We start from the raw sequence: 91,260 nt of genomic DNA, 5'->3' as shown, positions 1-91,260 counted from the left end.
CGCCCTAGTCGCCGAAGAAGGACTCTGGATCCGCTCCGGATGGGCAGGCAGGCCATGAAACACGCCCGGGTCATACACACTTTTTTGCCTATAAGCCTGAGCCTCGGCGGACAGTCACTCAATTAAAGGAAAAAGCCCCGCCACAGGGGCGGGGCTTTTTCCTATCCGCGGAGGATGGGGGATTTGAACCCCCGAGGGCGTGAACCCAACACGCGTTCCAGGCGTGCGCCATAGGCCGCTAGGCGAATCCTCCAGATGTTTTGCTCAACAAGAGCAGGTACAAGACTACCTGACGGCTTCCGAAAGTGGCGAATCGCGCGATGCACGTCACTGCCATCCCCTCGGCGCCGGAACGATTTTCAGCCACCCGTCCATCTCGGGTAGACTATTTGACGGCCCCTCATGTGGTGTCATCCCGTGAACTCCCCCAGGACCGGAAGGTAGCAAGGGTAAGCGGGCTCTGGCAGGTGCATGAGGGGTCTTTTACGTCTATCCCCAGCGCCGGGATGCCTGATGCAAAGTACGAGCCGCAACCGATAGGGTTCTTATCGTGAGTACAGCCCTCTACCGTCGTTACCGCCCCGATTCCTTCGCGGACGTTATTGGGCAGGAGCATGTCACCAATCCGCTGATGGCCGCTCTGCAGAAGAACCGCGTCAACCACGCCTACCTGTTCTCCGGCCCGCGCGGCTGCGGCAAGACCACCTCCGCCAGGATCCTGGCCCGTTGCCTCAACTGCGCCCAAGGCCCGACGCCGACCCCTTGCGGACAATGCGATTCCTGCGTCGAGCTCGGCCGCGGCGGCCCGGGCAGCCTGGACGTCATCGAAATCGACGCCGCTAGCCACGGTGGCGTGGACGACGCCCGCGATCTGCGCGAGCGCGCCACCTTCGCCCCGGTGCGGGACCGCTACAAGATCTTCATCATCGACGAGGCCCACATGGTCACCTCGGCGGGCTTCAACGCCCTGCTGAAGATCGTCGAAGAGCCGCCGGAGCACATCAAGTTCATCTTCGCCACCACGGAGCCGGACAAGGTCATCGGGACCATCCGCTCGCGCACACACCACTACCCGTTCCGGCTGGTGCCGCCGGAACCGCTGATGCAGTACCTGGAACTGCTGTGCAACCAGGAAAACGTGCCGGTAGCCCCCGGCGTGCTCTCGCTCGTCGTCCGCGCCGGCGGCGGCTCCGTGCGCGATTCGCTCTCCGTGCTGGACCAGCTCATGGCCGGCGCCGGGCCCGAGGGGCTGGACTATGAACTGGCCGTTTCCCTGCTCGGCTACACCCACGCCTCGCTGCTCGACGACGTCGTCGATGCCTTCGCCGCCCAGGACGCCTCCACCGTTTTCAGCGCCGTGGACCGCGTGGTGCAGACCGGCCATGATCCGCGCCGTTTCGTCGAGGACCTGCTTGAGCGCTTCCGCGACCTGATCATCGTCAAGGCCATGCCGGAGAGCGCCCACGCCATCCTCCGCGGTGTGCCCGAAGACCAGATCGCGCGGATGCAGACCCAGGCCAACCAGCTCGGCTCCTCCGAACTCTCCCGCGCCGCGGACATCACCAACCAGGCGCTTACCGAGATGACCGGTGCCACGTCGCCGCGCCTGCATCTGGAACTTCTCTGCGCCCGCATCCTGCTGCCGGTCGCTGACCAGGCCGAACGAGGCGTCGCGGCCCGCGTGGACCGGATCGAACGCCGGCTCGCGTATGCCGGGGAGCTGCCCGCCGGAGCGCCCAACCACGCTCCGCCCGCCGCAGAAACCAATTACGACGCCGGATCCGCGCCTTCCGTACCAAGTGCCGAAGGTGCCAGCGGGGCGGCCCAGGTCCGGGAAGCGCTCCGCGCCGCCCGCACCCAACCAGTACCGGCAGCAGAAACGCAGCCATCGCCGCAGAACGCACCGTCCCCCGTGCAGCCGGCGCCGGCACCCGCCCAGCCCGCACCCCAGAACACTCCCACCCAGCCCTCGGAGGAACCGCGGCAGCAGCCGCAACCAACTGCCGAGGAGACTGTGCCGACTGGTCCTCAGCCGGCACCCACCGCTTCCCCGGCTCCTGCCGCACCGCAGCCAGAAGAGCAGCCGGCCTCGCGTGATTGGGGCGGCACCTGGGGTGCGGTTCCCGAGCCGGAACCGGCAAAGCCCGCCCCCGCGCCTGCAGTTCCTGCGGAGCAGGCAGCACCTGGCCAGCAAGCTCCGGCACCGGCACCGGCACAACAGCCTGCACCAAGCCAGCCGGCTGCTCCCGCGGCAGCACAAGCAGGCCCCTCTTCCTCCGCGCAGTCAGGCCCGCGACCCACAACGCAGCCGGGCGCGCCGACAGGCCACCCAGCTCCGGCGCCGGCACAATCGGCCCCCCCGGCGGCGGCATCCCAACAGCGCCCTGCTGCATCTGGTGCCACCGGATCAGTGGAGATGTTCCGCCGCGCCTGGCCGGAAATCATGGATGTCCTGAAAACCGAGAAGAAGTTCCTCTGGATGACAGTTGAACCACACACCTCGCTTGCCGGTTTCGATGGCCGGACGCTGACAGTGGCCTTCTCGAACTCCGGTGCGATGAATGCGTTCAGCAGCAAGCAGGAGAACGCCGGAATCCTCAGACAATGCATCTTCAAGGTGCTCGGCGTCGACTGTGCCATCGACGTTACGGCCGGAGGCTCTGCCCGGGCAGCGGGTGAACCCGCCCCAAAAGTACCTACTAGCTGGCAGCCGCCGGCAGACGGTGCGGCACCACGGACTATGAACGCGCCCGCACCGGCCATGCCCGCCGCCGGCTCCCCTGCCGAGCCTGCGGCAGAGCCTGCCCCGGCGCAGAATGCCGGCCAGAACAGGCCGGTCCCTGCCGCCGGCCCTGCCCAGAACCGTCAGGCAGATCCTGCGCAGAACGTTGGCAATGTGTGGGGACCCGTGGCTCCCATCCCGGACGCGAACTCCGCCTCCGTGGGTATTCAGTCAGCAAGCGCGGCTACCGCAACCACCACGCTCCCCGCCAGGACCCCATCGGCGCTCAGCGAACCTTCTGCACAGAGTGCGGCCTCCACCAGCAGTATGGCATCGGGGCAAAGTGCGCCATCGGCGGACAGCGTACCATCGGGGGTCAGTGCAACGTCCCCCCAAAGCGCCCCGTCCCCCGCCAGCAGTCCGTCGGGCACCAGTGCCGTGTCTGCACAAAGCGCACAGTCGGTCCAGAGCAGCCCGTCGGCTCCCAGCAGCGCCTCCGCGCAGAGCGCCCCGTCCGCCGCAAGCGCACCGTCCGCTGCGTCCCCCCGTCCAGTGGCAGCAGCGGAACCGGTGACCGTACCGCCGCCGGCACCCGGGGAACGGCCGGTATTCGGCCACCTTGCCCAGGGGCAGCCGGCAGCCGCCAGGCCAACGGTATGGGAACCGCCGCAGGCCTCCGGCGCAGCATCTGCGCCGCAAGTCCCCGCGCAAAACGGACAACGTCCTGCAACCGACCGGCCGCAGCCTGAAAAGCCTGCTTCGCCGAGTGTGCCGAACGTGCCGCAATCTCCCTACGACGACATTCCCTTCACGGATGAGGAACCGCCGTCCGAAGAATGGGACGCCGGCCCGGACTTCGAGCCAAGGCGGCCGCAGGTCCCGGTGCAGCCATCACCGCCCCCCGCGGCCGCATCCCCGCAGGCTCCGGCAGCATCCCAAACCCCTGCGCCGTCGCCCGCTGATGCTCCAACTTCGGCCCAAACGCCTGACACGGCTACTGCGCCGGATCCCAATAAACCCATGAGCCGCTACCAGCGGCTGCTCAACCAGGCCAGAGCTGCCGAAGCGCAAAGCCGGCCCGCCGGCACTCCCGCCGGGCCAGTCTTCGGCAGCAGAGGCGGCAGTGGCCTAAACTTGAGTCACGTCGAGGACATTCCCAGTGAAGATGACTTAGCCATCGAAGACTCGGGCTTGGTAGGCCGCGCCGCCATTGAACGGATATTGGGCGGGCGGTTGATTGAGGAGCAGAGCCTCGACGGTTCCTAGACTGTTTGGAGATTGAGGTTCAGTGTACGAAGGTGCCGTCCAGGAGCTAATCGACGAGCTTGGCCGGCTCCCCGGTATTGGACCAAAGTCAGCCCAGCGCATCGCTTTCCACATCCTGGAAGCCGATCCTGCCGACATGCAGCAACTGGTGCAGGCCATCACCAACGTCAAGGAGCGGGTGAAGTTCTGTTCGATCTGCGGCAACGTCTCCGAGGAGGAGACGTGCAACATCTGCCGTGATCCCCGACGGGATCCCACCCAAATCTGTGTGGTGGAAGAGTCGAAGGACGTCGTGGCCATTGAGCGCACCCGGTCCTTCCGCGGCCGCTACCACGTGCTCGGCGGTGCCATCAATCCGATCGGCGGCGTCGGTCCCAATCAGCTGCGGATGCGGGAACTGCTGACCCGGCTCACGGATGGCCAGGTCCAGGAAATCATCATCGCCACGGATCCGAATCTGGAGGGCGAGGCGACGGCGACCTACGTCGCGCGGCTGCTCAAGGACTTCGATATCAAGGTAACCCGGCTGGCTTCAGGCCTTCCCGTCGGCGGAGATCTGGAATACGCCGACGAAGTGACGCTGGGCCGTGCCTTCGAAGGTCGGCGCCAGCTCAGTTAACCAAGTTCAGGAAAGCTCCGTCAGCGGCTGGGTGATCGGCCCCAGCGCGTAGGCTCCTGCGGGAGCGGGTTCCTCGGTGACAGTTTCCACGTGAACGCCCCGCTCTTCGAGCACGCCGGTCAGCCGGTCCACTGCTTCCACCATGTGTTCCCTGATGGCATCGGCCGCGGCCTCAGCGTCCCAGTCCTGCAAGGCAGCCATGATGCCATGGTGCGATTGGGTAATGTCTTTGCGCACGATGTAGCCGCGCTTGCTGCTGAAGGCCGCGAGCCGGGTCTCCACCACCAGCGTTGACATGTAGCGGCTCAGATGCGCGTTGTCCGCGGCGTCGACCAGGGCAAAGTGGAAATCCAGATCCGCGTCGCCGATGGCACGGGCATCATTGCCTTCGGCCGCCCGCAGCAGATGGTCGAAAGCGCGCTGAACCTTAGCAACGGCGGCGGCGTCGTGCTTATCGATGATCATCCGGGCCGCGTGGCTCTCCACCGCGACTCGGGCCTCGAACAGATCATCCAGCCGGTCTTCGCCGATCACGGCCACGCGCATCCCCTGCCCCGGCTTGGCCGTCAGCAGCCCTTCCTGGACCAAGCGCTGGGCGGCTTCACGCAAGGGGCTGCGGCTTACGCCAAGCTGCCGGGCAATCTCTACTTCGCGCAGCGGCGAACGCACGGCCAGCGCACCGGAATAGATGGCGTTGCGCAGTTCCGTGGCAATCAGGTCCACGGTCGAGGGACGATGCACTCTCAGGACGGCCGGCGCGTTGCGGTGTGCAGAGGGATGGGGCATCTGGGTCCTTACGTGTCTTGCGTTTGGCACCTGGATTACTCCTGAGTAGTGCACAGGCTGGGGACGAATCCGCATCGTGGCCAAATCGTAATCAGTATAAGTGTGAGGGCCAACATCCGCGGAAGTACGCGGATTTAGCCCGTAACCGGAGTCAAACCCTCCGGGTCGCACTGCTGTCGACAATCATACATGCAGACGTGCAGATTGTATGTGGTGACGAAAATTACTAGCGTTGACCTCAGTCATCCCAAATTCGGGTCGGGTCGGCTGGGGTGCGCATGTGCGTAGACCGGGTGGCTTCGCCCATTTCACGACCGAAAGAGGAACATGATGAACGCTCGTACTACTAAGTCCCGGGCGGCAATGGCCGCGGGGAGCGTGCTGGCGCTGGTGCTGATGGCTGGCTGCGGCGACGGACAGATCGAGCAGGGCGGCGAAGGCGGCGGAGAGAGCCCCGCTGCGGGCAACACGCTGGCGGAAATCCAGGAGTCGGGCACCGTTACCGTTGGCATTGCGGGCGAGGCCCCGTACTCCTTCCAGGAAGGCGGCGAGCCGACCGGTGCGACCATTGCCATGCACGAGAAGATCTTCAGCGAGCTCGGCGTCGAGAACGTTGAAGCACTCTTGGTGGACTGGGACGCACTGATCCCGGGTCTGAATGCAGGCCGGTTCGACGTGGTCAGTGCCGGCATGTCCATCCTGCCGGAGCGCTGCGAGCAGGCGGCTTTCAGCGACCCGGAAATCATGTACACCACGGCGCTGATGGTCCAGGAGGGCAACCCGAAGAACCTGACGGACCTGGATTCGGTCGTGGCTGCTGAAGAAGGCGGCGAGGACATCAAACTGGCCGTTCTCTCCGGCGGCATTGAAGCCGGGTACGCCGACAAGCTGGGCCTGGATGTCCAGTCGGTTGGCAACGCGCAGGACGGCATGGACACTGTCGCGGCAGGCCGCGCCGATGCGTTCGCCATGACGGCCATCTCCCTGAACTGGCTGGCCGAGAAGAACCCGGATGCCGGCATCGAGGTTACTGAACCCTTTGTCCAGGTCATCGACGGCGTAGAGCAAATCGGTGCCGGCGCCACGGTCTTCCGCCAGGGCGACACGGAACTGCTGGAGGCCTACAACGCGGAACTGGCCAAGATCACCGAGTCCGAAGAGACCTACACGGACGTAGTCGGCGAGTTCGGCTTCACCGCCGAAAACCTCCCGCCGAAGGACCTGACCACCGAGCAGCTCTGCTCCGGAGACGTGGGCTAGTCCACCTAATGGAAAGCAATTTCGAAGCGCTGGCAGAGGCGTGGCCGAGGATCCTGGACGGGTTGGGGATTACCCTCCAGCTGACTCTCGGCGGCGCCCTGCTGGCGATGGTTATCGCCGTGATCCTCGGCTTGGGCTCGCGGCTGCACAACATTGTGCTCCGCGGCCTATGCCGGGGGATCATGGAATTTTTCCGCGGCACATCGCTGGTAGTCCAGCTGTTCTTCTTCTTCTTCGTTCTGCCGCAGCTCGGGCTGGAGCTGCCGGCAATGGTCTGCGGCATCCTCGGCCTGGGGCTGAACTACGGCGCCTACGCGGCCGAGGTAGTGCGCGGATCCATCAATTCGGTTCCGACCGGGCAATGGGAAGCCACCACGGCGTTGAGCATGTCCAAGTCGCAGCAGATGATCCGTGTCATCTTCCCGCAGGCCTGGGCGCTAATGATTCCCTCGCTGACGAACTACCTCATCCACATGCTCAAGGGCACGGCAATCGTCAGCTTCATCACCCTTGCCGACCTGACCTACCACACCGAGCAGCTGCGCGAACAGACGGACACCTTCTTCGCCTACGGCGTGAGCCTGGTGATCTACTTCGTCATCGCATACATCCTGACGCTGATCATGAACGCTCTTGAGGTACGGGCCAAGCACCGCCTCGGCCGCGGCGAATCGCTGCGCGAGGCGCTGACCCCGAAGACCCCGGAGACCGCCGCAGCGGAAGGAGGCCGGAAAGTATGAACGGCTTATGGGATTGGGACGCCGCCTGGGCAGTACTGCCCGAACTGCTCGTGGCCTTCGTCCAGGTCACCTTGATTGTCACCGTCCTGAGCACCGCTATCGCGGCCGTGCTCGGACTCTTCATCGCGATCCTGCGCATGTCGGTGCCGAAACCGATTGGTGCCGTCATCACTTTCATCGGCGACTTCATCCGGATGACGCCGATCGTGGTGCAGCTGCTGTTCGCGTACTGGACCTTCCTGACCGTCGAGCCGCTGACCATCGGCATCGTGGTCTTCGGTATCCACTACTCCACCTACATGGCCGAGGTCTACCGCGCCGGCATCGACTCGGTGCCCAAGGGCCAGTGGGAGGCCACCACCGCTCTGTCCATGTCCAAGCGGCGGGCCTGGACGGCCGTGATCGTTCCGCAGGCCCTGCGGGCAACCGTTCCGGCGTTGGGCAACTACGCCATCTCGATGTTCAAAGACACCCCGTTCCTGCTGACCATCGGCGTGGTGGAAATGGTCCGAGCCGGGCTCACGTTCGGCGGCAACAACTTCAGATATATGGAGGCCATCACCCTGGCCGGCGTGATTTTCCTGCTCGCCAGCTACCCGACATCCCTGCTCATCTCCAGATTGGAAAAGCGCCTTGCCTACAACTACTGATCCCCACCCCGCGGCCGGCAACGGCACCGCGGCCGCCGTTCCGGCCATCAGGTTCGAGAACGTGGAGAAGCGGTTCGGCGACAACGTGGTCCTCAAGGACCTCAATTTCGAGGTGGCCAAGGGCGACCGCGTCACCCTGATCGGGCCCAGCGGCTCCGGCAAGACCACCATTCTCCGGCTGGTCATGACGCTGGAGAGCCTCAGCGACGGGTACATCTACATCGACGGCGAACCGCTCACGCACGAACTGCGGGACGGCAACCGCGTTGCGCGCAGCGAGAAGGCCCAGAAACAGATCCGCAAGCGCATCGGCATGGTCTTCCAGCAGTTCAACCTGTTTCCCAACATGACCGTGCTGGAAAACATCATCGAGGCGCCGGTCCATGTGCTCGGCCAGTCCAAGGCGGAGGCGACCAAGCGCGCCATGGAGCTGCTCGAAAGCGTGGGGCTTCCGGGCAAGGCCAACGCCCACCCGCTGCAGCTTTCCGGCGGCCAGCAGCAGCGCGTTGCGATTGCCCGTGCCCTGGCCATGGATCCTGACATCCTGCTGCTGGACGAGGTCACCTCGGCGCTGGACCCGGAGATTGTGGGCGAAGTGCTCGGCATTCTGCGCCACATCGCCGAAACCACCGACATCACCATGCTGATCGTCACGCATGAGATGCAGTTCGCCCGCGATGTTTCCAACCGGGTCATGATGTTCGACGGCGGGCGCGTGGTCGAGGAGGCAACGCCGGACGTCATGTTCACGAACCCGCAGCACGAACGCACGCAGGCATTCCTGCGTGCCGTGCTCGGCAGCAGCGACGGCCAGATCGGCACGCACTGACACCGATAAAACCCAAGCGACGACGGCGGCGACTGCCGTGCGTAAGCCGGCCCGCCGCCGTCGTTGTTCCCGATTTTCCGAAGGTCACACTGGCCTGTTTGTTCAAATCTATTCACCGCGGATAGCTCCGCGGCGCTAGACTTTCCTTGCCGAGTGCGTCTGCAGCCGACGTGTATGCATCGGCAGATTTCCCAATTGCCTACCGTGCCAGGCTGCCGGTCGGCCCCAATCCAGGAGTTGTTTAGAGAGCGCATGAGCTTGATAGTGCAGAAGTTTGGTGGTTCCTCAGTATCGGACGCCGAAGGCATCAAGCGGGTTGCCCAGCGCGTGGTCGACACGCAGTCTGCCGGCAACGAAGTTGTGGTTGTTGTGTCCGCGATGGGCGACACCACCGACGAGCTGCTTGATCTTGCTGACCAGGTTACCTCCGCCCCCAGCGCACGCGAGATGGATATGCTGCTGAGCGCCGGCGAACGAATTTCCATGTCCCTGCTGGCCATGGCCATCCAGGAACAGGGCGCCACGGCGCAGTCCTTCACCGGCAGCCAGGCCGGCATGATTACCGACGCCATCCACGGCAAGGCCCGCATCATCGACGTGTCTCCGCACCGAGTGAAGACGGCGCTGGAGAAGGGCGACATCGCAATCGTGGCCGGCTTCCAGGGCATGAGCCGCGAAAGCCAGGACATCACCACGCTGGGCCGCGGCGGTTCCGACACCACCGCAGTGGCACTGGCCGCGGCGCTGAACGCCGATTCCTGCGAGATCTACACGGACGTCGACGGCATCTACACCGCGGATCCCCGCGTTGTCACCAATGCGCAGAAGATCGACGAGATCTCCAGCGAGGAAATGCTGGAAATGGCGGCCTCCGGATCCAAGATCCTTCACCTTCGCTGCGTGGAATACGCCCGCCGCTTCGGTGTCCCGCTGCACGTCCGCTCGTCGTTCAGCACCAACGAAGGGACCTGGGTGCTGCCCAACCCCGACGACAAGATCAAGATCCAAGAGGGAGAACCCATGGAACAGCCCATCATTTCCGGAGTGGCCCATGACCGTTCCGAAGCCAAGGTCACCATCATCGGCGTGCCCGACGTCCCCGGCAAGGCGGCAGAGCTGTTCGGCATTGTCGCCGGCGCCCACTCCAACATCGACATGATCGTGCAGAACGTTTCCACCAAGGGAACCGGCAAGACGGACATCTCGTTCACGCTTCCCATGGTGGAAGGGAAGGAAGCCCTGGAAGCGCTCCGGGCCTCCCAGGACACGGTTGGGTTCGACAGCATCGACTACAACGACCAGGTGGGCAAGCTCTCCCTGATCGGTGCGGGCATGCGCTCCAACCCCGGCGTTTCCTACAAGTTCTTCGATGCCCTGCACAAGGCGGGCGTGAACGTGGACATGATCTCCACGTCCGAAATCCGCATCTCGATCGTCACCCACGCCGATCTGCTGGACACCGCCGTGCGCGCCGTCCACGCTGCCTTCGGCCTGGACTCCGAGGACGAGGCCACCGTCTACGGCGGCACCGGGCGCTGATCCGGTACTGACCAGCGACGACCGACGGCGGTTCCGCATTGCGCGGGAACCGCCGTCGGTCTTTCTTTTTGGCTAATTGGGAGATTTGGCCTCAGGCCACGTCGTGGCGTTTGCGGATTGCATAGGCATGGCCTTCGGCATCCCGCTCCACTTCGATTTCCGCAAGCTGCTCTTCCGAGGCCTTTTCGGCGTCGTCATGCTTGTGGACCACTGGGGTATCAGAATCGATCCGGTCTGCTGGACCCCACACTTTGGCGGCCTCCGCGGTTATACGCATGAACGTGCGGAGAAAGCGCGAATTCTCAGCCATCTGAATCACCTTCTTGACGAGGCTGTTATCCGTATGACCAGTGTACGACTTCTACTGCTTTTTGGGCACGATGTAGGTACTGCCGTCCGCCCGGCGCACGGTTTCCCACTGCGCCGCGTCCGCTTCGCGTTCCTGAAGCAGACGGCGGTTGTCCTCGGTCATGGGATGGTCCACGCCGCTCTTTTGCGCGGGGCCGAAGATCACGCGAAGTTTGCCGGTGATGTTCATGAACCTCTGCACCGAGTTCTTCTTGCCGGCCATGTGGGCCCCCTTACGTCTGCACCGCGGATTGGAACGATTCCTGCTTTCAGCATAGGCTAACACTTAATGCGCTAACTATTTGAAGGTGTGTGATTCGTATGACCGCAGCCGTACGGCGGGACGAGGACCTGCTGCTCGAACACCAGCTCTGCTTCGCCTTGTCGGTAGCCTCGCGCAGCGTGATCGGCGCTTACAAGCCGGTCCTCGAGAAACTCGGCATCACCCATCCGCAGTACCTGGTGATGCTGGCACTGTGGGAAGAGAGCCCCCGGATGGTCAAGGATCTGGGCGAAGCCCTGGCCCAGGAACCCGCCACGCTCTCGCCGATGCTCAAGCGGCTCGAAGCAGCCGGACTGATCACCCGCGACCGGGTACCGGGGAACGAACGCGCCCTGGCTATCGGACTAACAGTGAAGGGTGAAGCCCTGCGGGAAGACGCCCTGGCGGTGCCGGGCACCATGCTGCAGCGGCTCGGCCTGGACCGCGAGCAGCTGGTGGCGCTTAACGAGTCCATGCGGGATCTGATTGCCGCTGCGCAGGGCGCCGCACACTAACGCCGCAAGTGAAGGCCGGCAGTTTCCCGCCGACCTCCACCGCTCCCCTACGGGACGTTCACGGTCAGTGCAGTGCTGGCACTGTCGCCGAACCGGACCAGCCCGACCCAGCTGCCTGATTTCAGACCGGCCCAGCTGGCCTCAACGGAACCGGCTTCCCCGTTGCCCAGTTCCAGCGGATCCGGGCTTACCGTCAGGTTGCCCGCGTCGCCGGCCAAAGCCACCGTGTTGACTGTTCCGGTGCTTGTAGTGGCACCATCAGAGGTGCCCCAAAGATGCCCGATTACCTGGTAGGTGCCGGGTTTCGGCTTGTTCAGCACCAAGGTCTCGCTGGAGTTGGCCGTGGCCTGCGTCAGCTGTTCACCGGCAGGAGTCATCACATAGAGGTCCCAGTCTGCCGTGGGAACTGCCGCGTTGATGGACATCTGGGCCATGGTGGCCCCTTCGGGGACCACCAGGCTGGCGACTATCGCACTTTTATGGGTGACTCCATTCGGATCGGCCGTCCGTTCAGCGGTGATTGCATCGGCCTTCGCCATGCCCTCCACCGCGACGTCGATGGGCTGGTCCGTTCCGGAGGTGACCTCGATGGCCGCCGAGCCTTCACTTGCGGCCGAGTCCACCACCACGGTCTCCGGCGACAGCACAGCCATCGGCCGGATGGCGATCGGCGACGCCACCGAACGCTTGCCGTCCTGCCACGCCAGCTCGCCCATTGCGAACTTGCCGTACGCTGCGCCGTCGTTCTTGAAGGTCACGGTGAAGGAGGCCTCCTGGCCCTTCCGCAGCCTCAGCACCGAGGGCTCCACCGTGGCCTCGATACCCGGCAGCTCCACGCTGGCCCGGTAGGTCCCGGATTTCAGTGCCGTCACCGAGCGGGTCACGGAAACTTCACCGGTCAGCGCGCCCAGCGCAATCGAGGGGACGTTCAGGTCCTTGGCCTCGATGGCCAGGTCTTCGTCGAGCCCGATGTCGCCCACCGCGCCCTGCAGGAAGCCGTACCAGTCTTCGACTCCGGCGTCATAGACCAGCCCCGGATCCGCCATCCGCCGGACGTCCACCTGGCCGGCGCCGGTGGCGAAGTTGTCCATGTTGGGTGTGCCGTCCTCGTTCACGAGATCGCCGGCCGTGGTCATCAGCGCGGACTTGATCGTGGAGGGCGACCACAGCGGATTCTTGCCCAGCAGCAGGGCGCCGAAACCGGCAACATGCGGTGCGGCCATCGAGGTTCCGGACATGAAGCCGAAATTCTCCTCGCCCTCAACAGGCGAGACGCCGGCGAGCACGTTGACGCCCGGAGCCGCAACGTCCGGCTTGAGCAGATCCGATCCGACGGCTGTGGACGGACCGCGCGAGGAGAAGGCCGCCACCTGCGGCACCGGGCTGTCCGGCAGGCCGGTGGTATCCGAATCGACCAGAGCCGCGGTCAATGTGGGGTCCTGGGCGACCTTGTCCTTGATGCCCGGGTCTCCGATATGGACCGTCGGCACGGCATGGAGATCGAGGTCCAGGGAACCGGGCACCGTGTTGACCAGGACCATGCCCACACCCTCGGCCTGCTTCACCGCCACCGACTTCTCGGCGCGGGCGATGACGCCGCGGTCGCAGATGACAATCTTGCCCCGGACCTTGGCAGGGTCGAGCGAACCGGGCGTGCACAAGGCTGCATCCTCCGGTTTGGCCGTGGCCGCACCGGCGTCCTTGGACAGGACCAGGGCGGTCTGCCCCAGCTCGGAACTCATGATCGACGTGCCGCGGTACTTGGTGCCGTCGGAGAGTTCAACCGTGCCCTGCAGCTCGTTGGAGAACGTGCTGGCCGCGACGGTGGTCAGCCACGGGGCACTGTGGTTCACGGTGGTGTCGGCCGGGCCGGCGTTGCCTGCGGCAGCGGAGACGAAGATGCCGACTTCGGCCGCGCTCAGGAAGGCCATGGACACCGGATCGATCACCGAGTTGTTGTTGCCGGAAATGGAGTAGTTCAGTACATCCACGCCGTCTTTGATGGCCTGCTCGATGGCCGCTATGGCGGCCGAGGAGTAGCAGCCGCCGCTCGCTGCGTTGTTGTCCTGCCAGCAGATCTTGTAGACGGAGACCTTCGCTGCCGGTGCCACCCCGGAGCCGGTGCCGAAGTCCCGGCCGTCCACGTCGGTTTCCACGCCGCTGTTGCCGGCGGCCGTTGAGGCGGTGTGGGTGCCGTGGCTGTTAAGGTCCAGGGGTGAAATGCTCTCCTTCGGGTGCCGGTTTTCGGGCGGCACGAACTTGAGGAAATCGTCGGCGTAGTAGCGCGCACTCAGAACCTTGCTGTTGCATTCGGCGCCGGTGAACCCCGAGCCGGCCGCACCGGGCTGGCATTCGCCGATGAAGGTGGAGCCGTCCGACTTGAGCATGGCGATCTTGCCCTCGCCGTCCAGGTAGGGCACGCCGACCTTCGGCTTGCCCTTGAGCGGGGCGACCTCCCCGCCGGCAAGGAATTCATTCTGCGGGTGGTAGCCGGTATCGATCACGCCGACCACGGTGCCCTTGCCCGCGTTCTTCTCCGAGCCGTACTGCTGGTTCCAGACGCCCTTCTTCCCGGGCAGCCCCAGGTAATCCACGCTGGAGTAGACCGGATGGTGTTGCTCGTCTTCGGTGACGGCCAGCACGCCCGGAGTCTTGGCGAGTGCGGCCGCCTGGACGCCGGTCAGGTCCGCGGCGAATCCGTTTACCGCGGTGGTGAAGCTTTTGCGGATTTCCACGCCCTCCTCGGCCGCTACCGCCTGCTGCCTCTTCTTCAGGTGCTGCTGGTATTTCTTGGCGTTGGCGTTGCCAACGTCCAGCTTGCGCCCCTTCTCGGGTTTGGTGGCAGCGATACCCGCCACCCCGCCGTCGTACGTTGCCACTGGCTGTGCTTCGAGCATGACGATGTAATGCCCGTCCTGGTAGAGCTCAGGCACCTCCGCCAGCGGGGAGTTTTGAATCGTGGTGGAGATAGCGGGAGGCGCTGCTGCGGCCGGTCCGGCCAGGCCGGAAAGAAGCAGCGGCAGCCCCAGTGCGAGTGCTGTGGCGGCGCGGATGCTGCGCCGCCGCACAAAGCTGTTGCTTTGCATGGTCATGAGAAGGAACGCCTTTCATCCTGTGGACCGAACCAACTTGATCCGCTCCGCAGGCCCGCCAGGCTGCCCGCCCTTACGGTGCAGAAACGATTCACCGCACGGCGTGCGATCCGGCTCTGAAGCCGGCCCCCTTCCCCCAACGGCGTGACCGGAGTCACTTTGGCGGGCCCGTGAGCTCAAAATACAGCAGAAATTTTTCTCAAAGAAGCCTTTCAGGTATTTCCGAATTACTTCCTTCACGGCGCCACCAATCCGTGATCTGAGTGTAGCGCTGCGCCCCGGATAGTGATATAGGCGTAGTGATACAGGCGGTGCGCACCTGCGAGAATGGATACATGTGGCAAAGGCAGTTGATCCGGCCGGAGGTCGTCGCGCCCGAGGAGTGGTTGCTCCGGGCGCAGGAGCACCAGCGCAGGGCTGCCCGTTTTACGGAGCCGTATCTTCAGCGGCGTTCGGCCGGGCGCAAGCATCCCGTGGAGGACTTCCTCTTCACCTACTACAGCCACAAACCCGGACAACTGCTGCGCTGGCACCCGGGCGCCGGCGTCGTCCTGACCGGTGAAGCAGCACTGGAACGGCGGGGCTGGAAGTACTACCGCCCGCTGCCCGCGCCGGAACGCGGGGTGCTGGGGCTGCCAACGGACCTGGCTAACGACGGCGTCGCGGTCACCTTTGATCACGAAAAGTTCCGCCGCGAGCGGGCAGAGATCATCGCCTTCGCACGGGTCATCCTGGCCCGCACCGCCGCCCGTCCGGCGCGGTTCGCCTGCTTCGGGCTGCACGAATGGGCCATGGTCTACAAGTCCAGGCTCAACGGTGTGCGGCACGAATACCTCGACCTGCGGCTCGGCGCCGAGGGGACGGACACCGTGGTGGAGGAAAGCCGGATCGGTTGCTCGCACTTCGACGCCTACCGCTTCTACACACCCCAGGCCGCGCCGCTGAACACGCTGCTGCCCACCCGCGAGAACCAGCGGGACATGGAACAGCCCGGCTGTCTGCACGCCAACATGGACCTGTACAAGTGGGCCTACAAACTCAGCCCCGCCCTGCCCAGCGAACTGGTGATGGACTGCTTCGAACTGTCCTGGCGGATCCGCGAAATGGACATGCAGGCCTCGCCGTACGACCTGTCCGCCTGGGGCTACGAGCCGATCCGGATCGAAACGGCCGAGGGGCGGGCCCAGTACGCCGCGGCCCAGCGCGGCTTCTCGGAGGAATCCCAAATACTGCGCGGCCGACTGCTGGCTGCGCTGGACAACTTGGACAGTCTGGACCGTATGGACGGGTGAGATCATGAACAGCAATTGCGCTGCAACAAGGGCAACGCGGGCTCTGCTGGCCGTGCCGGTGGCACTGGCTCTGCTGCTGGGCGGGTGCACACCACCGGAAGAGGAACCGCCTCCGACTACGTCCCCGCCGCAAACGACGGCGCCCGCCTCGCCTTCGGAACCGGCTTCGCCAGCCCCGTCCGCGCCCGGCAGCGCCCCGCCGAGCAGCCCAGAGGAAGGAACCACCATGGTCGATGCCAACCTGAGAATCGAGCTGACCTCCGCCGGGTCCGAGGCCGTGCAGGAACGCATCCTGGAGTGCGCAGACTCGCAGCCGCTTGAAAGTTCCACCGTGCGCGAGCCGGCAGCCGCCTGCGAAGCCTTGGCGAATGCCGGCGAGAAAGTGTTCTTCGGGCTGCCGGATCCGAATCTGATCTGCACCCAGGAGTATGGCGGGCCGCAGCAGGCGCACGTCACGGGAACGCTCAACGGGAAGCCGGTGGATAAGCACTTCTCCCTCACCGACGGCTGCAAGATCTCCGAGTGGAACGCCATGAAGGCGCTGCTCGGCGGCATCGGCGGAGCAGTCTAGCCTGCCAGCCGAAGGGCAAGGAGGACGACGGCGGCAGCCGGGTTCCGGCGTCGTTGTTTGGCTGCGCGGGCGCCGGCTAGCGGCGGGGGTTGCGCACGGCCTCGCTGACTCTGCGGGCAAGATCCTCGTTGGCGGCACTCTCGGCCTGCTTGTCCGCGCGGTACTTTTGGACCACCATGCGGGCCAGGCCGCCGGCAATGGCCGCCGCCATGATGGGCAGGAGCAGGGACTTGGGTTTCTCGGGCATGGCGCAATCGTACGGGGGCCTGCGCGTTTTTGGCACCGGTTTGGGGCCGCGGTCACGTAGAATTTGCGGTTTGCCAGAGCCGGTAGAATGGAGGATGCAAGCTCGCGGAGCGCTGGATCAGCGTGAGACGGCACGGTTTCCGCGCGCCTCGCTTCGTTGAAGAGCCAGATTCCAAGCACAGGAGTTACCGGATGCCCCGGATCGTTGTTGATGTCATGCCCAAGCCCGAAATTCTTGATCCGCAGGGCAAAGCCATTGCCGGCGCGCTGAAACGACTCGGCCAGACCGGCTTCAGCGAGGTCCGCCAGGGCAAGCGCTTTGAGCTCACCGTCGACGGCGAAGTGACCGCAGAGATCCTGGAGCAGGCCCGCCACGCGGCCACCACGCTGCTGTCCAACCCGGTGATTGAAGACGTCACCCGCGTTGAGGTCATCGTCGAGGCCACCATCGGAGCCGGCGAGTAATGACTGAAACTCCCCTGATCGGCGACTTCTCGCCCGTGCCCGACAGCGGCCTGTCCGGTGCCCGCATTGGCATCATCACCTTCCCCGGCACGCTGGATGACCGGGATGCTTCCCGCGCGGTCCGCATCGCCGGCGGCACGGCCGTCAGCCTCTGGCACGGCGACCATGACCTGAAGGGCGTTGACGCCGTCGTAATTCCCGGCGGTTTCTCCTACGGCGACTACCTGCGCGCCGGTGCGATCTCCCGCTTCGCGCCGCTGATGGAGCAGGTGGTGGATGCTTCCAAGGGCGGACTGCCCGTGCTGGGCATCTGCAACGGCTTCCAGGTCCTGACCGAGGCGCACCTGCTGCCCGGTTCCATGATCAAGAACAACCACCTGCACTTCCTCTGCCGCGACCAGAAGCTGCGCGTGGAAAACAGCAACACCGCGTGGACCTCCGAGTACGCGGCGGGCTCCGAGATTGTGGTGCCGCTGAAGAACCAGGACGGCCAGTACGTCGCGGACGAAAAGACGCTGGACGAGCTCGAGGGCGAAGGCCGCGTGGTCTTCCGCTACGTCGACGTGAACCCGAACGGTTCACGCCGGGACATCGCCGGCATCTCCAACGCGGCCGGGAACGTTGTGGGCCTCATGCCGCACCCCGAGCACGCCGTGGAAGCCGGCTTCGGCCCGGATTCCTCCGCTTTCGGCGATGTTGAGCTCGGCGGCGGCACGGACGGACTGGGAATTTTCACCTCTGTACTGAAGAAGATTGTGGCAGGTGCCAAGTAATGAGTGAACGAGTGGACGCCCGCTTGGAGACCGCCGACGAGGCGAAGAACGAGCACGCGGAATTCGGCGACGTCGCGCACGCCGTCGAGAATATTGAAGGACGCAAGTTCAACATCGACACCGTCAAGCACGCGGAGGAGACCCCCGACACCGCGCTGCCCTGGGCCGAACTTGGCCTGAAGGAAGACGAGTACAACCGGGTTGTCGAGATCCTGGGCCGCCGCCCCACCGCGGCCGAGCTCGCCATGTACTCGGTGATGTGGAGCGAGCACTGCTCCTACAAGTCCTCCAAGGTCCACCTGCGCCAGTTCGGCGAGAAGGTCACCGAGGACATGAAGAAGCACCTGATGGTGGGCATCGGCGAGAACGCCGGCGTCGTGGACATCGGGGACGGCTGGGCCGTGACCTACAAGATCGAGTCGCACAACCACCCCTCCTTCGTGGAGCCCTATCAGGGCGCCGCGACCGGCGTGGGCGGCATTGTCCGCGACATCATCTCCATGGGCGCCCGCCCGGTGGCCGTGATGGATCCGCTGCGTTTCGGCGCGATCGACCACCCGGACACCGCGCGCCTGGTCCACGGGATTGTGGCCGGCATCGGCGGCTACGGCAACTCGCTGGGCCTGCCGAACATCGGCGGCGAAGTGGTCTTCGACTCCGTCTACCAGGGCAACCCGCTGGTCAACGCGCTGGCCGTGGGCGTGATGCGCCACGAGGATATCCGCCTGGCCAACGCGTCCGGCGTTGGTAACAAGGTGGTCCTCTTCGGTGCACGCACCGGTGGCGACGGCATTGGCGGCGCCTCCGTGCTGGCCTCCGAGTCCTTCGAGGACGACGGCAAGCCGGCCAAGCGCCCCGCCGTGCAGGTGGGCGATCCGTTCGCGGAGAAGGTGCTCATCGAGTGCTGCCTCGAGCTGTTCAAGTCCTCCGTGGTGGAGGGTATCCAGGACCTCGGCGCCGCAGGCATCTCCTGCGCCACGTCGGAACTGGCTTCCAACGGCGACGGCGGCATGCATGTTGAGCTGACCTCGGTGCTACTGCGGGATCCGTCCCTGACCCCGGGCGAGATCCTCATGTCCGAGTCGCAGGAACGCATGATGGCCGTGGTGACGCCGGAGAACGTCGTCGCGTTCGAGGCGATCATGGACAAGTGGAACGTCGAGTACTCCTGGCTGGGCGAGGTCACCGATACCGGCCGCCTGATCATCGAGTGGGACGGCGAAAAGATTGTCGACGTCGATCCCCGCACCGTGGCGCACGAAGGCCCGGTCTACGACCGCCCGTACCACCGCCCCGAGTGGCTGGACGGCCTGCAGGCTGACACCTTCAACAGCAGCGCGGCCGAGCGCCCCGCCTCCGCTGAGGAACTTAAGGCCGCGGTGCTGGAGCTGATGGCTTCGCCGAACATGTGCTCTAAGGACTGGGTCACCAACCAGTACGACCGCTACGTCCAGGGCAACACCGCGCTGGCCATGCCGGACGACGCCGGTGTGATCCGCGTGGACGAAGAGACCGGTCTGGGCGTCGCCGTCTCCACCGATGCCAACGGCCGCTACACCTACCTGGATCCGTACCAGGGCGCGCAGCTTGCCCTGGCCGAGTCCTACCGCAACGTCGCCACCACGGGCGCTGTCCCGATGGCCGTCTCGGACTGCCTGAACTTCGGCTCCCCCGAGGACCCCGAGGTCATGTGGCAGTTCGCCGAGGCTGTCCGCGGCCTGGCCGACGGCTGCCAGGAACTGGGCATCCCGGTGACCGGCGGCAACGTCTCGCTGTACAACCAGACCGGCGGCGTGGCCATCCACCCCACCCCGGTAGTGGGCGTGCTGGGCCGTTTCGACGACGTCGCCCGGCGCACTCCCTCCGGCTGGCGTGAAGACGGACAGGCCATCTACCTGATGGGCGTCACCAAGGACGAGCTGGACGGTTCCGAATGGGCCAACCTGCGCGGACACCTGGGCGGCAAGCCCCCGGCACTGGATCTGGCTGCCGAGAAGCTGCTGGCCGAACTGCTGATCAACGCTTCCCGCGACGGCATGATTGACGCCGCACACGACCTTTCCGAGGGCGGCCTCGCCGCTGCCCTGTCCGATATGGCCCTGCGCTTCGGCGTTGGCGCCCGCATCGGTCTGGGCGAGGTTTGCGAGCGCGACGGTGTGGACCTGTTTACCGCGCTGTTCTCCGAAAGCCAGGCACGCGCCGTCGTTAGCGTCGCCCGCAGCGAAGAAGTCCGCTTCAAGGACATGTGCAGCGCCCGCGGTTTCGCCCACATCCGCATCGGCGTGGTGGACACCGAGAACCAGGCGCTGGACTTCCAGGACCAGTTCTCGCTGCCGCTGGCCGAACTGAAGGAAGCCCACGAGGGCACCCTGCCGAAGTACTTCGCGTAGGTCCCCGCTCTTTCCGATCCGCTGAGCAGCTGATGCCCTTTCCAGACCTGGGAAGGGCATCAGCTGCTTCCTCGTTCAAGGGTGGGGGGCAGAACCCGGAGACCAGCCTTGGTCTATGAGGGCACTGCGGATCTTGGCTACGGCTGCCCGGGCACCGTTGGACATTTCTCCCTTGGTGATCCTGCGCTCCAACCAGCCGGCGGCTGCCGTGATATCCCCGCGCCGGACATCCCGCGCCATTTGTTCGGCCGAACGGTGATGGTCTCCCTCGTACTCGATGGCGATTTTGAATTCGCGGTACTGCATATCGGGCGAATGCCAGCTGCGCCCGGAGTCATCGACCAAGGGCTGATTCAGTATGGGTTCGGGAAGTCCAGCGTCAAGCAAGGCCAGGCGCAGCCGTGTCTCCTGAGCGGAATCAGCGCCTACTCGGACAAGCCCTACCGCCTCTGCAGCCCGGGCCACACCCCGCTTCCCCTTGTGGGCTGCGATGACATCATGTAGGTCCGCAATAGCAGCATGCGGCTTGTTCCGGTTTTCTAAGTTCCGCCGCGGTTTGCGTACCAAGTGGTCGCCGATTACGACCAGGTCGTCGACCGGCAGGATCTGGGCCAGGTCCAGCCACGTCTTCGTCCGGGAGGTCACTCGTACGCCTTGGTGCACAGCAATCTCACCCGGCAGCAATACAACGCGGTGCCCGACTATCCCCCGTCTGCGCGGAGTACTGGCTGTGCTCGGCCTGGAGATGTGCACCTCGGACAGATCCTCCACCCAGTGCGGCAATGGGAACTCCCAGATCACCGCAGCAGTTGCGTGCGAGATGGCGGAGCCGGACGTAACCCATGAAAGCGCCCGGACTTCGTCTGCCCGTGACAGCGGGACCGAACGGGGCATCCTCACTCCCCTGCTCGGCCTGTCGAGCTGACTGTTCCTGAGCTGCTTCACGGACAAGCCCGCGTCCACACCTTCCTGCCAGCGGAACGATGTGGTGGCCAGATGATCGGGAAGCTCCTGCGGGTAGCGCATCTCTCCATGTTGAACGGCCAGCGCGCGCCGCTGGCCGTTATCCACAGCCGTAACGTGGATTCCTTGCGGACCCGCCGAACGAGGGAGCAGCTGACGCCCTTCCCAGGGCTGGGTAGGGCATCTGCTGTCTCTTCGATCGGGAGCGGGTGGTGGGAAGCGGGTGGCGCCGGGTTAGTTTGTCCCGGGGATTGCCTCGATCAGGCGGAGGCGGTGGTCATAGCGGAAGGTGACCGCACCGCCAGGATGGTCCAGCGGGATGTTGGCCCCGTTCCGCACACCGTCCGCCCCGTAGTTCTCGTCCCAAGACCGGTTCAGCGCGGCCTTGAACTCATAGGACCCCTTGGGAAGGTCCGGCACTTCCAGCCGCCACGTCCCGTCCGCGGGGTCGAAGGTCAGCTGGGCCTGCACACAGTCGGGCAACCAGTCACCGGTGCAACCCAGCTCCGAGTTCAGGCTGCCGGCAACAGCAACCGCCTGCGGCTGGACCACCACGTCGCCCACCTCAACGGTGCGGACGTCGCTCACGGAGCCGTCCAGCAGCGCCCGGTACTGCACCCGCGTCCCGTCGGCCAGCCCGAGCGTCTCCAGGTCATCGAAGACCGTGTAGGCCGGCGAGGATTCGTCCGAGCCGATGGCCGTCCATTCCCCGTCCCCGACCCGCCGCTCGAAGGCTACCTCGTGCGTCGCTTTCTCAGGGCTGGCGACCGCACTGATCTCAGCGCGGCCGGAAACGCTTGCGCCTTCCTCCGGCAGGACCATGGAAACCGCCGGCCCCGGGACTGCCGCCGACACGGACCCGCTCGCTTCAGTATGGCCGCCGTTATCCCGCACCACCGCTCGGTACTCGACGGGGGTCCCCGGGGCCAGGTCTGCTACGTCATGGTAGATCCGGTAGGGGGCATTGTCGTCCGTGCCTGCGGGTTCCCAACCACCGCCGGCCACTCGGGCCTCGAAGCTGACCTCGTAGAAGGAGCTTCCTTCCACCTCGGCTGTGACCTGCAGGCGCCCGTTGTCCTCCGCCGCGGCCACCGGCTCCTGCAACTCGATACCCGGCGCCGCCTTCGAATGCGGGATCCGCCCGCTGGACTTGTACACAGCCGACGACAGCGCCGGTACCGTCACGGCCAGGCCGCCGTCGTCCGCGGTTTTCACCGAATCGTCACCGCCGTGGATCTGGGTGAAGTTGCGCTTCGGGATGTAGGTCGGGATGGTCGCTGACTGCTCCTGCTCGCTGTTGTTGAGCACGACGACGTATTCCCGCTGGTCGCGCGCATCGATCCTCGAGAAGGCGTAGAGCCCGGGCCCGGACGAGGCATAGCGGTGTTGCTGGGCGCCGTCCCGGAGCGCGGGGTGCTCGGCGGTCAGTGCCGCCAGGTCCGCGATGGATGCGTAGAGCGGATGGCCAGGGTCGAAGTTGTCCGAGACGTGGGTGGCATCCGTGCCGATGAGGTCGTCGTCGAGATACTCTGGCACTTCGCTGGCGAAGAGCGTCTGCCGCGCGTCCTGGTCCCCGCCCGGTCCAGTGAAGCCCTGCTCGTCACCGTAGTAGATGACCGGGTTGCCGCGCGAGAAGTACATCAGCTCGTGCGCCAGCCGGTCCCGCGCCAGCCACTCGCCGTCGCCGGCGCCCGGGTTGTCCGCCACGATGAAGCTGCCGATGCGGCCCATGTCATGGTTCCCTAGGAACGTGGGCAGCTGGTAGGCGTTGGAATCCGCGTCCGTGTACCAGTCGTCGCCGGTGAAGAACGCCTCCAACGACCCGGCGTCCTGACCGCGGGAGGCGAAGTTTCGGGCGGCGTCCTGGAACGGGAAGTCCAGCACGGCCTGCATCCGGTTGCGGGTGGTGAACTGCGAGGTGAAGTCCTTGGTGGTGTCAAAGACCTCGCCAAACATGAAGAATTCGTCCTTGCCCTGGCTGTGCGCGAAGTCCAGCACTTCAGGCCCGAACTGCTGCCAGAACTCGTCGTCGACGTGCTTCATCGTGTCGATCCGGAAACCGTCCACCCCGAAGTCCGCGATCCACGTCTTGTAGATCCCGGCCATACCGTCCACCACTTGCGGGTGCTCGGTAAACAAGTCGTCCAGGCCGAAAAAGTCGCCGTAGTACGCGTCCTCGCCCGCGAAGGTGGTGTCCCCGCGGTTGTGGTACAGCTCCGGGTCGTTGAGCCAGCTGGGGACCTTCACGTCCTCTTCGTCCGCGTCGAGCACGGGGGTGTAAGGGAACGACGACGCCGCATCCAGCTCGGGGAAGTCCTCCCCGCCGGCATAGTCGCGGTCGTCGAAGGGCTGGCCATCTGCCGTCAGGTAGGGCGACTCGTCCTTCGAGCGGTAGGGGGTCCGGGCGCCCTCCTCGTAGCCGATCACGTCCGCGGTGTGGTTGGTGATGATGTCGAAGTAGACCTTCATGCCTCGCTCATGCGCCTGGTCGATGAGCGACTTCAGCTCCTCGTTGGTGCCCAGGTGCGGATCGATCTGAGTGAAGTCCGTGATCCAGTAGCCGTGGTACCCGGCGGAAGGCCCGTCCTCGAGCTGCACCGCTTTGTTCTTGAAGCTGGGCGTCAGCCAGATCGAGGTGGTGCCAAGGCCCTGGATGTAGTCGAGGCGCTGGATCAGACCCGCCAGATCCCCGCCGTTGTAGAAGCCCTTCTTCGTCGGGTCGAACCCGGAGACCAGCGGATCCGCGCCGAGCCCGCCGTCGTCGTTGGCCGAACTGCCGTTCTCGAACCGGTCCGCCATCACGAAGTAGAAGTTCTCGTCCGTCACCGGCGCCCGCAGCGAGTGCCGGGCCGCCGGAGTGTCCTCGTTCTGAGGAACCGGTAGGGCACCCGGTTCAGCATGGGCCGGGGCGGCAGTCGCGGCCAACAGCAGCGACAGCCCCAGTGCCGCAGCCCGCCGGCCTCCAGCGCGAATGCGGGACATCAAGCCGGTTGGGCACGCGGAATCCGAGCGGGATGTGGAGTGGGGACGGGCAGCGGACATGGTGGCCTCCTGAGACGGGTGAACCCTTCAATCGCCAAGCGTGTCCCCGCTCACATTCACTGTCAATAGGCCGACCTATCTGCGGCACTGGGCATACGGTTTTAGCTCGAATGCACGACATTTCAGGCGCTGTCCAAGCAAAGGTGCGGACTTCGGCGTCGGCGCCGCGATCGGTCTGGACGAGAATTGCGAGCGCGATGGTGTGGTCGGCTTACCCCAGTTGCGGGCGCATTTCCGACGAAGCCTCCGGCAGCTATTCTGCCCGGCGGCCAAAGGGAGTATCTTGGCGGTAGCGATTGGCGCGACTTGCGGCCAGTCAGTAGCGGGGGCGGAAAACTTCAACCCGGAGTCTCTCATGCCCCAGGCACGCAGCCCCAGAAACCGTTCCCGCGGCAGTTGGTTTGCCGCCGTTTGCCTGGCAGCGGCCGCCCTTCTCGGCGCCACTGGGTGCACTTCGGGCGGCCCGCCGCAGTCAATGGAAACGGTCGAGGCTGAGCCGGCGACGACGGCGGAATCATCGGGAGGGGCGGCGTCGGAGGCAGCACCGACGGAAGCGGCCTCATCGAGCCTGCGGCCGGTGGATGGGGAAAGGCTTCGCGGGATTTTTGAGAGCATGGCGGATGAGCTGCTGGTTCCCGGCGCGGTGATGCTGCTGCGGACGCCTGAGGAGGAGTTCACTTTCACCTACGGTACGGACACGTTAGAAGGCGGCGACCCCGTCTCGCTGGAAGACCACATCAGGATCGGCTCCATCACCAAGACCTGGACGGGAACGGTCATCCTGCAACTGGTGCAGGAAGGCAAGCTCAAGCTGGATGACCCGGTCTCGAAGTACCGAGATGACGTGCCGAACGGCGAGAACATCACCATCGAGCAGTTGCTCAACATGCGCAGCGGCCTCTACAACTACTCGGAGTCCTATGAGCTCAACCTGGCCCTCGATGAAACCCCGGAGCGCGTCTGGACGCCGGAAGAACTGCTGGAGATCGCGCTGCCGCTGCCCGTGTATTTCCCGCCCGGCGAGGGCTACCACTACTCGAACACCAATACCGTGCTGCTCGGGCTGATTGCCGAGGAGCTCGACGGCAAACCGCTGGCGGAGGTCTTTCAGGACCGCATCCTCGGACCGCTGGAGCTGACGGAATCGGCCTTCCCGCCGTCGGACTCCACACCCATTCCTTCGCCGCACCCGCGGGGCTACATGTTCATGAACAACGTGATGACCATCGCGAGCACTAAGCTGCCGGCGGACCTGATCGCGCAGGCGCAGGAGGGAACGCTGGAACCGCACGACGTCACGGACGAAAACGCCTCGTGGACCTGGGCGGCGGGTCAGGGAACGTCGACGGCGGGTGACCTGGCCGACTGGGCCGAGGCCCTCGCGGGTGGCGGAGTCCTGAATGAGGAAATGCAGAAGATCCGGCTGGACAGCCTCCAACCGGTGAATCCGGACGACCCGGACTCTCTGCTGTACGGCATGGCCATAGCGAAGTTCGGTGAGCTCTACGGTCACACCGGCGAACTGCCGGGCTTCAACTCATTCGCGGGGCACGATCCGGGCAACGACCTGACCCTGGTGGTATGGACAAACCTGGCCCCCGCAGCGGATGGGCGGGATCCGGCCGCGGCCATTGCCCGCGAACTGATCGGGGAACTATACGCCCCGGCCGAAACCCCTGCCCCGTAGTTCAGCCTGGATCAGGCGACGGTCATTTCGCCCATCTGGTCCCAGTCTTCGCCGTCGATCTGGCGGCTGATGATCCGCGGGGTTTCCTGCAGGTACTGCGGCTGCTCGGCCATCGCCTTCTTGAAGTGCTCGCTGTTGACGTGCGTGCCGGCTGCATCATCCTGGAAGGCTTCCACCAGGACGTACTCGTTGGCATCGTCAACGCTGCGGGACCAGTCGAACCACAGATTGCCCGGCTCCGCCCGCGTAGCTTCAGTGAACTCCCGGACGAGCTCCGGCCACTGGTCTGCGAACTCGGGCTTGACCTTGAACTTGACCACAATAAAGATCACGGATTGTTGCCTTCCTGTTGGGCGAAGCCGGTCCACGGCTCCGATCAGAACTGTCCTTTCATCCTTTCACGCATCCTTTGAGATGCCGGATGCCAGCTTTCGCGCCGCTGCCAGGTACCGGCGGGTGACCAGTCGCTGGCAGGCTGAGGCAACCGCTCCGCCGAGCTTGTAGAACCAGTTGGAATGCCGGCTGAAGGCAAACAACTCGAAATATACTTGGCCATCCGGCTCAAGCACCGCCACGAAACTCTCTTCTCCCGTTTCCGGATGACCGGGCAAAGTGCCGTAGCCAAATCCGGCACGTGTGGTGCTTTCCTCGACCCAAACAACCCTGCACGGCGCCGCCAGCCGCAATCTCCCGAAGCCGAAGCCGGGCACCACGTGAACGCCCTCCGCTGACCGGGGAGCCTGGGCCCTGACGCTGAGCCCGGCCAGCCGGTGCAGCTCCCACCCCAGTATGCCCTCAGCCAGCCGGTTGAACGCGTCCCGTCCCGCGCCCACGGCCACACGATGCCGGGCAATCCGGTAGCCCCTTGGGGCGCGGCTGCTCTGTGTCCAGCCGTGCTCCGGATAGGTGAGCTTTGCATTCACGTCGAAACCGTCAACCCTTCTCGTCATTGTCCGCTGTCCCTACCCTGCTGGGACTGGACGGACGCACTCTGGCCAGCACCGCCGTCGTACATTGCATCGCCCAGGTCCGTGTGGAAGTCCCTGGCCCAGCGTTCCAGCCGCGAATCCTGGCTGCGCGCGATCACTGCCAGCCCGCTTTCCGCCCATTCCTCGGCCAGGGACGGGTCAGCCTGTCCGACCATCCGCATGGCGTCCACGGCGATGAAGTTCTGTCCGATCTCGGCGGCTAGGTGCGCTGCATCCTCGAACAGGCCCACAGCCTCCGCCCGGCGCCCGCTCGTGTTCAGGATCCTTCCACGCTCCAGCAGGATCCGGGCCAGGACCACCGGTTCGCTGTCGTCAATCCGCTCCAGCAGGTCCAGCGCTTCCGCGAACCGGGACTGCATCCCGAGCGCCCGGGCAATCTGGGTGGCGAGCTCGTTACGGTCGGTACGCAGCGCAAACCTGTTGGTGTCGGCCGCCCGCAACCGCTGTTCCGACGCCTTTGGATCCGAGAAGTCCCACAGTTCATCGAGCAGGTCCTGGGAAATCATGCTTCCTCCCGTGCGAGCCTGGTCCAGCCTAAGGATTCGCGGTCACGGCGGGTCATGCCGGCCACCACCAGGTCATAGGAGTCCTCGATCATGTCGCGGATCATGTCATCGGGAAGGTTGCCGTCGCAGCAGACGCCGTTCCAGTGCGTTTTGTTCATGTGGTAAGCGCCGGTGATCTCCGGATGGGCGGCGCGCAACTGCTCGGCCAGCGCCGGTTCGCACTTGAGGCTGATACCCAGCGGATCCGCGTCCAGGTCCGAGAGCGCGAACATCTTTGCGCGGCCGCTGCCAGCGCGCACCTTGAACACCGAAGCGTCAGGCCCGAAGGGAAAGTCCTCGAAGGCGCCCGGCAAGTCCAAGCACATGCCGCGCAGCGTTGATCCATCCACTCATCGAGCCTACCGCTGGCACCCGAAGTCAGGAAGAGCGGCGATCCGCCTGTGGAGAAGTCCGGCTTTCCAAGTCCCGTCCAAGTCTTTGGTGGGAGGATGGATTCAAGAGTACGACGGCGGCACGCCCCTATGGGGAAGAGTCGCCTTTGGCGGTACGAGGCAGACGGAGGTGCGGCGCATGAGCGGCGAAGTGGAGAAGGCGAAGCACCAGGCGAAAAGGGCGAAAGACGGTGCTGAGGAAGCCTCGGAGTCGAAGACTTTGGAAGTGGTGGCCCGCTTTGGCTGGGCCGCCAACGGGCTGATTCATTTGCTGATCGGCTTTATTGCCCTACAACTTGGCCTCGGAACATCGGGGGAAGCAGACCAAGCCGGGGCGCTCTCCCAGCTCGCCAGCACTCCGGGCGGGGCATTCCTGCTGTGGGCCGGGCTGATTGCCTGCGCCGCTCTGGCATTGTGGCAGCTCGCCGATGCCGCGTTTGGCTACCGCGAGCTTGAAACCAAGAAGAAGTGGGGCAAACGGTTCAAGGCCGCCTGCCTGGCCATCGTCTTCGCCGTCATTGGCTTCGCGTTCGGCAGCTATGCCCTTGGCGGCAAGAGCGACAGCAGCCAATCGTCGCAGGACGCCAGCGCCCAGTTGATGGCTTTCCCCGGCGGCGCGCTGGTGCTTTTCCTGATCGGCGCGGGCATCGCCATCGCGGGAGCCTTCTACATCTACAAGGGCATCACGCAGAAGTTTCTGGACGATCTGAAAACCCTGCCGCCGGGCGGCGCGAGGATCGCCATCAGCTGGGCTGGCTCTTTCGGCTACGTGGGCAAGGGGGCAGCGCTGCTGGTGCTTGGCATTCTTTTCTCGGTCGCGGCGTTCCACCAGGATGCGGAGGAAGCCAAGGGCCTCGACGGCGCACTGAAGGCGCTGCAGGAACAGCCCTTCGGCGACGCCGCGCTGATTGTGGTGGCCCTCGGCCTCATCTGCTACGGACTGTACTTGGGCGCACGTGCCCGCTACGCCAAAATGTAGCGGGCACGTGCCGGGCCTATGTTGACCGGTTTCCTAACGCCGCCCCTGGCCTGAGTCAGGACATCCTTCCCGACTGGGTCAGGACGCGGAGACGGCTGCGCCGAGGCGGTAGCCGGCGCCGCGGTGCTGCTCAGGCAGCCGGTCGCCCTTGCCGAACATTTTGTTGCGCAGTGTTCCCTCCGTGTACTTAGTCGGGTAGGCGCCGCGCTTCTGCAGTTCCGGAACGACGAATTCGACGATGTCCTCAAAGGTGCCCGGTGTGATGGCGTAGGCCAGGTTGAAGCCGTCCACATCGGTCTCGTCCACCCACTCGATGAGCTTTTGGGCAACTTCTTCGCCGGACCCAACGGTGATCGGGCCAAAGCCGCCGACGCCGACCCACTCGGCCAACTGCCGGATGGTCCATGGCTTGCCGTCGCAGCCGGAGGCCTTCTGGAACGTCTCCACGGAGGACTGGATGGCGTTGGACTTCACGTTCTCGCCGATCACGTCGTCCGGCCCGTAGCTGGACAGGTCCACGCCCATCCAACCCGAAATCAGCGCCAGCGCACCGTTGACGTCGGCGTAGGACTTGTAGTCCTCGAACTTGGCCTGCGCGGTGGCGCTGTCCGGACCGGTCACAACGGTCTGCATCGCGTAGATGCGAACGTCGTAGCGGCCGCGGCCGGCTGCCTCCACCGCATCGCGGATCTTCTTAACCGAGGCGGCCAGCATTTCCTTGGTCGGGCACGTGACGAAAACGGCTTCGGCATTCGTTGCCGCGAACTCGGTTCCACGCTTGGACGCGCCGGCTTGGAAGATCACCGGGGTGCGCTGCGGGCTCGGCTCGGTAATGGCAATGCCCGGGACCTTGAAGTACTTGCCCTCGTGCCCAATCTCGTGCACCTTGGCCGGATCCACAAAAACACCGGCTTCCCGATCCTTGACCACGGCGTCTTCTTCCCAGGAGCCTTCGAGCAGCTTGTAAACCACCTCAAGGTACTCGTCGGCGTGGGCGTACCGCTCGTCATGCTCCATCTGGTCCGTTTGGCCCATGTTGCGCGCGGCGGAGGGGAGGTAACCCGTGACGACGTTCCAGCCGACGCGGCCGTTGGTCAAGTGGTCCAATGTGGCCAGCCGGCGGGCGAAGGGGTACGGATGCTCGTAGGCGGTGCCGGCGGTGAGGCCGAAACCGAGGTTCTCGGTCACTGCGGCCATGGCCGAAACCAGCATGAACGGATCGTTGACCGGGACCTGGGTACCCGCGCGGAGCGTGACTTCGTTGGAGCCGCCGAACACGTCGTAGGTGCCCAGCACGTCGGCGATGAAGAGGCCGTCGAAGAGGCCCTCTTCCAGCACTTTGGCCAGGTGCGTCCAGTAACCGATGGTCTTGTAGTCGGCGGACTTGTCCTGGGGATGGCGCCAGAGACCGGGCGACTGGTGTCCAACGCAGTTCATGTCGAAGGCGTTGAAGCGGATTTGCCTGGCGGCGGGTACCAATGTCATTTCAGACTCCTTCATGACCGTGAAGAGCCCATACACCGGTAGCTGAGGTCGCTGACGAATGCCGCGGCGGCTACCGAAAGAATTTTGGATCTCCATCGGTCCTGGCGGTAGCACCTTCCTCAAAGAGGGGGTTGCTGCGGCGTCAACGAGCCAGGTCTCTCAGCCGCTCTGGATGGTTACTTGTCTATTCCACCGCAGTCCGGCGGCGGGCGTGAAATTCCTACGTCATACCGGGTAATCACCCGACTGCTGTTCGCGCACCCGCCGTCCGCGACTGCCGTTGGCATCCCCGTTCAGGACTTGGCCGGCGCATCACCGATGCTGTGCAGTCCCTCGGGCGTGGTGCCGTTGACCTCATAGTCGCCAATGGTCCGCGCCTTGAAGACGGTGGGATTGTGCGTGGCTACGGTCCGAGCGTTGCGCCAATGGCGGTCCAGCGCTTTGCCCCTGGACGTCGCGCTGGCTCCCGTGACGTCAAACAGCTGCCCGGTGGCCTCAAGAACCAGCTCCGGAACAACGATCTGCGCCTTCTCCACAGCAGCTTCCCCGCGGATGTAACGCTGAACGTCGTCGAGCGGGAGGGACTTGTCTGCCGCGGCATCCAGTTCCCGTGCCGCGGTCAGGACCACCGATTCGGCGGCGAATGCTTTGGCCGACAGTTGGCCGACAAGCTGAAGGATCAGTGGGTCATTGCGGAACAGTTCGCCGGTTCCGGTGTTAAAGGTCCGCTTGCGGTTCCGCACCAGGATCTTCGCGTCCGCGAGCGCCGCATTGCCAATCCCTGCCAGTACGGCGAGCAGCACCAGCTGGAAGAATGCCGGTTCGTGCGTGCTCGACGGCTTGCGTTCGATAACGTCGGCCGGCTCCACCACGGCATCGCGGAAGTAGGTTGTCCCCGTCCCGGTCAGCTGCTGGCCGAAGCCATCCCAGTCGTCAACGATCTCCACGCCCGCCTGCTTGGTATTGACGACGGCGTACTGCCGCCCCTCGATACCGTCGGTACTGGCCATGACCGCGATCCACTCCGCGAAGATGCTGCCGGTGGTGTAGTACTTTTCACCGTTGAGCAGCCATCTCCCGCCGTCCCTGACCAGCTTGGTGTTCGTGGTGCCCAGCGCGTTTCCGGCCTTCTCCGTGGCCGCGTTGCCGAAGATCTCGCCGGCCACAATGCGCGGATACCAGCGGCGGGCAAACGCCTCGCCTTCCAGGCCAACCGTCTCGACGAAGGCGAAGTGTGAGCGGTACAGGTGGGCGACGCTGGAGTCCGCCGCCGCAAGTTCGATCAGGAGGCGGAAGAAGTGCTCGAAGGAGACACCGTCGCCGCCATGCTCCAGCGGCACCCGCAGTTTCCCGAAGCCTGCCGCGTTCAGCCACGCAACTTGTTCGAACGGCAGAATCCTGTTCAGTTCCCGGTCCAGTGCCCCCTGGGCGATCCGCTCGAAGACCGGCCGAAAGCGGCCGGCCAACCGCCCGTAAGTTGCTTCCGCGGTCTCGGTGCACTCGTTCGCGATAGTTTCCGTCATCGTCTTCCTTCCAAAACCTTGTTCTGTGCTGCGGCTGAGAATTCATCGAAGGCGCCGCGGTACTGACGTGCGGGGTGCCGGTCGTTGAGCTGCGACCCGTTGTAGCCCTCGCCGCCGCCGAACAGCTTTTCCCGGAAGCTTCCCCGCGCGTACTCTGTCTGCGCCAGTCCCCTGCTGCGCAGTTCCGGCAGCACTCCGTCGATGAAGTCCGTGTAGGAACCGGGCAGGATCTGGTTGATGATGTTGATGCCGTCCACGCCGGCGTCCTGCCACTGCTCCAGCCGGTCGGCAATCTGTTCCGGGGTTCCCTTGACCCGGTGGGCCCGCCCGCGGAAGTTGGCGATATCGCGCAAGGTCGGGTTGCCTCCGGGGACCGATTTGCGCAGGCTCTCCAGGTGTCCCTGCGTGCCTTCCGTCTGGAAATCGCCCAGCGGCGTGTCCGGATCCAGTCCGCCCAGATCTACGCCGAGACCGCCGGCGATGTGGGCGATCATCGCTCCGGAGTCCAGGTATTCGTCCAGCTCGGCTTCTTTACGGTCCGCCTCCGCCTCGGTGCCGCCGACGATGAAATGCAGCCCCTGGAAGAACTTCAGGTCCTCGGCCCTGCGCCCGGCCGCAACCGTCTGGCTCCGCACGGCTGCGGTATATGTGGCGGCGGCTTCGGGATGCGCCGCCAGCATGAAGGTCGCCTCGGCATTGGCGGCGCAGAACTGCTGGCCGCGGCCCGAGCTCCCTGCCTGGAACAGCACCGGGGTCCGCTGGGGCGACGGCGAAGACAGGTGCGGTCCATCGATCGAATACCGTTCGCCGCGGTGGTAGATCTTATGGACCTTTTCCGGATCCGCGTGGACTCCGGACGCCTTGTCCTGGACCAGCGCGCCGTCATCCCAGGAGCCTTCCCACAGTTTGTAGACCGCGGAGACGTACTCTTCGGCCCAGGCGTACCGGTCTTCGTGCGCGGCCAGGCCGCCGCCGCCAAAGTTCCGGTGCGCATTATCCAAGGCGCTGGTCACAATGTTCCAGGCTGCGCGACCGTTGGAGATGTGGTCCAGGGTGGACATCTGCCGCGCGAACTGGAACGGATGGCTCTGGATCACCGATGAGGTCGCCGCCAGCCCGATCTCCCGGGTTGCGCCGGCAAGCGCGCCCAGCAGGATGAGAGGATCGTTGGCCGGCACCTGCAGGCCGCGCCGGATGTGCGAGGCCCATCCGCCGTCGTCGTCGCCGTAAAGACCGACGACGTCGGCGAAGAACAAGGCGTCGAACTTCGCTTCCTCCAGCTGCCGGGCCAGGTCCGTCCACAGCTGCAGGTCATTGAAGCGGTGCTGCTGCGCCTGCGGATGCCGCCATTGTCCGCCCATGATATGGCTGTTGGTGTTCATGACGAAGGCGCTCAGCAGCAGGCGGGGACGCCCCTGCGGGTAACGCGTACTCTCGGTGGCCAAAACGGGCCCCTTTCTTTGAAAGTGCGGTTGCCGGGTCCCGGCTCGGGTCAGGAAGCGGAGACGAGCTCCGGCTTCGCATCCGCCTGGTCGTTCCCGGACAATGGTCGGTCCTTGGTCTCGGGAGCCTTGAGCGTGGCGATGATGGTGATGGCTGAGACGCCGAGGAAGTACACGATGACCCAGACCGGATTCCCGCCGCCGGCTGCCAGCAGAGCCGTCGCCACCAGGGGTGCCAGGCCGCCGCCGAGTACCGAGCCGAGTTGGTAGCCGAGGGAGACCCCGCTGAACCGGACGCGTGTGCTGAACAGCTCGGAGAAGAACGCCGCCTGCGGACCGTACATGGCGTCATGTCCGACGTTCAGGCCGAACACCACGCCGAGGACGATCAGGAAGAACACACCGCTATCGAGCAGCCAGAAGAACGGGATGACGGCCACGGCGCTGCTGACTGCCCCGAAGAGGTAGACCCTGCGCCGGCCGATGACATCCGACAGCCAGCCCCACAGCGGGACGGTGACCAGGCCCAGCGCGGACGCGATCAGCACGGCAGCCAGGCCGGTATTGCGGTCCGTTCCGGAGACCTGGGTCAGGTACGTCAGGATGAAGACGGTGTAGACGTAGTAGAAGGCATTCTGCGCGATGCGGAGGCCAGTAGTGAGCACAACCTGCCGTGGGTGGGTCTTGATGCTCTCCAGCACCGGGCGGTCAGCAACCTTTTCCACCTGCTGTACACGCTTGAACTCTGCGCTGTCTTCAACGGACAACCGGATCACCAGTCCGACGGCAACCAGCAACAAGCTGGCCACGAAGGGGATCCGCCAGCCCCAGGCCAGGAACTGTTCGTTGGTCATGGAGTTCTCCAGCACCAGCAGCACGCCCGTGGCCAGCAGCATGCCGGAGGTCGGCCCCAGCTGTGTGGCGCTGCTGGTCAGTCCGCGGCGCTTCGGTTTGGCGTGCTCCACCGTCATCAGGGCCGCACCGGCCCATTCGGCCCCGTAACCGATGCCCTGGAGAACACGCAGCAGCAGCAACAGTACGGGGGCGACCCAGCCGATCTGTGCGTAGACCGGCAGCAGACCGATGGCGGTGGTGGCCAGACCGGTCAGCAGCAGCGAGGCAACCAGCACAGTCTTGCGACCGATCCGGTCGCCGAAGTGGCCGCCGAGAATCCCGCCGACCGGACGGGCGACGAAGCCGACAGCGTAAGTCGCAAAGGCGGCGATGGTGCCGACCAGTGGTTCGGCCGGGGCGAAGAACAATGGCCCGAAAACGGTGGCCGCTGCGAGCCCGTACAGGACAAAGTCATAGCCTTCGATCGTCGTGCCGATGAAGCTGGCGACGGCGACCTTCGTAGTCATTTTCTTAGGCGGGGAAGGGTTTACGGTGGTGCTCATTACTGTCTCTCCTTTGGCGTCAGCCGAGAAGATGCAGCGCACATCCGATCGGACCACGGCAGAAGGCAGTGGGAGGGACCGGTTGAGGCGCTTACTCCATCGGTCCTGGCAGTAGCACCCTACGGAACAGGTCTTACTGCGCTAGTTCGGCGCAGCCCTCGACAAGTTCCTTGTTATCAGCGCGAATCCAGGGAGATTCGTCGTGACCAGGGTTGCTGCGGCGTCATAGAGCCAGGTCTCTCAGCCGCTCGGGATGGTTACACGTTCAGTGTGGGACCAGTCACCGGTCCGCGAAAAAGCGGTCGTCACATGCCGTAACCGGCCCCACACGGAACGGCTAGACTGCTGCGGTTTGGCGTTCCGCATCGGCGCCGGCGACACCAATGGTCCAGACATAGGGCGGCTCCGTAGCGTTGACCTCCCAGTCGCCGACGATCCGCGACTTGTAGATGAACGGGTTGTGCGTGGCCACGGTGCGGGCATTGCGCCAGTGGCGGTCCAGCGCCTTGCCCGTGCTGGTCGAGGATGCACCCAGCACATTGAACAGGGCTCCCGCCGCGTCGGGCACCAGATTGCTCAGCACAATCTGCGCCTGGCCGGATTCAAGTTCGACGGCGATGTTGGCCGCCTTTTCGGCGTCGTCGTTTTGCAATCTTGAAGCGAAGACCCGGTCGAGGCTCTGGGCCACGCGCAGGGTGGTGGCTTCCGCGGCGTAGGCCTTGGCGCTGATTTCGCCGACAACCTGCAGGATCTGGGCGTCGTTACGCACCAGCGGGGCGTTGCCGTGGCCGAAGACGCGCTTCCGCTCGCGGACGTTCGCGGCGACGTCGGTGACCACGGCCTTGGCGATGCCGGCCAGGCTGACCAGCAGGATGTGCTGGTAGAGGGCCGTCTGGTAGGGGAAGCGATCGGCGAAGGCCGAGACGTTGGCCGGGTCCACTTCGGCGTCGGTGAACACCGTGGTCCCGCTGCCTGTAAGCCGCTGGCCGAAGCCGTCCCAGTCGTCGAAGGTCTCCACGCCAGCGGTCTTGGTGGAGAGGATGACGGAGACGTCCGAACCGTCCGGGCGCTTGGCCGTCACATCGATCCAGTCGGCGAAGATGGTGCCGGTGGTGTAGAACTTGCGCCCGTTCAGCACCAGCTTGCCGCCGGCTTCGTCCAGCACGGTGCCCGTGCCGCCGGCGCCGGGCTCGGTCCACGCGTTGCCGGCCAGCTGGCCGTTGGCGAACCGCTGCAGCCAGACGCTGCGATCTTCGCGGTGATGGTGGTAAAGGTGTTCCTCCGTCAAAGCGATGTGCGCGCGCAGGGCCTGCGGAATGTTGCTGTCCGCGGCGGCGAGCTCGATGAGCAGCTGGGTGAATTCTTCCCAGCTCAGGCCGTCCCCGCCGAATTCCGTGGGGATGCGCGCGGCGCCGAAGCCGGCTTCCTTCAGCCAACCGATCTGCTCGAACGGCAGTTCCCGGGCCTGTTCACGGTCCAGTGCACCGGTGGCGATGCGTGCGAAGATCGGCCGGTACTTGGCGGCGGCCTTGGAGAATGCGTTGTCGGTCATGAGGTGCTCCTTGGGCAGAGGCTCCCACCTGCCTGCGGCGCGCAACAATCCAAAAGAAGGGGACGCAGCCGGGAGGGGGCCGTACTTGCCGGACACGGTTTGTGCACGGCCAGATCCTCATCTGGGGCACCCCACTACGGGAGAGGGTTGCCGCCCAACCAGCCAGAGCTTGTCGTTGGGACTCTTGATCTTGGAGTTCAGTATGCCGAGGAGCCAGGCTCCCCCAAACAAAAATGAAGTTATGTGAATGCGGGCACCGCTACGCCCGGCAGCTACACAGGCCCGGCTGCAGGCCCACCGCTACAGGCCGAGGTACGGCGCCTCGATCTTCGGGCAGGTGTCCATGACAACGTCCAGCCCGGCGGCCTTGGCCCGTTCCGCCGCGGCTTCATCGATCACACCGAGCTGCAGCCACACGGCCTTCGCGCCGACCTCGATCGCCTGGTCCACCACGGGACCGACCTTCTGCGAGTTCACAAAGCAGTTCACGACGTCGATCTCGCCCGGGATCTCCGCCAGCTTCTTGTACCCCTTTTGCCCGTGGACGTCGTCGCCCTTGAGGCTGACCGGAATGATCTCCATGCCCAGCCGGTCCATCATGTAGCGCGACACGCTCAGCGCCACGCGGCGGGGATTGTTGGAGAGGCCTACCACGGCCCAGCGCGCCGGGGTGCTCAGCAGCCGCTTGATGACTTCGGGATCATTCTGATGCGCCATGCCGCCAGCCTACCTGCGTCACATTCACTCGGGAATGGCGGGGCGCGGTTGGCGGACTTGCGCCGGCAACTCGAAATGCCATTTAGTGGAAGGACCCATCCCGAGCGGCCGAGAGACCTGGATCAATGAAGCCGCAGCAACCCGCCCCCTTGAACAAGCCATCAGGCTGAACACGGGCAACGGTGCTACTGCCAGGACCGATGGAAAGGAACTCCACCATGTCCTCAAACACCGACCACATCCGCGTCACCCACGCCGGTTCATTACCCAGGACGCCCGAGCTGCTGGCCGCCAACGAGTCGAAGGAAGCCAACGGAATTACCCCGGAATTCCTGGACCTGCTCGAGAAGTCGGTGATCGACGTCGTCGCCCGCCAGCGGAACCTGGGCATCGATATACCGAACGACGGCGAGTACGGGCATGCCATGGCCAGCTCCGTTGATTACGGCGCCTGGTGGAACTACTCCTTCGCGCGCCTGGGCGGACTCGAACCGACCAATGTGGACCGCTGGGCCGATGCCGAAGTGCGCCGCTCCTCGCCCGGCAACATTGTGCTGACGTCCTTCCCGGACCGCCGCGACCGGCAGAAGTTCAACGACGCCTACAACGATCCGTCGTCGGGCATCCTGGCGCACCGCAAGTCCGTCACGCAGCCGAAGATCGCCGGCCCGCTGACCTACACCGGGCATGACATGGTGAAGTCGGACGTGACCAACCTGAAGAAGGGCCTCGACGCCGCCGGGCTGTCCGAAGGTTTCGTGGCCGCGCTGTCCCCGGGTTCCTGCGCGCGCGTGGCCAACGAGTACTACAAGACGGACGAAGAGCTGCTGTACGCCTGCGCCGATGCCATGCGTGAGGAATACAAAGCTATTATCGACGCTGGCCTGACGGTCCAGCTCGATGACCCGTCCCTGGCGGAGAGCTGGGATCAGATCAACCCGGAGCCCAGCCTGGAGGACTACCTGAAGTTCATCCAGCTGCGCGTCGAGGCCACCAACTGGGCGCTGCGCGACCTGCCGCAGGAGCAGATCCGGCTGCACGTCTGCTGGGGCTCCTGGCATGGCCCGCACACCACCGACATCCCGTTCGCGGACATCATCGATTCGGTGCTGCAGATCGACGCCGGCGCGTACTCCTTCGAGGCCGCCAACGTCCGGCACGAGCACGAGTGGCGCATCTGGGAAGACACCAAGCTGCCCGAGGGCAAGTCCATCATTCCGGGCGTGGTCTCCCATGCGACCAACGTCGTCGAGCATCCCGAACTGGTGGCGGACCGGATTGAGCGCTTCGCCCGCCTGGTGGGCCGCGAAAACGTCATCGCCTCCACCGACTGCGGCCTGGGCGGGCGCGTGCACCCGCAGATCGCCATCGCCAAGCTGGAGGCGCTGGGCCAGGGCGCGGACCTCGCCACCAAGCGCCTCAGGAAGTAGCCTCCCCGGTAATCTGCTCGGCTGCCTCCCGCTGACTGTGCAGATAATGCCCTTTTGCCCGCCGGGAAAGGGCATTATCTGCACAGTGGACGGCGGTTAGGGCAATCTGCGCGGCGGTTAGAGCCCAATCCGGACAGGGGCTAGGCGGCCAAACTGCCGGCAGACGGTGGGTGATCGCCCTTTCCGGCACGGCTTTATTACGCGGGATTGTTACAGCCGCCTTGCCGAATGGGCCTTTCGTGCAGTTTAGTTGGCGTTGACCATCCCGAGCGGCCGAGAGACCTGGATCGATGAAGCCGCAGCAACCCTGGTCGTTGGAAACCTCCCCTGGTTCCCCGCGATAACGAGGTGACAAGCCACGGGAACGGCTAAGCGAAAGCTGCGCCGCAAGGCTTGATCCGTAGGGTGCTACTGCCAGGATCGATGGAGTGATCTCATGACTGCAGTAATCCCGTCCGCGCGGCCGGCGGCCCCTTCCAGCAGCGTCGACCCGGCCCACCATGCCTCGGCCTTGCCGGTTTCCTTCCGCGCGCTGCGCCGCACCTTCGGCACCGGGAACGCCGCCCACACCGTGCTCCGCGACATCAACTTCGACGTCCGGCGCGGTGAAGTCCTCGCCATCCTCGGCCCCAGCGGCTGCGGCAAGTCCACGCTGCTGCGCGCCGCGGCCGGGCTCGACGCCCCCAGCGCGGGCTCCGTGGACATCGACGGCACGCCGGTCCAGGGCATCGATTCGCGCTGCGCGTTCGCCTTCCAGGAACCTCGACTGCTGCCCTGGCACACGCTGCAGGCCAACGTGGCCATCGGCCTGCCCACAGGCACAACCGCGAAGCAGGGCAAGTCCAAGGTCGCCCGCCTGCTGGAACTGGTGGGGCTGGACAAGTTCGCCAAGCACCGGCCGCGCGAGGTCTCCGGCGGCATGGCCCAGCGCGCCTCGCTGGCCCGCGCCCTCGCCCGCAACCCCGGCGTGCTGCTGCTCGATGAGCCCTTCGGCGCACTGGATGCGCTGACCCGGATCAAGATGCAGGACCTGCTGCTCAACGTCCACACCGCCGAACCGACCACCGTCCTGCTGGTCACGCACGACGTCGACGAGGCCCTGCAACTGGCCGACCGGATCATCGTGCTGGGCAAGGAAACCGGCAAAGAGCACGACGGCGCCACCATTGTGCGTACCGTCGATGTCCCCGGCGACCGCCCGCGTGACCGTGGTTCCGTGGAGCTGGCCCGAATGCGCAGCTCCCTGCTTGCCAGCCTCGGCGTCGACGGCCACTAACGCCGTCCGGCTGGTACGGCGGCCGGTAGCGCCGTCGTACTCCCCTGTTTTCTCCTGAGCTATGCCGGGTCCGTTGTGGCCCGTTACACCCGTGTTCCGCGGATCGTCTCCTGTTCCGCACTACTTTTGAAGGATCAATCATGTCGCTTGCCAGCCGCTTTTCCCGCCGTTCCCTCTTCGGCGCGGCCGCCGTTGCCGCCTCCGCTTCCCTGGCCCTGACCGGCTGCGTGGCCGGCGAGGATTCCGAAGCCACCGCCGCTGCAGGGGCCGCCGGCGACGGTGTCCTGAACATCGACTTCGCCACCTACAACCCGTTGAGCCTGATCATCAAGGAAAAGGGCTGGCTCGAAGCCACACTGGCCGAGGACGGCGTGGAGGTCAACTGGATCCAGTCCGCCGGGTCCAACAAGGCCAACGAGGCACTGCGTTCGGGCGCCGTCGATGTTGGCTCCACCGCTGGTTCCGCCGCCCTGCTGGCCCGTGCGAACGGCTCGCCCATCAAGACCATCGACCTCTACTCCCAGCCCGAGTGGTCCGCCCTGGTGGCGCTGCCGGAGTCCGGCATCGAGAAGGTCGAGGACCTCAAGGGCAAGTCCGTGGCCGCCACCAAGGGCACCGATCCGTACTTCTTCCTGCTGCAGTCCCTCGAGGAAGCCGGGCTGACCCCGGAGGACGTGACCGTGCAGAACCTGCAGCACGCCGACGGCTGGAGCGCGCTGAACAACGGCTCCGTGGACGCGTGGTCCGGCCTGGATCCGATCATGGCCGGCGCCGAGCAGGAGGGCGCGGAGCTGTTCTACCGGAACCTGGACTTCAACACCTACGGCTTCCTGAACGCCACCGAATCCTTCCTCGAAGAAGAGCCGGAACTGGCACAGACCGTGGTCAACGCGTATGAGAAGGCGCGTGCCTGGGCCGCCGAGAACCCGGAAGAGACCGCGCAGATCCTCGCCGACGTGGCCGGACTGGATCTTGAGGTGGCTACCACGGTGATCACCGAACGCAGCAACCTGGACGTCGACCCGGCGCCGGGCGAGGTGCAGCGCGCCGTGCTGGAGAAGATCGGCCCGGCCTTCGTCGAAACCGGCGACGTGGCCAGCCAGAAGCAGATCGACGACGCCGTCGATACCCTGCTCGTAGACTCGCTGGTGCTCAAGGCTGACCCGTCAGCCATCAGGGAATCCTGATGACGCATATTGGGAATTCTGGAGCCACCGGCAACAGCGTTATCGCCACCAGTAAAGAAGGCCTCGAGGCTACTGGCGTGACGGTAACAACCGCAGGCGCAGCCCAGCCGGGTCCGGCAGGTCCTTCACAGGACCGCTCCCCGGCAAACGGATGGTCCCCGGCCGGGGTACTGGACCATGGCTGGGCGCGCCTGTTCCTTGGACTGCTCATTCCCGCCGCGCTCATCGCGGCCTGGCAGTGGAGCACATCCGCGGGCCTCTTCAGCGTGGTCCAGCTGCCGCCGCCGGCCATGGTGTTCGAGGCGGCGGCCGACCTGATTCAGCGCGGCGAGCTGGCTACGCATATTGCGATCTCGACCCAGCGCGTGCTGATCGGCTTCGCCTTCGGCGCCGCTCTGGGCCTGGCGTTCGGTGCCTTGGTGGGCCTGTCCCGCTGGGCCGATGTCCTGCTGGCGCCGCTGATCGGCGCCCTGCGTGCAGTCCCGTCCCTGGCGTGGGTGCCGCTGCTGATCCTGTGGATGAAGATCGGCGAGGACTCCAAGGTCACGCTGATTCTGATCGGCGCCTTCTTCCCCGTCTTCACCACGGTGTCGCTGGCGCTGCGCCACGTGGACCGCAACCTGGTGGAAGCCGGCCGGGCCTTCGGGCTCAAGGGTCTGAAACTGCTGACCACGGTGCAGCTTCCCGCCGTCGTTCCTTCTGTATTTTCCGGACTTCGGCTCGCGCTGGCGCAGGCGTGGCTGTTCCTGGTGGCAGCGGAACTGATCGCGTCCTCGATGGGACTAGGCTTCCTGCTGACGGACTCACAGAATAATGGCCGCACGGACCGGTTGCTGCTGGCGATCGTCCTGCTGGCCGTCATTGGAAAGATAACCGACGCGCTCCTGGGAGTCGCGGAGAAATGGGCAGTAAAACGATGGGCATAAACGTAGCCGAAACCGCCGCCGGACAGACCCCCGCGCCGGAGACCCCGGCCATCGCCTGGGCCGAGCCGCAGACCGAGACCGAGCGCATCGCGTTCTGGGAGGCGGCCGCCCGGAGCCTGGACTGGGCCGAGCCCTGGCACACTGCGCACTCCGCCACCCCTGTGGACACCGAGGCGCGCCGCGGGCCGGAGCTGCGCTGGTTCGACGGCGGCAAGCTCAACGCCGCCTACAACTGCGCCGACCGCCATGTGGAGTCCGGCTGCGGCGCCAAGGTGGCGCTGCACTTCGAGGGCGAGCCGGGCGACCGCCGCACCGTCACGTACGCGGACCTGCAGCGCGAGGTCTCCAAGGCGGCCAACGCGCTGCTGGCCTTGGGCATCACCAAGGGCGACCGCGTGGTCATCTACCTGCCGGTGATCGTCGAGACCGTGGTGATCACGCTGGCCTGCGCCCGCATCGGTGCCGTGCACTCGCTGGTCTTCGGCGGCTTCTCCTCCGAGGCGCTGAAGTTCCGCGTCGAGGACACCCGCGCCAAGCTGCTGGTCACCACCGACGGCCAGTTCCGCCGCGGCCAGGCCGTTCCCGTCAAGGCCAACGCCGATGAAGCCGTTGCCGGGGACAACGCGATCGAGCATGTTCTGGTGATCAACCGGACCGGCCATGCGGACATCAACTGGGTGGAAGGCCGTGACGTCTGGTGGCACGATGTCGTCGACACCGCCTCCGAGGTCCACGAGCCCGAGGCGTTCGACGCCGAGACGCCGCTGTTCATCATGTACACCTCCGGCACCACCGGCCAGCCGAAAGGCCTGGTCCACACCACCGGCGGCTACCTGACGCAGGCCTCCTTCAGCCACGAGTACCTGTTCAGCAACCCGGATCCGGCCCAGCGCGACGGCGACGTCCACTGGTGCACCGCGGACCTGGCCTGGGTCACCGCGCATACCTACGAGATCTACGGCCCGCTGTCCAACGGTGTCACGCAGGTCATCTTCGAGGGCACGCCGAACACGCCGCACCCGGGCCGCCACTTCGAGATCATCCAGCGCTACGGCGTGACCAGCTACTACACCGCGCCCACGCTGGTCCGCTCCCTGATGGGCTGGTTCCCGGACGGCGTCCCGGCCGAATACGACCTCAGCTCCATCCGCCTGTGCGGCACGGTCGGCGAGGCCGTGAACCCCGAGGCATGGCGCTGGCTGCGCAGCCAGGTTGGCCGCGATTCGCTGACCGGGGATCCGGCGTCGGGCGTTCCCATGGTGGATACGTGGTGGCAGTCCGAAACCGGCGCGACCATCCTCTCGCCGCGCCAGACGGACGCGTCATTCAAGCCCGGCTGCGCCACCCGCGCCTTGCCCGGCGTTGCCACTGACATTGTCGACGACGCCGGTACGCGCGTGGGCGCGAACGTCCAGGGCAACATCGTGGTCACCAAGACCGGGCCCTCGATGGCGCGGACGGTATGGGGCAACCCGGAGCGCTACTTCACCTCCTACTGGGAGAAGTACGCGGACCAGGGCTGGTTCCTGGCTGGCGACGGCGCGCGTTTCGACGACGACGGCGACACCTGGATCCTAGGCCGCACGGATGACGTGATCAACATTTCCGGCCACCGCTTGTCCACCATTGAAATCGAGTCCGCCCTGGTCTCGCACCCGGCGGTGGTGGAGGCCGGCGTATGCCCCACGTTTGACGCGAAGACCGGCCACGCCGCAACCGCGTTTGTGGTGCCGGCAGACAAGTCGCTGATCGCTGCGTCCACGGCCGCCGAGCCGACGGTTGAGCAGGCTGCGGCTGCTGCCGAGTTGCGAGCGCATGTTGCGACGCAGATCGGGCCGATCGCCAAGCCGCGCGAGATCGTGTTCGTTCCGGACGTGCCCAAGACCCGGTCCGGCAAGATCATGCGGCGTCTGCTGACCCAGCTGTTCGAGGGCAGCACGTTGGGCGACACCACGAGCCTGCAGAATGAGCCCTGCATTGCGGACATCAAGGAGATCTGCGAGGCGCGGTAGCCCCGGTCCGAGGGGTGGGGCACCGCAGCCGGCCCCACGCCCCGGCCCCGGCCCCGAGGCTGGGCTACCGGGCTCCGGGCCCCCGCTCGAGCCCATGTTTTGAAGGAAGTATCTGGATCATGCCTAGTCACAGCTTGAGCAGGTTCCAAAACATGGACCGTTACGCTTGAACTTGGGCTCGAGCATCCATCGTTCGCGCATCACTCGGCTCAGGCCACTCGACGAACTGCCGCTTGCACCTCGGCCACGACTTTCTCCGGCGTGAATACCAGGTCCTCGAACAGATAGCGCAAAGACGGATAACCGCTCAGGACCGCGGCGTTGTTTCGCTTCCGGTCTTTGCGAAAGGAAACGCGGTCCCAGTGAAAGTCGAAGCCGTCCAGTTCGACGATGAGGCATCGCTCGACAATCATGTCCACGCGTCCAACGCCTCGAACCTGCACCTGAGTTTCTACGTGAAGTCCTGCCGTGCGGAACAGATCCCGGGCAATGACTTCAAGCGGTGAATCGGCATCGTCCCCAATGCTGCTAACCACTTCCCTCCGGACACCGTTCCGCCTACCTGGCAAGAGTTCCAACAGTTGATCCCGGGATACTGCTTTCCGTCGCACTGCCGACTCTGCAATCACCAGTGCTTCCAGCCGGGGACGGCAACGAATGGCATGAAGGACGCAGTCGAGGACTGAGACGTAATTGCCCGGGCCTCGCTCGCCCAACAGCTGCCCGCGGTGCTTGACGAAGGGGCCGGTGTGCCGGCCGTTGTGTGTCCACACATGCACTTGGCCCGGATCCTTAATGGTCCATAAGCCGAGCTCTTTGGCAGCTGAGACACAAGTGAGCAACCCGCCCGGCATCAGCGCAGTCCGGAGAACCGGGTCAGCATTTGGCGTTCCAACGAGTCCCCTCCTCAGCGCAACGATGTCCCCATGCGCGATGGCTGCCTTGATGCGGTAAGACCCGAAGCCCGCCTTGGCCAAGTCCGCGGCTTTGAGCGTACCCCCGTACCGTGCCACATACTCTGCGATGGGATCCACGTTCTGCATAGTCAAGAGGATGTCCAGATATGCAGTCCCACGGCCAGAGTCTCGTCGCAGTTGTGGAAAACATTGTTGATATCCCGCGCACTCGGCAAACTCCCGGGAGAACGCAATGCGGCTAAATATTCTTGGTCGCCGCCGGTAACACTTGCGAGAATAGTCGGGACCATCCCGAGCGGCCGAGAGATCTGGCTCATTGACGCCGCAGCAACCATCCGGACTCCACCGGAGAGGTGCTACCGCCAGAAGCGATGGAGAGAGCGCAAGCAATCTTTGATCCGGATGGCGCAAGGCTGTCCGGCCTGGCGCCCGACGGATCGTCATTGCCCGGGATTCCCGCACATCGCGCCGCGGCGCAGACTTTGAAGGAATTCGCCATGAGCACCAACACCTCGGTCAGCCAGATCGCTGATCTCGAAACCCCGCTGAAATTCGCCTATTGGGTCCCGAACGTTTCCGGCGGCCTGGTGGTTTCCACCATTGAACAGCGCACCAGCTGGGACTTCGACTACAACAAGAAGCTGGCCCGGATCGCCGAGAACTCGGGCTTCGAGTACGCCCTGACCCAGACCCGCTACGCCGCCAGCTACGGCGCGGACAAGCAGCACGAGGCCACCAGCTTCTCGCTGGCCCTGCTCGGCGCCACCGAAAAGCTCAAGGTCATCTCCGCTGTCCACCCGGGCATGTGGCATCCCGGCGTGCTGGCCAAGTTCATCATCACGGCGGACCACCTCTCCGGCGGCCGCGCTGCCGTCAACGTTGTCTCCGGCTGGCTCAAGGACGAGTTCGTGAACTTCGGCCTGGAGTGGCTCGAGCATGACGAGCGCTACGTCCGCACCGAGGAGTTCATCCGGGTGCTGCGCGGCCTGTGGACCGAGCAGGAGTACTCGCAGGCCGGCAAGTACTACAACATCAACAACTTCACCCTGAACCCGGCGCCGCTGGACGTCCCGGGCCGGGCGCACCCGGAGATCTTCTTCGGCGGCAACTCCACCGCCGCCCAGGCCGCCGCCGGCCGCACCGCCGACTGGTACTTCTCCAACGGCAAGGACCTGGCGGGCTTCGAGGACAACATCTCCGGCGTCACGGCCGCCGCAGCCGCCGTCGGCCGCACCCCGAAGTTCGGGCTGAACGGCTTCGTCATCGCCCGCGACACCGAAACCGAGGCCAAGGACACCCTGCGCGAAATCGTGGAGAAGGCACACCGCCCCGCCGTCGAAGGTTTCCGCGCCGCAGTCCAGGAAGCCGGTGCTTCCACCAAGGACGGCAAGGGCATGTGGGCCGATTCGAGCTACGAGGACCTGGTCCAGTACAACGACGGCTTCAAGACAGGACTTATAGGTACGCCGGAGCAGATTGCCCAACGTATCGTGGAGTTCAAGAAGATCGGCGTGAACCTGATGCTGACCTGCTACCTGCATTTCCAGGAAGAGGTCGAGGCCTTTGGCCGCAACGTCCTGCCGATCGTCCGCGAACTCGAGGCAGACCTGGCCCGCAAGAACGGTACCGAGCTGAACACGGACCTGCTGCCCGAAACCAACTTCGAAGGAGCCACTCTTTAATGGCTGAACGCACATTCGGCTTCCGCACCCGTGCCCTGCATGCGGGTGGAACTCCCGATGCCGAGCACGGTGCCCGCGCCGTACCGATCTACCAGTCCACGTCCTTCGTCTTCAAGGACACCGACGACGCCGCCAACCTCTTCGCGCTGCAGAAGTACGGCAACATCTACTCGCGGATCGGCAACCCCACGGTGGCCGCATTCGAGGAGCGGATCGCCTCGCTCGAAGGCGGCATCGGCGCCGTCGCTACCTCCTCCGGCATGGCCGCCGAATTCATCACCTTCGCCGCGCTGACCGGAGCCGGGGACCACATTGTGGCCTCGTCCAAGCTCTACGGCGGGACGATCACCCAGCTCGACGTCACGCTGCGCCGCTTCGGTGTGGAGACCACGTTCATCGACAGCAATGATCCGGCGGATTTCGCCGCAGCGGTTCAGGAGAACACGAAGGCCGTCTACACGGAGATCGTCGCCAACCCGTCCGGCGACATTGCCGATCTCGAGGGCCTGGCCAAAGTAGCGCACGACGCCGGGATCCCCCTGATCGTCGACGCCACCTTGAGCACGCCGTACCTGATCCGTCCGATCGAGCACGGCGCCGACATCGTCATCCACTCGGCCACCAAGTTCCTGGGCGGCCACGGCACCACGCTGGGCGGCGTCGTCGTCGAAAGCGGTCTTTTCAACTGGGGCAACGGCAAGTTCCCGACGATGACGGAGCCGGTGCCCTCGTACGGCAATGTCTCCTGGTGGGGCAACTTCGGCGAGTACGGCTTCCTGACCAAGCTCCGCTCGGAGCAGCTGCGCGACATCGGGCCGTCGCTGTCGGCGCAGTCCGCGTTCCAGCTGCTGCAGGGCGTGGAGACGCTGCCGCAGCGGATGGACGAGCACCTGAAGAACGCCCGCAAGGTCGCCGAATGGCTCGAGGCGGACGAGCGCGTCTCCTGGGTCAACTATGCTGGCCTGCCCTCGCACCCGCACCACGAGCGCGGCCGGAAGTACCTCCCGCAGGGCGTTGGATCGGTGTTCTCCTTCGGGGTCAAGGGCGGCCGCGTTGCCGGACAGAAGTTCATCGAGTCCCTGCAGCTGGCCTCCCACCTTGCCAATATCGGCGACGCGCGGACCCTGGTCCTGCACCCGGGCTCGACCACGCACCAGCAGCTGACCGGCGAACAGCTGCTGGCCGCCGGCGTGCCCGAGGACCTGATCCGCATTTCCGTGGGTCTCGAAGACGTCGAGGACATCCTGTGGGATCTGGACCAGGCCCTGGCCGAGTCCCAACATGCCGGCGCCGAGCACGGCCCCAGCCGCGACCATGAAGACGACGTCTTCGACACGTCGGAGTTCGCGTCGCCGTCCTATGCCGGTGAATCCTGCACCGTTCCGGCGGCCCGCAGCGCACATACCGAACCGGGCACGCGAGTGGTCGAGTCGGTCGAGGATCTCGTCGAAGCCGAAGAAGGAGCTGCCAAGTGAGCGTATCCGCGCCAGAGCGCAAGTGGGTAGGGCCGTCCGCAGCGGAGCGCCTGAACATCCTGCGCAACACCAAGACCATCGCCATTGTCGGTGCCTCGGACAAGCCGAGCCGGGCCAGCTACTTCGTGGCCACGTACCTGCTCTCCTCGAGCAAGTACAAGGTCTACTTTGTGAACCCGGTCGCCAAGGAGATCCTGGGCCAGCCGGTCTACGCCTCGCTGGCGGACCTGCCCGAGGTCCCGGACCTGGTGGAGGTTTTCCGCAAGCACGATGACCTCCCCGGCGTGCTGGATGAGTCCATCGCCGTGGGCGCGAAGACCATCTGGCTCCAGCTCGGCTCCTGGCACGAGGAAGTCGCGGCCAAGGCCGAGGCAGCCGGGCTCAATGTGGTCATGGACCGCTGCGTCAAGATCGAGCATGCACGCTTCCATGGCGGCCTGCACCTGGCCGGTTTCGATACCGGAGTCATCTCCTCGAAACGCCAGCTGACAGCCTGATTAACCCATCTGGAGGGGGCGAGCGGTGCCTACGGCAACCGTTTGCTCCCTCTGCTTTTCCCTACAATCCAGCCCAAAACGTACCCATCCCCTTGTTTAGGGGATCCCGCAGACCCCCCATCTCTAGGTTTTTACCAAGGTCCTGCCTCGACGATTAACTCCGGCCCATTAACAATCGATGAAGTCCGCGTCGACTGATGAGCCGCTAATCGAGACCGAGGGGTCTTAGATGTTCACTCACAGGGTTATGGGGAATAAGCGGGAGGATGCGCGGGGGCGCAAAGCTTCCTCCCGTGAAGCTGGTGCCGGGCAACCGGCCGCAAAACAAACTGGATACCGGCGCCGCGGCGTCGCCGGCATGCTCGCTCTTGTACTAACCACGTCGCTGGGCCTTCCGGCCCTTGCAGGTCCGGCCCACGCTGGGGTGGTGGGCCAGGGATTTACCGTTACGCCAGCGGATCTGGCGTTTATCCTCAAGCAGATCAAGATTTCCGAGGCCCATGTGGCCAACACGACGTCCGCCACGGGCCCCTGCGGAGCACTGCTCGGCGACGGCCCCAACCAGGTGCCGGGCCCGCTGGTCTCCTACGGACTGCGCACGGTGGACGGTTCCTGCAACAACCTGCAGGAGGACCGCGAAAACTTCGGCGCCGCGCAGGAGAAGTTCCCGCGGCTCACTACGCCGGACTTCCGGCTGGCCGAAGACAGCACGTCGACGAGGGTCGCCGCCACGGCCGACCCCGGGTACGCCTCCAAGAAGGACGTTTGGGACTCGCAGCCGCGAGTCATCAGCAACCTGATCGTGGACCAAACGTCCACCAACCCCGCAGCCGTCAAGGCGGCGGGCTTTCCGTTGCGCAGCCAGACCACCGACGGCGTTGTCCCCTGCACCACGGATCCAACACCGACGACGGCGGGCGTTCCCGAGGGCTGTGTTCCATCAGGGGAAACACTGTTCATCCCGAATGTCACCACCGACGTCGGACTCTCGCCGCCCTACAACGGCCTGTTCACGCTCTTCGGACAGTTCTTCGACCACGGCCTCGACCTGGTCAGCAAGTCCGGCGGCACGGTCTATGTCCCGTTGAAGGACGACGATCCGCTGATCCCCGGACGCGACGGAAAGCTGAACACGGCCGATGACCTGCCGCCGCACCTGCGCTTCATGGCGGTGACCCGGGCAACCAACCAGCCCGGCCCCGACGGCCAGATGGGCACCGACGACGACATCCAGGAAGCCACCAACCGGACCAATCCCTACGTGGACCAGTCCCAGACCTACGCTTCCCACCCGTCACACCAGGTTTTCCTGCGCACGTATGCGAAGAACACCGCCGGCAAGCCAGTCTCCACCGGTGAGCTGCTGACCTCGGCCGACGGCGGCATGGGCACCTGGCAGCTGCTGAAGAAGCAGGCTGCCGAGCTGCTCGGCCTGAAGCTGGTCGACGCCGATGCACTGAAAATCCCGGTGGTTCTCACTGATCCGTATGGCAAGTTCGTTCCGGGTCCCAACGGCCTCCCGCAGTATGTGACGGCGACCGGACTCGTGGAAGGCAACCTTGCAGCCCCCGTGCCTGCGCCCGAAAACGTGGACCGGGTCAGCGAGGCCTTCGTCGAGGACATCGCGCACAACGCCGTCCCCGCTCCCGGACTGATCCCGGACGAAGACACTGCCATCACTCCGCCCACCGCGCGCCAGACCGCCGGGACCTACGACAACGAGATGCTGGACCGGCACTTCGTCGCCGGCGACGGCCGCGTCAACGAGAACATCGGCCTGACCTCCATCCACCAGATCTTCCACTCCGAGCACAACCGCCTGGTGGATGACATCCAGAAGGTCCTCACCGAAGACACCGGCAATGCCCGGGGCGATGCTGCCCTGAAGGAATGGCAGCTCGCCGCCGGTGCGGCAGGCTGGAACGGGGAGCGCCTCTTCCAGGCTGCACGGTTCATCACCGAGATGGAATACCAGCACCTGGCCTTCGAGGAATTCGCCCGCAAGGTCCAGCCGCTGATCGAACCGTTCTCCGGCTACCACGACGACGTGAACTCCGCGATCAGCGCCGAGTTCGCCCACGCCGTGTACCGGTTCGGCCACTCGATGCTCACCGACACCATCTCGCGCACCAACGAGGACGGCTCGTCGAACGATACGCCGCTGCTGAACGGGTTCCTGAACCCGGTGGCCTACACCGACGGCGGTTCCGCCGGCGTCCTGGACTCCAAGTCCGCGGCCGGCAGCATCGCCATGGGCATGTCCAACCAGGTGGGCAACGAGCTCGACGAGTTCGTGACCGACACGCTGCGCAGCAACCTGCTGGGCCTGCCGCTGGACCTCGCCGCCATCAACATGGCCCGGGCCCGGGAAACCGGCCTGCCTTCGTTGAACAACCTGCGCAAGGAGCTGCACGCCAAGACCAACGACAGCCAACTGATGCCGTACAAGAACTGGATCGACTTCGGGCTGAACATCAAGCATCCCGAGTCGCTGGTGAACTTCGTTGCCGCCTACGGCACGCACGAAACCATCACGTCCAAGACCACGCTGGTGGAGAAGCGGGAGGCCGCCCGGCTGATCGTGGATCCGCCGTTCGACACCGCGCCGGAAGCCATTCCGGCCGACGCCGGCGACTTCATGGGCGCCACGGGAACCTGGGCGGACAAGCCAACCGGCCTGGACACCGTGGACCTGTGGATGGGCGGCCTCGCCGAACGGACCAACCTGTTCGGCGGCCTGCTCGGCTCAACCTTCAACTATGTTTTCGAGAAGCAGATGCTCGACCTGCAGAACGGCGACCGGTTCTACTACCTGGTGCGTACGCCAGGCATGAACCTGTTCTCGCAGCTGGAAGGCAACTCCTTCGGTGAGATGATCATGCGCAACACCAACGCGCACTCCATCACCGCGGACGTCTTCTCCACCGCCGACTGCAAGTTCCAGCTGGCCAACTTGGGCGGCACCGGTACGAACATCGCGGATGATCCGGCGTCGGAATGCAACGAGACCGAGCTGCTCATCCGGATGCCGGACGGCACCATCCGCTACCGGACAATGAACTCGATCGATCCTCCCGGCATCAACGGCCAGAGCGTCTTCAACGGTACCGACAGCAGGGATCTGGTCTGGGGCGGCGTCGATAACGACACGTTCTGGGGCGGCCCGGGCAATGACCGCATTGAAGGCAACGACGGCGCCGACACCGCCTTGGGCGGCGAAGGCAATGACATCATCACCGACGCCGCCGGGGATGACGTCCACAAGGGCGGCCCCGGTAATGACGCCATCGATGCCGGACCGGGTCTGGACATCCTGCTCGGTGGAGACGGCAAGGACCTGCTCAACGGCGGCGCCAACACCAATGAGCACTTCGGCGGCCCGGGCGATGACTTCATCATTGCCGGCGGCGGAATGGACACAGTGTTCGCGGACTCCGGCGATGACTGGATTGAAGGCGGTGACGGAGCCGACCTGCTCCAAGGTGATTCCGGCGCTCCCTTCTTCGACGATCCAAACAAGCCGGGCCATGACGTCATCAACGGCCAGAACGGCGATGATGATTACGACGCCGAAGGCGGAGACGACATTCTGCTCGCCGGTCCCGGCATCGAACGCAATGCGGGAGCGGCCGGCTTCGACTGGTCCAGCTACGAGTTCGATGAGCTGCCCGCGGATGCGGACCTGGAGCTGAGGCTGCTGGGTGTTCCGCTTCCGGTGGACGTCCTGCGCGACCGCCATGCGGAAGTCGAGGGACTTTCGGGCGGCAGCAGGAACGACATCCTGCGCGGCGACAGCGTGGTACCCCGGACCGCTGTGGCCGAGGGCTTCTCCGGAGGCAACTGGCTGGACGCTGACAGCGTCAAGCGCATCCGCGGCCTGGAAGCCCTGCTGCCCGCCGGCGCAACCTCCGGCACGGCCGTCTGGGGCGAAGGCAACATCATCCTCGGCGGCGGCGGCAACGACACCATCGAGGGACGCGGGGCCGACGATATTCTCGACGGCGACAAGGAACTGCGGGTCCGGCTCAGCGTCCGTACCGACGCCTCCAACGCAGCCACCGAGATCGGATCGGCAACGGCGCTGGCCAAGACCTACCTGGCCGGCAGCACGGAGACACTGCAGCAGGCGATCTTCGCGGGCAAGGTGGATCCGGGCAACGTCGTCGTCGTTCGTGAAATCGTTGACAGCGCCAGCCCGGGCAATGCGGACGTCGCGGTGTTCAGCGATATCCGCAGCAACTACACCATCACCACCACTCCGGCCGGCGCCCAGCCGGGCGCTCCGGGCAGCGTCACCACCGTCACGCATAATGTAGCTGACGGCGATGCCTTGACCGGTGACGGCACCGACACCCTGCGCAACATCGAGCGCCTGGTGTTCGCCGACACGCAGGTCCCGGGTGCGCCGACCGGCGTGACGGCCACGGGCGGCAACGCTTCGGCCAACGTTGGCTGGTTTGCACCGGCAGGTTCCTCCATCACCGGTTTCGACGTCAGGGTACTGGATGCTAATGGCGCCCAGATCGGCGCGCTTCGGCGGGTCGACGCCACAACGACCTCGCTGCTGGTGGACGGCCTGACCAACGGATCGACGTACCGGTTCCAGGTCCGCGCGGTCAACGAAGCAGGCGCCGGCGCCTACTCCGCTCCGAGTGCAACCGTAACCCCGGCTCCGGTTGCGGCCGCCGCCCCGGCCATCGGCACTGCCACCGCCGGCGACCAGCAGGCCACCGTGCGCTGGAGCGCTCCGGCCAGCAACGGCGGATCCGCAGTGACCGGCTACAAGATCATGGTGATCGACGCCGGCAATGCCCAGGTGGGTGCACTCCGGGAGGCCGGAGCCACCGCCACGAGCATGGTGGTCACCGATCTGCCGGCCGGCAGCCAATTGCGCTTCCAGGTCGCCGCGGTGAACGCGGTGGGTACGGGAGCCTTCTCGGATCCGTCGAACGCCGTCGAGCCGGTGGAGACGGTAGCCCCGACGGTCACCGCCACTACCCCGGCGGATGCGGCGACGGGAATCCTGCTCGGCGCCAATCCCACGGTGACCTTCAGCGAACCCGTGACCGGCGTCAGCAACACCACCATGGTGCTGCGCAATGCCGCCACCAACGCAACCGTTGAAGCCACCGTGACCCAAACCAACGGGAACATGACGGCGGTCCTGGATCCGGTTGCCGATCTGGCTGCCAACACCCGGTACGAGGTAACGGTGACAGGCGGCGCCACGGCCATCCGGGACGCCTTCAACAACCCGGTGGCTTCGGCCACCTGGAGCTTCACCACGGAGGCCGGCCAGCCTGCCACGGTCAAGAACGTCGACTTCACCGGCGACGGTTTCGCCGACCTGGTGGCGCGCGACGGCAACGGCCGGCTGTGGCTGTACCGCAGCGACGGCGACGGCAACCTGATGTCGCGCACCGTGCTCGGCTCCAGCGGCTGGAACGTTATGAACGCCATCGCCAGCCCCGGCGACTTCGACGGGGATGACAAGGCGGACATCATCGCCAAGGACAGCGTCGGTTCCGGCCGGCTCTGGCTCTACCCCGGCGACGGCGCGGGCAGTCTCGGCACGCGGATCCTCATTGGCTCCAGCGGCTGGGACGCGATCAACGCGGTCTTCAGCGGAGGCGATTCGGATAACGACGGCGACACGGACCTGATTGCCCGTGACACCTCGGGCCGGCTCTGGTTCTACCCGGGCAACGGTGCGGGCCGCTTCGAGCCGCGCGAGCTGATGGGCTCCAGCGGATGGAACTCCATCACCAGCCTGCACAGTCCCGGCGACTTCGACAGGGACGGCAACTCGGACCTGGTGGCACGGACCACGGACGGGCGACTGTGGATGTACCCGGGCACCGGCACCGGCAGGCTGGATCCGCGGATCCAAATCGGGACGGGATGGAACTCCATGAGCGCCATCTTCAGCCCCGGTGACCTCAACAGCGACAACAACCCGGACGTTATCGCCCGGGACGCTGACGGACGGTTGCTGCTCTACCCGGGCAACGGCACCGGCGGGTTCACACCGCGGCAGGTCATCGGCAACAGCGGCTGGAATGCGATGAGCATCCTGTTCTGAGCCGAAGCAGCCAGCTAAAAAGCCAGGCTCCGGGAAACCGGGGCCTGGCTTTTTGCCTGCGTTCTGGGGCTTGGTAGGTTCTGCGGCTCAGTCCCTGTCCGCTGCTTTGCCCAGGGTTCTGCCCAACCGCTCCACGGTTGGGTCCACGCCCTTCTCGACGATCTTTTCGACCGGACCGGATCGCTTTTCCGTCGCTCCGCTGCCCTTGCCCTCGACCTGGCCGGGCGCCTGCTTGTCCTGATCCTTGTTGATCAGCGGGGCACCTTCGACCGCACGCCGCACGAGCCGCTTCACGGGCTGCTCCGCCTTCCCGGCGTTCGGCGCGGCGTTCTGGACGGCCTCGTCGGCGGACTGGTGGGGCTTGGGGTCGGGCTTGTTCGCCTTGTCATCCGCCTTGGCCTTTACATTGGCCTGGCCGCCGGCCGGCTGGCCCTTGCCGGCCGCAGCCTTCGGTGCCGAACCCGGCGCGGGTGCCGCGGATGCCGCAGTGCCGGCATCGTTGCCGCTCTGGCTGCCGCGCTCCTTGGCAGCGGCCTTCACCGGCCCGCCGGAACGTTCAACGCGTTGCCCGGCTCCGGCGGGGATGTCAGCTCCGCCCGGCATGGCGACCACCGGTGGAAGCGCCGGCAGCGCACCGTCGGAGGCACCGCCGTCGTTAGCTTGGTTAGTAAGCTGGTCCGGCTCATCCGGCTGTACCAGCTCCACCGCGGTGTCCACGGCGGCGTACAGGTTCTCGCGGACCTCCTCGTTGGCCGCTACGGCGCCCACGCCCAGGCTCATGGAGGCGGCGACGACGACGCCGATGATGGCGCCCCGGCGCTTGCGGCGCAGCGGGACGACGTTGGGCTTGAAGAAGGCGGCAAGCTCCGGGGACGGCTCAGGAGCGGGGCCCTGGCCGAGGTCGCGGAGCTCGGCCAGCAGGGTGTGCAGTTCCGGGTAGTCGCCCGCGTCGGCGAGCAGATCCGCATCCGGCGCGCTGCCGGGACGTTGCTGGTTCATGATGCCCCTCCTACCTTGCTGCCGATGACCATGTCCTTAAGTTTCGCGAGTGCCCTGCGCTGGAGCTGCTTGACCGAGCCCTCCGACTTGCCCATGACACTGGCTACCTGGTCGATGGGCAGGTCCGCCACGATGCGCAGCGACAGGACTTCACGCTGGTCGGGGTTGAGGGCCTGCAGCAGTTGGACGACGTCGCCGCCGGAGCGGTCCACCACCACCTGTTCGGCCGAGACGACGGTCCGGGTGTCGAAATCCGGGTCGTACTCGGCGAGGTGGGGGTGGCGCGCACGGGCGCGGGCGGCGTCCACCACTCTGGCGTGGGCTACCGAGAACGTGAACGTCTTCAAACCTGCAACACCCCCGGTGACCTTGTCGAGTTTCTGGAAAACCGTCAGGAAGACTTCCTGGGCGACGGCTTCGGTGTCCTCAACGCCCCTGGCCTGCAGGTACCCCATGACCTTGGGCGACAAAGAGCGGTAAATCTTCTCAGCGGAACGGCCGTCTCCGGAAACAGCTGCCGACAGATCCTCATCTGTCAGCAATCCATCCACGGTTTTTCCTTTAAGTAGCGACTGGCCCGGCGTCCCTTATCATAGCCGTGCCACTCGCTCCGCGCTGGATGCAGCACCCGACGTTCGGTCGGGGCTCATCCAGAAGATGTGAAAGCCGCGCCACAGCTCGTTGGGGGGGAAGCTCTGGCGCGGCCTCTACATATAAGTAATCGAACCGGCTTGAGAAAAAGTTACGCGGTTTCAAAAAACTTTCTAAAAACTTTTTCCGGGCCGTCCCGGTGCCTGGCTTTAGTGGGCCTCAACCACGTCCACGGTGCTGGCCAGGCGCCGGTTCCGCAGCACCGGGAGGAACTCGCGGACCTCGTCGATGCGGCGGCGGGTCACGTCCACGGTGACAACGCCGCGCGGTTCGTCGTTGAGGTAGTCCTGCACGATGCCCATCGGATCGAGGATGGCCGAATGCCCCACGGTGTGGCTGCTGGAGGTGCCGGCCGCGGCCACCCAGCAGGTGTTCTCGATGGCGCGGGCCTTGAGCAGCGTCTCCCAGTGCTCGATCTTGTGGTCCCCCTTGAACCAGGCGGCGGCCACGCAGATCAGGTCCGCGCCCTGGTCCGCCAGGCCGCGGGCCATCTCCGGGAAACGCACGTCGTAGCAGGTCATCACGCCCACCCGCAGCCCGCCGATCTCCACGAGCTTCAGGCCTCCGTCGCCCGGCTTGATCTTGGTGGACTCCTGGTATGAGAACGCGTCGTACAGATGCAGCTTCCGGTACGTATCCACAATCCGGCCGGTCGCGTCCACGATCACGAGCGTGTTGTAGGGGCGCTCTTCACCGCTGGCCTCGTAGCCGCCGGCGATCAGGGCAACCCCGGTCTCCGCGGCGATGAACGAGAGCTTCTGGACGAAGGCGCTCCAATGCTCGTTGACGGCGGAGATCAGATTCCCTTCGACCTTGCCGACGGTGAACATGGACTCTTCGGGGAACAGGATCAGCTCGGCGCCCGCGGCCTTGGCCTCTTCGGCCTGCGCACGCATGACGCTGAGGTTTTCGTTGACGTCCCCGGAAGGATCGAATTGCCCAACACTGACCTTCATGATGCGCTCCCGTCTCGCTGGCGGCGTGTTTCATTCCAGACTACAGAACCCGCGGCACGGAATCTCCAAAGGGTTTTTCAGCGTCCGGCGCAGCGCAGGATCGCCTCCACGGAGCGGTCCGCGTCCTCCAGGGTGGTGGACCAGTTGCTCACGCTGATCCGCATCGCGGCCATGGCGTGCCAGGTGGTGCCGGAGAGCCAGAGCGTGCCGTCCTCCTGCACGCGGCGTACGACGTCGTGGGTAAAGTCGTCCCCGCCGACGCCGCTAATGTTTCCATCACCGCGTGGGATAAAGCGGACCAGCACCTGGTTGAGCACCACGTCGTTGAGGATTTCGACGCCGTCAACCTGGCCGAGCTGGGCCGCCATGTGCCGGGCCAGCGCGCAGCAATGCTCAACCATTTCCCGCACCCCGTCGCGGCCGAGGGTGCGCAGCGCCGCGTAGATCGGAAAGCCCCTGGCGCGGCGGGAGAACTCCGGCACCCAGGAGACTTCGTCGCGTTCCTGCCCGTATTCAAGGTAGGAGGCGTGCGGGGGCGCCATGGCCTTGACGTGCGCATCGGCGTCGGCGACAAACGCCAGGCCGGAATCGTAGGGGACGTTGAGCCATTTGTGCGCGTCCGTGGCCCAGGAATCGGCCAGTTCCACCCCGTCGAGCAGGGGCCGAAGTTCCGGGCTCACGGCGGCCCAGAGCCCGAAGGCCCCGTCCACGTGGACCCACGCTCCTTCGCGGCGGCGGACCAGGTCAATGGCGGCGCGGATCGGATCGAAGGAGCCGGTATTCACGTTCCCGGCCTGCAGGTTTACGATCAACGGATCCCGGTGCGGAATCCGCGCGAGGACTTTCTCGAGCTCCCGCAGCCGGATCCGGCCCTGGCTGTCCGTGGCCACGGTGTGCACGCGGTCGCGGCCGAGCCCCAGGTACTGCAGGGCGGACAGGACCGTGCTGTGCGCCTCGTCGCCGACCACCACTTCCACCTCGGGCGCGCCGAAAAGCCCGCGCCCGGTGACGTCCCAGCCCGCCCGCTCCAGCACTGCGGTGCGGGCGGCGGCCAGGCAGGTGAAGTGCGCCATCTGGCAGCCGGTCACCAGGCCGAACCCGCTGGCCGGCGGCAGGCCGAACAGCTCCAGCAGCCAGGCGCCCACGGCTTCTTCCACCACCGACGCTGCCGGTCCGGCCACGTAAAGTCCGGCGTTCTGGTCCCAGGTGGAGGTCAGCCAGTCCGCGGCCAGGGCCGGCGGCAGGGCCCCGCCGATAACAAAGCCGAAGTAGCGCGGTCCCGCCATCGCCACCGCGGCGCGGCCGCCCACCTCTGCCAGCTGCTCGATTACGGCCTGCGGTTCCTCGCCGGCCTCGGGCAGTGCGGTGATCAGTTCGCGGCGCAGGTCCGCCGCAGCCATGCCGCTCTTGACCGGCCGCTCAGGCAGGGCACGCAGGTACTCGGTGGCAAGCTCGGCAGTGCGCCGCAGGATGCCATAGTCATCCGCCATTCCTGCATGCTACGCCCAAACCCGGAGGCCGGACAGGGTACCGCTACTCGGCGATAAGGTCCCGCACCACGATGGTCTGGTCCCGGTCCGGGCCCACGCCGATGGCGGAGATCCGGGTGCCGGAGATGTCCTCGAGCGCCTTCACATAAAGCTGGGCGTTCGGCGGCAGATCCGCGATGCTCCGGGCGCCGGTGATGTCCTCGGTCCAACCGTCGAAGTACTCGAAGATGGGCTTGGCATGGTGGAACTCGGTCTGGGTCATCGGCATCTCGTCATGCCGGACGCCGTCGACGTCGTACGCCACGCACACCGGAATCCGCTCGATCCCGGTCAGCACGTCCAGCTTGGTCACGAAGTAGTCCGTGAAGCCGTTGACGCGCGAGGCGTGGCGCGCCAGCACAGCGTCGTACCAGCCGCAGCGGCGCGGGCGGCCGGTATTCACGCCGAACTCGCCGCCGGTCTTCTGCAGGTACTCGCCCATCTCGTCGAAGAGCTCGGTGGGGAACGGGCCGGCGCCAACGCGGGTGGTGTAGGCCTTGATGATGCCCACGGCACGGTTGATCCGGGTGGGGCCGATGCCCGAGCCCACGGACGCGCCGCCCGCCGTCGGATTGGAGGAGGTGACAAACGGGTAGGTCCCGTGGTCCACGTCCAGGAACGTGGCCTGGCCGCCCTCCATCAGCACCACCTTGCCGTCGTCGAGCGCCTCGTTCAGCACAAAGGTGGAGTCGATCATCATTGGGCGAAGCCGGTCGGCGAAGGACAGGAAGTACTCGACGATCTCTTCGACGTCGACGTCGCGCCGGTTGTAGACCTTGACCAGCAGCTCGTTCTTCTGGTGCAGCGAGCCCTGTACCTTCTGGCGCAGGATGGACTCGTCGAACACGTCCTGCACGCGGATGCCCAGCCGGGCCACCTTGTCCATGTAGGCGGGGCCGATGCCGCGGCCGGTGGTGCCGATGGCCCGCTTGCCGAGGAAGCGCTCCGTCACCTTGTCCATGGTCTGGTGGAACGGCGCCACCAGGTGTGCATTGGCTGAGACGCGGAGCTTGGACGTGTCGGCGCCGCGGGCCTCCAGACCGTCGATCTCCTCGAACAGGGCTTCCAGGTTCACCACGCAGCCGTTGCCGATGATGGGGGTGGCGTTGGGGCTGAGAATGCCGGCGGGAAGGAGCTTGAGCTCATACTTCTCACCACCGACGACGACGGTATGGCCGGCGTTGTTGCCGCCGTTCGGCTTAACCACGTAGTCCACGCGGCCGCCAAGCAAGTCCGTTGCCTTGCCTTTACCTTCGTCGCCCCACTGGGCTCCGACGATCACAATTGCTGGCATGGGATCCTCCCCCATTCAATGCGGCGGAAACCCTGCCAAGGGGAGAGGCAGGAAGCATCTGCCGCGCATGAGAACGCCCCGACTCCGGGTGGAGTTCTGGGGCTCTTACCTGCCAAGTTTAGCCGATGCGCCGATTAACCGCGGATTCCTGCGGCCGCGGGACGTCGCAATGTGTGCCGGGCTGGCTCTGGCCGGACGCGTCCGGCCGGAGTAGCGTGCTGAGCGTGGGGACTTTGAAGCCAGTTGCGCGCGTCGGCATCTCCGGATGGCGTTATGCCCCGTGGCGCGGAACGTTCTATCCCAAGTGCCTCCCTCAGCGCCGGGAACTCGAATACGCCGCGACTCACCTCGACTCGCTGGAAATCAACGGCTCCTTCTACTCGCTGCAGCGCCCGTCCAGCTGGCTGCAGTGGCGCGATGCCACTCCGGAGCATTTCGTCTTCGCGGTCAAGGGCGGCCGCTTCATCACCCACATGCGCCGTCTCCGCGACGCCCGCGGGGCGCTGGCGAACTTCTTCGCCTCAGGCGTGCTGGCGCTCGGCGGCAAGCTCGGCCCGTTCCTGTGGCAACTGCCGGAGACCCTCAAGTACGACCCAGACGTCGTCGAGGAGTTCCTGACATTGCTCCCCCGAACAACGACGGCGGCGGCCCACCTTGCGTCCGAACATACGGATTTGATGCGGGACAGGACCTGGTTCGACGTTAACGGGGACCGGCCGCTGCGCCATGCCATGGAGGTGCGAAGTTCCACCTTCGTCACCGAGGACTTCTATGCCCAGCTGCGCCGGCACAACATTGCCCTGGTCATGGCCGACAGCGCCGGAACCTGGCCGATGCTGCACGAGATCACGGCCGACTTCGCCTACGTCCGGCTGCACGGCAAGGACGAGCTTTACGTCAGCGGCTATGGCGATGCCGACCTGGATCACTGGGCGGACACGGTCCGCGGCTGGCTGGACGGCAGCGGCTGCCCCGACGGCGTGGGCCGGGACGCCTACCTCTACTTCGACAACGATGTGAAGGTCCGCGCACCGTATGACGCGATGGGCCTGGCGAAGCGGCTGGCGGACTCTCAGTTGCCGAGCCGGCCGCCGGACGCCTCCAGGTAGCAGTTCCCGCACAGCGATTCGTACGCGATGTCCTGGCCGTCGATGGCTACCTGCTCGCCGTCGAAAACAATCTCGTTTCCGATCCGCCGGGTGTTGAAGACCGCCTTGCGCCCGCACCGGCAGATGGTCTTCAACTCCTCGAGCGAGTGGGCCAGTTCAAGCAGCCGCCCGGCGCCGGGGAAGGCTGCCGTGCGGAAATCGGTGCGGATGCCGTAGGCGATCACCGGCACGCCGTCCAGCACCGCGATGCGGAACAGATCATCCACCTGGCCAGGCTCCAGGAACTGTGCTTCGTCCACCAGCAGGCAGGCCACCGGCTTGACCTCCACATGCTCCAGCAGGGCATCCGGATCGTCCCCGGAGGCGGCCTTGGCGAACAGCTCCCGGACGTTGTCGCCCGGGCGGATCAGGAAATCCACCTCCCGGGTCATGCCCATTCGGGAGACGATCGCGGTGTCGCCCTTGGTGTCGAGCTGGGGTTTGGCCAGCAGCACGCGCTGCCCGCGCTCCTCATAGTTGAAGGCAACCTGGAGCAGCCCGGTGGACTTTCCGGAATTCATCGCGCCGTACCGGAAGTAGAGTTTGGCCAAAATCGTACCTTTCAAAGCGGTCCAGCAGTCGATTCTACTGATCCGCAATGACGGTCCGGTTCAGCCGACGTTCAGGCCATACGGCGGCGCAAGGCGACCAGGGCGACGCCGAGAAGCAGCAATCCTGCTCCTCCCGCGGAGAGCCAGATGGTGCCCGCGGCGCCGGTCTCTGCCAACTGTCCAGCCGGAGCTGCGGCAGGGGCGGCGGCACTTTCGGCTGGCTTCTGAGCCGGCACCAGTGCGGCCGGGGCTACCTCTACGCTGGCCGGGGAGGCGGCCGGTGCAGGTTCGGTGGCCGGCGCAGCGGGGAAGGGCACATCCATCGGCCATTCCCCGAAGTTCTCAGGCCATTCTCCAAACTCAGCCGGCCATTCTTCGAGCCACTGGAACCATCCGTCCAGCTCCCGAATCAAGTCTTCCGCGGCGGCCGGATCGGAGGCGCCAAGTTCGCGGATCAGGGCTTCCAGACCTTCCCGGTCTCCCGTTTCGAGGTAGCGGACCATGAGGTCAACGATGTAGATCATGCCCTCGGACTCGAGCACCAGATCGATGTTCTCCTCCATCCAGCGGGCGATGGTCTCTTCGTCGCTGGCGGCGATGTCATCGGGGATGTTGAAGTCCGCGTGGGTCAGGGTGCGGCCGCCCACCACGATCGGTTCGAAGCCGGCAGGAACCGGGGCCTGAGGAGTAGAGGGCGTGGGAGCAGCCGGGGTGCCTGGTTCGACAACCGGGGCCAGCTCACTTCCGGCGCCGGGCGCCGGGTCAGTTCCGGCAACGGGCTCCTCCCCCACGCCACTGTCCGGCGCGGCAACGGCGTCGTCTTCCAGCGGGTCGACGCCTCCGCCGTTGCCACCGTCAACGTCCTCAGGCGGTTCCTCGACTGACCCCGGCGGCGTCCCGCCGTCGTCGTTGGTCTCGGTTTCCTCCACCAGCACGGGAATCAGTGCGTCGGCCAGCAGTTCTTCCGCCGGTACCGGAGCAGGTGCAGGTTCGACCGGCACAATTTCGGTGGCCGGTGCGGGTTCAGTCACCGGAGCCGCTTCCTGGACAATTTCCTCGAGGGAACCCAGGCCCGCGGCGGGCGCGGGGGCGGTATTTTCCGCGGCGGGAAGGCCTGACGGATCCTGCTGGTTGTCGGCCTGGGCCGGTGCGGCACCGAGGGCGAGTGTGGCGGCAACGGCGCCGGTGAGCAGCGCTGAGCGCAGTCGTGATGTCACGTGGATTTCCTGTCCCCAACTTGGCTGTGCAGGCAGGGCAGCACTCGCGCCAATCCGATGAATTCCGCGCCCTGCGGCCGGCTTCATCCGGACCTAAGCAGAAATATAAGTGATCCGGGACATATGCGCCAGTCGGAACGTTTTTCCCACTGCTTGGCTTCGTTAAACGAGTGGCGGGAACAGGGGCGCTATCACGCCGCTGCTCCCGCCTTTTCTCCACTTATTGCGTCAGGTTGCTGCGCCAGGAGGTCAGGAAGCCTCTGGCGCCGAGACCCGCCTCGATTCAGGAGGCCTCGATGGCAGCCTTCGCCTCGGGGTCCGATTCGTTCAGGAACTTGTCGATCCGGACTACTTCCTCGCCCTCGCCGATGGCTGCGGCAGCGCGCCCCAGCGCATACAGGGCGCGCAGGAAGCCCCGGTTCGGCTCGTGCTCCCAAGGGATGGGTCCGGCGCCCTTCCAGCCGGCCCGGCGCAGTGCGTCCAGGCCGCGGTGGTAGCCCACGCGGGCGAAGGCATAGGACTCGATGGTCCGGCCCTCGCCGTAGGCCTCTTCGGCCAGGATGGCCCACACCAACGACGACGTCGGGTGCTTGGCCGCGAGGTCGAGGGCCTCGTCGCCGGCGTCCAGCCGCGCCAGGACTTCGGTTTCCTCCGGCAGCTTCGTGGCGTCCGGGCCCAGCAGGTTCTTGCGGAACTCGGCCATCTATTTCACGGACTTTCCGGCCGAACCCAGCCGCTGGGCGGCCTCGACCACGCGGGCGGCCATGCTCTTCTCGGCAGCGGCACCCCAGACGCGCGGGTCATAGGTCTTCTTGTTGCCGACGTCGCCATCCACCTTGAGGACGCCGTCGTAATTAGCGAACATGTGGCCGGCCACCGGGCGGGTGAACGCGTACTGGGTGTCCGTGTCCACGTTCATCTTGATCACGCCGTAGGAAACGGCGTCCGCGATTTCCTGCTCGGAGGAGCCGGAGCCGCCGTGGAAGACCAGGTCGAACGGCTTCTCCTTGCCGATCTTCCCGCCGACCTCGTCCTGGATCTGCTTGAGCAGCTCGGGGCGCAGCTTCACGCCGCCCGGCTTGTAGACGCCGTGCACGTTGCCGAAGGTCAGGGCCGTGATGTAGCGGCCCTTCTCGCCGGCGCCGAGTGCCTCGATGGTCTTCAGTCCGTCGTCGACCGTGGTGTAGAGCTTCTCGTTGATCTCGTTCTCGACGCCGTCTTCCTCGCCGCCGACGGTGCCGATCTCGACCTCGAGGATCATCTTGGCCGCGGCGGTGCGGGCCAGCAGTTCCTCGGCGATGCGGAGGTTGTCTTCCAGGGTCTCGGCCGAGCCGTCCCACATGTGGGAGTTGAAAATCGGGTCCTCGCCGCGCTTGACGGCGGCCTCGGATTCGGCGAGCAGCGGCAGCACAAAGCTGTCCAGCTTGTCCTTGGGGCAGTGGTCCGTGTGCAGCGCAACGTTGATCGGGTACTTCTTGGCAACCTCGCGGGCAAACGCCGCAAAGCCCAGGGAACCGGCAACCATGTCCTTGACCCCTGCGCCGGACCAGTAGGCGGCGCCGCCGGTGGACACCTGGATGATGCCGTCCGAGCCCGCGTCGGCGAAGCCCTGCAGTGCCGCGTTCAGCGTCTGCGAAGAGGTGACGTTGATGGCGGGGTAGGCGAAGCCGCCGCTCTTGGCGCGGTCAATCATCTCGGTATAGATCTCAGGGGTTGCAATAGGCATGCGGACTCCTTGATAGATAAGTGAGTTCTCGAGGGAGGTGGCCTCTGTCTCCATCCTATCCAGTCGGCCCCGGCAGCGGGCCACCCGGATGGGTCTATGAAGCCGCCGTGAAGTCCTTGCGGCCGCGCGATTCCCCCGGGCCGTGCGGCGCGGCACCCCGCCGCGTGCGGACGGTAACCACCACGAGGATGCCGATCGCCGCTCCCACCAGCGTCTCTACACCGCGCTCGGTGACCAGCAGCAGCGGGTCCTCCGGGAACGCCAGCTGCGTCATGAGCAGAATGACCGGAGTGAAGGAGACCATCGCCAGCCCGTAATGCCGGGTCATGAACAGTTCCGTGGTGAATTGGAAAATGATCACGAGGAGGGCCAGCACTGCCGCCTCCTGCCCGGGAAAGAACTGCAGCGGTGAGGCGGGACCGGGAAAAAGTACGACGGCGACAATCGCCAGCCCGAGGAAGGTGCCGACAATCCGGTGCAGTCCGCGATGGACGCTGCTGGGCAGGTCCGCCCCGGCCAAGGGCACGGCTGCCGCAGCCATGGCCCAGTGCGGATGCCCGCTGCCGCTGAGGACGCCGACGGCTCCCGCGGCGCCGACGGCCAGCACGTAGCGCGCGGCGTGCACCGCGGTCTTCTGCCGGCCCAGAGGCACCGCAGCCCGGATGGCAGCCGGGTTCCAGGTCCGCAGCCTGATCCAGCCGCCGAAGCCCACCGCTATGGAGAACGCAGCGGATGCCGCGCAAATCAGTACGGCGGCGAGCATCGGAATGGTGGTGGGGACGGAGGCACAGGCGCCCAGGGCCAGGATACCGAAGAACGGCCCGCTCGGCCGGAGCCGCAGCCTGTCTGCTACCACGGAGCCCACCCCGGCGAGCAGCGCCTCGACGAGCACCAGTCCCCACGAATGGATGTGGGCGACCGACAGCAGGACGCCGACGGTCACGCCGGACAGGAGGAACAGGGCCGCCTGCGTCTGGTGCTTGAGCCGGAGCTGGTGTGGTTCGTTCCTGCCGTACATGCCCGTCAGCGCCCCGAAGACGGCGTAGATGATCAGGTCAGGCCGGCCCAGGAACAGCAGGGCGAGCGACGGCACGGCCACGCTCACCGCCACGCGAAATGCCGCCAGATGATCGTTGCTGGCCGGGCCGAGGGAATGCAGGGTGCGGACGTGGTGCTTGACCAGCTTCACCCGCACACCCCCTCATTGAACCAACTATCGGAAGTTAGCAGAGCGGACGGCGGGCCCCTATCCGCTCGTCACAGAAGTTCCCAAAGCGACACAAAGCACCCGCTGGGCGAAACCTTAGACGTGCTGTGCGAAGACGTGGCGGCGAACCCAGGCGTGCATTGCAATGGCGGCCGCGGCGGAGGCGTTGATGGACCGGGTCGAGCCGAACTGCGCAATGGAGAGCGTGGCATCGGCCACCTCGTGGACCTCCGGTGTCAGGCCGGGGCCTTCCTGGCCGAACACCAGCACGCAGTTTTCCGGCAGGTCGTAGGTTTCCAGCGGCACCGAGTCGGGAAAGTTGTCGATCCCGATCACCCGCAGCCCCTCCTCCTGCGCCCAGGTAACGAAGTCCTCCACCGTGGGGTGGTGGCGGACGTGCTGGTAGCGGTCGGTGACCATGGCGCCCCGGCGGTTCCACCGCCGTCGTCCGATGATGTGCACTTCCTTTGCCAGGAAGGCGTTGGCGCAGCGCACCACGGAGCCGATGTTCAGGTCGTGCTGCCAGTTCTCGATGGCCACATGGAAGTTGTGCCGGCGGGAATCCAGCTCCGCCACGATCGCCTCGTGCTTCCAGTAGCGGTACTCGTCCACCACGTTTCGGGTGTCCCCGTGGGCCAGTAGCTCCGGATCCCAGTGGTCGCCTTCCGGCAGCGGGCCTTCCCAGGGGCCGACGCCGACCGCCGGGGCCGCCGGTCCGGTTTCAACGGTCGCGGCGGCGGTATTCCCGGAGTCATCCCCGGGGTCCGTGGCAGGCACGGCCACGGTGAGCTGGTTGTTCGTCTCTTCCACCTCTCAAGGGTAGGTGACAGACTAAGGCCAGCCGCAAAGCGAATACCGACCCAACAGCAAGGAGCCCTGCATCTATGGCCAAAGCGGAGAGCCGGAAGCCCGCCGACATCGAATGCTGGCTCACGGACATGGACGGCGTGCTGGTGCACGAGAATTCGGCCATTCCGGGTGCCGCCGAACTGATCCAGCGCTGGGTGGACACCTCGCGGCGGTTCCTCGTGCTGACCAACAACTCCATCTACACACCCCGGGATCTGGCGGCCCGGCTGCGCCAGTCCGGCCTGGAAGTGCCCGAGGAGAACATCTGGACCTCGGCCCTGGCCACCGCGGAGTTCGTCAAGGACCAGATGCCCGGCGCGCGCGTCTATGTCATCGGCGAGGCGGGATTAACGACGGCGCTGCACGCCGCGGGCTTCATCCTCACCGACCAGGACCCTGACTACGTGCTGCTGGGCGAAACCCGGACGTACTCGTTCGAGGCCATCACCAGGGCCATCCGGCTGATCGTGGACGGCGCACGGTTCATCGCCACCAATCCGGATGCCACCGGCCCCTCGAGGGACGGGCTCATGCCGGCCACCGGCGCCGTCGCGGCCCTGATCAGCAAGGCCACCGGTCGGGCGCCGTACGTGGTGGGCAAGCCGAACCCGATGATGTTCCGCTCCGCGATGAACCAGATCGAGGCCCACTCGGAGACCACCGCCATGATCGGGGACCGGATGGACACGGACATCATCGCCGGTATGGAGGCGGGCCTGCACACCGTGCTGGTCTATACGGGGATTACCCGGCCCGAGGACGTCTCGGCGTTCCCGTTCCGGCCCAACCAGACGCTCAAGTCCGTGGCGGACCTGCTGCCCCAGCTGTAGGAACTCAGTAGAGCATCCGCCGTCCGCCGCCTGTTGGCAGCGGAAAGTGCTCTTCCTCCACCTGCAGGATCAGCGGCTGGTAGACGCCCGGGTTCCACTGCGGCGAAGCATGCGCCGGCACGGCACCTGCGGTCACCAGGTCGGCCGTAAGCATGCACGAAGCGTAGTTCACGCTCCAGCTGCGGCGGGCGGTGTTGTAGTCCACGGTGCCGTCATTCGGGTTGCCCATCCAGGAAATCATGGTGTCCCCGATGCTGTTCTGGAAACGCTTGGCATCGAAGTGGTAGATGTATGAGGACTGGGACTGGATCAGCGTGCTGGAGACGGCCAGCGGGGAGAGCTGTTCCAGGGTCTGGTCCATGATCTGGCGCCAGCTGCGCTCGTCCTTGTGCACAATCCGCTCGCCCAGTTCGTAGGTGCCGCGCAGGTAGCTGGGAACGCGGTAACCCGCCTCGTAGAAGAACACCACGCTGTCGAACATGGCGCGGTCCAGCACGTCGAACCGGCTGTAGGGGCTGCAGTCCATCATGATCAGCTCCACCGGAATGCCCTTGGCCAGCATGCGTGCGGTCATCTCCACCGCCACCATCCCGCCGAAGCTGTGGCCGTAGAAGTAGAGCTTCTCCAGGCTGTGCTCCGCGACGTGCTGCTCCAGCACCTCGGCCAGATGCTGCAGATCCAGTCCGCGGTTGGAATAGCCCGCCATCGCCATCTGTCCGCGCTGGGTCAGGGCCGGGCGCAGCGAGTTTAGGATGAACAGGCCTTCTTCCCAACTGGTCTTGTACCCGGGGAACAGTATCCAGCTGGTCTTCGGGAAGCGCGTTTCGGCGTATTCGTCCGGGAGCGTGAGGATCTGCGGCAGTTCCCGCTGCTCCTGGATGGCCCGCGTGACCGTCAGATCGGCCGCGGTGGCCAAACCGAAGGCGGCACTGACCAGGAACGAGCGCCGCGAGACACGATGCATTCCGGCGGCCAGTCTCAGCTGGTGGGCGTGCTCGCTGTCATGAATGTTCATCGTGCCGCCGGCCCGGCGCGTTGGCCGGGCCTCCCGGGCCTAGTCCAGGCCCAGCTCGTCCTTGCCGAAGACGAACAGGTAGGGAACGCCGGCTTCCTTTTCGATCCGTTCCTTGGCGCCGGTGTCCCGGTCCACGATGACGGCAACGGCCCTGACATCGCCGTCGGCCTTGCGCACGCCTTCCACCGCGGTCAGCGCAGAACCGCCTGTGGTCGAGGTGTCTTCCAGTACGACGACGCTGCGGCCGGAAACTCCCGGTCCTTCGACCTGGCGGCCCATACCGTAGGACTTCTGCGCCTTGCGGACCACAAACGCGTCGATGGCGCGGCCTGCATCCGCCGCGGCGTGCATGACCGCGGTACCGACGGGGTCGGCGCCCATGGTCAGTCCGCCTGCCGTTTCGAACTCGATGCCGGCTTCATCCAGCAGGCCGAGCATGACCTTGCCGACCAGCCGGGAGGCTTCGTGGTGCAGGGTGACGCGGCGCAGATCAATGTAGTAGTCCGCTTCGGCGCCGCTGGAGAGGGTCACCTTTCCACGGACGACGGCGAGTTCCTTGATCAGTTCGAGCAGGCGGGCGCGGTCATCCGCGGAAGTCTGGGTCATGGGCACCAGTGTAGTAGGCGGGCGCGCGGCGGCGGATTCGAGAGACGCAGGCCACTGCCGCTACGCTTTCGAGCCCATGTTTCGTTTTCCACACCCGCATGATTCCGTGGATTTTGGCAGCTAAACATGGACAGATACGCCTGAACATGGGCTCGAAGCCGAGAATCGCCCTGGCTGGAGGGTAGTTAGCGCCCCGGGAAGCCCCAGCGGCGTGAACGACGCTCAGCGCGCGGCGGCTTCGATGGCCTCCGGCGAAAGCACGTGGCTGATCGCCAGCGACGCCGCCCCCACCACCCCGGCCCGCTGGCCGGCAACGGAGGGCGCGATCCGCAGATGCTCGGTGGCCAGCGGCAGCGAGCGCCGGTAGACCACCTCGCGGATCCCGGCCAGCAGGTGCTCGCCCGCCTGGGCCAGGCTGCCGCCGATCACGATCACGGACGGGTTGATCAGGTTGACGCAGGTTGCCAGCACGTCGCCGATATCCCGCCCGGCCTGCCGCACCACCTGGATCGCCTGCAGGTCCCCGGCCCGGACCAGATCGATCACGTCCTGGCTCGTCGACGCCGTCCGCCCCTCTTTCGCGAGCACGTCGGCGAGCGCCGGGCCACCGGCAAGCGCTTCGAGGCAACCGGTATTGCCGCAGCGGCACTGCATGTCTTCGCCCCGCGGCACCCTGACGTGCCCCAGGTCCCCGGCCGTGCCCTGCGCGCCGCGCTGCAGTTGCCCGTTGGAGATAATCCCGGCGCCGATGCCCGTGGCCACCTTGATGAACATCAGCTCCTGCACCTCGGTCCAGGCGGTGGCCTGCTCGCCGAGCGCCATGATGTTCACGTCGTTGTCCACCAGCACGGGCACGTCGAAATGCCGCTGCACCAGCCCCGGCACATCCACGCGGTCCCAGCCGGGCATGATCGGCGGATTGATGGGCCGGCCGGTGTCGTGCTCCACCGGCCCGGGCAGCCCGATGCCGATAGCGCCCAGTTCTCGCGCCTGGCGTCCGGCCGTGTCAAGTAAGCGGCCCACCGCTGCGGCGAGCCACCCGAGCACCTCCTCCGGTCCGGCAGCGATGTTCAGGGCGGCCCGTTCTTCAGCCAAGACCGTGCCGGCCAGATCGGTCAGGATGACCAGCGCGTGCGTGGCACCGAGGTCCGCCCCGACCACCACGCGCGCGCCGGAATTCAAGGCAAACAACGACGGCGGCCTGCCGCCGGTGGAGACCGCCCCGCCGTACGGGGCGATGAAACCAAGCTTCATCAGGGTGTCCACCCGCAGGGCCACCGTGGATCTGGCCAGGCCGGTCAGCTGCGCCAGCTCGGCCCGGGTCCGCGGCTGCCCGTCACGCAGCAGCTGGAAAACGTCGCTGGCGCCGGGAGCCGGAAGGGCTGCGTTTCGCGGCGCGGAAGCCACCTGGGAGTTCGACACACTTTCAGTAAAGCATGCGGCACTTGCGTTCGTCTCTACTCGACTAATAAATGTTTTCCATGCAACTTTTGCCAAACTATCGACAGAAGTGTGTGAGCCATGCCACTCTTGGAGCGTGGGTGAAATCATCAGCAAACATGCCGGATCCGGCGCCCTGTCTTCGCCGGCAGGAACCGGTTCCGTCAGGCCGGAAGCCGGCCCTGTTCTGGAAGTCCGCGGACTGACCAAGAGCTTCTTCGGCATTCCCGTGCTCGAGGACGCGGCACTGAAACTCCATGCCGGCGAGGTGCACGGGCTCGTCGGCGAAAACGGTGCCGGCAAGTCCACCCTGATGAAGGTCCTCGCCGGCGTCTACCAGCGCGACGCCGGCACCGTCCTGCTGGACGGCAAAGAGGTCCACTTCAGCCACCCCACCCAGGCCCATGAGGCAGGCCTCTCCACGGTCTTCCAGGAGTTCAACCTGCTGCCGGACCGCACCGTGGCCGAAAACATCTACCTCGGCCGGGAGCCGCGCAAGGGCCTGCTGGTCAACAAGGCCAGGATGAACGCCACCACCGCCGAGCTGCTCGAATCCCTGGGCATCACCAGCATCAAGCCGACGACGGCGGTGCGTTCCCTTTCCGTTGCGGAGCAGCAGATCGTGGAAATCGCCAAGGCCATCAGCTACGACGCGCGAATCATCTCCATGGACGAGCCGACCGCCGCGCTGGCCGGACCGGAGGTGGAACTGCTCTACCAGATCGTGCGCCGGCTGCAGGAACGCGGCACGGCCATCCTCTACGTCTCCCACCGGCTGCGCGAGATTTTCGATCTCTGCGACACCATCACGGTGCTCAAGGACGGGCGCATTGTGGACACCCGGCCCGCCGCGGAGCTCGACGACGCCTCCCTCGTCCGCCTCATGGTCGGACGCCCGATCTCCGCCTACTTCCCGGACAAACTCCCGCGCGACGAGGCCGACGAGCCGCTGACCGAGACCCCGCTGCTGGCACTGGACAACGCCGGCAACGACCAACTGGACGACATCAGCCTGAGCATCGCGCCCGGCGAGATCGTCGGCGTCGCCGGGCTTCAGGGCTCGGGCCGGACCGAGCTGGTCCAGGGCATCTTCGGCGCGGCCCCGTTCACCCGGGGCACCATGCGGCTGGACGGTACGGAACTGCTGCCCAAGTCGCCCCGGCAGGCCATCCGGGCCCGGATCGCGCTGATCACCGAGGACCGCAAGGCGGAGGGCCTGAGCCTGAACCAGTCCATCCTGGACAACGCGCTGGGCGTCATCCGCTCCGTCTTCCCGCGCAGCACCGGCGCGGTCAAGCAGGACATCCCCGGCGTGTTCTCCGCACTGGAAGTCATCGCCCGGGACCTGGACCAGGAGGTGCAGTACCTCTCCGGCGGCAACCAGCAAAAGGTGGTGCTGGCCAAGTGGCTCGCCATCAGCCCCCGCGTGGTCCTGCTGGACGAACCCACCCGCGGCATCGACGTCGGCGCCAAAATCGCGGTCTACCGCCTGATGCGCCAGCTCGCGGCCGAGGACAAAGCCGTCCTGATGGTCTCCAGCGAACTGCCCGAAGTCATCGGCATGTCGGACCGCATCATCGTCATGCGGGACGGCCGCATCGCCGGGGAGCTGCCCGCCGGCGCCACCGAAGAGCAGATCCTCCAGCTCGGTACGGGCGCGCGGCCGGCCGCCAACAGCACCAATAACGACGACGGTGCCCGCGCCGTCGGAAGCATCCAGCCCGAGGAAAGCCACGGAACCGGGGAGAGCGCATGAACAAGGCCAGCGGCGGCGGCAGCATTTTCAGCCGGCTGTCCTCCACCCACATCGTCTATCTGGTCGCCCTGCTGACCCTCGCCGTCGGATCCGTCCTTGTGGCCACCGCCGGACGCAGCTTCTTCAGCCCGGGCAATATCTCCAGCATCCTGACCGGCACCAGCGTGCTGGGCTTCATCGCGATCGGGCAGACCCTGGTCATCCTGGTTGGCAGCCTGGACCTGTCCGTCCCGTATGTCACCAGCCTCGCCAGCCTGATCGCCGCGGGAGTGATGGCGAACAACAGCGCCAATGTACTCGCCGGCGTGCTGCTGGCGCTGGGCGTTTCCGCCCTGATCGGCCTGTTCAACGGGCTCATCGTCTCCGGCCTGAAGGTGCATGGCTTCATCGCCACCCTCGGCATGGGGCTGATCATCAGCGGCTACCTGGCCACCAACTTCAAGGGCAGTTTCGGCCAGACACCGTTTTCGTTCCGGCTGGTCGGTGCCACCGGATTGGGCCCGGTGCCCATCTCCACACTGATCATGCTGGCCTGCGCCGGCCTGGCCATGCTGCTGCTCCACCGCACCCGCGTAGGCCACCAGATCTACGCCGTCGGCGGTAACCCCAATGTGGCGAGGATGTCAGGCATCCGCATCCAGACGCCGGTCATCACTGCGCACGTCATCTGCTCGCTTATGGCCGGCATGGCGGGGCTGCTGTTGGCCAGCCGGCTTGGCGTCGGCAGCCCCACGGTTGGCTCCCAAGGCGGCTACGATCTGCTGTCCATCGCCGCGGTGGTACTCGGCGGCACGCTGCTGGCCGGCGGCAAGGGCAGCATCACCGGCACCCTTGGCGGCGTCCTGATCTTCGCCATGATGGACAACATCATGTCGGTGATGCAGGTCAATCCGTTCCTCAAGGACGTGGTCCGCGGGATCGTGATTGTAGTGGCCGTGGCGGTCTATGCGCGGCGAAGGATTGTGAACCGGCCGCCGCGCTTCGGGCACGACGGACATAGCCGGCAGGAAATGCCCGGCGCCGAGGATCCCCAGGAGGTGCGGGCATGAGCCGGACCTTGACTCCCAGCGACCGCAGCGCGGTGCTGCAGCAGAACCGGGCCGGCCGCGGCGAACGCTTCCTGCGGGCCCTGCGCACCCCCGGCGGCGCCGTGTTCGTCCTGCTGGTCGCCCTGTTGGCGGCCATCATCGCGGTCAACCCGTCCTTCGGCGAACCCGATTCCTTCATCCGCTTCATCGGCCGCACCGCGCCCATCGCCATCGCCGCCATCGGGCAGTACTTCGTCATCGTTTCCGGCGAGTTCGATCTGTCCATGGGCTCCGTGGTGACGATGCAGGTGATCACCGCCGGCAACCTCATTGGCGACGACGACGCCAAAGTCGTCCCGGTACTGCTGCTCATGTTCGTGCTGGGGGCTTTCATCGGGCTGGTCAACGGCCTGGTCACCACGCTGCTGCGGGTGCCGAGCTTCATCGTCACGCTGGGCATGATGCTGGCCCTGTTGGGGTTGGTGCTGTTCTGGACCGGCGGCGCTGCGCAGGGCAACCCGGCGGACAGCTTCCGGCAGATCGGCCGCGGCGGCATCGAGGGCGTGCCCGTGCTGGAGGTCATCCCCTATCCGGTGATCATTCTGGCCGCGGTGGCCGCACTGGCCTTCTGGCTGATGCGACGTCCCTACGGGCGCACCCTGATCGCAGCCGGCGACAACCCGACGGCGGCGGCGTTGACGGGAGCTCCGGTGTGGTGGATCAAGACCCGCGCCTTCATGCTCTCCTCGCTGGCCGCCACCGTTGCGGGCATCCTGCTGGTCGGCTATGCCGGTGTCCACCCGTCGGTCGGGCGAGGTTATGAGTTCACGGCGATCACCGCCGTCGTACTTGGCGGGGTTGTCCTCGGCGGCGGACGCGGCTGGGTACTTTCCGCCGCGGCCGGTGCGTTTGCGCTGGAGTCGCTGTTCACGCTGCTGAATTTCGTCGGTGTGCAGTCGACCTGGCGGGACAGCGTGCAGGGCGCCATCATCATCGTCGCCGTGGCGGCCGCCGCCAAGACCTGGCAGCGCAAACGCAAGGGCACGGCAGCGCCCGCGCACGAAGCGCCACCTCAACAGATCGAGCCGCCGCAACCGGCGCAGGCTGCCACCGCAGGCCCGGACTCCACAGCCACCGAACAACCCGAACATCACAACGGCACCACCGCCCGCTGAGGGCACCGAACAGGGAGGAAACAGATACTGATGCGCAATCAAAGTATCCGTACCGCGGTTACGCTCGTAGCGGCAACATCGTTGCTGGCGCTGACCGCCTGCACCACCGATCCATCCGTGACCGAGGACCCGGGCGGCAGTCCGGCGGCGTCGCCGGAAGCCACCGAGCAGGAGTGGTTCGACCAGGCGCTCTACGACGAACAGTTCGAACAGCGTACGGCGGAATTCGAGGGGGATCCTGAGCAGCCGTACCTGCAGTACATCGCCGGCGAGATGAAGGACACCTCGGACCTCGCTGTGGAGGGCGAGCAGAAGGTCTGCTTCGCCAACGCCTCCATTTCCAACCCGTGGCGGCAGACCGGCTGGATCACCATGAACCAGCAGCTCAAGGTGCTGCAGGACTCGGGCGTGATCTCCGAGATGGAGACCCGCGACGCGAAGGACAACGACAACACGCAGATCGCCGACATCGACTACTTCATCAACGAGGGCAACTGCGACGCGTTCATCATCTCGCCCAACTCCACCGCGGCCCTGACGCCGGCCGTGGAGCGTGCGTGCGACACCGGCAAGCCCGTGGTGGTCTTCGACCGCGGCGTGGAGACGGACTGCGCCACCACCTTCATCCATCCGATCGGCGGCTTCGCCTGGGGCATTGACACCGCAACGTTCCTCTCCGAGCGGCTGCAGGAGGGCGACAAGGTAGTGGCCCTGCGCATCCTGCCCGGCGTGGACGTGCTGGAACACCGCTGGGCCGCGGCGGAGAAGATCTTCACCGAGAACGGGATCGAGGCCACGGACTACTTCACCGGTGCCGACCCGACCGAAATCAAGAAGATCATCTCCGACGAGCTGGCCACCGGGGACGTCCAGGGCGTCTGGATGGACGCCGGCGACGGCGCTGTGGCCGCGATCGAGGCCTTCGAGGACGCGGGCAAGGACCTGCCGGTGATGACCGGCGAGGACGAGATGAGCTTCCTGCGCAAGTGGCAGGAAACGGGCATCGAAGCGCTGGCCCCGGTCTACTCCAACTTCCAGTGGCGCACCCCGCTGCTGGCGCTGGACAAGATCTTCAAGGGCGAGGAAATCCCGGCCGAGTGGGTGCTGCCGCAGGAGCCCATTCCCGCGGATGAACTCGACCAGTGGCTGGAGCTCAACGAGGGCATGCCGGACGGCCACTACGCCAAGTTCGGCGGCGAGGACCTGCCCGGCTACCCGGAGGTCTGGCAGGAACGCCAGATGCCCTGACCGTTCCCGGACAGGCTGCCGGCACGGCGGCGCCGCACTGAACCAGCACCATCCATGACAGCAAAGGAGGCAGGACATGGCGGACCGGCTCATCGGAGTGAACACCTGGGTGTGGGACTCCCCGCTGACGGACGCCAACCTGCCTCCTTTGCTGGAGAAGATCGCTGCGCTGGGCTTCGACGCGGTGGAGCTGCCACTGGAAAACGCGGGCGACTTCACCGCCGCAACCGCCCGCGAGGCACTGGCGGCCACCGGACTGAAGCCCTTCATCGTGGGGGCGATGGCGCCGGGACGCAATCTCGTCGCGGCGGACGCCGCCACCGTTGCCGCCACCCAGGACTACCTCGCCGCCTGCATCAGGATGGCGTACGACGTCGGGGCGCCGGCCGTGTGCGGACCGTTCTACTCCGCCACGGGGAGAGTATGGCGGCTGACCGAGGCCGAACGGGCAGCGGCGTACCGCGAGCTGCGCCGCAATCTGGCGCCGCTCGCCGCCCAGGCGGCGGAGGCCGGCGTCGTTCTTGGCATTGAACCGCTCAACCGGTACGAGACCTCGCTGGTCAACACCGTGGAGCAGGCGCTGGACGCGCTGGAACCGTTGCTGGGCCACGGCGTGGGGCTCGCGCTGGACAGCTACCACCTGAACATCGAGGAACGATCCAGCGCCGCGGCCATCCGCGCGGCCGGCCGGCACCTGGTGCACCTGCAGGTCTGCGGCAATGACCGCGGGGCGCCGGGCGGGGACCAGACCAATTGGCCGGAACTGGTGAAGGCGCTGGACGACGTCGGCTACACCGGCCCGCTGAACATCGAGAGTTTTACCGCGGACAACGCCGCCATCGCCACCGCCGCGTCTATCTGGCGGCCGCTGGCGCCGAGCCAGGACCGGCTGGCCGCGGACGGACTGGCCTTTCTGCGCGGGCTGTGACGCGCACGTGAGAAGAGGAAAAAGATGACCGCAACCGTTCCGGATCCCGCTCCGGCGCGCTCCCCTGCCGCGGCCACCCCGGCGGCTCCGTTGGGGGTAGCCGTACTGGGGTATTCGTTCATGGGCAAGGCGCACTCCAACGCCTGGCGCAACGTGGGCGCGTTCTACGACACTCCCCCGGTGGCCCGGCAGGTGCTGGTGGGACGGGACCAGGACCAGCTGAGTGCCGCCGCGCAGCGCTATGGCTGGGCCGAAACGGCCACCGACTGGCGCGCGGTGCTGGCGCGGGACGACGTGCAGATTGTGGACATCTGCACGCCCGGGCATCTGCATGCCGAACAGGCCATCGCGGCGCTGGAGGCGGGCAAGCATGTGCTGGTGGAAAAGCCGCTGGCCAACTCGGTGGCCGAGGCCGAAAAGATGGCCGCCGCCGCCCGCGAGGCCGTCTCCCGGGGCGTCATCGCGATGACCGGGTTCACGTACCGGCGGATTCCGGCCCTGGTGCTGGCGCGGCAGCTGATCGCGGACGGGAAGCTGGGGCAGGTCCGGCAGGTGCGCGTGTCCTACCTGCAGGACTGGCTCGCGGACGAGGCCGCGCCGATGACCTGGCGGCTGCGGAAGGAAACCGCCGGTTCCGGCGCCATGGGTGACCTCGCCTCGCACGCCGTGGACCAGGTGCAGTTCCTGCTCGGCGAGCGCGTAGCCAGCGTCTCCGCCACCATCAACACGTTTGTTCCGCAGCGCACCGGCCCCAACGGCCCGGAGCCGGTGACGGTGGACGATGCCGCCTGGGCCACGCTGCGGCTGCCCTCGGGTGCCGTGGCCAGCGTGGAGGTCAGCAGGTTCGCCACCGGCCGGCGCAACGCGCTTCAGATCGAGGTCTACGGCTCGGGCGGGCACCTGCGCTTCGATCTGGAGAACCTGAACGAACTGCATTATTACGACGCCGGCGCACCGGCAGCGCTGCAGGGTTCGGCGCGGATTCTGGTCACCGACTCGGAGCACCCCTACCTGGACGCGTGGTGGCCGCCCGGACACATCCTCGGCTGGGACCACGCGTTCACCTCGCAGGCGGCGGACTTCCTGACCGCCATCCGGACCGGCACCCCGCCCGCGGCATCCTTCGAGGACGGCCTTGCCGTGCAGCGGGTGCTCGATGCAATGGAACGCAGCGTCGCCCAGGCGAGCACCGCCGTCGTTATTTGATCCTTAAGTCCAGACAGAAAGCGAGCAGCCATGGCACGCAACTACACACTCTTCACCGGCCAGTGGGCGGACCTGCCCTTCGAAAAGGTGGCCGAGCTGGCCGCCGGGTGGGGCTACGACGGCCTGGAGATCGCGGTGTCCGGGGACCATCTGGACGCGTGGCGCTGGGACGACGACGACTACATCCAGGACCGGCTGGACATCCTGGCGCGCAACGGGCTGAAGGTCTGGGCCATCTCCAACCACCTGAAGGGGCAGGCGGTGTGCGATGACCCGATCGACTTCCGGCACCGCGACATCGTTGGCCCGCGGGTGTGGGGCGACGGGGACCCGCAGGGCGTCCGCGAGCGTGCCGCGGAGGAAATGAAGCTCACCGCCCGGCTGGCGCAGCGGCTCGGTGTAAAGACCGTGGTGGGGTTCACCGGCTCGTCCATCTGGCAGTACGTGGCAATGTTCCCGCCGGTGCCCGCCGAGGTGATCGAGGCCGGTTACCGGGACTTCGCGGACCGCTGGAACCCGATCCTGGATGTATTCGATGAGTGCGGGGTCAGGTTCGCGCACGAGATCCACCCGTCCGAAATCGCGTACGACTACTGGTCCACGGTGCAGGCGCTGGAGGCGATCGGCCACCGCGAGGCCTTCGGGATCAACTGGGACCCCAGCCACATGATGTGGCAGGACATCGACCCGGTCTCGCTGATCTGGGACTTCAAGGACCGGATCTACCATGTGGACTGCAAGGACACGAAGCTGCGGATCACCGGCCGCAACACCCGGCTGGGTTCGCACCTGCCGTGGGGCGATCCGCGCCGCGGCTGGGACTTCGTCTCGGCCGGGCGGGGCGATGTCCCGTGGGAAGCGAGCTTCCGTGCGCTGAACGCCATCGGGTACGACGGCCCGATCAGCGTGGAATGGGAAGACGCCGGAATGGACCGGCTGCGCGGCGCGCCGGAAGCGCTGGCGTTCCTGAAGCAGTTCGACTTCACCCGGCCCGAGGCTTCCTTCGACTCCGCCTTCAAACAGTGACGGGCACCGGCTGATCCTGGCGCGGGCAACACGCCGGAAACAGAGTGCAGGTAGGCTGGCTCCATGCGTGAACTCCAGGTGAAAATCATTGCTGAAATGGGCGTCCGGCCCACCATTGATCCCGCTGAGGAAACCCGCCGGCGGGTCACTTTCCTGAAGGACTATCTGAAGGCCAGCCGCGCCAAGGGCTTTGTCCTGGGCATCAGCGGCGGACTGGACTCCACGGTGGCCGGCAAGCTGGCTCAGCTGGCCGTCGACGAGCTCGAAGCCGAAGGCGTGGAGGCCAATTTCGTGGCGGTCCGCCTGCCCTACAACGTGCAGCATGACGAGGACGACGCGCAGGCGGCGCTGAAGTTCATCGACCCGAAGACGTCGTGGACCTTCGACGTGGCTCCGGCTGTGGACGGATTCGAAACCGAATTCACCACCACCACCGGCGAAAAGATCACCGACTTCAACAAGGGCAACATCAAGGCCCGGACCCGGATGATTGCCCAGTACGCCCTGGCCGGACAGCACAACTACCTGGTCATCGGCACCGACCACGGCGCGGAATCGGTCACCGGCTTCTTCACCAAATTCGGCGACGGCGGTGCGGACATCCTGCCGCTGTTCGGCCTGAACAAGCGGCAGAACCGCCAGCTGCTGGAGCACCTCGGCGCGGAGGAGCGGCTCTACAAGAAGGCACCGACGGCGGACCTGCTTGATGACCAGCCGGGCCGCACGGACGAGGACGAGCTCGGCCTCTCCTACGACCACATTGACGACTACCTCGAGGGCCGCAAGGTGCCGGAAGAAGTAGCCGAGGCGATCGAGCACCGGTATCTGGTCACCCGGCACAAGCGCACGGTCCCGGTGACCATCGCGGACGACTGGTGGCGGAACTAAGCTCCGGGCCGGCCGGCTACCTCGCCCTGCTGGTCGAATCGTCCCACGCCGCCGGTCCCGGCGCCCGATGAACAACAGGGCTGCCAGTTCGGTAACGTAGTGAGCGTGAAGATTGCTACGTGGAATGTTAACTCGATCCGTGCCCGCGCCGACCGTATCGAGGCATGGTTGCTGCGCTCCGACGTGGATGTGGTGGCCATCCAGGAAACCAAAGCCACCGATGAGAACTTTCCGTGGGAGCTGTTCGAAAATAACGGCTACGAGGTGGCCCACTTCGGGCTGAACCAGTGGAACGGCGTCGCCATCGCCTCCCGGGTGGGGCTCGACGACGTGGAGCGCACCTTTATGGACCAGCCGCACTTCGGCAAGACCGATGACGCCGTCCACGCCGAAGCCCGTGCCATCGCGGCGACCTGCGCCGGCGTCCGGATCTGGAGCCTGTATGTGCCGAACGGCCGGGCGCGGAATGACCCGCACATGGCGTACAAACTGCAGTGGCTGGACGTGCTCAAGAAACACGCCGCGGACTGGCTGCAGGCGGACCCGCAGGCACAGATCGCCCTGACCGGGGACTGGAACATCGCCCCGCGGGACGAGGACGTGTGGGACATCGAAAAGTTCCAGCGCGAAGAACTGACCCACGTCAGCGAACCCGAGCGGGCCGCCTTCCGCGCCTTCGAGGAGGCCGGCTACATCGACGTCGTCCGCCCGATCCACCCGGGACCGGGCACCTACACATACTGGGACTACACCCAGCTGCGCTTCCCGAAGAAGGAAGGCATGCGGATCGACTTTGTGCTGGCCTCGCCGGCGCTGGCCTCGCGCGTGACGGACGCGATCATCGACCGCGAGGAGCGCAAGGGCAAGGGCGCCTCCGACCACGCGCCCGTGATTGTGGAACTGGACTAATGATGACCAGCTTCCCGTACGTTTCCTACCTTCGGGTCTTCGAGCCCCTGGATGCGTTCTCCGATGAAGAGCAGCTGCTCATCATGGAACAGCGCAGCCGGGACCGCCGGATCACCGAGGAGCTGGACCGCGGGGAGTCGCTGCGCCGCATCACGCGGACGGTCTCCGACCCGTTCCCGCACGACAGCGAGGATCTGGTGCGGGTGCTGCACTACCCGTCGCCGGAGGGCCTGACCACGCCGTACTACTGCCCCAACCAACTGGCCGTGCGCAGCACCCTGGCGGCCGAGTCCATTTCGCACAGCCTGCATAACCCGCTGCTGGGCTTGCTGCTGCCGGAAGCGGCGCGGGATGCCCAGCAGCAGCGGCTGGATCCGGACACCTTCGCGGACTCGCTGGCCAAGCTGCACACCAGAAGTTCCACCTGGGGCATCCCGTTCGGCTGGTTTGTCCTCTTCCGTGAAGACGACCACGCCGAGGTGATCGAGGGCCGCCACGGTGTGGAAACCGTGCGGCTGAGCGCGCCGCTGATGCAGTGCATCGACCGCGCCCGGTATGCCGCGGCCAGCCTCGCGGTGGCGGCGCCGGGACTTGACCTGCTCGACGAACTCACCGAGATCACGGAGTGGATGGAGACGTTCACGCTGACGGGCATGCTGGAACTGGACTACGGCCGCGTGGCGGACATGGTTTACCCGGACGATTCGCCCTCCGATGTCCAGGCCGGCATTGAATCGCTGGCTGAGGGCGACATGACCGGGGCCGCTGCCGCCTACCGGCGCCTGGCCACCCGCTGGATCAAGATCCGGCAGCTGGCACGCGCCTCCTGAGCCTTCGGGGTCTTCAGACTTCGGCGGCTTTGCCTTCCAGGACAGCCCGTTCAAGGTCGTTCCGGGCCAATGCCGCGGCCACCGTAAACTCCGCGCGGGCCTCCTCCCGCCGGCCGAGACGGGCCAGCAGTTCGCCGCGGACGCTGGGCAGCAGGTGCGATCCACGCAGGGCGCCGTCGGAGCTGAGCCGGTCCACGATGGCAAGCGCCGTTGCCGGCCCGGTAGCCATGGACACGGCCACGGCGCGGTTGAGTTCCACCACCGGGCTCGGCGCGATCCGGCCGAGCGCCTCGTACAGCAGCACAATGGCGGGCCAATCGGTCTCATCGACGCTCGCCGCAACGGCGTGGCATTGGGCGATCGCGGCCTGCAGGGCATAATTGTTCCTCCCCCGGCCCAACGCATCGGCCCGTGCCAGGGCGGCTTCGCCCCGCCTGATCTGGGCCCGGTCCCACCGGCTCCGGTCCTGGTCTGCCAGCAGGACCGGAGTCCCGTCCGGCCGGGTGCGGGCGGCGAAACGGGAGGCCTGGAACTCCATGAGCGCCACCAGCGCATGGGCCTCGGGCTCACGCGGCACCAGCCCGGCGAGGATGCGGCCGATCCGCAGTGCCTCGTTGGCGAGGTCCGGCCGCATCCAGCGGTCGCCCGACGTCGCCGCATACCCCTCGGTAAACATGAGGTACACAACGCCGAGGACCGCACCGAGCCGCTCGCCCCACTTGTTCGGTTCCGGAACCTCGAAGGGAACCCGGGCGGCCGCGAGCGTCTTCTTGGCCCGCACGATCCGCTGCTGGACAGTGGCGACGGGCACCAGGAACAGCCGCGCGATCTCCTCTGTGGTCAAGCTGCCGACGATCCGCAGCGTCAAGGCCACCTGGGCCTCGCGCGAGAGGACGGGGTGGCAGGCGGTGAACACCAGCCGCAGCACGTCGTCGTCCAGCGGTTCCCACGCCACCGCGTCCTCGTCCTGCAGCCCGCGGGCGATGTCGAGGTAGCGCTCGTCGAGCCGCGCGGCCCGGCGCCACCCGTCGATGGCCTTGCGTTTGGCCACCGTGGTGAGCCAGGCGCCGGGGTTGCGCGGAATGCCGGATCCCGGCCACTGGGTCAGGGCATCGGCCACGGCTTCCTGGGCCAGATCCTCCGCGAGCCCGACATCCCCGGTCGCCCGCGCCAGGACCGCAACGATCCGTGCGCCTTCGATCCGCCACAGCGCATCAATCCGGCGTCGGACCCCGTCCGCCCCCTCCGCACCAGTCATGGCAGGCTCCCGGCCCGGGGCTTGTCCTAGCCGTTCTCGCTGTTCAGGTCCGCTTCCTGCTTGCGCCATTCGGATTCCTTCTGGATGTATTCGTTGTCGGCAAAGTCGGCGAAATCTGCCTCCTCGGTGATCCGGCGGACTTCGAGCTTGGAACCTGGACCAAGCGGGCAGCGGCTCGCCCACTCGACTGCCTCTTCCTTGGACGAGACCTGGATGATCCAGAACCCGTTGAACAGCTCATGGGTCTCGCCGTAGGGGCCGTCCGTGACAACGGGCGGCTCACCCGAGAAGTCGACAACGAAGTTCGCGGCCTCGGACACGTCGGCCAGACCGTCCCCGCCCAGCATGACTCCGGCCTTGATGAGCGATTCGTTGTAGGCGCCCATCTTGTTGATCATCTCCTCGAAAGGGATCTCCTTGGAGGCCTCAAGAGCTTCGGCGGTGCTGCGCATGATGAACATGTATTTCATGGTTCTCTCCTTATCTGGACGAAGGCGCCGTGCGCGTCCTTCTACTATTGCGTCGAACAGGGCACGGGGGAATCGACACGGCGCCGAAAATTTCTTTGACATCTTTGCGTCGCCGTCTCGTTGCCCACGCCGGACAATGATTACGACGACGGCGGCGCCGTGGAGCGGCGGATGATCAGTTCATGCGGCTGGAAGGGCGGCGTGGCCAGCCTTGGCGCCCCCTGCAGTTCGCCCAGCAGGAGTCCCGCCGCATAGCTGCCCTGGTTCTCGGGGCTTTGGCGCACCGTTGTCAGTCCCATGGGCTCGGCGAATTCGTGGTCGTCGATTCCGATCACGGACAGTTCCTCGGGGACGCGGATCCCGCGCTCCTGTGCGGCCACCAGCACGCCGAAGGCCATCTCGTCCGAGGAGGCGAAGACGGCGGTGGGGCGCTCCCCCGGCTGGTCGAAGAGCCGGGCGGCTGCCAGCTTGGACTCCAGGAACCTGAACTCTCCGGTGATCACCCACTGGGGTCTGGCCTCCAGCCCGTGGCGTTCCAGCGCAGCCCGGTAGGCTTCCTCGCGCTGCTGCGGGACAGCGAACTCGATCCCGTACTCACCGCCTCCGCGCACATGGGCGATCCGGGTGTGGCCCATGCCGATCAGGTACTCCATGGCATCCGTGGCCGCTCCGGCGTCGTCGATGCTGACATTGCGCAGCCCGTCCACGTATCCGCCGATGGTGACATTGGGATAGTCCAGCTGCTGCAGCGCCGCCAGTTCTTCGGGGGTGAGCTCCATGCACATGACCAGCAGCGCATCGATCCGTTTGCGCAGCATGGAGCGATGGAAAACCCGGTCCCGGTTCAGGCCGGTGCCGCCGAGGCTGAAGACCACCATGTCATAGCCGGCGGCCCGCAGCGCCCGATCAACGCCCTCCAGCGCGGAGGAAAAATACCACCGGTCAATCAGCGGAAGCAGGACACCCATGGCCATGGTCCGTCCGGAGGCCAGGTGCGCGGCCGACGACGAGGCCACGTAGCCGAGCTCTTCCGCCTTCGCCAGCACCTTGCCCCGCGTGGCTGCCGAGACCCCGGGCAATCCGCGCAGCGCACGGGAGACCGTGGCCGTCGATACGCCCAGTGCCCGGGCGACGTCGTCGATCCCGGTCATTGCAGCCTCACCCCTTGAGGCCACCTGCGAGCAGGCCGCGGACAAAGTAGCGCTGCAGGCCGAAGAACACCGCCAGCGGAATGATCATGGAGACGAAAGCGCCCGCGGTGAGCCGGTGCCATTCGTTGCCCCGTGTGCCCGTCAGCTCGGCCAGCCGCTGCGTAATCGGGGCGACATCCGCGGTGCCACCGGAGAAGACCAGCGCCACCAGGAGATCGTTCCACACCCACAGGAACTGGAAGATGCCGAAGGAGGCAATCGCCGGCACCGAAAGCGGCAGAATGATCCGCCAGAAGATGGTTGCGTGGCCCGCGCCGTCCACGCGTGCCGCCTCGATCACCTCGCCCGGGATCTCGGAGATGAAGTTGTGCAGCAGGAAGATGGCCAGCGGCAGGGCGAAGATGGTGTGCGCTATCCACAGCTGCGCGTAGGTGCCCGCGGGCAGCAGCTGGAATTCGCCGATTTTGAGGTTGATGAACAGGGACAGCAGCGGAATGAGGGCCATCTGCAGCGGAACGATCTGCAGGGCGAAGACGAAGATGAACAGCGTATCTTTGCCCCTGAACCTGCCCCAGGCGAAGATGTAGGCCGCCATGGATGCGAGCACCAGCGGGAAGATGGTTCCCGGGATGACGATTGCAAGCGAGTTCAGGAAATACTGGCCCAGGTTGGGCGAAGAGCTTCTGCCCGAGGCCAGCACGTCGCCGTAGTTCTCCAGGGTGAACTGGAAGTCGCCGAGGAAGTTCCACCAGCCGCTGTTCTGGATGCTGTCTTCGGGCCGGAAGGAGGAGATAAACAGCCCGAAGGTCGGGATGGTCCAGATGGTGGCGATGATGATGGCGGCCGCCGTGGCGCCGCGCGAAGTCAGCCGCTGCCGAACCCGTCGGGCCATCGGCTCCGGCCGGCCGGACTCGACAACATCTTCTGTCGCCACCGCCGTCGCCGCGGAAGCATCTGCTGGTATGGCGCTCATCGGATCTCCCTCTGCATCTTCAGCTGCCGTGCGTTGTATACGACGATCGGCAGGACCATCAGGAACAGCACGAGCGCGAGCGCGGCACCGCGGCCGGGCTCGTTGGCGCGGAACGCCTGGGTGTACATCTCGTTGGCGATGACCGAGGTTTCGAAGTTGCCGGCGGTCATGGTCCGGACAATATCGAATACTTTCAGTGTGCCGATCGTGATGGTGGTGATCACGACGATCAGCGCGCCGCGGATGGACGGGATGGTGATGTTGCGGAACTGCTGCCAGGCGCTGGCACCGTCCAGCCGTGCTGCCTCGACAATCTCGTTCGGGATGCCCTTGATCGCAGCGGACAGGATGACCATGGCAAAGCCGGTCTGGATCCAGATCATCACCGCGATCAGGAAGAAGGTGTTCTCCGGGGCGTCCAGCAGGAACTGTTTGGGCTCGCTGCCGAACCACACCAGGATCTGGTTGAGCAGGCCGATCTGTTCCTGCTCCGCGCCGCGGTAGGCGTACATGAACCGCCAGATCACGCCCGCACCGACCATCGAGATGGCCATCGGCATGAAGACCAGCGCCTTCAGGCCCTTTTCGCCCCGGGCCCTGTCGATAAAGACCGCATAAGCGAGCCCGATGCCGGTCGAGAGCAGCGGCACAAGGATGACCCAGAGCACCGTATTGCGCAGCGTGACCAGGGCCTCGGGCTGCGTGAACATCCAGACGAAGTTGTCCAGCCCGTTCGGGTCGCCATTGCGGTCCGTGAAGGCCAGGAAGGCTGTCAGTACGGCCGGGCCGACCAGTCCGATAGCCAGCAGAACAGCCGCCGGGGCGAGGAATCCGATGATCGTGGCCTTGTCCCGGAACGATTTGGGCGCCCTGTCGACCAGCAACATGATCAGGCCGATGATCGCGGCGAAGATGGCAAGGGCAATCACCACCTGGAAAAACTTCTCGCCAAGATCCTCCATGGCGCAGCCTCCTTGATGCGGGGAATGAAGCGGATAAGGCCCGGCCGGCGCAGCTGTTCAGGCGGGCCGGCCGGGCCCGTGGACTCAGTTACTCACTGGGCCAGCTGGACTCGATGGAATCCAGCACTTCCTCAGTGGACTTGCCGTTGATCCACTCGACGATGCCGCTCCAGAAGGAGTTGGCTCCGACCGCTCCGGGCATCAGGTCCGAGGCGTCGAAGCGGAACACCGTGTTTTCATCCTGCAGCAGCTCGATGGACTGCCGGTCCAGCGGGTTCTGTGCCAGCGACGGGTCCAGGCCCTTGTTAGCGCTGATGGCCGCTCCCTGCTGCACGCGGTTGTTGGCGAATTCCGCCGAGGCCATGTACTGCTGGAACGCCGAAACTTCTTCGCGGTCCGCGTAAGCAGCAACGAATTCGCCGCCACCGGTGATTGCGCCTGCGCCGGCTTCCTCACCCGGGGTGATGAAGGCCCAGACGTCGCCGTCCTCGGCCACGGTGGTGCCCTCCGGCCAGTTGGCTGCCTGGAAGGTGGCCTGGTGGTGCATGGCGCAACTGCCGTCGAGCACCGGCTGGCCGCCCTCTTCGACCGTGGTGGAGAGGATGGAGCGGACGTCGCCGAAGCCGCCGTTGACGTAGTCCGGGTTCTTGACGATGTCGCCCACGGCGTTGAACGCATCGGCGATCTGCGGGTCGTTGAACGGGATCTCGTGGCTGATCCACTGGTCGTAGACCTCGGGGCCGGCCTGGCGCAGCACGGCGTCCTCGATCCAGTCCGTGCCCGGCCAGCCGGTGGCCTCACCGGCTTCGAAACCGGCGCACCAGGGCTTCATGGTGCCCTCGTCCGCAATGGCCTGTGACAGGGTCATCATTTCGTCCCAGGTCTGCGGGACTTCCCAACCCTTCTCCTCGAAGGTGGACGGTACATACCAGACGTACCCCTTGACGCTGGCCAGCATCGGAGCGGCGTAGAACGTGCCGTCCACGGTTCCGTAGCCCTTCCAGTCCTCGGACCAGTTTTCATCCACGAGTGCTTCGACTTCCGCCGGAGCCGGCTTCAGATAGCCCGCCCGGGCATGGGCGGCAAGGAGGCCGGGCTGCGGAATGATGGCAACGTCCGGCGGATTTCCGGCCTGGGCGCGCACCCCGATCTGGGTCTCGAACTCGTTGGAGCCTTCGTACACCACGTCGATCCCGGTGCATTCTTCGAAGTCCACCCAGGAGTTTTCGAGGCGCTCCCCTTCGAGGTCGGTGATGGTTGAGTAGACGCTTACCTCGGCACCGTCGAACGTTCCGTAGGTCTCGTAGGTACTGCAGTCCGCTGCTGCCTCCGAGCCCCCTCCTCCCTCTTCCGCGCCGCCGCCTGGGCCGCAGGCGGAAAGGGTGAGGGCCAGCGCACTGAGCGTTGCCAACGGCAGAACTGCCTTTTTCGAGCGGACAAATCCCATGATGTGACTCCTTTGTCAGGTGGCCGCGAGTGAACTGGACAAAGCAGCAATAAGCCACCAGGTGTGGATCGGGTATCTGAAACGTAAACGCTTACGCTGCGCGAGACAAGAACGTTTTACCGACCGGGAGGCTTTGATGCCGAATTGTGATCCAACCCACCCGAACTCGCGACGTACGCCTCGGCAGGACCCGGACGAACTACCAGCGGAGGATCAGTGGACGCGTTCGGTGCGCCCCAACCGGGCGCGTGCGCTGGTGCCGATGCTGATGACCACAGGAGTCTCCCGGCCGATCACCAGGTCCAGCGCTTCCACTAGATCCGAGACCTGCTCGGCCACAAGGTACGGCGGCACGCCCTTCCGCGGCAGCACCCTGATACGCAGGCCCGGCGTGCCCCGGAACTCGTAGGTGGCGACGGAGGCGTGCAGGATTTCCTCGCGCTCCAGCAGGGCAGTCTTCAGCGCCTGCTCCGCAACCGCGGTGCCCAGCTCAACGGTGCCCGGGCCGCCGTCGTCGTTGTAATCCGCGGCCAGAGTGCTCGCGCGGCCCTTGCCTTGCTGCGCCACCCAGGCGATCATCAGCACGATCAGGACCAGCATCAGCAGTGCCAGCACAATCCACAGCCAGCTGTCCCGCTGGCCCGGCAAAGTAGTCGCGGTCAGCACGTTTTCGATGTCCGCCCCGGCCCTCCGCGTCAGCGCATGCCAACTGCCGGCCAAGGCCGGAACCGCGGCCAGCGCCACGGTGGTGGCGCCCGCGCCGATCAGCAGCAGTCCGATCAGGGTCAGCAGCACGCGGTTGAGTACCCGCGGAGTCTCATTCATTGGCCCACCACTCCCGACGCCGAAACTCTGACCCGGACCTCGGGCATGGGGTCGATGTGGGAGCGGTGCAACTCGTCCTCCACCGCCGACTGGATGGCGGATTCCTCCACGGGAATGCCGGAAGTGGGGCGCAGCTGGACCTCCACCAGCGAGCGCGACACCGTCACGAGCACCTGTTCCTCGGTGACATTCGCCCGGGTACGCGCACGGCGCGCCAGCGATGAGGCCAGAACTTCGTCGTCCACGATGGCGATTCCGCGCCGGCTGGGAAGGACGTGGCGGTGCAGATGGCCCGGCAGGACACCCTGCAGGAAGAAGAACAGGCCGGCGAAGAGGATCAGCACGCCACTGGTGCCCAGGATCAGCGTCGGCACATTCTCCGGCAGCTGGTTCAGCCAGGCCGCGAAGTCCCGGGGTTCAAGCAGCCAGGCGGGTTGGCCGATGGCTTTCAGCGCGGCTTCGAGCAGGACGTAGAGACAGATCAGCGAAACCAGGACCGCGGCGATGATCGCTGCCGTGGCACGAGAACTACGGGTTTCACGCAGGGCCAGCCGGTCGTTGAAGCGGTCCCCGGCCTCGTAGGCAGTGGCCTGGCCGTCATAGTGGTTTTGGTAGCCGGTTTCGCTCATCGAACGCGGCCTCCGTCCTGGAGCCGAATTCCGGTCACCCGGATATCCACCCTGCTCAGCGTGGATCCGCTGATGCGCGTGATCCGGTCCAGGATTTCCCCTTTGGCCGCGTGGACCCGCTCCCAGATCGAGCCGCCGAAACCGGCCACCAGTTGCGGATCCTGCAGGACCCGGGTCAGCGAGGGAATGCCAATCGGCAGGGCAAGCGAGAGCGCCAGGTAGCCCTGGTCGTCCCGCCAGCTTGCCCGGATGAGGCCGGGGGAAACGCCAAGGACCTCCCCGGCAACGCCCTGGGCGGTGCTGGTCAGGGCCTGCGTGCTGACGCGGTTGTGTCCGGCGAGCCGCCGCTCTGCTCCGCGCGCAGGAACCGCGCCCTCAGCGGCAGTCATGAAGAGGAGCGGCGTCCGGTCAGCGCGTCGCGGACACCGCGCAGATCGAGTTTGCCGTCCGCGGCACGGCCGATCAGGGCGCCGACAGCCAGGAACACGGCCATCAGCAGGAAGCCCCAGAATTCGAATACCAGTGCCGCCCAAGCCAGGGCCGCGCCCACGGCCATGCCGACTACGGTGTTGCTCATTTTTTGCCTGCCTCCAGGTTCTCCGACGGCCCTCACGGTGCCGGCTGCCTGGCGGATTTCTCCGCCGTCGTTTTCGCGTCATTGAGGCCGGGCACATGAACGTCATTGATTTCCACATTGACTTCGATGACATCCAGTCCTACAAACTGCTCCACGGCGCTGTACACCGCCGCACGGACCTTCTGGGCGAGCTGCTGCAGCGGCACCCCGTACTGGGCCACCAGGCTAATGTCCACGGCTACCTGGGTCTGTCCCACCTCCACGCGGACACCCTGGCCGATATCGCTGCCGGCCACGGCATCGCGCAGCGCGCTTAACGCCCGCCCCGTACCCGAGCCCAATGCGTAAACACCGGTGACGCTGCGTGCCGCCACCGCGGCGACCTTGGCCACCGCGGTGTCCGAGATCGTTGTCCGGCCGGGCGCCTCCGGACCCGCGCTGTGCAAGGCCGGCTCCTGGAGGGCAGGGTCGGGGATGGCGGGCTGGTACGCCGGCGGTTGGCCTGCCGGATTCTGGTTCTCCACCTGTTCTCCCATCGCCGAGCTTTCTCTTGAAGCAAGCCTAACGCGTATAGCCGACGGCGGGAGCGCCCGATTAAAAGGTGCAGTTGGACTTCAGCCACTCCTGGATGGGCTCTACCGCTTCCCGGAATGATTCGTCGTCGAAATCGGTCAGGTCCTCGTGCTTTGCCAGCTCCGCTTCGACCTCGTCCAGCTCGTCGTGCAGCTCGGCCGGCGCCTTGTCCCGCAGATCTTCGACCTCAGCCTGCAGTTCGTCCAGCCGCGCCTCGTCCACGCCCGCAATAAAGCTCAGCGGCGCCAGCATCAGGACGGCGACCTTGGCCGCCACCGCCGTGCACGCTTCGGTCCTGGTGCCGTAACTTCCCCATTTTCCGGCGTCCTCGGACGGCTCGGAATGATCAGAACTGTTGCTGGAACCGTCCGTGCTCTGCAGGGGCGTTTCGCCGGACGGCAGCCCGGCTCCCCCGTCGCCGAATGTTCCGGAGCCGGAAGCGGACGACGGCGGCTGTCCGGCTTCCGTTTCAAGCGATGGGTCCGGTTCGCCGACCCCGGGCGACGTTAGTCTGGCCGAGGTCTCGGACGGAGACTGCGGGAAGGCGGTGCAGGCAGTCAGTCCCACTACGGCGGCCGTGAAAATGACCGCGGCCTTCGCCAGGAACAGTCCTGTCCTCCCGAATGAAAATAGCGCCGTACCCACGCAAACAGGGTACCGGGCCACTCTGTGAAGACCATGGGAACGTTTCAGCCGTGCTGGGCGGACATCCCCCGATAATTCGGGCTTATAGGCAAAAAAGTGTGTATCGAATCGGCTTGCTTCCCTGTGTTGGTGCAGTAAAACGGGGTTCGTTATGCCTTAGCACCAGTACTTGTGAA

General features: G+C 65.9%; 80 protein-coding genes, 1 tRNA gene, 1 other RNA gene and 5 riboswitches. Of the genes, 37 read left to right on the top strand and 45 right to left on the bottom strand.

Annotation, left to right across the window (positions count from 1 at the left end; all coding sequences use genetic code 11):
• Positions 1-168: 168 nt before the first annotated feature.
• Positions 169-253, bottom strand: a tRNA-Ser gene (locus tag AC5RWO_RS20690).
• 138 nt (positions 254-391) lie between these two features.
• On the opposite strand from AC5RWO_RS20690, the gene ffs reads away from it, so the two are divergent.
• The 3 genes from ffs to recR all read left to right on the top strand — a co-directional run bounded on the left by ffs (position 392) and on the right by recR (position 4,607).
• Positions 392-487: signal recognition particle sRNA small type (gene ffs / locus AC5RWO_RS20685), an RNA gene on the top strand.
• A 63-nt stretch (positions 488-550) separates the two neighbouring features.
• On the top strand, positions 551-3,988 hold the full coding sequence (locus tag AC5RWO_RS20680) for a DNA polymerase III subunit gamma and tau (protein ID WP_498733711.1): 3,438 nt from the start codon (positions 551-553) through the stop codon (positions 3,986-3,988).
• Between the two features lie 22 nt (positions 3,989-4,010).
• The gene (gene recR / locus AC5RWO_RS20675; RefSeq protein ID WP_498733709.1) at positions 4,011-4,607 is read left to right on the top strand and encodes a recombination mediator RecR; all 597 of its coding nucleotides are present in this window, start codon (positions 4,011-4,013) and stop codon (positions 4,605-4,607) included.
• Positions 4,608-4,613: 6 nt separating this feature from the next.
• Here recR and AC5RWO_RS20670 read toward each other — a convergent pair whose 3' ends face one another.
• Positions 4,614-5,393 carry a GntR family transcriptional regulator gene (locus AC5RWO_RS20670; protein WP_498733707.1) on the bottom strand — a complete coding sequence of 260 codons (780 nt, stop codon included), beginning with the start codon at positions 5,391-5,393 and terminating at the stop codon, positions 4,614-4,616.
• 330 nt (positions 5,394-5,723) lie between these two features.
• Between AC5RWO_RS20670 and ehuB the strand changes: the two genes are divergently transcribed.
• The 5 genes from ehuB to AC5RWO_RS20645 all read left to right on the top strand — a co-directional run bounded on the left by ehuB (position 5,724) and on the right by AC5RWO_RS20645 (position 10,411).
• On the top strand, positions 5,724-6,653 hold the full coding sequence (gene ehuB, locus AC5RWO_RS20665; RefSeq protein ID WP_498733706.1) for an ectoine/hydroxyectoine ABC transporter substrate-binding protein EhuB: 930 nt from the start codon (positions 5,724-5,726) through the stop codon (positions 6,651-6,653).
• Positions 6,654-6,661: 8 nt separating this feature from the next.
• Positions 6,662-7,393 (top strand): ectoine/hydroxyectoine ABC transporter permease subunit EhuC, encoded by a 732-nt coding sequence (ehuC, locus tag AC5RWO_RS20660; RefSeq protein ID WP_498733704.1) that lies wholly within the window; start codon positions 6,662-6,664, stop codon positions 7,391-7,393.
• Positions 7,390-8,043 carry an ectoine/hydroxyectoine ABC transporter permease subunit EhuD gene (gene ehuD / locus AC5RWO_RS20655; protein ID WP_498733702.1) on the top strand — a complete coding sequence of 218 codons (654 nt, stop codon included), beginning with the start codon at positions 7,390-7,392 and terminating at the stop codon, positions 8,041-8,043. The genes ehuC and ehuD overlap by 4 nt, the downstream gene beginning before the upstream one ends.
• Positions 8,027-8,872 (top strand): ectoine/hydroxyectoine ABC transporter ATP-binding protein EhuA, encoded by an 846-nt coding sequence (ehuA, locus tag AC5RWO_RS20650; RefSeq protein ID WP_498733701.1) that lies wholly within the window; start codon positions 8,027-8,029, stop codon positions 8,870-8,872. The genes ehuD and ehuA overlap by 17 nt, the downstream gene beginning before the upstream one ends.
• A gap of 252 nt (positions 8,873-9,124) precedes the next feature.
• Positions 9,125-10,411, top strand: a complete 1,287-nt coding sequence (locus tag AC5RWO_RS20645) for an aspartate kinase (RefSeq protein ID WP_498733699.1) — start codon at positions 9,125-9,127, stop codon at positions 10,409-10,411.
• A gap of 91 nt (positions 10,412-10,502) precedes the next feature.
• Here AC5RWO_RS20645 and AC5RWO_RS20640 read toward each other — a convergent pair whose 3' ends face one another.
• Together AC5RWO_RS20640 and AC5RWO_RS20635 are read right to left on the bottom strand one after the other, a co-directional pair.
• Positions 10,503-10,721, bottom strand: a complete 219-nt coding sequence (locus AC5RWO_RS20640) for a hypothetical protein (protein WP_074700099.1) — start codon at positions 10,719-10,721, stop codon at positions 10,503-10,505.
• A gap of 51 nt (positions 10,722-10,772) precedes the next feature.
• Entirely contained in the window at positions 10,773-10,982 is a 210-nt protein-coding gene (locus AC5RWO_RS20635; protein ID WP_074700100.1) for a hypothetical protein, read from the bottom strand.
• A 98-nt stretch (positions 10,983-11,080) separates the two neighbouring features.
• On the opposite strand from AC5RWO_RS20635, the gene AC5RWO_RS20630 reads away from it, so the two are divergent.
• On the top strand, positions 11,081-11,536 hold the full coding sequence (locus tag AC5RWO_RS20630) for a MarR family winged helix-turn-helix transcriptional regulator (RefSeq protein WP_498733697.1): 456 nt from the start codon (positions 11,081-11,083) through the stop codon (positions 11,534-11,536).
• 47 nt (positions 11,537-11,583) lie between these two features.
• Here the strand turns inward: AC5RWO_RS20630 and AC5RWO_RS20625 are convergent, their stop codons facing one another.
• On the bottom strand, positions 11,584-14,628 hold the full coding sequence (locus tag AC5RWO_RS20625; RefSeq protein WP_498733694.1) for a S8 family serine peptidase: 3,045 nt from the start codon (positions 14,626-14,628) through the stop codon (positions 11,584-11,586).
• A gap of 335 nt (positions 14,629-14,963) precedes the next feature.
• Between AC5RWO_RS20625 and AC5RWO_RS20620 the strand changes: the two genes are divergently transcribed.
• Positions 14,964-15,920: a 3-methyladenine DNA glycosylase gene (locus AC5RWO_RS20620; RefSeq protein WP_498733692.1), complete on the top strand. Its 957-nt coding sequence runs from the start codon at positions 14,964-14,966 to the stop codon at positions 15,918-15,920.
• A gap of 4 nt (positions 15,921-15,924) precedes the next feature.
• Entirely contained in the window at positions 15,925-16,491 is a 567-nt protein-coding gene (locus AC5RWO_RS20615; protein WP_498733690.1) for a hypothetical protein, read from the top strand.
• Between the two features lie 76 nt (positions 16,492-16,567).
• Here the strand turns inward: AC5RWO_RS20615 and AC5RWO_RS20610 are convergent, their stop codons facing one another.
• Entirely contained in the window at positions 16,568-16,738 is a 171-nt protein-coding gene (locus tag AC5RWO_RS20610; protein ID WP_498733688.1) for a hypothetical protein, read from the bottom strand.
• A gap of 191 nt (positions 16,739-16,929) precedes the next feature.
• Here AC5RWO_RS20610 and purS point away from each other — a divergent pair, with 191 nt between their 5' ends.
• The 3 genes from purS to purL are packed head-to-tail and all read left to right on the top strand — an operon-like array spanning position 16,930 to position 20,365.
• Positions 16,930-17,202 carry a phosphoribosylformylglycinamidine synthase subunit PurS gene (gene purS / locus AC5RWO_RS20605; RefSeq protein ID WP_139003965.1) on the top strand — a complete coding sequence of 91 codons (273 nt, stop codon included), beginning with the start codon at positions 16,930-16,932 and terminating at the stop codon, positions 17,200-17,202.
• Positions 17,202-17,975, top strand: a complete 774-nt coding sequence (purQ, locus tag AC5RWO_RS20600; protein ID WP_498733685.1) for a phosphoribosylformylglycinamidine synthase subunit PurQ — start codon at positions 17,202-17,204, stop codon at positions 17,973-17,975. Before purS ends, purQ begins: the two co-directional genes overlap by 1 nt.
• Positions 17,975-20,365, top strand: a complete 2,391-nt coding sequence (gene purL / locus AC5RWO_RS20595; RefSeq protein ID WP_498733683.1) for a phosphoribosylformylglycinamidine synthase subunit PurL — start codon at positions 17,975-17,977, stop codon at positions 20,363-20,365. Before purQ ends, purL begins: the two co-directional genes overlap by 1 nt.
• Before the next feature lie 75 nt (positions 20,366-20,440).
• On the opposite strand, the gene AC5RWO_RS20590 is transcribed toward purL, so the two are convergent.
• On the bottom strand, positions 20,441-21,391 hold the full coding sequence (locus AC5RWO_RS20590; protein WP_498733681.1) for a putative endonuclease domain-containing protein: 951 nt from the start codon (positions 21,389-21,391) through the stop codon (positions 20,441-20,443).
• Between the two features lie 171 nt (positions 21,392-21,562).
• Positions 21,563-24,370, bottom strand: a complete 2,808-nt coding sequence (locus AC5RWO_RS20585; protein WP_498733679.1) for an alpha-amylase family glycosyl hydrolase — start codon at positions 24,368-24,370, stop codon at positions 21,563-21,565.
• A 355-nt stretch (positions 24,371-24,725) separates the two neighbouring features.
• On the opposite strand from AC5RWO_RS20585, the gene AC5RWO_RS20580 reads away from it, so the two are divergent.
• Entirely contained in the window at positions 24,726-26,057 is a 1,332-nt protein-coding gene (locus tag AC5RWO_RS20580; RefSeq protein ID WP_498733677.1) for a serine hydrolase domain-containing protein, read from the top strand.
• Positions 26,058-26,068: 11 nt separating this feature from the next.
• On the opposite strand, the gene AC5RWO_RS20575 is transcribed toward AC5RWO_RS20580, so the two are convergent.
• The 4 genes from AC5RWO_RS20575 to AC5RWO_RS20560 all read right to left on the bottom strand — a co-directional run bounded on the left by AC5RWO_RS20575 (position 26,069) and on the right by AC5RWO_RS20560 (position 27,941).
• Positions 26,069-26,389 carry a putative quinol monooxygenase gene (locus AC5RWO_RS20575; RefSeq protein ID WP_074700108.1) on the bottom strand — a complete coding sequence of 107 codons (321 nt, stop codon included), beginning with the start codon at positions 26,387-26,389 and terminating at the stop codon, positions 26,069-26,071.
• A 66-nt stretch (positions 26,390-26,455) separates the two neighbouring features.
• A complete protein-coding gene (locus tag AC5RWO_RS20570) occupies positions 26,456-27,007 on the bottom strand; it encodes a DUF1990 domain-containing protein (RefSeq protein WP_498733676.1) in 552 nt (183 codons plus the stop codon).
• Positions 27,004-27,552, bottom strand: a complete 549-nt coding sequence (locus AC5RWO_RS20565; RefSeq protein WP_498733674.1) for a hypothetical protein — start codon at positions 27,550-27,552, stop codon at positions 27,004-27,006. The genes AC5RWO_RS20570 and AC5RWO_RS20565 overlap by 4 nt, the downstream gene beginning before the upstream one ends.
• The gene (locus AC5RWO_RS20560) at positions 27,549-27,941 is read right to left on the bottom strand and encodes an MmcQ/YjbR family DNA-binding protein (protein ID WP_498733672.1); all 393 of its coding nucleotides are present in this window, start codon (positions 27,939-27,941) and stop codon (positions 27,549-27,551) included. The genes AC5RWO_RS20565 and AC5RWO_RS20560 overlap by 4 nt, the downstream gene beginning before the upstream one ends.
• Before the next feature lie 181 nt (positions 27,942-28,122).
• Here AC5RWO_RS20560 and AC5RWO_RS20555 point away from each other — a divergent pair, with 181 nt between their 5' ends.
• Positions 28,123-28,962, top strand: coding sequence for a DUF1206 domain-containing protein (locus AC5RWO_RS20555; RefSeq protein WP_498733670.1), 840 nt, complete (start codon positions 28,123-28,125; stop codon positions 28,960-28,962).
• Between the two features lie 78 nt (positions 28,963-29,040).
• Here AC5RWO_RS20555 and AC5RWO_RS20550 read toward each other — a convergent pair whose 3' ends face one another.
• The 6 genes from AC5RWO_RS20550 to AC5RWO_RS20525 form a co-directional block, all read right to left on the bottom strand.
• Positions 29,041-30,447 carry an LLM class flavin-dependent oxidoreductase gene (locus tag AC5RWO_RS20550; protein ID WP_498733668.1) on the bottom strand — a complete coding sequence of 469 codons (1,407 nt, stop codon included), beginning with the start codon at positions 30,445-30,447 and terminating at the stop codon, positions 29,041-29,043.
• 89 nt (positions 30,448-30,536) lie between these two features.
• A riboswitch (SAM riboswitch) is annotated at positions 30,537-30,626 on the bottom strand.
• Between the two features lie 114 nt (positions 30,627-30,740).
• Positions 30,741-31,970, bottom strand: coding sequence for an acyl-CoA dehydrogenase family protein (locus AC5RWO_RS20545; RefSeq protein WP_498733666.1), 1,230 nt, complete (start codon positions 31,968-31,970; stop codon positions 30,741-30,743).
• Entirely contained in the window at positions 31,967-33,415 is a 1,449-nt protein-coding gene (locus AC5RWO_RS20540) for an LLM class flavin-dependent oxidoreductase (RefSeq protein WP_498733665.1), read from the bottom strand. Before AC5RWO_RS20540 ends, AC5RWO_RS20545 begins: the two co-directional genes overlap by 4 nt.
• Before the next feature lie 47 nt (positions 33,416-33,462).
• Entirely contained in the window at positions 33,463-34,809 is a 1,347-nt protein-coding gene (locus tag AC5RWO_RS20535; RefSeq protein WP_498733662.1) for an MFS transporter, read from the bottom strand.
• A 93-nt stretch (positions 34,810-34,902) separates the two neighbouring features.
• Positions 34,903-35,069, bottom strand: a riboswitch (SAM riboswitch).
• A gap of 77 nt (positions 35,070-35,146) precedes the next feature.
• Complete coding sequence (locus AC5RWO_RS20530) at positions 35,147-36,361, bottom strand: acyl-CoA dehydrogenase family protein (protein ID WP_498733660.1); 1,215 nt, start codon at positions 36,359-36,361, stop codon at positions 35,147-35,149.
• Between the two features lie 76 nt (positions 36,362-36,437).
• Positions 36,438-36,551, bottom strand: a riboswitch (SAM riboswitch).
• 110 nt (positions 36,552-36,661) lie between these two features.
• Entirely contained in the window at positions 36,662-37,078 is a 417-nt protein-coding gene (locus tag AC5RWO_RS20525) for a CoA-binding protein (protein ID WP_264667624.1), read from the bottom strand.
• A gap of 92 nt (positions 37,079-37,170) precedes the next feature.
• A riboswitch (SAM riboswitch) is annotated at positions 37,171-37,285 on the top strand.
• An 11-nt stretch (positions 37,286-37,296) separates the two neighbouring features.
• On the opposite strand from AC5RWO_RS20525, the gene AC5RWO_RS20520 reads away from it, so the two are divergent.
• The 5 genes from AC5RWO_RS20520 (at position 37,297) to acs (ending at position 43,909) form a co-directional block, all read left to right on the top strand.
• Positions 37,297-38,508, top strand: coding sequence for a cobalamin-independent methionine synthase II family protein (locus AC5RWO_RS20520; protein ID WP_498733658.1), 1,212 nt, complete (start codon positions 37,297-37,299; stop codon positions 38,506-38,508).
• 436 nt (positions 38,509-38,944) lie between these two features.
• Positions 38,945-39,784 (top strand): ABC transporter ATP-binding protein, encoded by an 840-nt coding sequence (locus tag AC5RWO_RS20515; protein WP_498733656.1) that lies wholly within the window; start codon positions 38,945-38,947, stop codon positions 39,782-39,784.
• A 140-nt stretch (positions 39,785-39,924) separates the two neighbouring features.
• Complete coding sequence (locus AC5RWO_RS20510; protein WP_498733654.1) at positions 39,925-40,971, top strand: aliphatic sulfonate ABC transporter substrate-binding protein; 1,047 nt, start codon at positions 39,925-39,927, stop codon at positions 40,969-40,971.
• Positions 40,971-41,897, top strand: coding sequence for an ABC transporter permease (locus tag AC5RWO_RS20505; protein WP_498733652.1), 927 nt, complete (start codon positions 40,971-40,973; stop codon positions 41,895-41,897). Before AC5RWO_RS20510 ends, AC5RWO_RS20505 begins: the two co-directional genes overlap by 1 nt.
• Positions 41,873-43,909 (top strand): acetate--CoA ligase, encoded by a 2,037-nt coding sequence (gene acs, locus AC5RWO_RS20500; RefSeq protein ID WP_498733651.1) that lies wholly within the window; start codon positions 41,873-41,875, stop codon positions 43,907-43,909. Before AC5RWO_RS20505 ends, acs begins: the two co-directional genes overlap by 25 nt.
• 209 nt (positions 43,910-44,118) lie before the next feature.
• Here the strand turns inward: acs and AC5RWO_RS20495 are convergent, their stop codons facing one another.
• Positions 44,119-44,445: a DUF559 domain-containing protein gene (locus AC5RWO_RS20495; protein ID WP_498733648.1), complete on the bottom strand. Its 327-nt coding sequence runs from the start codon at positions 44,443-44,445 to the stop codon at positions 44,119-44,121.
• 664 nt (positions 44,446-45,109) lie between these two features.
• A riboswitch (SAM riboswitch) is annotated at positions 45,110-45,204 on the top strand.
• Between the two features lie 119 nt (positions 45,205-45,323).
• Between AC5RWO_RS20495 and sfnG the strand changes: the two genes are divergently transcribed.
• The 4 genes from sfnG to AC5RWO_RS20475 all read left to right on the top strand — a co-directional run bounded on the left by sfnG (position 45,324) and on the right by AC5RWO_RS20475 (position 54,562).
• A complete protein-coding gene (sfnG, locus tag AC5RWO_RS20490) occupies positions 45,324-46,508 on the top strand; it encodes a dimethylsulfone monooxygenase SfnG (protein ID WP_498733645.1) in 1,185 nt (394 codons plus the stop codon).
• Positions 46,508-47,983 (top strand): O-acetylhomoserine aminocarboxypropyltransferase/cysteine synthase family protein, encoded by a 1,476-nt coding sequence (locus tag AC5RWO_RS20485; protein ID WP_498733643.1) that lies wholly within the window; start codon positions 46,508-46,510, stop codon positions 47,981-47,983. Before sfnG ends, AC5RWO_RS20485 begins: the two co-directional genes overlap by 1 nt.
• A complete protein-coding gene (locus AC5RWO_RS20480) occupies positions 47,980-48,480 on the top strand; it encodes a CoA-binding protein (RefSeq protein WP_498733642.1) in 501 nt (166 codons plus the stop codon). Before AC5RWO_RS20485 ends, AC5RWO_RS20480 begins: the two co-directional genes overlap by 4 nt.
• A 358-nt stretch (positions 48,481-48,838) precedes the next feature.
• Positions 48,839-54,562, top strand: a complete 5,724-nt coding sequence (locus tag AC5RWO_RS20475; protein ID WP_498733641.1) for a peroxidase family protein — start codon at positions 48,839-48,841, stop codon at positions 54,560-54,562.
• Between the two features lie 87 nt (positions 54,563-54,649).
• Here AC5RWO_RS20475 and AC5RWO_RS20470 read toward each other — a convergent pair whose 3' ends face one another.
• The 5 genes from AC5RWO_RS20470 to AC5RWO_RS20450 all read right to left on the bottom strand — a co-directional run bounded on the left by AC5RWO_RS20470 (position 54,650) and on the right by AC5RWO_RS20450 (position 59,991).
• Complete coding sequence (locus tag AC5RWO_RS20470; protein WP_498733639.1) at positions 54,650-55,561, bottom strand: hypothetical protein; 912 nt, start codon at positions 55,559-55,561, stop codon at positions 54,650-54,652.
• Entirely contained in the window at positions 55,558-56,112 is a 555-nt protein-coding gene (locus AC5RWO_RS20465) for an RNA polymerase sigma factor (RefSeq protein ID WP_498733637.1), read from the bottom strand. Before AC5RWO_RS20465 ends, AC5RWO_RS20470 begins: the two co-directional genes overlap by 4 nt.
• 249 nt (positions 56,113-56,361) lie before the next feature.
• Positions 56,362-57,168 (bottom strand): carbon-nitrogen hydrolase family protein, encoded by an 807-nt coding sequence (locus tag AC5RWO_RS20460; RefSeq protein ID WP_498733635.1) that lies wholly within the window; start codon positions 57,166-57,168, stop codon positions 56,362-56,364.
• Between the two features lie 77 nt (positions 57,169-57,245).
• Complete coding sequence (locus AC5RWO_RS20455; protein ID WP_498733633.1) at positions 57,246-58,658, bottom strand: pyridoxal phosphate-dependent decarboxylase family protein; 1,413 nt, start codon at positions 58,656-58,658, stop codon at positions 57,246-57,248.
• Between the two features lie 43 nt (positions 58,659-58,701).
• A complete protein-coding gene (locus tag AC5RWO_RS20450) occupies positions 58,702-59,991 on the bottom strand; it encodes an adenylosuccinate synthase (RefSeq protein WP_498733632.1) in 1,290 nt (429 codons plus the stop codon).
• Between the two features lie 233 nt (positions 59,992-60,224).
• On the opposite strand from AC5RWO_RS20450, the gene AC5RWO_RS20445 reads away from it, so the two are divergent.
• Positions 60,225-61,100 (top strand): DUF72 domain-containing protein, encoded by an 876-nt coding sequence (locus AC5RWO_RS20445; RefSeq protein ID WP_498733716.1) that lies wholly within the window; start codon positions 60,225-60,227, stop codon positions 61,098-61,100.
• Here AC5RWO_RS20445 and AC5RWO_RS20440 read toward each other — a convergent pair.
• The 6 genes from AC5RWO_RS20440 to AC5RWO_RS20415 all read right to left on the bottom strand — a co-directional run bounded on the left by AC5RWO_RS20440 (position 61,064) and on the right by AC5RWO_RS20415 (position 66,650).
• The gene (locus AC5RWO_RS20440) at positions 61,064-61,690 is read right to left on the bottom strand and encodes a thymidine kinase (protein ID WP_498733630.1); all 627 of its coding nucleotides are present in this window, start codon (positions 61,688-61,690) and stop codon (positions 61,064-61,066) included. The two genes, AC5RWO_RS20445 and AC5RWO_RS20440, sit on opposite strands and share 37 nt — an antisense overlap.
• Positions 61,691-61,761: 71 nt before the next feature.
• A complete protein-coding gene (locus tag AC5RWO_RS20435; RefSeq protein ID WP_498733628.1) occupies positions 61,762-62,907 on the bottom strand; it encodes an LPXTG cell wall anchor domain-containing protein in 1,146 nt (381 codons plus the stop codon).
• A gap of 283 nt (positions 62,908-63,190) precedes the next feature.
• Entirely contained in the window at positions 63,191-63,610 is a 420-nt protein-coding gene (locus AC5RWO_RS20430) for a DUF3151 domain-containing protein (protein WP_498733626.1), read from the bottom strand.
• A complete protein-coding gene (fbaA, locus tag AC5RWO_RS20425; protein ID WP_169992393.1) occupies positions 63,611-64,687 on the bottom strand; it encodes a class II fructose-bisphosphate aldolase in 1,077 nt (358 codons plus the stop codon).
• Positions 64,688-64,727: 40 nt separating this feature from the next.
• The gene (locus AC5RWO_RS20420; protein ID WP_498733714.1) at positions 64,728-65,822 is read right to left on the bottom strand and encodes an FUSC family protein; all 1,095 of its coding nucleotides are present in this window, start codon (positions 65,820-65,822) and stop codon (positions 64,728-64,730) included.
• A 114-nt stretch (positions 65,823-65,936) separates the two neighbouring features.
• On the bottom strand, positions 65,937-66,650 hold the full coding sequence (locus AC5RWO_RS20415; RefSeq protein ID WP_498733624.1) for a TrmH family RNA methyltransferase: 714 nt from the start codon (positions 66,648-66,650) through the stop codon (positions 65,937-65,939).
• Between the two features lie 74 nt (positions 66,651-66,724).
• On the opposite strand from AC5RWO_RS20415, the gene AC5RWO_RS20410 reads away from it, so the two are divergent.
• Entirely contained in the window at positions 66,725-67,519 is a 795-nt protein-coding gene (locus AC5RWO_RS20410; protein ID WP_498733622.1) for an HAD-IIA family hydrolase, read from the top strand.
• A gap of 4 nt (positions 67,520-67,523) precedes the next feature.
• On the opposite strand, the gene AC5RWO_RS20405 is transcribed toward AC5RWO_RS20410, so the two are convergent.
• The 3 genes from AC5RWO_RS20405 to AC5RWO_RS20395 form a co-directional block, all read right to left on the bottom strand.
• A complete protein-coding gene (locus AC5RWO_RS20405) occupies positions 67,524-68,534 on the bottom strand; it encodes a thioesterase domain-containing protein (protein ID WP_498733620.1) in 1,011 nt (336 codons plus the stop codon).
• A gap of 39 nt (positions 68,535-68,573) precedes the next feature.
• Positions 68,574-69,140 carry an orotate phosphoribosyltransferase gene (gene pyrE / locus AC5RWO_RS20400; RefSeq protein WP_498733619.1) on the bottom strand — a complete coding sequence of 189 codons (567 nt, stop codon included), beginning with the start codon at positions 69,138-69,140 and terminating at the stop codon, positions 68,574-68,576.
• Between the two features lie 222 nt (positions 69,141-69,362).
• The gene (locus AC5RWO_RS20395; protein ID WP_498733617.1) at positions 69,363-70,562 is read right to left on the bottom strand and encodes an ROK family transcriptional regulator; all 1,200 of its coding nucleotides are present in this window, start codon (positions 70,560-70,562) and stop codon (positions 69,363-69,365) included.
• Between the two features lie 115 nt (positions 70,563-70,677).
• On the opposite strand from AC5RWO_RS20395, the gene AC5RWO_RS20390 reads away from it, so the two are divergent.
• The 10 genes from AC5RWO_RS20390 (at position 70,678) to AC5RWO_RS20345 (ending at position 81,574) form a co-directional block, all read left to right on the top strand.
• The gene (locus tag AC5RWO_RS20390) at positions 70,678-72,336 is read left to right on the top strand and encodes a sugar ABC transporter ATP-binding protein (protein WP_498733615.1); all 1,659 of its coding nucleotides are present in this window, start codon (positions 70,678-70,680) and stop codon (positions 72,334-72,336) included.
• Positions 72,333-73,385, top strand: a complete 1,053-nt coding sequence (locus AC5RWO_RS20385; protein ID WP_498733614.1) for an ABC transporter permease — start codon at positions 72,333-72,335, stop codon at positions 73,383-73,385. Before AC5RWO_RS20390 ends, AC5RWO_RS20385 begins: the two co-directional genes overlap by 4 nt.
• Positions 73,382-74,539 (top strand): ABC transporter permease, encoded by a 1,158-nt coding sequence (locus AC5RWO_RS20380; RefSeq protein WP_498733612.1) that lies wholly within the window; start codon positions 73,382-73,384, stop codon positions 74,537-74,539. Before AC5RWO_RS20385 ends, AC5RWO_RS20380 begins: the two co-directional genes overlap by 4 nt.
• 30 nt (positions 74,540-74,569) lie before the next feature.
• Positions 74,570-75,787, top strand: coding sequence for a substrate-binding domain-containing protein (locus AC5RWO_RS20375; RefSeq protein WP_498733611.1), 1,218 nt, complete (start codon positions 74,570-74,572; stop codon positions 75,785-75,787).
• A gap of 76 nt (positions 75,788-75,863) precedes the next feature.
• On the top strand, positions 75,864-76,715 hold the full coding sequence (locus AC5RWO_RS20370) for a sugar phosphate isomerase/epimerase family protein (RefSeq protein ID WP_498733609.1): 852 nt from the start codon (positions 75,864-75,866) through the stop codon (positions 76,713-76,715).
• A 24-nt stretch (positions 76,716-76,739) separates the two neighbouring features.
• A complete protein-coding gene (locus AC5RWO_RS20365; protein ID WP_498733607.1) occupies positions 76,740-77,921 on the top strand; it encodes a Gfo/Idh/MocA family protein in 1,182 nt (393 codons plus the stop codon).
• A gap of 30 nt (positions 77,922-77,951) precedes the next feature.
• Positions 77,952-78,947 (top strand): sugar phosphate isomerase/epimerase family protein, encoded by a 996-nt coding sequence (locus AC5RWO_RS20360; RefSeq protein WP_498733605.1) that lies wholly within the window; start codon positions 77,952-77,954, stop codon positions 78,945-78,947.
• A gap of 63 nt (positions 78,948-79,010) precedes the next feature.
• Complete coding sequence (nadE, locus tag AC5RWO_RS20355; RefSeq protein WP_498733603.1) at positions 79,011-79,835, top strand: NAD(+) synthase; 825 nt, start codon at positions 79,011-79,013, stop codon at positions 79,833-79,835.
• Between the two features lie 105 nt (positions 79,836-79,940).
• The gene (locus tag AC5RWO_RS20350) at positions 79,941-80,744 is read left to right on the top strand and encodes an exodeoxyribonuclease III (protein WP_139003923.1); all 804 of its coding nucleotides are present in this window, start codon (positions 79,941-79,943) and stop codon (positions 80,742-80,744) included.
• Between the two features lie 2 nt (positions 80,745-80,746).
• The gene (locus tag AC5RWO_RS20345) at positions 80,747-81,574 is read left to right on the top strand and encodes a DUF8083 family protein (RefSeq protein WP_264667971.1); all 828 of its coding nucleotides are present in this window, start codon (positions 80,747-80,749) and stop codon (positions 81,572-81,574) included.
• A 13-nt stretch (positions 81,575-81,587) separates the two neighbouring features.
• Here the strand turns inward: AC5RWO_RS20345 and AC5RWO_RS20340 are convergent, their stop codons facing one another.
• The 12 genes from AC5RWO_RS20340 to AC5RWO_RS20285 form a co-directional block, all read right to left on the bottom strand.
• On the bottom strand, positions 81,588-82,832 hold the full coding sequence (locus AC5RWO_RS20340; protein WP_498733601.1) for an RNA polymerase sigma factor: 1,245 nt from the start codon (positions 82,830-82,832) through the stop codon (positions 81,588-81,590).
• Positions 82,833-82,858: 26 nt separating this feature from the next.
• Positions 82,859-83,302, bottom strand: a complete 444-nt coding sequence (locus tag AC5RWO_RS20335; RefSeq protein WP_498733599.1) for a YciI family protein — start codon at positions 83,300-83,302, stop codon at positions 82,859-82,861.
• A gap of 140 nt (positions 83,303-83,442) precedes the next feature.
• On the bottom strand, positions 83,443-84,453 hold the full coding sequence (locus tag AC5RWO_RS20330) for a LacI family DNA-binding transcriptional regulator (RefSeq protein ID WP_498733597.1): 1,011 nt from the start codon (positions 84,451-84,453) through the stop codon (positions 83,443-83,445).
• 7 nt (positions 84,454-84,460) lie between these two features.
• Positions 84,461-85,426 carry a carbohydrate ABC transporter permease gene (locus tag AC5RWO_RS20325; RefSeq protein WP_498733596.1) on the bottom strand — a complete coding sequence of 322 codons (966 nt, stop codon included), beginning with the start codon at positions 85,424-85,426 and terminating at the stop codon, positions 84,461-84,463.
• Positions 85,423-86,388, bottom strand: coding sequence for a carbohydrate ABC transporter permease (locus tag AC5RWO_RS20320; RefSeq protein WP_498733594.1), 966 nt, complete (start codon positions 86,386-86,388; stop codon positions 85,423-85,425). The genes AC5RWO_RS20325 and AC5RWO_RS20320 overlap by 4 nt, the downstream gene beginning before the upstream one ends.
• Before the next feature lie 88 nt (positions 86,389-86,476).
• Positions 86,477-87,835, bottom strand: a complete 1,359-nt coding sequence (locus tag AC5RWO_RS20315) for an ABC transporter substrate-binding protein (RefSeq protein ID WP_498733592.1) — start codon at positions 87,833-87,835, stop codon at positions 86,477-86,479.
• Between the two features lie 213 nt (positions 87,836-88,048).
• A complete protein-coding gene (locus AC5RWO_RS20310; protein ID WP_498733591.1) occupies positions 88,049-88,660 on the bottom strand; it encodes a hypothetical protein in 612 nt (203 codons plus the stop codon).
• Positions 88,657-89,289, bottom strand: a complete 633-nt coding sequence (locus tag AC5RWO_RS20305; RefSeq protein WP_498733590.1) for a hypothetical protein — start codon at positions 89,287-89,289, stop codon at positions 88,657-88,659. The genes AC5RWO_RS20310 and AC5RWO_RS20305 overlap by 4 nt, the downstream gene beginning before the upstream one ends.
• On the bottom strand, positions 89,286-89,678 hold the full coding sequence (locus AC5RWO_RS20300) for a hypothetical protein (RefSeq protein WP_498733588.1): 393 nt from the start codon (positions 89,676-89,678) through the stop codon (positions 89,286-89,288). The genes AC5RWO_RS20305 and AC5RWO_RS20300 overlap by 4 nt, the downstream gene beginning before the upstream one ends.
• Complete coding sequence (locus tag AC5RWO_RS20295; RefSeq protein ID WP_074700154.1) at positions 89,675-89,866, bottom strand: DUF2273 domain-containing protein; 192 nt, start codon at positions 89,864-89,866, stop codon at positions 89,675-89,677. Before AC5RWO_RS20295 ends, AC5RWO_RS20300 begins: the two co-directional genes overlap by 4 nt.
• A 32-nt stretch (positions 89,867-89,898) precedes the next feature.
• Positions 89,899-90,390, bottom strand: coding sequence for an Asp23/Gls24 family envelope stress response protein (locus AC5RWO_RS20290; RefSeq protein WP_498733587.1), 492 nt, complete (start codon positions 90,388-90,390; stop codon positions 89,899-89,901).
• Positions 90,391-90,460: 70 nt separating this feature from the next.
• Positions 90,461-91,006, bottom strand: coding sequence for a hypothetical protein (locus AC5RWO_RS20285; protein WP_498733584.1), 546 nt, complete (start codon positions 91,004-91,006; stop codon positions 90,461-90,463).
• Between the last annotated feature and the right edge of the window lie 254 nt (positions 91,007-91,260).

This window comes from Arthrobacter sp. B055-34, assembly GCF_059090425.1.
This window is presented reverse-complemented; position numbering and strand designations above follow the sequence as displayed.

Excerpts from the sequence above, each read along its gene's own strand:
- AC5RWO_RS20670 (WP_498733707.1), bottom strand. The coding sequence starts at position 5,393 with ATGCCCCATCCCTCTGCACACCGCAACGCGCCGGCCGTCCTGAGAGTG.
- ehuB (WP_498733706.1), top strand. The coding sequence starts at position 5,724 with ATGAACGCTCGTACTACTAAGTCCCGGGCGGCAATGGCCGCGGGGAGC.
- ehuC (WP_498733704.1), top strand. The coding sequence starts at position 6,662 with ATGGAAAGCAATTTCGAAGCGCTGGCAGAGGCGTGGCCGAGGATCCTG.
- ehuD (WP_498733702.1), top strand. The coding sequence starts at position 7,390 with ATGAACGGCTTATGGGATTGGGACGCCGCCTGGGCAGTACTGCCCGAA.
- AC5RWO_RS20645 (WP_498733699.1), top strand. The coding sequence starts at position 9,125 with ATGAGCTTGATAGTGCAGAAGTTTGGTGGTTCCTCAGTATCGGACGCC.
- AC5RWO_RS20640 (WP_074700099.1), bottom strand. The coding sequence starts at position 10,721 with ATGGCTGAGAATTCGCGCTTTCTCCGCACGTTCATGCGTATAACCGCG.
- AC5RWO_RS20635 (WP_074700100.1), bottom strand. The coding sequence starts at position 10,982 with ATGGCCGGCAAGAAGAACTCGGTGCAGAGGTTCATGAACATCACCGGC.
- AC5RWO_RS20630 (WP_498733697.1), top strand. The coding sequence starts at position 11,081 with ATGACCGCAGCCGTACGGCGGGACGAGGACCTGCTGCTCGAACACCAG.
- AC5RWO_RS20625 (WP_498733694.1), bottom strand. The coding sequence starts at position 14,628 with ATGACCATGCAAAGCAACAGCTTTGTGCGGCGGCGCAGCATCCGCGCC.
- AC5RWO_RS20620 (WP_498733692.1), top strand. The coding sequence starts at position 14,964 with ATGTGGCAAAGGCAGTTGATCCGGCCGGAGGTCGTCGCGCCCGAGGAG.
- AC5RWO_RS20615 (WP_498733690.1), top strand. The coding sequence starts at position 15,925 with ATGAACAGCAATTGCGCTGCAACAAGGGCAACGCGGGCTCTGCTGGCC.
- AC5RWO_RS20610 (WP_498733688.1), bottom strand. The coding sequence starts at position 16,738 with ATGCCCGAGAAACCCAAGTCCCTGCTCCTGCCCATCATGGCGGCGGCC.
- purS (WP_139003965.1), top strand. The coding sequence starts at position 16,930 with ATGCCCCGGATCGTTGTTGATGTCATGCCCAAGCCCGAAATTCTTGAT.
- purQ (WP_498733685.1), top strand. The coding sequence starts at position 17,202 with ATGACTGAAACTCCCCTGATCGGCGACTTCTCGCCCGTGCCCGACAGC.
- purL (WP_498733683.1), top strand. The coding sequence starts at position 17,975 with ATGAGTGAACGAGTGGACGCCCGCTTGGAGACCGCCGACGAGGCGAAG.
- AC5RWO_RS20590 (WP_498733681.1), bottom strand. The coding sequence starts at position 21,391 with ATGCGCTACCCGCAGGAGCTTCCCGATCATCTGGCCACCACATCGTTC.
- AC5RWO_RS20585 (WP_498733679.1), bottom strand. The coding sequence starts at position 24,370 with ATGTCCGCTGCCCGTCCCCACTCCACATCCCGCTCGGATTCCGCGTGC.
- AC5RWO_RS20580 (WP_498733677.1), top strand. The coding sequence starts at position 24,726 with ATGCCCCAGGCACGCAGCCCCAGAAACCGTTCCCGCGGCAGTTGGTTT.
- AC5RWO_RS20570 (WP_498733676.1), bottom strand. The coding sequence starts at position 27,007 with ATGACGAGAAGGGTTGACGGTTTCGACGTGAATGCAAAGCTCACCTAT.
- AC5RWO_RS20565 (WP_498733674.1), bottom strand. The coding sequence starts at position 27,552 with ATGATTTCCCAGGACCTGCTCGATGAACTGTGGGACTTCTCGGATCCA.
- AC5RWO_RS20555 (WP_498733670.1), top strand. The coding sequence starts at position 28,123 with ATGAGCGGCGAAGTGGAGAAGGCGAAGCACCAGGCGAAAAGGGCGAAA.
- AC5RWO_RS20550 (WP_498733668.1), bottom strand. The coding sequence starts at position 30,447 with ATGACATTGGTACCCGCCGCCAGGCAAATCCGCTTCAACGCCTTCGAC.
- AC5RWO_RS20545 (WP_498733666.1), bottom strand. The coding sequence starts at position 31,970 with ATGACGGAAACTATCGCGAACGAGTGCACCGAGACCGCGGAAGCAACT.
- AC5RWO_RS20535 (WP_498733662.1), bottom strand. The coding sequence starts at position 34,809 with ATGAGCACCACCGTAAACCCTTCCCCGCCTAAGAAAATGACTACGAAG.
- AC5RWO_RS20530 (WP_498733660.1), bottom strand. The coding sequence starts at position 36,361 with ATGACCGACAACGCATTCTCCAAGGCCGCCGCCAAGTACCGGCCGATC.
- AC5RWO_RS20525 (WP_264667624.1), bottom strand. The coding sequence starts at position 37,078 with ATGGCGCATCAGAATGATCCCGAAGTCATCAAGCGGCTGCTGAGCACC.
- AC5RWO_RS20520 (WP_498733658.1), top strand. The coding sequence starts at position 37,297 with ATGTCCTCAAACACCGACCACATCCGCGTCACCCACGCCGGTTCATTA.
- AC5RWO_RS20515 (WP_498733656.1), top strand. The coding sequence starts at position 38,945 with ATGACTGCAGTAATCCCGTCCGCGCGGCCGGCGGCCCCTTCCAGCAGC.
- AC5RWO_RS20510 (WP_498733654.1), top strand. The coding sequence starts at position 39,925 with ATGTCGCTTGCCAGCCGCTTTTCCCGCCGTTCCCTCTTCGGCGCGGCC.
- AC5RWO_RS20505 (WP_498733652.1), top strand. The coding sequence starts at position 40,971 with ATGACGCATATTGGGAATTCTGGAGCCACCGGCAACAGCGTTATCGCC.
- acs (WP_498733651.1), top strand. The coding sequence starts at position 41,873 with ATGGGCAGTAAAACGATGGGCATAAACGTAGCCGAAACCGCCGCCGGA.
- sfnG (WP_498733645.1), top strand. The coding sequence starts at position 45,324 with ATGAGCACCAACACCTCGGTCAGCCAGATCGCTGATCTCGAAACCCCG.
- AC5RWO_RS20485 (WP_498733643.1), top strand. The coding sequence starts at position 46,508 with ATGGCTGAACGCACATTCGGCTTCCGCACCCGTGCCCTGCATGCGGGT.
- AC5RWO_RS20475 (WP_498733641.1), top strand. The coding sequence starts at position 48,839 with ATGCTCGCTCTTGTACTAACCACGTCGCTGGGCCTTCCGGCCCTTGCA.
- AC5RWO_RS20470 (WP_498733639.1), bottom strand. The coding sequence starts at position 55,561 with ATGAACCAGCAACGTCCCGGCAGCGCGCCGGATGCGGATCTGCTCGCC.
- AC5RWO_RS20460 (WP_498733635.1), bottom strand. The coding sequence starts at position 57,168 with ATGAAGGTCAGTGTTGGGCAATTCGATCCTTCCGGGGACGTCAACGAA.
- AC5RWO_RS20455 (WP_498733633.1), bottom strand. The coding sequence starts at position 58,658 with ATGGCGGATGACTATGGCATCCTGCGGCGCACTGCCGAGCTTGCCACC.
- AC5RWO_RS20450 (WP_498733632.1), bottom strand. The coding sequence starts at position 59,991 with ATGCCAGCAATTGTGATCGTCGGAGCCCAGTGGGGCGACGAAGGTAAA.
- AC5RWO_RS20430 (WP_498733626.1), bottom strand. The coding sequence starts at position 63,610 with ATGGCCGAGTTCCGCAAGAACCTGCTGGGCCCGGACGCCACGAAGCTG.
- fbaA (WP_169992393.1), bottom strand. The coding sequence starts at position 64,687 with ATGGAGACAGAGGCCACCTCCCTCGAGAACTCACTTATCTATCAAGGA.
- AC5RWO_RS20410 (WP_498733622.1), top strand. The coding sequence starts at position 66,725 with ATGGCCAAAGCGGAGAGCCGGAAGCCCGCCGACATCGAATGCTGGCTC.
- AC5RWO_RS20405 (WP_498733620.1), bottom strand. The coding sequence starts at position 68,534 with ATGAACATTCATGACAGCGAGCACGCCCACCAGCTGAGACTGGCCGCC.
- pyrE (WP_498733619.1), bottom strand. The coding sequence starts at position 69,140 with ATGACCCAGACTTCCGCGGATGACCGCGCCCGCCTGCTCGAACTGATC.
- AC5RWO_RS20385 (WP_498733614.1), top strand. The coding sequence starts at position 72,333 with ATGAACAAGGCCAGCGGCGGCGGCAGCATTTTCAGCCGGCTGTCCTCC.
- AC5RWO_RS20380 (WP_498733612.1), top strand. The coding sequence starts at position 73,382 with ATGAGCCGGACCTTGACTCCCAGCGACCGCAGCGCGGTGCTGCAGCAG.
- AC5RWO_RS20375 (WP_498733611.1), top strand. The coding sequence starts at position 74,570 with ATGCGCAATCAAAGTATCCGTACCGCGGTTACGCTCGTAGCGGCAACA.
- AC5RWO_RS20370 (WP_498733609.1), top strand. The coding sequence starts at position 75,864 with ATGGCGGACCGGCTCATCGGAGTGAACACCTGGGTGTGGGACTCCCCG.
- AC5RWO_RS20365 (WP_498733607.1), top strand. The coding sequence starts at position 76,740 with ATGACCGCAACCGTTCCGGATCCCGCTCCGGCGCGCTCCCCTGCCGCG.
- AC5RWO_RS20360 (WP_498733605.1), top strand. The coding sequence starts at position 77,952 with ATGGCACGCAACTACACACTCTTCACCGGCCAGTGGGCGGACCTGCCC.
- nadE (WP_498733603.1), top strand. The coding sequence starts at position 79,011 with ATGCGTGAACTCCAGGTGAAAATCATTGCTGAAATGGGCGTCCGGCCC.
- AC5RWO_RS20345 (WP_264667971.1), top strand. The coding sequence starts at position 80,747 with ATGACCAGCTTCCCGTACGTTTCCTACCTTCGGGTCTTCGAGCCCCTG.
- AC5RWO_RS20340 (WP_498733601.1), bottom strand. The coding sequence starts at position 82,832 with ATGACTGGTGCGGAGGGGGCGGACGGGGTCCGACGCCGGATTGATGCG.
- AC5RWO_RS20335 (WP_498733599.1), bottom strand. The coding sequence starts at position 83,302 with ATGAAATACATGTTCATCATGCGCAGCACCGCCGAAGCTCTTGAGGCC.
- AC5RWO_RS20330 (WP_498733597.1), bottom strand. The coding sequence starts at position 84,453 with ATGACCGGGATCGACGACGTCGCCCGGGCACTGGGCGTATCGACGGCC.
- AC5RWO_RS20325 (WP_498733596.1), bottom strand. The coding sequence starts at position 85,426 with ATGAGCGCCATACCAGCAGATGCTTCCGCGGCGACGGCGGTGGCGACA.
- AC5RWO_RS20320 (WP_498733594.1), bottom strand. The coding sequence starts at position 86,388 with ATGGAGGATCTTGGCGAGAAGTTTTTCCAGGTGGTGATTGCCCTTGCC.
- AC5RWO_RS20315 (WP_498733592.1), bottom strand. The coding sequence starts at position 87,835 with ATGGGATTTGTCCGCTCGAAAAAGGCAGTTCTGCCGTTGGCAACGCTC.
- AC5RWO_RS20310 (WP_498733591.1), bottom strand. The coding sequence starts at position 88,660 with ATGAATGAGACTCCGCGGGTACTCAACCGCGTGCTGCTGACCCTGATC.
- AC5RWO_RS20305 (WP_498733590.1), bottom strand. The coding sequence starts at position 89,289 with ATGAGCGAAACCGGCTACCAAAACCACTATGACGGCCAGGCCACTGCC.
- AC5RWO_RS20300 (WP_498733588.1), bottom strand. The coding sequence starts at position 89,678 with ATGACTGCCGCTGAGGGCGCGGTTCCTGCGCGCGGAGCAGAGCGGCGG.
- AC5RWO_RS20295 (WP_074700154.1), bottom strand. The coding sequence starts at position 89,866 with ATGAGCAACACCGTAGTCGGCATGGCCGTGGGCGCGGCCCTGGCTTGG.